Here is a 112,264-nt window from a genome sequence, read left to right as displayed (position 1 = left end):
CGACCAGCAGCAGCGAATGATCTTCGGGGCCAACACGTATCGGGCGCACGCGCAGATGCTGGCCTCGAGCACCGAGGAGTCCGAGATGCGCGACCCATGGGTCACCCGGATGAGGGACCTGCCGGCGACGGTGGTGTCGAGCACGCTGAAAGAACCCCTTGACTGGCCGGACGCGACCGTCGTGAGCGGCGACGCCGTCGACATCGTCGCCCGGCTCAAGGAGGAGTCCAAAGTGCCGTTGCGCTCGCACGGCAGCCTGTCGCTGAACCGGGCGCTGATGGCCGCCGGCCTGGTCGACCGCGTCCAGGTGACGCTCTTCCCGGTGATCACCGGTCAGACCGGACTGGACCCGATCTTCCAGGGTGGGGCCGACTTCGACCTCGAGCTGATCGAGTGCCGGACGCTCGACGGCCGCACCCAAGAGCTCATCTACCGGCCCACCCTGCATGTCTGAGCCCGTCCATGCGCCCCCACCCGTCAAGCAGCCGGGCCTTCCCACTGACCGACATGCCGACCGATCTCATGGCCGCCCAGGTCACGCGGCCCGCTGATCGCCTCCCGATGCGCCGGCTGTCGGCATCCTGTCCCTGATCTTGGGCCTGGTCGGCCTGGTCGGCGCCACCCTCGGTGTCGTGACCGTGGCCGCCAAGGGCCTCGGCGGCAAGATGTTCGCGGTCGGCGGCTGGATGGCCGGACTGGCGGCGCTGCCCATCGCGCTGGGCCTTTTTCCTGCTCGACCTGCACGAACAACAACGTCTCGATCAGCAGTCCCAAACGCTCAAGGCGGTCGAACCGTGAGCTACGGCCACGGAACGTCACCTGCCGGATCACAGTCAACGGCACGGTGATGGCGGAGACGAGGAGCTCGTCCGGCACATCGCCGGAATGTACGGCGTCGGTGCGCTTGGACTGACCTCGGACCGTCTCCGGCTGCGGACACGTTCAGGGGTGGTCGCGTGGTTGAAGCCGTATTGAAGCCGTGACATGCGACAGTGCCTGAGCGAAGGTCACCCGAACGGGGAGAGGGATCCATGAAGGCAGCCGTGAAGATCGTCGGGATCAGTGCCCTGGCGGCAGGCACCCTGGCCGTGGCGCTGCTCGGTACGACACCGGCCCAGGCCGCCACCGCTCAGTCCGGCGCCTCAGCCGCACCTTGCCGGAAGGTGGCAAGCGCCAACAAGGACACCGTCCGGGTGTGGTACTGCAACGGGACAGGGGGAACCGCACGCGGCTATCACGCCCAAGCTCTGCTGAACGAAGGCACCAAGGTCACTCTTCGCAGCGGCAGCGGCGCGATCCTGCGCACCAGGAACGCCACCCATACCGGTGTGCTGGCCCAGTGGTACAACACCAGCACCTTCAACAGCTCCAGCGGTCTTTTCAAGGCGTGCACCGGATACCGGGAGAACCTGGGGACGTGCACGAGGGCAGGTTCGTAGTCCTCGGCCCCCCGGCCGACCACCGGCGGCACGGATCAACCCCATCATCAGCAAAGGAGTCATTCATGCGCGTCATCACCCGCTGTGTCATCGCGGCGGCGACGGCTGCTTCAGCGCTGGCCGTCGCGACCGCACCGGCCGGCGCCGCGACCGGACAGCTCATCCTGCGCGGCTCGGGGCACACCACGGTGATCGTCGACCCGAAGGCCGGCTGCCTCAGCAGCGGCGTCGGGTTCTCACAGGTCACCAACGACACCAACGTGTACGTCACCGTTCACACCGGCCTCCGGTGTGACGGCAGCGGGCTGGTGGTGAGCCCCGGCAGCACGGTCTCGGTGGGCTCCCGCCACAGCGTCAGGGTGCCCTCGTAACAGACCGACCGCCCGTCCCGGTTCGCGGGCCGTGCTCGTGACGGAGGACCGCGGGGGAAGCGCCTGCCGCCGATGAGTCAAGAATGGCCATCGGCGGGGTGGTCGAATGGCGTGTGCGCGGACAAGCTGATCACATGACGATCCGCCCTCATGATCTCGAGCTCCCGTACGACCTCGACGCCGCCGCGGTGCGGCGCTTCGACGAAGACGGCTTCGTGAAGCTGCCCGGCGTGCTGGACGCCAAGACGATCGCGGCGTACGAACCCGAGATCACCTCCAAGGTCATCGAGCTCAACACCCAACACCTGCCCCTGGAGGAGCGCGACACCTACGGCAAGGCGTTCCTCCAGGTCACCAACCTGTGGCGGCACAGCGACCCGGTCCGCGAGTTCGTCTTCTCACCGCGCCTGGCCCGCATCGCGGCCGAACTCCTCGGGGTCGAAGGCGTCCGGCTCTACCACGACCAGGCCCTGTACAAGGAGCCGGGCGGCGGGATCACCCCCTGGCACGCCGACCAGTACTACTGGCCCCTGTCCGGCGACCGCACGGTGACGGTCTGGATCCCCCTGCAGGAGACACCGGCCGAGATGGGCCCGCTGTCCTTCGCGGCCGGCAGCCATCGCTTCGAGTACGGCCGTGACCTGCCCATCAGCGAGGAGTCCGAGCGCGCGCTCCGGCAGGCGCTCGCCGAGCGGGACTTCCCGCACGTCGGGACGCCCTATCAGCTCGGCGAGGTGAGCTACCACCTCGGATGGACGTTCCACCACGCCCCGCCGAACCGGTCGAGCATCCCGCGCAGGGTCATGACCGTGATCTACATGGACGCCGACATCACCGTCGCCCGACCGGTCAACGACCACCAGGCGAACGACCTCCGCGCGTGGCTGAGCGGTGCCGAGGTGGGGGCCGTTCCGGACGCCCCGCTCAATCCCGTCCTGTACCGGGCCGGCGGCGGCGCGTAGGCAGGCCGATCACGGTGGGGCACCCTGCGGGCGTGAGGCGCCAGGACTGGAGACGCCGGCCGTTCCAGCGCTGGACGATCACGCAACCATCGTGGATCGGCAAGCATTCCGCGTCCAACCCGGAGTTCTTACGGTTGAGGTCATGACACGTATCAGCACCCCGTTCAACGCCAAGACCACGGCCGCCGAGATCCTCACCGGCCTCGACCTCACCGGACGGCGGATCATCGTCACCGGCGGCGCCTCCGGGATCGGCCTGGAGACCACGCGGGCGCTGCGGGATGCCGGGGCCGAGGTCACCGTCGCCACCCGCAACCCCGGCCCCGGGCAGCAGGCCCTGGACCTGAGCGACCTCGGCTCGGTACGCGCGTTCGCGGCCGGCTGGACCGGGCCGGTGCACGCGATCGTGGCCAACGCGGGGATCATGGCGCTGCCCACCCGCCAGGTCGCCGCCAACGGCTGGGAGTTGCAGCTGGCGACGAACTTCCTCGGGCATTTCGCGCTGATCACCGGACTGCACGACAACCTCCGGCAGGCCGGCGGCGCGCGGGTGGTCGTGGTGAGCTCGGGCATTCAGCTGCGCGAGCCGTTCGACTTCGACGACCCGCACTTCGAGCGGCGCCCGTACGAGCCGTGGGCCGCGTACGGGCAGTCGAAGACGGCCGACGTGCTGCTCGCGGTGGGCGCGGCACGGCGCTGGGCCGCCGACGGCATCACCGCGAACGCGCTCGAACCCGGCTACATCCACACCAACCTGCAGCGGCACGTCGACGAAGCGACGATGCGGGCGATGGGCGCGATGGACGACGAGGGCAACCTGCTGACCCCCGACTTCTTCAAGTCCCCGGAGCAGGGCGCGTCCACCTCGGTGCTGCTCGCCGCGTCCCCGCTGCTGGACGGCGTCACCGGCCGGTACTTCTCGAACGACAACCAGGAGGCCGAGGTGGTGCCGGGCGGCCCGGACGCGACCAGCGGCGTCGCCGCCTGGTCGGTCGACCCGGCCGCCGCCGACCGCCTCTGGGGCTACGCCCTCGAAGCGACGGCGTGACCGCTTCTCGATCAGGGTCCCCCGTGAGCCTGCCGGCGTTCTCGACCGTACGCCTGCGCGCTCACCATGAGCGCGGCCAGGTGGGGTCCGGCAAGCGCATGCGTGGTCCTACTCGTGGACGGTCATGTACACCATCTCGTCCATGGGCAGCCCGGTGGCCGCGACCGCCCGCCGCAGTTCGCCGCTCAAGTGGCTCATGTCCTTGAGCCGCTCCACCGCCACGAAGGCGTGCGGCCATCTGGACGATCGCAGCCAGGTCTCGGGCGGCTGCCGCTGCCACTCGTGAGCGGTGTCGGCGGCTTCGCCGACGACCCGGCCGACGGCGCGTGTCGGCGGCTTCGCCGACGACCCGGCCGACGGCGCGTAACTCCGGGAGCACGGCCGGGTCCACGTGCCGCACGTCAGCCCCGGAGAAGCCCAGCGCGATCCACCCCAGGCCGGCCATCCGAAGTCGACCAGCGGAAACACGAGGCTTCCGACAATCAAGACGTCGGCAGGACGGGGCCCTGGGCGTCCCCGGCGCTCAGGGCCCCCGGTGGTAACGGCCCGCTTACAATGGCGGGCAAATCGCGGCCTTTGTACCGTTCCGCGGGCACGCTAGGGTCAGGCGGGAACGGGAGCCGGAAGGCGGGGGCGGGATGGCGTGGGCAGCCCGGACGGTCGCCGTCGTCCTGGCCGTGGTGTCTCCGGCGCTCGTGATCGCGGCCAGGCTGGTCTTCGCGGGGCTTCCGGAGGAGTGGCGGCTGCCCGGGACGATCACGCCGCTGACGGCGGCGGGGGTGACCTTTCCCGCGATCGGGGCGTTCCTCATCGCGCATCGGCCGCGGCTCAAGCTGGCGTGGATGATGATCGCGGGCGGGCTCGGCGGTGCCGTCTACGACGTCTGCACGACGACGATGCTGGCGTCCGCGGCACGCGGGGATCTTGAGCTCGCCGGGTACCTGAGGTTCCCGGCGCAGATCGGCTGGGCGGTGTCCGCGCTCCTGCTGGAGATGCTGCTGCCGCTCTACTCCCCCGACGGCAGGTTGCCCTCGAAGCGCTGGCGGGCGGTGGTGCTGCTGGGTGTGGTGTCCATCGGGGCCGAGAGCGCGCGCCAGTTCGTACGGCCGGATCCGCCGCTCGAGGGCTACCTGTTGCCCGCCGTCATCCACAACCCGCTGCAGATCGCCGCCCTGGCGCCGTACTACTCGACCATAGGGGTGCTGACCTGGACGGCGGTCCTGGTGACGCTGCCGCTGGCGGCGCTGTCCCTGCTGCTGCGCCTCCGCCGGGCGGACCCGGTGGGCAGGCGGCAGATCGGCTGGCCGCTGCTGGCGTTCGCCGGGTACATCGTGTTCATGCTCGTGGGCATCGCCGTGCCGGAGCTGTACTGGCTGTCGGTCGTCTGGGCGATGCTCATCCCCGTCGCGATGGTGTTCTCGGTGATGCGTTACCGGCTGTACGGCATCGACACCATCATCAGCCGGACCTTCGTCGCCGCGGGGCTGCTGACCGTGGTCGGCGGGATCTACTTCGGCGTGGCCACGCTGTCGAGCCTGCTGGTGTCCGGGTACGACCAGGTCGCCGGGCTCGCCGCCGCCCTGTTCACGGGCGCGTTCTTCCAGCCGTTGCGCCGGATGTTGCAGCGTGCCATGGACCACCTGCTCTACGGCCCGGTCGGCGACCCGCGCGTGCTCGCCGAGCGGCTGGTCCAGGAGGTGCGCCGGGGGGATCCGGCGCAGGCGCTGGCGTCGGTGATCGGCGTGCTGCGCGAGGGCCTGGCGGTGCAGGGGGTCGCGGTGGAGGTGACCGGCGGGGAGCCGGGACACCAGGGCAGCGTGGCGAACACGGTCAGCGGGCAGGTCGGTGACTCCCCGCGCGAGGTGCCGCTGGTCTGGCACGGCGAGCTGGTGGGGCGGCTGCTGGTCGGCCCGCCCGCCCCGCGCCGCTTCCCCGCCGCGCACGACGAGCGGGTGCTGGCCACGCTGGTCCCGTACGCGGCCGACGTGGCACACGCCCTGCGGATGGCGGCCGACCTGCAGCGCTCCCGCGAGCGCATTCTGACCGCCCGGGAGGAGGAACGGCGGCGGCTGCGCCGCGACCTGCACGACGGCCTGGGCCAGACGCTCAGCAGCATGGCCATGACCGTCAACATGGCCCGGCTCACCCTGAAGACCTCCCCGGAGGCGGCCGACGAGCTGCTGAACGAGCTGCGTTCCGGCATGGACGCGGTCACGGGCGACATCCGGCAGCTCGTGTACGGCCTGCGCCCGCCCGCCTTGGACGACCTGGGCCTGGCCACCGCCTTGGAGGAGCTGGCCGGGCCCGAAGGCACCGCCACGGAGGTGCGGGTCGAGGGCGACCTGGCCGACCTGCCCGCCGCCGTCGAAGTGGCCGTGTACCGGATCGCGCAGGAGGCGCTGACCAACGTCCGGCGGCACGCCCGCGCCACTCGCGTCCGGGTCGAGCTACGCCGCGAGCCCGGGGCGCTGCGCCTGCTGATCGCCGACGACGGCGTGGGTCTGCCGCCGGAGCGCCGCCCGGGCGTCGGCCTGACCTCCATGCGCGAGCGCACCGCGGAGCTGGGCGGGATCTGCCTCGTCAACGGCGAGCCCGGAGCGGGCACCACCGTGGAGGTGATGCTCCCCGTCCCCGCGACCGGCGCGCCGCCACCGGCGGAACGGCAGCACCGGACGGCTTCCGCCGGCCGGCCATCGGCCCCTTGAGCCTGGACCGCACACGGAATCGACCATCGGCCCTGAATCGATCACGAGCGCGATTCGTCCGCCAGGAGGCGTTCCAGGGTACGTTCCCCCAGCCGGCTCATCACCGGATTGCTTTCGACGTAATACCAGACCAGACCCATCGACTGCGCGAAAGCCCACGCCCTGCCACGCTCCCATTCCAGGTCGTCGCTCCCCAGGACCTCGCGGAGCACCTGCCGGGGCTCCGCTTCGAGCAGATGCCACGCGCTCACGAGGTCAAGAGCGGGATCGGCCGGCCCGAACCCGCCGACGTCGAGAACCCCGGCCAGCCGGCCGGCGGACACGAGCACGTTGCCGGGGATGAGATCACCATGGGTCATCACGTCCCCGGCCGCCGCGCGCGGCAGGTCGCGCATGGTCGCCCACATCCGGCGGAGCCGGGGCACGTCCAGCAGCCCCTCGCTGCGCTCGAAGCAGGTTTCCATCCATCCGTCATGGGCCCGCAGGTCACCGCCTCGCCCGGTGCCGCCGAACGTGCGGCCACGCGTGTCGATGGCGCGCAGGTCCGTGATGAGGTCGGCCAGGTCGCGCGCGAACGCGACCGATTCGCCGGGGTCCTCGTCCGTGGCCACGACGCCGGGCAACCACGTCTGCACCGACCACGGAAGCGGGTAGCCCGCCCCTGGTTCACCGAACGCGACCGGCTCGGGCGTACGGAACCGCGTACGATCCACCAGCTCACGCGCCGCCTCCGCCTCGGCCACCAGCTGGCGCCGCGTCGACTCGACGTCCCCTCCCAGGAGCGGGAACCGAGCGGCGACCTCCTCACCGATGCGGAAGATGGCGTTGACCGTCCCCTCCGAGACGATGCTCCGGACGGGCAGGCTTCGCCACTCGGGAAACTGCTCGTCCACCAGCGCGCGCACGGTCTCAGGAGGCACTGTCAGCTGATCGGTGTGCATTTTCATACGCGGTACTGTAATTCCGCAGGCCCCGTCCCCCACGTGGCGATCATCCGGTCAGGCGCGGCCGTCGTCAGGAGCTCGTGAGGATGACGAGTCGCTGGGTCGCCCGGGTCATCGCGACATAGCGGTCGACCGCTCCTTCGATGCCCTCGCCGAACTCCGCCGGGTCGACGAGCACGACCAGGTCGAACTCGAGCCCCTTCGACAGCTCCGGCGTCAGCGACCGGACCCGGGACGTCCCCCTGAACGTGGGATCCCCGATGACGCAGGCGATCCCCTCGGCGTTCGCGGCGAGCCACTTGTCGAGGATCGAGCCCAGGTCCGAAGCGGGTCCGTGTACGACGGGCACGTCGCTGCGGCGGATGGAGGCCGGCACGTTGGCGTCCGGGAGCACGGCCCGGATGACCGGCTCGGCCTCCGCCATGACCTCCTCCGGCGTCCGGTAGTTGATGCTCAGGGACGCCAGGTCGATCCGGTCGAGCCCGACGCGCTCGAGCCGTTCCCGCCACGACTCCGTGAACCCGTGCCTGGCCTGGGCCCGGTCCCCCACGATGGTGAAGCTCCTGGACGGGCAGCGGAGCAGCAGCATCTGCCACTCCGCGTCGGTCAGTTCCTGCGCCTCGTCCACGACGATGTGCGCGAACGGCCCGGCGAGCCGGTCCGGGTCGGCGGCGGGCAGCGCGGACTCGTCGACCAGGGCGTCCCTGATGTCCTGTCCGTGGAGCATCGTCACCACCCCCTCGCCGTCGTCGTCGGCCGCCAGCAGGTTGTCGACGACCTGCGCCACGCGCTCGCGTTCGGCGGCGACGGACGCGTCATGCCGGCGCTTGCGCCGTGCCGCCTCCGGGTCGCCGAGCCGCTGCCGGGCCGCGTCCAGGAGCGGCAGGTCGGACACCGTCCAGGCCTGGGCGTTCTCTCGCTGCAGCCGCCGGACTTCGTCGGGGCTGAGCCAGGGAGCGCACATCCGCAGGTAGGCGGGCACCGACCACAGGTCCCCGACGAGGTCGGCCGCCTCGATCAGCGGCCACGCGCGGTTGAAGGCCGTGAGGAGTTCCCGGTTCCGCAGCAGCGACTTGCGGAGCAGGGCGGGCGAGACGTCCTCGTCGTGCTTGTCCGCCAGGATCGTGAGCAGCCCCTCCCAGATCTGGTCGCGCGCCTCGTTGTGCGGGGTGCCGGGCTCCGCCGCCTCGAACGCCTCGGCCCAGTCCTCGGGGCCCAGCCAGATGTCGGACCAGTGGGTCGTCACCGTCATCCCCTTGGCGGGCAGGTTCTCGTAGAACCTGACGGCCGGCTCGATCGCCTTCACCATGTCCGCGGACGCCTTCAGGCGGGCCACGTCCGGATCGGTCTCGATCGCCGCCGCGGCCCCCTCGGTGACGAGGTCCCGCAGGGTGCAGGTCTGCACGCCCTCCTCCCCGAGGCTGGGCAGCACGTCGGAGACGTAGGCCAGGTAGGGCTGGTGCGGGCCGACGAACAGCACCCCGCCCCGGCGGTGACCGAGGCGGGGGTCGGAGTAGAGGAGGTACGCGGAGCGGTGCAGGGCGACGACGGTCTTGCCCGTACCCGGGCCGCCGTCGACGACGAGAGCGCCACGGGAGCCCGCGCGGATGATGGCGTCCTGGTCGGCCTGGATGGTGCCGAGCACGTCGCGCATCCGGCCCGACCGGTTGCCGCCCAGGCTGGCGATGAAGGCGGACTGGTCGTCGAGCGCGGCGTGCCCGTCGAACCCGTCCGAGGTGAACACCTCGTCCCAGTAGTCGCTGATCCGGCCGCGGGTCCAGCGGTACCGGCGGCGGCTCGCCAGGCCCATCGGGTTGGCGTGGGTGGCTCCGAAGAACGGCTCGGCCGCCGGGGACCGCCAGTCCAGCAGCAGCCGGCGACCGGACCTGTCGGTGAGGCCGAGCCGGCCGATGTACACGGGCTCGGGGTCGTCCGCGCCCACCATGTGTCCGAGGCACAGGTCCAGGCCGAAGCGACGCAGCGCGCGCAGCCGAGCGGTCAGCCGGTGGATCTCCAGGTCCCGGTCCAGGGCCTGCCGGCCCAGGCCGCCGGGCGCCTTGCGCGCGGCGTCGAGGCGGTCGGACAGCTCGGCGATCGACTGTTCGAGGCTCTCCGCGATGGCCGCGAAGTGCTTCTCGTCACCGGCGACCAGCTTCGGGTCGGCCTTGGCCGAAAGGTTGTCGGGAAGGTCAAACGCGCTGGTGGTCAGCGGGTTCACGTCGTCAGCTCCTGATCTGTGGTCGCTGGTCACCTCACGCGCGGCAAGGTGACCGGACCGGTGTGACGAACCTGCGCGGTTGACAGGGACGTCCCCGCGCGACCCATGCGTCGACATCGGCACACGCACTGCTGCGTCCCCCATTTCCGCAGGTTCTGGCCTCGGCCGACGATTCTGCGGCATGACCGGGGTCTTGCCGCAAGCCCCCCGGTGCGCTATAGGTTGAGAGTGGAAAGGGGTGCGTGCTCCCCCTTACGTGTTCCCCTTTGCCTGGTGCCGCTCAGTCGGTGGGTTCGGTGTCGGGGCCGGCTTCCCTTCCGTCGGTGTCCTCGGCTGCTTCGCGCCGCTCCTCCTCGACCTTCTGCTCCGGATCGGGCGGCGGCTCGATCGGCTCCGCCGGGATCGGGCGGTCTGTTTCCCTGATCTCCACCCCGGCACGCTCGGCCACCGTATCGCTCTCCCCATGGACCCGGCCCACCGCGACCGGCAGGTCCGGGGATTCTGCGTCCTGTCCGTCCATGCCCCGCACCTGCCCGGGCCTCGATGGTCAAATCATGGGAGTCATCTGGTCGACGCCGAGCAGGGCCCGGCCGTAGGCCTCCCTGCTGATCTCCGGGCTGGCCACGGCGTGTCGTCCCGCCGTGTTGGCGTCGCGCCAGATCCGCTGCAGCGGGTTCTTCTCGGCGAAGCTGGAGGCGCCGTTGACGTCGATGAGCAGGTCGATCGCCCGCCGGGCGCAGCTCACGGCGTAACCGGTGTCCATGCGGACCCGCATCCGCTCCGTGAGGTCCAGTGACCGGCCGTCGGCGGCGGCCGTGTCGATGTCGCGGGCGGCGCGGAACACGTGCAGGGCGGTGGTGTCGATGAGCTGCGCGGCCTCGGCCACGGCGAACTGGACCGAGGGCGCCTGGGAGGAGCTCTCGTAGAAGGTGTAGGAGATGCCGCGCTTGCCGACGCTCTCCAGGGTGTGGTCGAGCGCCGCCCTGGCCAGTCCGAGCTGCGGCCCGGCCAGCACCAGGGCGAGGACGGGTACGGTGGCCGAGCGGTAGAGAGGCTCGCCGGGGTGCGGATCGGCCGCCTGCGGCCCGAGCGCGATGCGCTGATAGCGGTGCGCGGGCACGAACACGTCCGTCGCGATCACCGTGTTGCTGCCGGTGCCGCGCATCCCGGCCACGTGCCAGGTGTCCTTGATGTCGAGCTCGGCCATGGGCATGAGCACGCTGCCGTGATCGACGGTCCGCCCGGCGTCGTCGGTGACCGCGACGCCCATGAGCGCCCACCCGGCATGCAGGCAGCCGGAGGCGAAGCCCCATGAGCCGGTGACCGTGTACCCGCCCTCGACCGGCCGGGCGATCCCGGTCGGGGCGACGACGCCGCAGGTCCTGGCGTCGGGCCCGGCGCCGAACACCTCGTCCCTGGCCTGGTCGGGGTAGGTCGCCGCGGCCCAGTTGCAGACGTTGAGCAGGGTGACGACCCAGGAGGTGGAGCCGCAGGCGCGGGCGAGCTCGGCGGTGACGCCCAGGAACGTGGTGAAGCCGGCCTCGTGCCCCCCGTACCGCTTGGGCACGGTGAGCTTGAGCAGGCCGGCCTCGGTGAGCGCGGCGAGGCTGTCGTCCGGCAGGCGGCGGTCGGTCTCGGTCCGTGCCGCGTTCTCGGCGAGCAGCGGGCGCAGTTGCCTGGCCCGGGTCACGAGCTCGCCGTCCATGGTGGGGTCGTACTGGAGGGGGAAGTCCCAGGGTCGCGTCATGGCCTAGATTTCACGACGGCGCAACGGTGGCGGGCTTGCGTCGTGGGGCCAAAACTGGTCTTCCGGCTTGTGCTGGGGCACTGTGCATCTTTCCTTCAGGACGGGTGGGATCGGCTCATGAGCGATGAATGGCTGGTACGGCTCCGCCCCGACGGCGAGCCGCCGCGGCCGGGCTGTTCGGCGGTGACGATCGCGGCGGCCACCGAGGCGCTCGGGCCCGGCCCCGTGGCCTGGGCCGCGCAGCTGGCGCCGGGCATGACCGAGGAGATCATCCGGCAGGTGCCCGAGCACGGGGGCGGTCCGGCCCCGTTCGACACGCTGCGGCGCTCGGTCGAGTCGTCGGTGCTGGCGGCGCTGGCCGGGTTCCGGCACGGCATCCCGGTGGCCTCGGCCGTGGTGCCCAAGGAGGCGCTGGAGGGCGGCAGGGAGTTCGCCCGCAGGGCGATCCCGCTGGATCGGGTGCTGCGCGGCATCCGGCTCGGTCACGCCGCCCTGCACCGGGCGCTGATGGAGGTGATCGGGGACGATCCCGACGAGGTGCGCCGGGTGAGCGAGCTGCTGTTCGGGTACGCCGACGTGCACGCCAGCACGCTGGCCGAGGAGTACATCGCCGAGCGGGACCGCTGGGTGGGCAGCACCGCGGCGCAGCGCAGGCGGGTGGTGGAGGACCTCCTCGCGGGCCGGCCGGTCGAGGCGGAGGCGGCGAGCCGGGTGCTGGGCTACGACGTGCGCTCGCCGCACACGGCGCTCATCCTGTCGGCGGCCGACGCCCGCACGGCGCCGCAGGTGTTGCAGCGCCTCGCCGCCGAGCTGGCCGGGACCTCGGGCTCGCTGGCCGTGCCGGCGTCGGAGTCGTCGTTGTGGTTGTGGGTCGGCGGCCCCCTCGCGGAGGCGCGGGCCGGGGGGCCGCCGAAGGTGGCGGTGCCCCCGGGAGTGCGGGTGGCGGCCGGCCCGCCGGCGGCGGGGATCGAGGGGTTCCGGCGCAGCCACCTGGGTGCCAGGGCGGCCGAGAGCATCGGGATATCGCGCGGGGCCGTCTGGTGCGACTACGCCGACGTGCGGGTGGTGGCGTTGTGCACGGCCGACCCCGAGCAGGCGACCTGGTTCGTACGCGAGACGCTGGGGCCGCTGGCGGCCGACGACGAGCGGGTCGCGGAGCTGCGCCAGACCCTGCGCGCGTACCTGGCGGCCGGGCGCAGCCTGCAGGCGGCGGCCACGGACCTGCACGTCGCCCGCAACACCGTGACGTACCGGGTGAAGCGGGCCGAGGAACTGCTCGGGCATCCGGTGGCGGAGGACCGGCTTGAGGTGCAGCTCGCGCTGGAGATCGCCCACTGGCTGCCGCCGCGCCGCTCCCCGCGGCGGCGATCGGCACCGCTGGAGGCGATGTACGTCCACACGCCCGACTGACCCGCGCGGCCAAGGTCGTCGATGATTTTGGTGCTGGGCGGCCAAGCCGGGCGCCCCGGGGCGGACGCATCGTGAGGCGTATGAGCATCGACCCCGCGCTGTTGCGCCGCGCGCTCCGCCACGTGCCGACCAGCGTCGCCGTCGTCACCTCCGTAACGGACACGGGCCGTCCGGTCGGGATGACCGTCGGCTCGTTCGCCTCGGCGTCGCTGGCGCCGCCCCTGGTCTCCTTCTTCGCCGGGTGCGCCTCCGCGACCTGGCCGCTGATCCACGCCACCGGACGCTTCTGCGTGAACGTGCTGGCCGCCCACCAGGGCGACCTGGGGGCGGCCTTCGCCGGCTCGCGGGCCGACCGGTTCGCCGGCCTGACCTGGTCGCCGGGCCCGCTCGGCTCCCCCGTGCTGGACGGCGTGCTGGCCTGGCTGGAGTGCGAGCTGGACAGCACGTACCGGGTGGGCGACCACCACGCGGTCATCGGCCGGGTGTCGTCGCTGGAGGCCCGCGAGGACGTGGGGCCGCTGGTGTTCCATCGGGGAGCGCTGGCGGCCCTCGGCTGATCAGCGGCGGTCGTCCGCCGGATGCATGACGCCCGCCATCAGGCGCCGGGCGGTCCGGATCGCGCCGACGGAGCGCCCGGCCGGCCGGCAGAGGTGAGGTTGCCGCAGTTGCCCGAGCCGCCGAGGCCGTCGATCCGCATCGGTGTCGTGGCCGGGCACATGGGCCCGCCCATGGCGCCGGAGCCGAGTGCGGCGCTAATGACGCTCCTTCCTGACCGGGGTTCCGTCCGGGGAGCGAGGTGGCGATGACGGGCAGCGGCCCGCTGGCCAGCGCGCCGCGTCGGGTCAGAGGCCCGCGTCGGCGACGTTTCGCGCAGCCCTCTCCTGGGCGGCGAGGAGCTCGTCGCCGTACTCGCCGGCCCAGTGGCCGAGCGCCTTCAGCGGTCCGTCGACCAGGCTCTGTCCCAGGCCGGTCAGGGCGTACTCGACCCGCGGCGGGGCCTCGGCGTGGGCGTGGCGGCCGATCAGGCCGCTGGCGAGCAGGCGGTGCAGCGCCTGCGTGAGCACCTTGTCGCTGATCCCGCCGATCGCGGTGCGCAGTTCGCGTCGCCGGCGCGGGCCGGTGGCGAGGGCGGCCAGGACGACCGGGTCCCAGGTGTGGGCGAACAGGTCGGTGGCCGCGCGTATGCGGCAGTCGGCCACGAACTCGTCGCGATCCATGTCCCGATCACTCCCCTCGCGGCCATCATCGCCTGTCCGATACGTACCGATTGGTGGGTAACGCCTTTTCTACCGTAGCCAGCAGACGATCACCGGTAGTGAGAGGGGACGCGGATGCGTATCGGGATTCTGGGCACGGGGGTGCTGGCGGCGGCGCTGGGTGAGGGCTGGGCGCGTGCCGGGCACGAGGTGGCCGTCGCCGGGCGGTCCCCCGCCAGGGCGCGGGAGCTGGCCGAGCGGCTGGGCGGCCGGGCGTACGCCGTCACGCCGCGCGAGGCGGTCGCCGGCCGGGACGCCGTGCTGCTCGCGGTGGCCTGGCAGGGAGCCGAGGACGTGCTGCGGAGCGCGGGCGCGACCGAGGGCACCCTGGCGGGGACCGCGTTGATCGACCCGACGAACGCCGTCGAGCACGGCCGGGGCGTGCTGCTCACCGAGCCCGGCGAGGCGATGGCCCAGCGGATCGCCCGGCTGGCTCCGGGCGCGCACGTCGTCAAGGCCTTCCACCTGTTCCCCTCTGGGCAGTGGACCAGGTTGCGTACCGATGGCGAACCGCCCGTCACGGTGACGATGTGCGGCGACGATCCGGGCGCGTTGCGCGTCGTCGGCGACCTGGTACGCGATGTCGGCGCCGTCCCGGCCGTGCTGGGGTCCCTGGATCGGGCCCGCCAGCTGGAGGAGGTCGCGGGTTTCGTCATCGGCCTGGCCTTCGCCGGGACCGACCCCGGCTCCGCCGTCCCATCGGGCGCCGCGTAACCCCCGTACAGCGGTGATCATGGCGCTGCCTCCAGGTTCACGACGCGCACCTGGTCACCGTGGTGCGGGGGCGGGCCGGTGCTGCGTACGGACCGCCAGGTGCCGTCCATGAACGCCTGCTCCCGGCCGTCCTCGCTCTTGTGCAGGTGACGATCCTGTTCCGGTACGCGTCCGTACCGGAGACGGCCCTGCCGCGGCGCGAGCGCAGAGCGACGCGCCCGGCGAGCACCAGCGCCACCCCGAGCAGGAGCACGCCGATCCCGCCGGCCGGCCCGACGCCCGGGGCGGCCAGCTCGTACAGCAGGCCCAGGATGCCCACGGTGAGCAGGAGGTAGGCGAGGTTCGGGTTGGCCAGGGCCTGCCGTACCTGCTCGAAGAAGCTCAGCTCCGCACGGTCCACGCGGGCGTCCGCGGTGCGCACGGTGACCGTCCGCTCTCCCGCCACGAGGACCCGCCGCCCGTCGGCCACCCGCAGCGCCGCCTCCAGCGACGGCGCGCGGGCATCCACCACCTTCAGCCGTACGGCCTCGTCCACCGCGAGGGAGCGGCCCTGGCGCACCATGGCCACCGCCTGCGCCACGTCGGCGGAGAGGCCGGGCCACCACACTTGGCCGTTACCCTGCAAACCGGAATTGTCACACAATGTAATCCCGGACGCCCAGTGCGGGGACCGGGACTTTGACGACTGTTGATACGTTGGCGACAGGTGTGCCGGGAAGTCTGGTCGGCGGTCTTGTTGCCGATCCCGGGTGAGGTGCTTCCATGCGTGCACGCGACGTCGCCGACGCACCGGTGGTGTCCACGTGACGGTGACCGCGTGGCTGTCGGTGGCCGTCTTCCTGTGCGCCTACACGCTGATCGCCAGCGAGAAGGTGCACCGCGTCGCGGCGGCGCTCGGCGGAGCCGGGATCATGCTGCTGATCCACGCCACCAACGCCGAAGCCGCGTTCTTCTCCAAGGAAACCGGCATCGACTGGAACGTCATCTTCCTGCTCCTCGGCATGATGATCATCGTCGGCGTGCTCAAGCAGACCGGTGTCTTCGAATACCTCGCCATCTGGGCCGCCAAACGTGCCAGAGGACGCCCCTACCGGCTCATGGTCCTCCTCGTCGTCATCACCGCCCTCGCCTCCGCCCTGCTCGACAACGTCACCACCGTCCTGCTCATCGCCCCCGTCACCTTCCTGGTCTGCGAACGACTCGCCCTACCCGCCGCCCCCTTCCTCATCGCCGAAGCCATGGCCTCCAACATCGGCGGCGCCTCCACCCTGGTCGGCGACCCACCCAACATCATCATCGCCAGCCGAGCCGGACTCAGCTTCAACGACTTCCTCATCCACATGGCACCCATGATCATCATCCTGATGATCGTCTACGTCGGGCTGTGCCGACTGCTGTTCCGCAAATCCTTCACCTACGATCCCGAACGAGCCGCCGAAGTCATGGCACTCAACGAGCGGGAGGCCATCGCCGACCGCCGCCTGCTGTGGCAGTGCCTGGCCGTGCTCGCCGTGGTCATGGCCGCGTTCGTGCTGCACCCGGTGCTGCACTACGAACCGTCGGTGGTCGCCGTGCTGGGTGCAGGCGTGCTGGTGGCCGCCACCCGCGTCACCACCGAACAAGCCATCCGCGAAGTCGAATGGCCCACCCTCGTCTTCTTCGCCGGCCTGTTCGTCATGGTCGGAGCCCTCGTCGAAACCGGCGTCATCCCAGCCATCTCCCAGGCGGCGGCCGCAGCCACCCAAGGGCAGCTCGGCCTCACCACCATGCTGCTCCTGTGGGCCTCCGGCGGACTGTCAGCCATCGTCGACAACATCCCCTACGTCGCCACCATGAGCCCCATCGTCGCCGACCTCGTCCAGGCCAACGGCGGCAACGAGCACGCCCAAGTGCTCTGGTGGGCCCTCGCCTTCGGCGCCGACCTCGGCGGCAACGCCACCGCCGTGGGTGCCGCCGCCAACGTCGTCATCCTCGGCATCGCCGCCCGCAACGGCACCCCCATCAGCTTCTGGCAGTTCACCCGCTACGGCCTCATCGTCACCGTGGTCACGATCACCCTGTGCGTCCCCTACCTCTGGCTGCGCTACCTCTGAAACCCGGTCGGCGGTGGCGATGGAGGTCCGGCAGTCGCGGCCGCGGTAGATCGCTGGTGAGCCGGGAGTCCGGGGCGTAGGATCGCGGCGCAAGGTCCTCGTTGAGACGTCGCCCGCCAGGGGCTTGAGGGTCGGGCCGGTTCTCCGGTCGCGTCTCCCCGTTCTGTGGGAGGTGCGTGCCCGGATGAGCTCTCGTGTCGCCGTCACCGTGCTGGCGGCGGGTGTTGCGGCCAGTGCGGCCTTGGGGGAGTTCATCCCGTTCCTCGCTTCGGTGAGCGCGGAGTTCTCCCTGTCGCTCGGCTCCGTGGGCTGGCTGTCGTCGGCCATCACGCTCGTGGCCGGGCTCACCTGCCTGCCGCTGGGGATCTGGATGGCTCGCCGCCGGTTACGCGGGCTGTTCGCCGCCGCCCTGGTGGTGCTGGGAGCGGCGGGGCTGGGGACGGTGTTCGCGGTGGACCCGGCCGGGCTGTTCGCGTTGCGGGTGGTTCAGGCCGTCGGGTACGCCGTTGTGGTGGTCGCGGGGCCGGGACTGCTGACCCGGCTGCTGGAAGGCGGGGCGCGGCAGGCCGCTCTGGCGTTGTGGGGATTGTGCGTTCCGGCCGGGCTGACGCTGGCCAGTACGGTGGCGGCGCTCGTGGGAACGGCCGGCTGGCGCGCCGAGGTGATCGTCGTGGGCGGGCTCACATTGGTGGTCGCCGGGTGGGCCGCCACGATGCCTTCCGACGTCCGCCCCCGTCGGCACGGGCAAGGCGGCGACCGACCCGCCGGGCCGCGTGGTGCGGGGTGGGCGGTGGCCGCCCTGGCGGCCGGGTTCGCGATGATCGCCCTGGTGGGTGTCAGCCTGGTGACCGTCCTGCCCGCGTACCTGACGGAGGAGGCGGGCCTGGCCGGTCCGCACGTGAGCCTGCTGACAGGTCTGGTGTCGGCGTCCAGCGCGGCCGGCAGCCTGGTGGCGGGCGCGTCGCTGCGGGCGGGGGTACGGCCCGGGCGGCTGGTCGCCGCAGCGCTGCTCATGGCTCCCCTGACCGCCGGGGTCTTCCTCGGCATGCCGGTGACGGTGGTGGTGTCGTGCGCGGCGGTGGTGCTGGGGCTCAACGGCCTGGCCGTGTCGGCGATGTTCGCGGTGGCGGGCGGTCGTCCCGCGTGGTGGGTCGGGGCGGTGACGCAGGCGGGCAGCCTGGGCACGCTGCTCGGGCCGCCGCTGTACGCGGGAGTGGTCGAGACGAGCGGGTGGGGTGCGGCGATCGTGGTGACAGCGGCGATCGTCTGTGGCGGCGTCGGATGCGCCGCCACAGCGATCCGCCGCTCGCGGTGACCGCTCGTGCCGCGGCGGCGGCCCCAGGGGGCCGGCGTCGACGTCGCTACACTGGGCGGCAATTCGGTGCGAGCACATCGTGAAGGGGGAGAAGTGACGGGGAGACGCACCCGCGGGCCCGGGGCGCACCATGCGGAGCGGCGCAACGAGGTCGCCGACGCCGTGCTCGCCGTCGTGGCCGAACGCGGCCTGGCCGCCGTGTCCCTGACCACGGTGGCCGCCCGGGCGGGCATCTCGCCCGGGCGCGTGCAGCACTACTTCCCGGCCAAGCGGCAGCTCATCGAGGCCGCCTTCGAGCGCGGCAACGAGCTGTCCGCCATCCGCGTCAGGCAGCAGGTCGGCTCCGACCTCGACGTGGCCGACCCGCGCCTGGTGCTCACCACCGTGCTCACCGAGCTCATCCCGTACGACGCCACCACCGAAGCCCACATGCGGGTGCGCCAGTCGTTCCACGCCCTCGGCTTCGCCGAGGAGACCATCGCCGCCAGACTGCGCATCCTGTACGCCGGTTTCCACCGCCAGATGGCCGACCTCCTCCGCAGGGACCAGCAGGCCGGCCGCGTCCGCGCCGACGTGGACGCCTCCGGCACCGCCCTGGCCCTCGTGGCCCTGGCCGAAGGGCTGGCCGCCTACGTACTCACCGGCGTCGCCCCCACCGGCGTGGCCCGCGACCGGCTGCTCGCCGAGATCGCCACGCTCTACGCCTGAGACGTACGAGCCCGGCCGGTCACCAGGCTTCCTCCCAGATCCCGTCGGGAATTCGATAAAGGGTCCGGGTCGCGGCGAACCATTCCCGGTCGAGGAAACGTCCGGTGATTCGGCCCACCATGCACAACAGCCGGTGCGCGTCGCGTTCGAGATCTCCGTCCGTACCGAGCGCGAGGCCGTTCACGAACGGCCGATATTCCGGGAATTCCAGGTAACCGCCTTCGTCGTGCGGCGGAGTGACGTGGCCCAGTTGTTCGCCGTCGTAGTAGAGGTACAACGGATCGAGCCTGTCCAGTTCTCCGTGGCAATAGATCTGGAAGACGCGTCGCCGGCCCAGATTGATGACACCGAGATGGTACGGGAGCAGGCCGAAGGCGAGAACCTGCGTCCAACCAGGCGCATGCGGGCCCATCCACACCGTCTTCTCCGGCGCGCCGGGAAACATGTCCGTAGCCGTTTCGAGGTCGCACTCCAGGCGCCAGTCCGGATCCACCCGGAGCAGCCGGGACAGCTCTTCCCGATCGTCGCCCTCGATCCACAGGCCGTGGAATTCATTGTGGATCCGGTGCTTGACGACCAGGTCCCACTGATTCTCCACGGGCAGATTCAGCATTCAACGCGTCCTTGAGCCATTACCTGTCCTGCATTCAGCACGCGCGGTTCCCGGGCCTGGGCCAAGACCACTCCTGCGGCCGTCCTCATGGTAGTGCGTGTAATAGTTCACGGGCGCGGACTTTCCTGGAAAGGCGGTGAGAGGCCGGCCGGCAGGAGCGCGACGGGCCCGGCCCACCGGAATTGTCGTTGGCCTCCGCCATGATGGCCTCGCCCGCATCCCCCGCGTGATCCTGAAGGAGCCGTCATGACCGCCAACGCACCCACCGAATGGTCCGATTTCGGATGGCATGCGTGGGAGGACCTCTCCCTTGTCCGTGCCAGGCTCGACGCCGGCGCCGATCCGAATGCCGGCGCGTACGCCTTCGAGCGGCCGCTGCACGCCGCGGCGGAGCGCGGTTCGCCGGAGGTGGTCGCCGAGCTGGCGGGCCGGGTCGATGACGTCGACGCGGAGTGCGAGGGCCGCACCGCCCTGTGGGAAGCGGTCTTCAACAACCGGCCCGACAACGCCCGTGCCCTGGTCGCGGCCGGAGCCGACCCGTGGCGGCCCATGATGGACGGCTGGTCGCCGGGCCGGCTCAGCCTGGCGGGGCCCACGCCCGGCCAGTTCTTCCCCTTTCCTCCGGGTCACGCCGACCTGACCGAGGCCGAGACGGCCGCCGTCGAGGAGGCCGACCGGCTGACCGGCGTGCTGGGCGACATCGAGGACGACGGTTTCAGCCTCACGTGCGTACGCGGCATCAGCGCCGCCGAGGCGGCACGGCGCCTGGCCGCCGAACCCGCCGACGAGGAGGAGCTGGAAGAGATCATGGACGACCCCTTCGGCGACGAGGCCATGCAGATCGTCGGCTTCACCGACGTGCCCGGCGGCTGCGTCGTCAGCCAGCGGATGGGATACATGGCCGCCACTCCCGTCGTCATGCAACTGTTGTCCGCGGGCACGATCGCCTACGGCATGTACGCCAACCCCAAGAGCGGCAACCAGGGCCGGGTCTACCGCGACGGCGAGATCGCGGACTGGGACACGCACCCGGGCGGCGGCGACGTCTCCGGCGCCGATCCGGCCGCGGAGATCCTGCTCAAATACCTGTACAACGGCTACGCGGAGGCCTACTGCTTCGCCGGCGCCGGCCTGCGCCCGGCCGACGCCCACTCGATCGCCGAACCGGACACGCACCTGCGGCTCCCGGAACGCGACTACTGGCACTGACCGGCCAGGACAGGTGCCGCGCGACCCCGGCGGAAGATCGCGTACGCTCACGCTCATGCCTGTCGATCTGACCGCATGCCACTGCGTCCTCTGCAACCCGCCCGATGAGCTCGATCGTCGCACCCGGCTGACGATCGGGAAGGTGCAGGAGCACGGCTGGCAGGTCACGATGATTCCCCGTAACGAGCACGGGCCGGGCTGGGCCTTCACGATCGGGTTGTGGCACCACCACCGCTCGCCCGAGTTGGCCATGTTCGGGCTGGACATCCACGACATGCAGACCTGCCTCAACTCCCTGGGCGACAAGGTGGTCGCCGGTGAGGCGCTGAAGGCCGGTCAGGAATGGCAGGACATCATCGACCAGCGCCCCGTCGCGCTCAAGGCGGTCGACCATCGCTGGTATCACACCTTCTTCGGCACGGCGCTCGGCTTCTACCGGCGGCCGCCCTTCCCGTTCCTCCAGGTCGTCTGGCCCTCCCCGGACAACACCTTCCCCTGGCAGGGCGACGGCGACGATCACCAGCCGCACCTGTGGCTGCGGCCGGACGAGCACCCGGCCGGCGTATGGACGCGATGAGCACCCACCCGAGCCCGCGCGTCCGGGCCCGCTCGCTGGGCGTGGTCGTCGGCACGCTGCCGACCGGGCCGCTGAACGCGATCACCGACGTCGAGGGGGTGCTGGTGGGCCACACCACCCTCGACGACGGCGCCGACCTGCACACCGGGGTCACCGCCATCGTTCCCCGGCAGCTGGCCACCGCGCGGCGGGGGCTGCCGGCGGCCGTGCACACGGGCAACGGGTACGGCAAGCTCGTCGGCTCGACCCAGATCGACGAGCTCGGCGTCCTGGAGTCACCGATCGTCCTGACGGCCACGCTGTCGGCGTTCCGGGCGGCGGACGCGCTGGTCACCTACCTGTTGGAGCGCCACCCGGACGGGCTCTCGGTCAACCCCGTCGTGGGAGAGACGAACGATGGCTTCCTGTCCGACATCCGGCGCCGCCCGATCACCGAACGGCACGTGCTCGACGCGCTGGAAGGGGCGTCCGGCGGGCTGCCCGCGGAGGGATGCGTGGGGGCGGGCACCGGCACGACGGCCCTGGGCTACAAGGCCGGCATCGGCACCTCCTCCCGCCGGCAGGTGGTGGACGGCGCACCGGTGACGGTCGGGGCGCTCGTGCAGGCGAACTTCGGCGGGGTGCTGACCGTCCAGGGTGTCCCGATGCCGGTGGAGGAGCTCGTGCCCGGATCCGTCCGTGAGGAGCCGCCGGGCAACTCCTGCATGATCGTCGTGGCCACCGACGCGCCGCTCGACGCGCGTCAGCTCGGGCGGCTCGCCCGCCGGGCGATCTTCGCGATGGGGCGGGTGGGGGCGTCGTACTCCCATGGCAGCGGCGACTACGCGATCGCCTTCACCACGGCGCCACCCCGGCTCCCCACCCTGCCCGACGACCTGCTGAACCCCGTCTTCACGGCGGTCATGGACTCCGTCGAGGAGGCGCTGCTCAACTCCCTGTTCACCGCGACCGCCACCACGGGCGTCCACGGCCGCACGAGCCATGCGGTGCCGTACGACCGGCTTCCGGGGAGCGGCACGAACCGGGACCGGTGATCGCCGCGCGGGCCGGACGAGTAGCCCGTGCGACGGCCCGACTCCAGCCGCAGGATCGGCCGGCGCTCTCATCCCGGTGAGGGCCGATTGGCGTGCACTCATTGATGTGTGTCAATATGGACGTGACTTCGACAACCGTCTATATCAGGGGGTCACGTGGAGCCGCTGCGCATCCTGGAGTGCAGCCCGCCGCTGGTGCGCGAGCAACTGGACACCGGCAAGGCCGTCGAACTCGCCCGCGCCTTCAAGGCTCTGGGCGATCCGGTACGGCTGCGCATCCTGTCGATCGTGGCCAGCCACGTCGGCGGCGAGGTGTGCGTGTGCGACATCACCGACGCCTTCGACCTGACCCAGCCGACGATCAGCCACCACCTCAAGGTGCTCAGGGACGTCGGGCTGCTCACCCACGAGCGGCGCGGCTCGTGGGTCTACTACCGCCTGGTGCCGGAGAGAATGACCCAGCTGTCGGCCCTGCTCAACATCCCCGCCACGGTCTGACATGTCATCGGATACCGCTCAGGCGCCCGGGATCTCCGCGGCCGTGGTGGGCCGGCTGTCGGTCCTCGACCGGTTCCTGCCGGTGTGGATCGGCGCGGCCATGGCCGCCGGACTGCTGCTCGGCCGGTTCGTCCCGGGCCTGGACACGGCACTGGAGGCGGTGAAGATCGGCGAGATCTCGCTGCCGATCGCGCTCGGGCTGCTGCTGATGATGTACCCGGTGCTGGCCAAGGTCCGCTACGACCGGCTCGACACCGTCACCGGCGACCGCCGCATGCTGATCTCCTCCCTGCTGCTGAACTGGATCGCCGGCCCGGCGCTGATGTTCGCGCTGGCCTGGACCTTCCTGCCCGACCTGCCCGAATACCGCACCGGCCTGATCATCGTCGGCCTGGCCCGGTGCATCGCCATGGTGCTCATCTGGAACGACCTGGCCTGCGGCGACCGCGAATCGGCCGCCGTGCTGGTCGCGATCAACTCGATCTTCCAGGTCGTCGCGTTCGGCGCGCTCGGCTGGTTCTACCTCCAGGTGCTGCCCGGCTGGCTCGGCCTGCCCGAGGCCGCGCTGGACGTGTCGATGTGGGACATCGCCCATTACGTGCTCATCTTCCTCGGCATCCCGCTGCTGGCCGGCTACCTGTCGCGCACCTGGGGCGAACGCGCCAAGGGCCGCACCTGGTACGAGGAGCGCCTCCTGCCCAGGATCGGCCCGCTGGCCCTGTACGGGCTGCTGTTCACCATCGTCATCCTGTTCGCCCTGCAGGGCCAGACCATCAGCGAGCGCCCCCTGGACGTGGCCCGCATCGCGCTGCCCCTGCTGGCCTACTTCCTCGTCATGTGGGGCGGCTCGTTCCTGGCCGGCCGCGCGATCGGCCTGTCCTACGAGCGCACCACCACCCTGGCCTTCACCGCCGCCGGCAACAACTTCGAGCTGGCCATCGCCGTGGCCGTCGGCGTCTTCGGCGTCACCTCCGGCCAGGCCCTGGCCGGCGTGGTCGGCCCGCTCATCGAGGTCCCCGTCCTGGTCGCCCTGGTCTACGTCAGCCTGGCCGGCCGCCGCCTGTTCACCAAGCAGCCCAAGGAGTCCGTACGTGCCTGACAAGCCCAGCGTGCTGTTCGTCTGCGTGCACAACGCAGGCCGCTCCCAGATGGCCGCCGGATGGCTCACCCACCTGGCCGGCGACCGCGTCGAGGTCCGCTCGGCCGGCTCCGCGCCCGCCGACCAGGTCAACCCGGTCGCCGTCGAGGCCATGCGCGAGAGCGGCATCGACATCACCACCGCACAACCCAAGATCCTCACCGTCGACGCCGTCGAAGCCTCCGACGTGGTCGTCACCATGGGCTGCGGCGACGCCTGCCCGATCTTCCCCGGCAAGCGCTACGAGGACTGGACGCTCGACGACCCGGCCGGCCAGGGCATCGAGGCCGTCCGCGCGATCCGCGACCAGATCCGCACCCGCGTCGAGAAGCTCATCGGCGAGCTGACCGGCTGAGCCGCGCCGGCCTGGGCGGGGCGATTTACGGAGGTTTTAGGCGGTTCGGTGCACTGTTCTCCCATAGCGCAGCTATCGGGAGGAACAGAGATGACCCCTGGGCCGGACGGATTCAGCACCGAGGAAACACTGTCGAACGAGCCGCCCAGGCGCCGCTTCCCACGTTCCCTGCTGCTCGTCGCCACCGCCGCGCTCGTCGCGGTCACGGGCGCCGGCGTCGCCGCCGCCTCGGTGTTCTCACCCACGCCGGCCCCGACGCCCACGGCCGGCGACACCACCACACCGTCGGCGAGCCCGTCCAGCACGACGCCGCCCGGACGGGGCTGGGGCGGTCACCGGATGGGCCGTGCCCTGCATGGCGAGTTCGTCGTACCCGACGTCGAGGGCAGGTACGTGACGGTCGCCACCCAGTACGGCGACGTCACGGCGGTGGACCAGGACTCGATCACGGTCAGGAGCGAGGACGGCTACACCAAGGAGTACGCGGTCACCGGCGACACCCGGATCAACCGCGGCGGCGAGGGCATCGACGCGGTGAAGGCCGGGCAGAAGGTCATGGTCATGGCGAAGGTGGAGGGCGGCACGGCCACCGCCGTCTCGATCCGCGACGCCACCATGCGCAAGGGGTGGGGCCGGGACGGCAAGGGCGACCACCGGCACCACGACCACCGGCCCGGCCGGCCGCCGACCGGCACCCCGACACCGTCCGCCGCCCCGACAATGACCGTCACCCCTACGCCGACCTCCTGACCGCCTGTCCGTGCACCGCAGCACGACGGTGACGCGGTACCGCTCCGGCTCCTCCCTCGTGGGCGGCACCGGATCGACGAACACGTACCCCTCAGCGACCGACGGCTGATTCTGCGGGAACCAGCGGCGACCGGATCCCGCGATCTTCACGTACGCCACCGTGCCGGTGCATGATGTGTCGTTCGTGCCGTCTTTGTGAAGGCCGTCTTTGTGAAGGCCGTCTTTGTGAAGGCCGTCTTTGAGGGGAGTCACCGGTATGGAGGACGACGAGGTGCTGGCGTTGCACACGGCAGCGGAGGAGGGCTCGGCCGAGGAGGTCGCGGAGCTGGCCGGTCGGGTGGCGGACGTCGACGCCGAGGAGGAGGGCCGTACCGCGCTCTGGGTCGCCGTGTACGAGGGCAACCACGACCACGCCCGCGCCCTGGTGGCCGCCGGGGCCGACCCGTGGCGGCCGATGATGAGCGGCTGGTCGCCCGGGCGCCTCAGCCTGGCCGGACCGGAGCCCGGCCTGTTCGAGCTCCCCGCCGGGACGGACGGGCTGACGGAGGGCGAGGCCGCCGCGGTGGCGGAGGCGAAGCGGCTCACGGCGGCGCTGGGCTCTCACTACTACGACGGCGTGGGGCTGGCCTGCGTGGCCGGGATCAGCGCGGCAGAGGCGACCCGGCGCCTGGAGGCGACGGTCGAGGACGTCGATCCCGAGGAGTTCCTCGACCGGATCGACCCCTTCGACGACGAGAGCCTGCGCTTCGTCGGCGTCACCGACGTGCCCGGCGGCTGCGTCGTCACGCAGCCCTGGGGGTACGTTCCGCAGGCTCCCGGCGCGACCAGGCACCTGTCCGCGGGCACCGTCTGCTACGGCATGTACGCCAACCCCAAGAGCGGCAACCAGGGCAGCATCGTCCGCGACGGCGAGATCGTCGGCTGGGACCTGCATCCGGGCGGCGCCCCCTGGGAGGACGACGGCGCCCAGGAGGTCCTGCTCTCCTACCTCTACAAGTACAACGCGGTGGCCTACGCCTGCGCCTACGCGGGCCTGCGGCTGACCGAGGCCCGCGCGATCACCGGCCCGCCCGACACCTGGCTGCGCCTGCCGGAACGCGACCACTGGAACTGACCCCGCTCATGTGGGCAGGGCCGCGACCACGCCGCCGTCCACCACGATCCCCGCTCCGGTGACGAAGCCGCCGCCGGAGCATGCGGGCCTGCCGCTCCCGGCTCGTCCCGGCGCGGACCCGGAACGGCCGGCCACCGTGGTGTTCGCCGCGCTCCAGGGCGCTCAGTCCCGGAAGCGGTCGGTGGCCTCGATGAGCCGGTGCAGCGTGCCGGGCTCGGCGCCCGCGTGCCCGGCGTCCTCCACGATCTGGAACTCGGCCTCCGGCCAGGCCAGGTGCAGGTCCCAGGCGGCCTCCGGCGGCGTCTTCATGTCATAGCGCCCGTTGACGATCACGCACGGGAGGTGCCTGATCGGATCGACGTCGAGCAGCTCGCCGTCCTCCAGGAAGCAGCCCTGGCCGAAGTAGTGCGCCTCGATCCGCGCGAACGCCACCAGGTCCCGGTCGTCCAGCGGCGGCGGCGGGACGGGCAGCAGCGAGTTGGCCGACAGCTCCCAGGCGGCCCACGCCCGCGCCGCCGGGACGTGCACCGCCGGGTCCGGGTCGAACAGCCTGCGGTGGTAGGCCCGCAGGAGGTCGTCGCGCTCCTCGGCGGGCACGAAGTCGCGGAAGGCCGCCCACTCCGCCGGGAACAGCCGCGCCGCTCCCGTGGGGGTGAACGCCCACGGCTCGTCGGCGGCCCTGGCCAGGTAGACGCCGCGCAGCACGAGCTCGCTCACCCGCCGCGGATGCCTCCGCGCGTACGCCAGGGCCAGCGTGCTGCCCCACGACCCGCCGAACACCAGCCACCGTCCGACCCCGAGCCGCTCCCTGAGCAGCTCGATGTCCGCGACCAGGTGCGCGGTCGTGTTGGCCGCCAGCGACACCCCGGGGTCACCGGCGTGCGGCCGGCTGCGGCCGCAGTTGCGCTGGTCGAAGAGCACGATCCGGTACGCCTCCGGGTCGAAGAACCTGCGCTGGTCCGGCAGGACCCCGCCGCCCGGCCCGCCGTGCAGGAAGACCGCGGGTTTGCCGTCCGGGTTGCCGCAGACCTCCCAGTAGAGCTCGTTCCCGTCGCCGACCTCCAGCAGCCCGGTCTCGTACGGCTCAATCGGCGGATAAAACGTCCTTTGTCCCATAACCAACAGACCTACCACCGCAACATGCTCAAACGGTGACCACGACCTTGCCCCTCGCATGGCCCCGTTCGAGATAGCGGACGGCTTCCGCGGTCTCGTCCAGCGAGTACGTCCGGTCGATGACCGGCATGAGCTTCCCCGTCTCGACGAGCCCGTTCAGCACGGCGAGGTCCTCCTGGCTGTTGCGGCACAGGAGGAACCCCATTTGCTGCGGCACGACCCGGGCCAGCAGGAAGAGCCGGAGCAGCCCGAGCGGTGCCCCCAGCCACTCCCCCTTGGACGGCGCGCACTCCACGAACACGCCCCTGCGGGTGAGAACGCGCCGGTTCGCGGTGAACCGGCGGTTCGCCACCATGTCGAGCACCACGTCGTACCGCCTCCCGGTACGGGTGTAGTCCTCCTTGGTGTAGTCGATGACGTGGTCGGCCCCGATCGAGCGGACCAACTCCACGTTCCGCGTGCTGCACACCCCGGTCACCTCCGCGCCCAGCGCCTTGGCGACCTGCACCGAGAACGTCCCCAGCCCGCCCGCCGCCCCGTTGACCAGGACCCGGTGGCCCGCCCGCACCCCGGCCTTGTCGCGCACCGCCTGCACCGAGCAGACCCCCGCCACCGGCATGGCCGCCGCCTGCTCGAACGTCAGGCCGGCCGGCATCCTGTGCACCATGGCGTCCTGGCGCAGGCAGGCGTACTCGGCGAAGCCCGTCGTGCCCGGCACGAGATACAACCCGCAGCCGCCGTACACCTCGTCCCCGGGACGGAACCTGGTGACGTTCCGGCCCACCGCCTCGACGCTGCCCGCCAGGTCGCCGCCCAGGGCGCCGGACCTGGGCCGGGTCAGGCCGTTCTGCAGGCGGGTGATATAGGGCTTCCCGCGCATGATGTGCCAGTCGAGCGGGTTGACCGAGGCCGCCCGTACGCGGATCAGCACGTCGTCGTCCCCGACGGCGGGCATGTCCACGTCCTCGAGCCGGAGGACGTCCGGCGGCCCGTAAGCGTGGTAGCGGATTGCCTTCATGGCGCCCCCTCGAATTCGCCGAGCACTGCCCCCAGACTGCGGCCGCGCCCCCGGGCGGCGAAATCACGTGAATTCGTGATTGGCGGTAGTAGTGTCCGAGCCACCATGGCCAGACCCCCGCGCCGCCTGGGCAACCTGCCGGCTGAGGCGACCAGCTTCGTCGGCCGCCGCCGCGAGCTCGCGGCCGTCAGGAGGAAGCTGACCGAGGCCCGGCTGGTCAGCCTCGTCGGGCCGGGCGGGGTCGGCAAGACGCGCCTCGCGCTGCGGCTGGCCGGCGATCTCGGGCGCGGGTTCCCGGACGGCGCGTGGCTGGTCGAGCTGGCCGAGGTACGCGATCCCACGCTGGTCGCCGACGCGGTCATGGCGGCCCTGGACCTGCGCGACCAGGCGGCCACCGAACCGGCCGCGCGGCTGCGGTCGTACCTGCGGGACAAGAGGGCGCTGCTGGTCGTCGACAACTGCGAGCACCTGCTCGCGGTCACCGCGCCGCTCGTCGCGGACCTCATGCGGGCGGCCCCCGGCGTGCGCGTGATCGCCACCAGCCGGGAGCCCCTGTCGGCGCCCGGCGAGCACGTCGTGCCCGTGCCGCCGCTCGACCTGCCCGCGCCGCACGCCCGCGTGCCCCTCGCGAAGCTGCGGCAGAACGAGGCGGTCAGGCTGTTCACGGAGCGGGCCGCGGCCGGGTCGGGCACGTTCGAGCTGACGGCGGCGAACCAGGCGGCCGTGGCCGACCTGTGCCGCCGCCTCGACGGCCTGCCGCTGGCGATCGAGCTGGCGGCCGTCAGGACGCGGGTGCTCACCGCCGAGCAGATCCTCGACCGCCTGTCCGACCGGTTCGGGCTGCTCACCGGGGGCGGCCGGGCCGCGCTCCCGCGCCACCAGACGCTGCGTACCACCGTCGACTGGAGCCACGACCTGCTGGCGGCGGACGAGCAGGCGTTGCTGCGGCGGCTGTGCGCGTTCGCGGGCAGGTTCACGCTGGAGGACGTCGAAGCGGTCTGCGCGTTCGGGGACGTCCCGGCGGGCCGCACGCTGGACCTGGTGGCCTCGCTCGTCGACAGGTCCCTGGTGCTGAAGGAGGACGCCGGCGGCCTGGCCTGCTACCGGCTGCACGAGACGATGCGCGAGTACGCCGCGCTCAAGCTCCGGGAGGCGGGCGAGGAGGAGGCCCTCGACCGCCGGTTCACCGGCTACTACCTCGCCCGCTGCCTGGGGTCCGGGCCGCGGGTCCGGCAACGGCTGGCCGAGTGGCTCGACTGGATGGACCTGGAGATCGACAACGTCCGGGCGGTCCTGCGGGGATGCGTGACCCGCCGGGACGCGTCACGCGGGACGGCCCTGGCGTACACCGTCGGCTACTACTGGATCACGCGCGCCCCCAACGAGGGCGTCCGGTGGCTCGGCGAGCTGCTCGCGTGCGGGGACAGCGGTCCCGAGGGGCGGGCGTACGCGCTGTTCATGCGGGGTTTCCTGGCGGTGCTGCAGTCCGACCCGGCCGGCGCGGGGCCGGCGCTGGCGGAGGCGGTCACCATCGCCAGGGAGGCGGGGCTGCCGGCCGTCCTGTCGCAGTCGCTGTCCCTGGGGTCGATGGCGGCGAGCATGGCGGGGGACCATCCGTCGGCCGCGCGCCTGGGCGAGGAGGCCAGGGCCGTCACCGAGGGGATCGACGACGACCAGGCCCGCCTCATGTACCTGCAGTCACGCGCGCTCAACGGCCTCTTCCAGGGCGATCTCGACGCGGTCGTCGCGGCGGCGTCGGAGGGCGTGCGCCTCGGCCGGGAGAGCGGCGACCTCTACAGCCTCGACATGATGCTGCTGAACCTGGGCTCGGCCAGGCTGATCGCCGGAGCGCTCGACGAGGCCGAGCCGCTGCTGACCGAGGCGTTGCGGATCGCGTACCGGATCGACGACCGGGTGGGGCAGTACGTCCTGCTCGACGCCCTGGGCTGCCACGCCGCGGGCTCGGGGCGGGCACAGCCGGCCGCGCGGCTGCTGGGGGCGGCGGAGACCGTACGCGCGGGGGCCGGGGCCGGTGTCCTGCCGTACCTCGCGCCGCTGCTGGCCCGGGCCGAGGAGACGGCCAGGGCGGCGCTGGGGGCGGCCGGGTTCGAGGACCAGTTCGCGGCCGGGCGGCGCCTGAGCCGGGACGCCGCGATCGCTCTGGCGCTCGGCGAGCCCGACCCGGCCGCCGCCGCCGGGGAATCCGCGGAAACGGGCCCGGCGCCGCTCGGCCGGCGGGAGGCGGAGGTCGCCCGGCTGGTCGCGGAGGGGCTCAGCAACAAGCAGATCGGGGCCCGGCTGTTCATCTCGGAGCACACGGTGGACAGCCACGTACGCGCGATCATGAACAAGCTCGGGGTCAACTCCCGTGCCCAGATCGCCGCCTGGACGGCCGCCACCGGACAGTAGCCCTCGCCCACCACGCGCCCGACGCGACGGGGTCAGTCGGTCGCGCACAGCTCGGCGAAGCGCCGGGCGTCGACGTTGCCGCCGGAGACGATCAGCCCGATCCGCCGCGGCACGTCCTCCACCCGCCCGGCCAGCAGCGCGGCCAGCGGAGTCGCACCGCTGGGCTCCATGACGACCTTCATGCGTTCGAAGGCCAGCCGCATCGCCGCCCGGATGTCGTCGTCACTCACCAGGGCGACGTCGTCGACCAGGTGCCTGTTAATGGAGAACGTCAGCTCGCCGGGGATCTCGGCCGCCTGGCCGTCGGCGATCGTCCGCGGGATGGGGATGGACACCCGCTCTCCCGCGCTCAGCGACCGCTTGGTGTCGTCGCCCGCCTCCGGCTCCACGCCGATCACCCGGATCCCGGGCAGCGTCCCCTTGGCCGCCGTGGCGCTGCCCGCGATGAGCCCGCCGCCGCCGATGGGCACGAGCACCGCGTCCAGGTCGCCGACCTCCTCGATGAGCTCCAGCGCGGCGGTGCCCTGGCCGGCGATGACGTGCGGGTGCTCGTACGGGGGGATGAGCGTCAGGCCGCGCTCGGCCGCCAGCGCCTCGCCGATGGCCACCCGGTCGCCGGTGTAGCGGTCGTACGTGACGACCTCCGCGCCGTAGCCGGCGGTGGCCTCCCGCTTGGAGCGCGGGGCGTCCTCGGGCATGACGATCACCGCGGTGCTGCCCAGCTCGCGCGCGGCCAGCGCGACCGCCTGGGCGTGGTTGCCGGACGAGTACGCCGCGATGCCCCTGCCCAGCTGCTCCGCCGAGAGCCGGGAGACGGCGTTGTAGGCGCCGCGGAACTTGAACGCCCCGATGCGCTGGAAGTTCTCGCACTTGAGGAAGACCTCGGCGCCCACGAGGGCGTCCAGGGTGCGGGAGCGCAGGACGGGCGTACGGTGGGCGACGCCCTTGAGCCGCGCGGCGGCGTCGTGAACGTCGTCCAGGGTGACCGGCAGTGCGTTCGTCATGCTCGCTGTTCCTCCAAGGGTGCGGGGATCCGGGCGCCTATCTTGGAGCTTGCCCTCTTCCGCCCCTCTTGCGGAAGTACCGCGCCGTTCCTCGGTCCAGGAACCCGGACACGGCCTCCAGCCAGCGAACGGGCTGGTCGACGTGCGCCATGTGCCCCGCCTCGTCGAGAACCTCGACCCGGGCCGAGGGGATCAGCTCGGCGGCCTCCTCGGCCAGCGACGCCGGGAACGTCATGTCCTGCCGGCCGTGCAGCAGCAGGATCGGCACGCCGAGGCGGGCCAGGCGTTCGGCGGCCCTGTCCGGGCGCGCGGCGGGCAACGTCCCGTTCCGCCACGGGCGCTGCCACTCGGTCGAGAAGCGTACGCGGACTCGCCCAGAGGCCCGTGGACCGAGCTCGCCTTCCTGATCACCGCCCGCACCCGACACGCCCAGACCGGCCGCTGAACCCACCGGGCTCGCGGCCGGGCCCATGGAGCCAGGGCGCGGGGTCGGGGGCTCACCCGGGTGTGCGGTTGCGGCAGCGGGCTCGGTGCAGGGTGAGCGCGGCGAGGGTCAGCAGGGCGGCGACGGCCACGAGCCAGCCCGCGCCGAGCCCCGACAGCCAGCCGACGACGGCGGTCTGGGCCACCGTCACCGCACCCACGATGGGGTCGTCCGTGGTGCCGCCCGAGAAGACGCGCAGCTCGTACCACCCGTAGTAGGCCACGTACAGGCCGGCGAGCACGAGCAGGGCGCCGCCGACCCGGGAGACGTACGGGAGGAGCCGCCGCAGCCTGGCCACCGCGGCGGCGCGGGCGAGCGCCACCGCCAGGGAGAGCGCGGCGACGACCAGGCCCATGCCGAGCGCGTAGGCGGCGAAGGCGGCCGCGCCGCCGAGCACCCCGCCACCGGACAGGGAGGCCGAGGTGACCGCGAGGAACGGCCCGACCGTGCAGGACAGGGAGGCCAGCGCGTACGACAGCCCGTAGCCGTACAGGGAGAGCGGCGCGGCGGTGGGCCGGCCGGTGGCCAGCCCCGGTACGCGGAGCAGCAACTCCCGCCCGGACAGCAGCCAGACACCGAGCCCGACCAGCAGCACCCCGATGACCAGAGTCGCCCACGGCAGGTAGGCCCCCACCGAGACGGCCAGCGCGGTGACCACCACCCCGAACAGCCCGAAGACGGTGACGAATCCGGCGGTCATCGCCCCGGACAGGACCAGCGCCCGGATCACCGGGCGGGTGCCGCCGGTGTCGTTGATGAGGAGGGTGAGGTAGGCCGGCAGCATGGCGAAGCCGCACGGGTTGAAGGCGGCCACGGTGCCGGCGGTGAGCGCGAGGGCGAGCGGCAGCTCGGAGGCGAACACGGCTGCGCTATCGGCCGAGGAGCGCGCGGAGGTACTCGTCCAGCTTGGCCTGATCGAGCGGACCCGTGGCCTTCCGCGTGGAGCCGTCCGGCTTCATGAACACGAACGTGGACTGTGCGCTGACGCCCAGCTTCGTCCACACCGCGCCCTTGGCGTCGGACAGGTGCACGATGCCGCCGCCGCCGGTCCCGGTGGTCTGGACGAACTCCTTCATCGCCGGCTCGGTGTCCAGCCCCGCCACGCCGACGAACGCCACCTCACCGTATCGGGCGGCGGCGGCCTTCACCGCGGGCGCCTCCGAGCGGCACTTCGGGCACCAGGGCGCCCAGAACCAGAAGACCACCGGCCGACCCGCCAGGCTCGCCCCCTCGAACCCCTGGCCGTCCAGCGTCTTCGCGGAGAACTTCAGCGCGGCGGGCACCACGGCGGCCGCGCTCGCCGTCCCCGATGACGGCGACGCCGATGCGGAGGAAGGTGGGGAGGAAGGTGGGGAGGAGGCGGGTGGCGAGGCCGCGCCAGAGGCTCCCTCCTGCCCGGCGGTGGCCTCCCCGGCGACGCCCTGTCCCGCGCCACCGCACGCGGCGACCAATAAGACCCCCGCCACCAGCATGGCAGCCGCTCGAATCGACCTCATACCTGTCATACCGCCGAGCGTAGAGCGATCTCCCCCGCGAGTTCTTACGAGCCGGTGACAACAACCTCGGGAGAGGCGATGACTCCCGTCCGCCGCGGCGGTCTACTCAAGGGACGCGACAGCTGAGGAGGGCACCATGGTGAACGGCTTGCAGGGGCGGCTCCAGGACGTGGCCGACGAACTGGTGCGTTCCGGGGCAGAGCGGGGCCTGCAGATCGCCGTCTACCGGCACGGCGAGCTGGTCGCCGACGTCGTGGCCGGGCTCGCCGACCCCGCCACCGGCCGGCCGGTCACCCCGGGAACCCCGTTCCACGCCTTCTCGGCGGGCAAGGGGCTGACGGCGACCGTCGTACACGTGCTCGCCGAGCGCGGCGCCCTCGGCTACGACACGCCGATCGCGCGGATCTGGCCGGAGTTCGGGGCGCACGGCAAGGACACGGCCACGGTACGGGACGCGCTCACGCACTCGACGGGCGTGCCGGGGCTGCCGGCGGACCTCACCCCGGAGGACCTGTGCGACTGGGAGAAGACGTGCGCGCTGATCGCCGCCGCCCGGCCGTGGTGGGAGCCGGGCACGGCGACCGGCTACCACTCCTACACCTTCGGCCACATCGTCGGCGAGATCGTCCGCCGGGTCACCGGCACGCCGGTCTCCCAGGTGCTCAGGGAGGAGGTCGCCGCCCCGCTGGGGGTGGCGGGCGAGCTGTTCCTCGGGGTGCCGGAGGCCGAGCTGGGCCGGCTCGCGCGGCTGGAGGACGTGCCCGGCTTCGCCGAGGCGCCCGAGGGCTCCCCGGCCCTCGCGGTCGCGCCGCGGGGCGTGCGGCCGACGGCGGCCTTCGGCAACCGCGCCGATGTGCCGTCGGCGGCGATCCCCGCGGGTGGGCAGCTCACCGCCCGCGCCGCGGCCCGCATGTACGCGGCGCTCCTCGGCCCGGTGGACGGGGTACGGCTGATCTCGCCCGACCGGCTCCGCGAGGTGACCGCGCCGGTCGTGGACGGCGTGGACCGGGTGTTCGGCAACCGGGCGGTGCTGTCGAACGGCTACGCCGTCGGCCGTCTGGGCACGGATCCGGACGACACCCCGACGGTGTTCGGCTGGGCGGGCAGCGGCGGCAGCTACGCCGGCGCCGACACCGCCACCGGGGTGGCGTTCGCGGTGACCAAGAACCGGCTGGCCGCCGACTTCGGCACCGCGCAGACGATCGCCGCCCTCATCGCCGGCGCCGCGTAGCCGTCACCCGACGATCGAGCCGCCATCCCGTCCAGAGCCGGGGGAGGCAGCCCGGCCGCCGTCCCGCTCAGCGCCAGCCGCCGTCCCCGTCCGGGCTCAGCCGATGGTCAGGCTGCTGTCGCCGTCGATGAAGTAGAAGAAGTCGCCGTCCCCGCCAACTGATGCGCCCGTGTAGTCCCCGTGGTGCGACCACGCGCCACCGCCGTCGTCCAGGACCGGCTCGGCCCCGGGCCCGGCCGCCGCACCCGCCCCAGCGTCCCACCCCTGGTCCCATCCCTCCCCCCACCCACCGCTCTCGGTCGCCGTCGGGTCGGTGGCGGTCACGAGGGCGGCCCCGCCCGCCACGGCGACGGCGGCCGGGACCCGGAACCGGGTCTCCGACGCCTCCCCGGCATAGGCCCGCGACTCCTCGCGAACCCGATCGAACTGACTGGTGAAGAGCGCCATGAGCAGGGCCTCCGGTATCAGAAGTCGAGGAAGCGCGGCGTCCGTACGGCCTCGCGGGCGGCCCGCAGGTGGTCGGCGATCTCGCCGCGCCGCAGCCGCACCCCGGACCCGCCCGGGTAGCGGCGCATCACGTCCAGGACGGCCAGACGGCGGGCCACCGCGCGCAGCGCCGGCGGCCGCGCGGCCTCCGGGGCGGCGGCGAGCTCCTGGGCGATGCGCCGCGCGGTCTCCCAGCGCAGGCCGAACACGTTCTCGGTCAGCACGTACGCGAGCACCGGCAGCGAGGTGGAGACCAGCGCGTTCCAGCGGTCCAGCACCATCGCCCACCCGCGCTCCGACTGTGCGGTCACCTGCGCCTTGCGCTGCTCGCCCTGGGCGTGCGACGAGTACGCCTGGGAGATGCCCGACACCGCGAACACCGGGTTCAGCAGCGCCGCGGCCCCGAGCGACAGCGCCGCCCCCGCGTAGCTGACCTTGGGCAGCGCGTCGGGGTCGAGGTCCATCACGCGGGAGAGCTGCACGGCGAGCTGCCCGGTCTCGGCGGCGGCCCGCTGCGCCGGGGCGAGCGCGGCCCGCAGCTTCGGCTCCCCCGCCTTCAGCCAGCCCGGCTCGGCGCCGCCGGTGACCGCCGCGAGGAGCAGCGCGTCCCGGTGCCGCAGGAAGGCCGGCAACACGGAGACGACCTGGTCGAGGTGCGACTGCAGCTCTCCCAACCCGACCTGCAGCACGGCGGCGACGCGGGCGCGTTCGTCGCCGCTCCCCGGCAGCGTGACGGGCTCGGACAGGCCGTCCGCGCCGGCGTCGCCGAGCAGCGCCGCGTGCAGCTCGTAGAACGGGCCGAACACGGTGTAGAGCAGGTAGTCCTCCTCCAGCCCGACGGCGGCCCGCAACATGCCGGGCACCTGCGCCGCGCCCGCGCACGCGTTGGCCCACGCCCTGACCTCGGTGTGCAGCGCCTGCACGAGCTCGGGCTGGGCGACGACCCTGAGGTCGGTACGCTCGCTGGTCAGCCGCAGCTCCGCCCGCCGCGGCTCCGGCCGCCCCTCGACGCTCCTGATCGCCTCGTACGGGATCCGGACGTTGACCCCGCTGCCCTTCACCCGCATGCCGTCGGGCGCGAACGCGCACGCGACCGGCCGCCCGTCGGCCAGCTCGGCGGGCAGCACCCCCGAGCCGAGCGTGCGCCCGGCGGCTGCCCGCAGCTCCGCGTTCTGGTGCAGCCGGCGCCCGAACACCTCGGAGGCGCACTCCACCGTCACGGGCCCGTGTGCCGGGCTGAACACGACGAACCGCTCGGCGGTCCCGGCGATGCGCAACTGCCGGTCGCCGAGGTCGAAGCGGGCGAGAACGCGCTGCGTGTCCGGTGCCTGGAACTCCAGGGCGTGCTCGCTCAGCACGCAGTCCGCCTTGATCGTCCCCGCGCCGCCCAGCCCGCGCAGCGAGACCGGCGCCGAGGTGCCCACCGTGCGCGACCCCGGTTCCGCCGCCCCCACGACGGTGAGGAACGCCTTGCGCACCTCGGGGGTGACGAGGTGCAGGGTCGCACCGGTGAGGAAATGCCCGCCGAGCAGGGCGCCGCCCCGCAGCTCGACCGCGCTCGGCCCGGCGGGTGTCACGTTGACCCGGTTGACGGGCCACTCCAGGGGGATCCGGCCGCGGCTGCGCAGCTGCAGGCGGCCTCCCGCGATCACGACGTACGCGGCCAGCTCCGCCGGGGCGGCCTCCTCCTCGCCGGCCGCGGACCGGTCGGGCTCCGACTCGTACCGTGGGGTGATCGAGATCGCGCACGGGCTGATGAAGTCCGTCGCCTCGGCGCCCGGCATCAGCCGGCCGCGCAGGCCGGTCAGTGCGGCGAGCACGGGCGGCGGCAGTTCGGTGGTGGTGACGAGCTCGACCGTCCGGCCGCCCGGCAGGCGGAGGTCGGCGACGAGCCTGGTGCTGCCGTCGACCAGCTCGATCGTGACCTCGGGGTCGGCCGCCGGATCCAGCGCGGTGACGACCGGGTTGCCGAGCCCGCCCGTGTCGTGCACGTACACGGCGGGGTGGTCGGTCAGCAGCAGGGAGCGGGTGCCGGTCCAGGAGAACCCGGACGACCGCCGCTCCAGCACATCGTGATGGGAGCTGTCGAAGACGACTCGCCCTCGTACGGCTCCCCAGGTCACCGGCACGGCTGCTCCCTCCTGCCAGGCTCGGTCCCGTTACCTGAGGATCGTGCTCTCGTAGAGGGGCGGCGTACAGGTCCAAATACGTGCCGGCTCATCCCCCGTTCGTGACGCGGCGCAGGACGGCTTCGATGGGGCCGTAGCGGTGGGTACGCAGCCAGCGGGCGCTGAGCCGGAGCAGGACGGTATAGATCACCAGGGCCACCCCCATCACGGCGATCGGCGGCAGCTCACCGGCCAGCGCCAGGCCGTACCCGGTGAAGACCAGGCAGGCCAGCACCGACTGACCGACGTAGTTGGAGGCCGCCACCCGCCCGGCCGGTGCCAGCGCGCGACCGACGGCGGGGTGGCGGCGGATCACCCGGAGCAGGGTGGCCACGTACGCGGCGGCCAGCAGGATCGAGGTGACGTTGTTCACGGCCAGGCCCACCAGCTCGCCCGGACCGGCGTCGTCGGCGGTCACGGCGAGCAGGATCCCGCCGGGCACGCCGAACCCGAAACCGATCCACTGGATCCGCGGCAGCAGCCGCGACCACCGCTCGGGCTCCTCCAGCAGCCTGGACTTGCCCGCCGCCAGCCCGAACAGGAACATCGCCAGCGCCGTCGGCCCCTGGAACAGCCAGATCATTCCCACCAGCGGCGGATAGAGCTCCAGTTGCAGGGTCAGGACGTCCAGCGGCCCGCCGGTGGCCAGGGCCAGCGCCCGCGCCGCCGCCACGGGATCGGCCGCGGGGGCCTGCCCGGCCGTCGGGTCGAGCGTGGACAGCCAGGCCAGCGCGGCCATCAGCAGGGTCAGCACGCCGACGATGACCGACCCGATGGCCACGGCCCGCTTCGGGCTGACATTGCGCAGCGTGAGCAGGATCAAGCCGAGCACGGCGTACAGGGTGAGGATGTCGCCGACCCACAGCAGGATCCCGTGCACGACGCCGATCACGAAGAGCCCCAGGCACCTGCGCACCGTCCTGGCCGTCACGCTCGCGCCGGCCCGCTCCGCCGAGCGCATCTGCAGCGTGAACGAGTAGCCGAACAGGAACGAGAAGATGATGTAGAACTTCGTCAGCACGAACGCCGTGATCGCCGAGGCCACCGGCCCCTCCTGGATGGGCATGCTGCCGGCCAGGGCGTAGCCGGGGTCGGCGAAGAAGCCGATGTTCGCGACCAGGATGCCCGCCAGGGCGAACCCACGCACCACGTCGATCTCGTGGACGCGGCTGCCGGCCGGTGTGCGCAGTTCCGTCATGGATCCGAAGCTACGAACGTGCACTCCCCCGGGCATCAGACCTTGGTCTCCTCCGGGGCGACCTAAGCATCACCGTGTCCGCTGACCGCATATGGCAATTGGTGGGGTAGTTGGGGCAGAAGGTAGGGGACTGCACCACAATGGTGGGATGGCATACCCTCCGCAGCCTCCGCCACCCCAGCCCCACCAGCCTGGACCCTGGGGCGGCCAGCAAGGCCAGGGAGCGCCGCAAGGGTACGGCCCTCCCCAAGGCCAGGCGGCACCCCAGGGCTACGGCCCGCCCCAGGGCCCGCCCTACGGCGGCCAGCCCCAGGCCCCGACCCCCCAGCAACCCGGCTACGGACAGCCCCAGGGCCCGAATTCCCAGCAGCCGGGGTACGGCCACCCCCAGGGCCCCACGCAGCAGCAACAGCCGGCCCCCGGCCAGCCGTACGGGCAGGGCGCATACGGGCAACCCACATACGGCCAGCCCGCACACGGTCAGCCAGGATACGGTCAGCCCGGATACGGCCAGCCCGGTCCCGGGCAGGGCGCGCCACCGTACGGGAACCACCCGGGCGGCCCGTTCCCGCAGCCCGGCTACGCCCCCCAGCCCCCGCCCAAGAACAACAACGCCCTGATCATCGGCCTGGTGGTCGGCCTGGCCGTGCTGCTCCTGGGCGGCGGCGGGGTGGGCGCGTACTTCTACCTGCGCTCCCCGGGCCCAGCCCCCAACGTCGCCCTGCCCAGCACCGCCCCCACCACCTCGCCCCCGTCCTCGCCCGCCCCCGAGGAGCCGACGGACTCACCGACCCCCGAACCCTCCACGACCCCCACCGACACCCTGCCGACCTCGAAGCGGGCCCAGCCCGGCTCGCCGATCACGGACGACGAGTTCGACGACTGGAAGTTCGCCCTGGGCGGCGTCAAGTTCAACGCGAACAAGGTGGGCGGCTGGACCTACGACTCCTGCGACCCGGTGGACGGCCAGGGCCTGCTGGCCAAGAACAACTGCCAGCGCGCCATCCAGGTCGCCTACTCGGCCTACAGCGGGCATCTCAAGGCGGTCCAGGTCATGATGTCGTTCCCGACCGACAAGGCCGCCAAGACGACGGCCGACCGCCTGGCGAAGCTGTCGTCCGACGCGGTCAAGTGGCGCCAGGACAAGGCGCACGCCAGCTACGTCTACGGCAAGATCCGTTCGGGAGCGTCCAAGAAGTACGTGGTCGTCACGATCGTCACCGCCGACAAGTCGGCCCAGTCCAAGGCCTCGAACTTCCACGCGTACCTGCAGACCGACCTGGCGAGCTACTTCCTCCTGCGCGACCAGACCATCACGAGCTGAGCTGCGTGGCCGGCGACTTCGGCGACAGCACGGGGGCGGCCACCGTCGAGTGGAACACCGGCGAGTTCAACACCAGCCTGCTCAACGAGGGCGGGCCGGCTCCCCGAGCCGGCCCGTCGCCGTCGAGGTGGCCCGGCACCGGTAGCGTCGGCGTCATGTTCGACTGTTACCGGACCCGGGCCGAGCGCGAGGGGGGCCGATGATCGGCGCCATCGCGGACGACGTCACCGGCGCGACCGACGTCGCCGTGGCCCTGCGCCGACGCGGCCTGCGCACCATGCTGTACTTCGGGCTCCCGCCGCAGGGCACCGAGCTCCCCGAGCACGACGCCGTCGTCATCGCCCTCAAGACCCGTACGATCCCCAGGGCCGACGCCGTGGCCCGGTCCCTCGAAGCGCTGCACTGGCTCCGGGCGAACGGCGCCGCCCGGCAGGTCTACTTCAAATACTGCTCCACCTTCGACTCCACCCCCGACGGCAACATCGGCCCGGTCCTCGACGCGCTGGCCGACGCCATGGACGCGCCCGTCGTCGCCATGACCCCGAGCTCGCCGGAGCACGGCCGTACGCAGTACAACGGCTACCTCTTCGTCGGCGACGTGCTGCTCGGCGAGTCGCACATGCGCCACCACCCGCTCACCCCGATGACCGACTCGTACCTGCCGCGCGTGCTGGAGGGGCAGAGCGCGTACCGGGCGGGGGTCGTGACGCTGGCCCAGGTACGCGGGCAGGCGATCGGCCCGCGCCTGGCCGAGTTGCGCGCGCAGGGCGTCCGGTACGCGCTGGTGGACGCCCTGGACGACACCGACCTGGCGGAGGCCGGCCGGGCGCTGGCCGAGGCGCCGCTGGTGGCCGGGGCGGCCGGGCTGGCCGGCGGGCTGGCCGCGGCCCGCGCGCGGACGGGCCACGGCGACGCGCCCGCCCCCGAGCCGGCCGGGTCCGCCGCCGTGCTGGCGGGAAGCTGCTCGGCCCGTACGCTCCAGCAGGTCGACGCCATGGTCCAGGCGGGCAGGCCGGCCCACCGGCTCGACGCGCTGGCCGACCAGGATGAGGAGTCGCTCGCCAGGAAGGCCCTGGCCTGGTACGACGCCCTGGACGGGACGGCGGGAGCCCCCTTGATCTACTCGTCGCTGGAGCCGGGGGCGCTGCGCCGCGTACAGGAGGCCCTGGGCACCGAGCGGTCGGCCGCCATCCTGGAGTCGGCCACCGGCCGGATCGCGCGCGGGCTGGTCGAGCGCGGCGTCACCCGCGTGATCTCGGCCGGCGGCGAGACCTCGGGCGCCGTCGTCAGCGCGCTCGGCGTGCCCGGCGGCGTGATCGGGGCGGAGGCGGCGCGGGGCGTGCCGTGGATCCTCACCCCGTCCGGCCTCGCGCTGCTGCTGAAGTCCGGCAACTTCGGCGAGCCCGACCTGCTGCTGGAGGCCTCCCGATGAACGGCGCACCCCGACTGCCGGCGGTCTCGCGATGAACGGGGAACGCGACGCGATCATCGCCGCCGCGCGGTCGCTGTTCGGGCGCGGCCTCACCCACGGCAGCACCGGCAACCTGTCCGTACGCGTCGGCGAACACATCCTCGTCACTCCGACCGGGTCGAGCCTGGGCACCGTCGAGGCCGACGAGCTGTCGCTGATCGACCGGAGCGGCGCCCACGTGGGCGGCCCCAAGCCGTCCAAGGAGGCGTTCCTGCACGCCGCCCTCCTGCGCGCCAGGCCCGCGGCGAACGCCGTCGTGCACACGCACTCCACGTACGCCGCCGCCGTGTCCTGCATGGACGGCCTCGACCCGGACGACGCCCTGCCACCGCTGACCGCCTACTTCGCGATGCGCGTGGGCCGGCTGCCGCTGCTGCCGTACTTCGCGCCCGGCGACCAGCGCCTGGAACCGGCCGCCGAGGAGATGGCACGCACGCACTCGGCCCTGCTGCTCAGCAACCACGGCCCCATCGTCGCCGGGGCGAGCCTCGGCGCGGCGCTGGACGCCATCGAGGAGCTGGAGGAGACGGCCAAGCTCTTCCTCCTCCTGCAAGGGCTGCCCACGCGCCCGCTCACCCCCGAGCAACGCCGGGCACTCGGCCCTCGCCCAGGCAATAGCTGATCGTAACGCTGGCTCCATATTCGCCGTCTCGGTTGGATTTTTGGAGACCTCGGCGCGGCCGGCCTCCTCCGCCTTGCGGAGGAGGCTTGTTCCTGCCCGAGCCGTTCCTCCAGGTGCCTCACCACCGAGACCTTCGCCCAGCAGAGCTCGAAGGTCGTCGCGGCCTTCCAGCGGGCCCTGCGCAAGGCCACGGAGCCGGCCGTCTCGAACCCGGCCGAGGTGGCCGCCGCGCTCGGCGAGTACACGAAGATCGACGCCGCCACGGCCGCCACGATGAAGCTCGGCGGCTTCTCCACCTCCGTCGACCCCGTACGGGTGCAGCGCGTGGCGGACCTCATGCTCGAGTTCGGCTACCTGAAGCAGCGACTGGACGTCGCCCCGCTCCTGGCCGGCGGCGCCGCCTCCTGACCCCGCCAGGCCCGGCGCCCCGCTATCCGAGCAACCCCCGCTGCCGGGCCGCGGCGGCGGCCTGGGTACGGGTGGAGACCGACAGCTTGCCCAGGATGTTGGACACGTGCACGCTCACCGTCTTCTGCGCGATGAACAGCCGCTCCGCGATCTCCCGGTTGGTCAGCCCCTCCGCGACCAGCCGCAGCACCTCGACCTCCCGCGCCGTCAGCCCGCCGTCACCGTGCCCGCCGCTCAGCCCGCCACCCTGTCCACCGCTCTGCCCGCCGCTCTGCCCGCCACCCCGTCCACCGCTCTGTGCACCGCCCTGCCCGCCGCCCTGCCGGCCACCACCGGCGCCACCACTCATGCCACCGACCCCGGCGAACCGGGCCCGCCGCCCGAAGTCCTGCAGCGCGCTCTCCAGCGGCACCGCCCGCAGCTTGCCCGCCGTCTCCCTGGCCAGCTCCCACTCCGCCTGCGCCGCCTCCCGGTCGCCGGCCACGAGCAGCGCCTCGGCCAGCCGCCACCGGGCCCGCGCCGTCTCGTAGACGAACCCGAAGTCGAACGCCTCGACCACCCGCCGCCACAGCTCCACGTCGAGCCGCCCGTGCACGCGCTGCCACTCGGCCTCCACCCGCAGCGCCCAGGCCCGCCCCTCGGGACCCATGTGCCCGCCCTGGCCCATGGGCCCGGCCTCGACCGCGAGCCGGGCGCGGGCGAGCAGCTCGTCGGCCCCCTCGGTGGTGCCCAGCTCGGCCAGCGCCCACAGCCCGATGGCGGTCGGCCGCAGCACGCCGACGTCGCCCTCGATCAGCGGCGCCAGAGCCGCGCGCACGTGGTCGAGCGCCCCCGCCGGATCGCCGTGCCACAGGGAATGCTCGGCCGCCAGACCCCTGGACATGTAGACGGCCAGCTCGTCGGACCAGAAGGGGCGCAGCCAGCTCAGCCGCCCCTCGACCGCCGGCAGGTCACGGGCGACCTCGATGAACAGGGCGAACGACGACAGGGTCGCCTCCTGCAGCGTGCCCACTCGCGCTCCGAAGCCAGCCGCCACCGACTCGGCCTGGTCCCACTCGCCGGCCACGTAGTGGATGAGGAAGCGCAGGAATCGCAGGTCGGTGCCGTAGGTGCTCCACTTGAGCCCGTTGCCGAGCGCCATGCGGATGCCGTCGTCGGCCACCTCGGCGGCCTGGGTCAGCAGGCCCTGCTCGTGGTGGATGCGGGCATGGTGGAAGCGGGCCCGCAGATCCATGGCCAGGTCTCCGGAGGGCTCGGCCATGGCCGTCTCGACCAGCTCGTGAGCCCTGGCCACGTCGCCCCGGTGCTCGACGAAGGTGGCCAGCGTGAGCAGGGCGCCCACCTCGGCGTCCCTGGCGCCGGCCGCGCGGGCGGTCTCCAGGGCCCGCGCGCACATGGCCTCCACGTCCTGGTGCCGCGCCGTCCACAGCAGCGCGCGGGCATAGGTGGCCAGGGCGCGGGCGAGCGCGACCTGGTCGCCGGCGCTCTCGACGGCCCGCTCGGCCGCCGCGACCGCGCCGGGCCGGTCGTCCATCTCGGACAGGTAGTAGGCGAGCCGCTCGCTCACCTCGGACGTCTGCGGCAGCGCGCGGAGCTGGACCACCGCCCGGTGGTTGTCACCGCTGTCGGCGGCCATGACCGCGCTGCGGAAGGCCAGCTCGGCCCGGCCCTCCCCGGCCAGCCGGGCCGCGTCGTCCACCCGGTCCCACAGGCCGAGCGCCCGGTCGTAGTGTCTGTGGGCCTCGGCGGGCGCCCCGACCCGCTCGGCCTCCCGGCCCGCCTCGACCGAGGCCGCCAGCGCGCCGGCCAGGTCGTGGCCCGCGAGATAGTGGTGCGCCAGCTCGGCCGGCGAGCTGAGCAGGCGGGCGAAGGCGGCGTGCAGCCTGGTGCGCTCGCCGGGCAGCAGGTCGGTGTAGACGGCCTCCTGCAGCAGCGCGTGGCGGAAGGCGTAGCCGTAGCCGTGGACCCTGAGCAGGCCGCGCGAGACGATCTCCCTGACCGCCTCCTCGAACTCCGCCAGCGGCAGCCCCGACACCTCCCGCAGCAGCTCGTCCTCCACCCGCCGGCCGGCCACGGCGGCGGCCCGCAGCACCCGCTGCCCGGCCTCCGACAGCACCTCGACTCTGGACATCAGCAGGCTGGCCAGCCCGTCGGGCAGGCTGTCGCCCTCGGCCATGGCCGCGAACAGCTCCTCCGCGTAGAACGGGTTGCCGTCGGCGCGGGAGACGATGAGGCCGAGCTCCTGGGCGTCCACCTCGCCCAGGGTGGCGACGTAGTCGGACATCTCGCCGGAGCCCAGCGGCCCCAGCTCCACGTTCGTCACCGTGGGCAGGCGCTTCAGCTCGGCCAGCACGGACCGCAGCGGATGGCGGCGGTGCAGGTCGTCGGTGCGGTAGGTGCCGACGACGCAGACGCGCTCGGTCTGCACCATGCGGCTGAGGAAGACCAGCAGGTCGCGGGTGGAGCGGTCGGCCCAGTGCAGGTCCTCGATCACGAACAGCACCGGCTGCACGTCGGCGAGCAGCCCGAGCAGCGAGCCGAACAGCCGCTGCTGGGTGAGCCCGGTCGAGGGCGCGCTCTCCGTGCCCGGCAGCAGCTGGCCGAGCATGGGATGGGCGGCGGCGGCCTCGCGCACGCCCGGCTCCGCGCCGCGCAGCGCGTCGGCCAGCGGCAGGTAGGGCAGCGCGTCACCGAGCTCGGCGCACTGGCCGACCAGCACGTTGAAGCCGCGCTCGCGGGCCTCGGCGGCCAGCTCGGTGATCAGCCGGGTCTTGCCGATCCCGGCATCCCCGCCGACGAGCGCCACCCCGGCCACGCCGTCGGCGGCGGACTGGAGCACACGCGCGAGCCTGGCCAGCTCAGAGGAGCGCCCGACGAGAAGACCGTTCACGCCAGAAACTATGCCACGCCCCGCCGACATTCGATTGGTCCGACAAATCGGCCCAAGATTGGCCTCCTTCGACATACCAAAGCCATCCTACGCTGCTCTTTCGTGATACCTCCTACCACTTTCGTCCTCTTCGTGACGGCGTCGCTGGCCCTGGTGCTCATCCCCGGGCCGAACCACCTCTACATCACCGCCAGAGCGCTCGCACAGGGCCGGGCAGCGGGCCTGGCCAGCGCGTTCGGCGTGGAGTTCGGCACGCTCGTGCACATCGCGGCCGCCGCCGCGGGCCTGTCGTACGTGATCTCGCAGTCGGCGACGCTGTTCGCGATCGTCAAGTGGGCCGGCGTCGCCTACCTCGTCTACCTGGGCATCCGCGCGTTCACCGGCAAGGAGGCCGAGGCCGGGCGGCCGGACCCGCAGCCGCTGCGCAGGGTGTTCCTCGAAGGCGTGCTGGTCAACCTGCTCAACCCCAAGGTGGCGCTGTTCTTCCTGGCGTTCCTGCCGCAGTTCGTGGACCCGGCCGCGGGCTCGCCCGCGCCGCAGGTGGCGGTGTTCGGCCTCACGCTGCTCCTCCTGGGGCTGCTCTCGGACCTCCTGTACGCCTTCACCGCCGGCGCCCTCGGCCACCGCCTCAACGGCAGGACCAGGACCCTCCGGTACGTGAGCGGCGTCGTCTACCTCGGCCTGGGCGTGGCCACGGCGTTCGCCGGGAGAAAATGAGCCCCATGGCCCCGAGGAAACAGCAGGAGATCTTCGATGCGACGTTGCGGCTGGTCGCCGAGAAGGGCTACGACGGGCTGACCGTCGAGGGGGTCGCGGAGCGCTCGGGCGTCAACAAGACGACGATCTACCGGTGGTGGCCGTCGAAGGCCGCGCTCCTCGGGGCGGCGCTGGTCGAGTCCGACGTGCTCGGCTTCGAGGCGCCCGACACGGGGAGCCTGCGCGGCGACCTGGTCGCGCTGGTCGAGGGCGTCAAACGGCTGCTGACCGAGCCGCCCGCCAGCGACATCGCCGTGGCCGCGCTGGCGGCCGCCGTACGCCATCCCGAGTTGGACGCGCGGCGCTTCTTCGCCGACCGGTTCGCCAGGGAGCGGGAGATCTTCGAGCGCGCGGTCCACCGGGGCGAGCTCAACGAGTCCGTGGACCCGATGCTGATCGTCGACCTGCTGGCCGGGGCCGTGTGGATGCGGGCGGTCTTCAGGGGTCTGCGGCTGAGCGACGACTTCCCCGTCGAGTCGGTCTCGGCCCTGCTGGACGGCGTCTAGTGCTGGACCGTTTCCATGACGGTCGGCATCGGTAATATCACCAGTTCTGGCGTCGAGCCATTGATGGCCCCTACCGCCTGTGCGAAGGTCGCGGCACCGAGTCGACCGACCCCCAGGAGGATTCATGAAGCTCGGGCAGCTCATCCGGCGCCTCGTCACGGCGGGCGCCGGGATCGTGATGGCCGGCGCGCTCCTGACCGTGCCGGCCGCTCCCGCGCACGCGGCCCCCGGAGGCTCCGGACCCTATCCGGCCGACTACGAGACCACCCTGCGCCTGCCCCGCCACACCGTCTACCGGCCCGCGGTCCTGCCCACCGGCGTGCGACTCCCCATCGTGGCCTGGGGCAACGGCGCCTGCCGGGCCGACGGCACCTGGTTCGAGAACTTCCTCAAAGAACTGGCCTCCCACGGCTTCCTGGTGATCGCCAACGGGCGCCCCGGCGGCACCGGCACCACCGACGCGGAGATGCTGCTCGACGCCATCGACTGGGCGATCGCCGAGAACAGCCGCCTCACCAGCCGGCTCCGTGGCCGCATCGACACCACGAAGATCGCGGTGATGGGGCAGTCGTGCGGCGGGCTGGAGGCGTACGAGGTGTCGGACGACCCGCGCGTCACCACCACCGGCATCTGGAACAGCGGCTTCATGAGCGCGGCGGACAAGATCCAGCTCTCCCGCCTGCACGCGCCGATCGGCTACTTCATCGGCGGGCCCGGCGACATCGCCTACGAGAACGCGATCGACGACTGGAACCGCCTGCCCGCGGGGCTGCCCGCGTTCATGGGGAACCTGGACGTGGGGCATTTCGGCACCTACTCCCAGCCCAACGGCGGCGAGTTCGGGCGGGTCGGGGCGGCCTGGCTGAAGTGGCAGCTCAAGGGTGACGCCGCGGCCAAGGCGATGTTCGTCGGCACCGGCTGCGGGCTGTGCTCCGGCCCGTGGCAGGTGATGCGCAGGAACCTGAGCTAGAGCGCCTCCGCCAGCGCGGCCGGGATGCGGTCGAGGACCGGGTGCGGCACCAGCCCGTACGCGTAGAAGTCCACCGCCAGCGCCCCGGCCGCCTTGGCGCCGCGCGCCTTGGCCACCAGCCGGTCGGCGGAGTCGCTGTCGGGATAGCCGGGCCGCAGCACGGCCCGCACCTCGCGGTCCTTGCCCACGGACCGCAGGTAGGCCCCCACGTCGTCGGCCACCCGCGCCGCGTCACGCGCGTAGGCCAGCACCCCGAACGCGGGCACGAGGTCCCCGAGCGCCACCAGGTCCACCCCGAGCTGCCAGGCGTCGTGCGCGGCCAGGCCGGGCGTGGGCAGGCCGTCGGTGTAGCCCTTGACCGCCCCCGTCGAGTCGATGAACACCAGCTTGGAGCCCTCCTCGGCCACCGCCGAGGACACCTCCGACACCAGCGTGGTGACCGTCTCGGAGCGCGCGCGGGCGTAGGCCACGACCTCGGGCCCCGCGTACGCGGTCAGCGCCGCCCTGGTCACCTCGCCCTGCGCCGGCGGGTCACCGTCGAACACGCCGCCCACGATCCTGGCGCACTCGTCGCGCGCCACCTCGGCGTTCACGCCCAGGTCGGTGGCCCGGCGCATGCAGTAGTCGCAGAAGCAGAGCCCGAACAGGTAGGCGTCCATCGGCCCCAGCGGCACGAACGAGCGCTGCGGCTTGAGCGGCCTGAAGTGCAGCGACTCGGCCACCACGCTGTCCATGCCGAGCCTGGCCACCGCCCTGGCCAGGGCGACGGCGTAGTCGCGCACGTCGGGGTGGGCCGGGCACAGGTCGGTCAGCGAGCCGCGGTCGCCGAAGCAGTCGCGTACGGTCACGTCCGGATGTTCGGTGCCGATCGTGGCGTTGCGCAGGAAAACCGTCCATCCGTGCAGCTTCATCGACCGCTTCGCGCAAGCCTCGCGCAGCCCGTCGAGAGCGTCCGGATAGCCGGGCACGGGCGAGAGCCGGAGCCCGTCGAACAGCTCGGGCGGCGGGGCGAAGTGGGCCCCGTCGTGACGGAGGGTCAGCCTGGACAGCCCGTGCGGGGTGACGTCGCGGGAGGCGTGGTGCACGGCGCCCACGGTGACGCCCGACACGCCGTAGCCGCTGATCCTGTCGAGCACCCGCTCGACGCCCTCGCCGCGCAGGTCCTCGACGAAGACGTACACCGAACTGTCCACAAGCAGACCTTAAGCGCTCTTGTGAGCGACGAAGTCGATCTCCACCAGGATGTCCATCAGCTCCGAGCCCACCGTCGTCCGCACGGGGTACGGCTGGCTGAAATACGACTTGTACACCTCGTTGTACGCGGCGAAGTCACGCTTGAGGTGCTGCAGGTGGACGGTGGACTTGATCACGTCGTCGAAACCCAGGCCGTGGGCCGCGAGGATGGCCCCCAGGTTGCGCATGACCTGGTGCGTCTGGGCGGCGACATCGTCGCCGACGACCTCACCGGTGTGCGGGTCGAGGGGCCCCATTCCGGAGGTGTAGACGAAGTCGCCCACCACGAGCCCCTGCGAGTAGGCGCCGACCGGAGCGGCGCCTTCCGTGGTCCTGAGCTCCTTTTTCACGGAATCTCCCTAGAAATAGGTGTTTATGGTGCCCACGACACGGTAGTCCCGATCGACCACCGGGAGTACCCGCCATTTGTCGAAGGCCGTACACGGATGGGAGATGCCGAAAGCCAGCAGGTCACCCGGCTTGAGCCCGGCTGCGTGCACCACGGTGTGCTGATCCTGCATCTTCATGATCGTGACGCCGCCACGGCGCGGGATCGGCAGCCCCTCGTCGTAGGGCGCGTCCCGCTTGCCCATGCCCACGACGGCCAGCTCCGGCTCGGGGGTGGACAGCACGTGCGCCCACACCTCCAGCGCCGGGCGCAGCTCGCCGTCGATGCGGTTGAACGGGGTGCGCTCGCGGTAGTAGCCGTCGTCGTGGGTGACGTAGGCGCCGCTGCGCAGCAGGATCCTGGCCTGCGTGGCGGCGAGCTCGCGCCCGATCACGTCGAACCACTGGCTGCCGCCCACGCTCAGGATGGGGTTCCGGACGCGGACGTATTCGACGGCTTCCTGCAACAGAGCCAGATATTTCCGGACTTCTTCGCTGGTCTTGAGCGCGCCCTCGTACCCGGCGACCCCGGCCAGCTCGACCCCCGGCGTCGCCTGCGCGTAGGAGGCCACCTCCAGCAGCTCGTCGAGCGTCCTGCACCCGGCCCGCCCGCCCTCGTGCCCCAGCTCCACCAGCATCCGGAACGGCCGCGCACCCGCGTGCCCGGCCAGGATGTCGACCCCGGCCCTGGAGTCGGCGAAGCTCAGGAACTCGAACTCCGGATCCCGCTCCAGCTCGCGGGCGGCCCAGGCCAGCCCCACCGGATCGACGACCTGGTTGGCCACCATGATGCGGCCGGCCCCGAAGCCCCTGACCGTCTCCGCCTGCCGCGGCGTCGCGACGGTGAGCCCCCAGGCGCCGGCGTCGAGCTGCAGCGCGGCGATCTCGGGGGACATGTGGGTCTTGGCGTGGGGCGCCAGCTCCATGCCGTGATCGCGGACGAAGGCCGCCATCGTGGCGACGTTGTGCTCCAGCGCGTCCCGGTGCACCACCATCGCGGGAAATTCCAGCCCGCCGTCGAAGACCGACTGACCGAGGATCGCCGGCACAACACCCCCTTCGTCCGCGTCCGACCTTATCCCAACATCCCGGCTCGTCAGGGGCTCACGGCCGCAGCGCCCGCCCGGGTGTGGCCCCGGTGAGCTCGCCGTTCGCCAGCACGCGTACGCCGGACACGACCACGTCGTCGACCCCTTCGGCGAGTGCGCGCGGGGCCGGGTAGGTGGCCAGGTCGCCGACGGTGGCCGGGTCGAACACCACCACGTCGGCCGCGAACCCGCCCCGCAGCAGCCCCCGGTCCGCCAGCCCGAACCGCCGGGCCGGGTGCGTGGACAGGTGCGTCACGGCCTGCTCCCAGGTCCAGTCCGCCAGCTCCCTGACGTGCCGGCCGAGGAACCTGGCGAACGCCCCGAACCCGCGCGGATGCGGATGGCCGCCCACATAGATGCCGTCGGAGCCGCCGGTCTGCGAGGGGTGGCGGAGCATCCGGCGTACGGACTCCTCGCCCTGCGGGCCCTCGTCGGGACGGGCCGAGACGACCCCCGCCTCCAGCCGCGTCTCCGTCAGCAGGCGGCGGCAGAACTCGGCCGGCGCCACCCCCGCCCGCTCGGCCGCCGCGACCATGGTCAGCCCCTCGGCCCACTCCAGGCCCGGCGCGTGCGAGACCGTCAGCCGGGGCCAGGTGGCCTCCAGCGTCGGCCACCACTCGTCCAGCGCGTCCGAGGCGATCATCTCCAGGGCGGGGCCGGGCTCGGCGCCGGGCACGGACGGCGGCAGCACGACCATCGCCAGGATTGTGTTGCCGCGCAGGTAGGGGTAGGTGTCGAAGCTCAGGTCCACGCCCTTGCCGAGTGCCCCGTCGACCAGCGGCAGCAGCACGTCGGCGGGCCCGTGCAGGTGTGAGACGTGCACGGCGGCGCGCGAGCGCTCGGCGATGTCGACGACCTCGGCCATCCCCACCCCGGCCCGCTGGCCGTAGGCGCGCATGTGGGTGACGTACGGGAGCCCGCCGAGCGGGACGCACAGGGTGGCCAGCTCCTCGGCGTCGGCATAGCGGCCGGGCAGGTATTCGAGCCCGCTCGACAGCCCCACCGCGCCCTCCGACAGCCCCCGCTCGACGTGGCGCAGCATCTTCGCCAGGTCGCCGGGCGAGGCCGGGTCGGGCGAGGGGCCCATGACGTCGTAGCGGATGGTGCCGTGGGGCAGCAGGTAGGCGGTGTTCACGGCCACCGCCCGGTCGTAGCCGGTCAGCAGCTCGCCGACGGTCAGCGGCCCCTCGGTCAGCGCCCCGTTGACGGCGGCGAAGTATCGGGAGGCGTAGGCGACGGTCGCGGCCGAGCCGGGCGCGAAGGACAGCCCGTCCTGCCCGAGCACGAACGTGGTCACCCCCTGCCGCAGCGCCGCCCGCTGCACGTCCGGGTCGAACACGGCCGCGTCGCCATGGGCGTGGCAGTCCACGAAGCCGGGCGCGACGAGCCGCCCGGTCGCGTCGATCACGCTGCCCGCCTCCGCGCCGTCCAGCCGGCCGACCGCCGCGACCCGATCGCCCGAGATCGCCACGTCCGCGCGGTACGGCGGGGCGCCTGTCCCGTCGAGCACCCGGCCGCCGCTGATGACTACGTCGAACCTCACCCCTGGATTCAATCAGAGACGCGACTGGGCACCGGAGGACACTGCGCGGTGTCACCCACCGGCCGCTTCGCCAGCAGGTCACGGGCCTGGGAGCGAGCCAGGTTCCAGCCGTTCCAGGAATCGGGGCGGTCCAGCCCGTTGGCCTCGACCACGGCCGCCAGCACGCAGCTGCGCTGCGGCTCCGGCAGCCGGTCCAGGGCCGGCACCGCCTCCGCGCCGAGGTCGCCGAGGTAGTCGGAGTCCATCTTGGCCGGGCCGCGCACCTCGACCTGCGTCTGCGCCACCTGCAGATCGGGGTTGACGATCGCGAACGCGCCCAGCCCCAGCCCGGTGACCAGCACGATCGTACGGGGCAGCCAGCCGGAGCCGCGCCCCGTGAACCGCGCCGCGCCCGCCAGCAGCACCAGCGCGAACAGCGCGCCCAGCCACCACACCGCGGCCTGCACGGACAGGCGCAGCCGGGACAGGCCGTAGGCGTCGGTGTAGAGGTTCATCCGGTGCAGGGCCGAGGCCAGCACCACCATGGTCAGCCCGCACAGCACGCCCAGCAGGGCGGCCAGCATCCAGCGCTCGCGCCGATCCACCTTGAGCAGCCCGGCGGCCACCGCCACGATGCCCAGCACGAACACGCTGACCACCACGAGCTGGAAGAACCCCTGCCTGGCGTACTCGGCGTAGGTCAGCCCCGCCGTCCTCAGCACCAGGGTGTCGCCGCCGAACAGCGCCGTGATCTGCACCGCGACGAACGAGGCGAACAGCAGGTTCACCGCCGTCAGCGGCACCATCCAGACGCTCCTGCTCACCGCGAACTTCGCATCGGGCCCCACGGGGTCCACGACCGGCCTGAGCGCGACCAGCACCACCGCGGCCAGCAGCACCGCGAACAGCACGAACAGGAAGATCCGCACCGGCGCCGACTCCGCCCAGTCCGGCGCGGTGGTCAGCCGCTCCACGTACGAGGCGAACACCGCGTCCGCCGAGGCGAACAGCAGCCCGAACACCAGCAGCAGCACCGCCGTGATGCCCAGCGCGGCCAGCATCGGCAGCACCCGCCGGCGGGCCGTCAGCCGCTTCACCGGCTGGGCCAGGAACCACGGCACCGGCCCGAGCGCGAGCGCGACGGACACGCCGCCCCTGATCACGCCCAGCCAGCCGGCGCCCGCGCCGGAGACCGCCAGCGCGCCCAGCCCGGCCCCCGCCACGAGCAGGATCGCGACCAGCCAGTCGGCGTCGCGCACCGCCGCCATGGACATCAGCCAGTACGCCGTCACCCCGAACGCCACCGTCCACGGCGTCATCCGCCGCAGCACGGCCGGCAGCGCCGCCGCGCCCAGCACCATCGCGACCAGCACGATCCCCAGCCCGATCTGCGCCTCGGGCAGCGCCACCGCCGCGAACACCCCCGCCCCCGCCGCCGCGGGCAGCAGCCACCGGGGCGGGTCGGGCAGCTCGGGCCGGGGGAAGAGCGGCGGCGGCACGTAGGGCGGCACCGGTCCCCCCTGTCCCCGGTACGGCTCCGTCCCCTGGTACGCCGCGACCGCCGCCCGCCTGCCCGTGCCCGCTCCCATGGCGGCACCGACAGCGCCCAGGACGGCGGTGCACATGACCAGCGTGACGAGAGCGGCCGCGTCGCCGATGGTCACGCTGGCGAACACGGCGGCGAACATGCCCACCAGGAACCCGATCAGCAACCCGATGACCCCACCCGCCACCATCCTGGCCAGCCTCCCGGCATCGGACGGCTCCGCCGCCCCATACCCACCCCCACCGGCCTGCGCTCCAGCCCGCCCGCCACTGGGCCGCCCCACACCCACACCGGCCCCGGCGCCCGTCACCAGGACCCCCGCCGCCGCAGCCGCAGGACCGTGCACAGCCTCCGCTCCCAGCGCCGCAGCAGCCGCCGCCACGCCTGCCGGAGCACCCTGACCATCCCCGGCCGCGTCACTCCGAGCAGGCACCGGCCCGACGACCGCACCGTCGGCCAACGGCCACCCGCTGGCCGCAGGACCGGGCCCAGCCGCGCCACCACCGTCCGCAGCGAGCCCGGGCGCGCCGCTCACCACAGCGTCGCCTCCCGCAGCACCCGCCGCCGCAGCACCCGCCAGCTGAGCACCCGCCTCCCCAGCATCGCCTGCCACGGCACCGCTCCCCGCAGCACCGCTGGCCACAGCGCCACTCCCCGCCGCACCGCTCGCCGCAGGGCCGGACCCCGGCGCGCCGCTTCCGGCTGAGGCGAGGTCCGGCGCGCCGGCCCCCGAGGACGCGAGCCCCATGAGGGCCGTCAGCCCGGCCGGAAGGTCCACCGGACGAGCGACCGCATGGTCCGCCGGCCCCCCGGCGGGGACGTCCCCAGAGGCCACGGAGGCCATGGGGGTCCCGGAAGCCGCAGCGGTCCCGGAAGCCGCAGGGGTCCCGGGGGCCGCCGGAGTCCCGTCAGCAGCCCCGCCCACCGGCGCCTCCGCACCCACCGCCTCGCCGACAACCCCCCGCTCCACCCGCGCGTCCTCCCCCGAACCACCGCGCTCACCCTCTAATGGCACGTCCGCCATCGTCGTCCTCCCTGGTAGATCGACGACCATCCGGCACCCGGCACAGTCATCGATACGAACGAAACCCCCGTGCAGCTCGACGATCTCCTTCACGATGGCCAGCCCCAGCCCCGCACCCCCGGAGTCGGCCGCCCGCCCCGCGTCCAGCCGGGAGAAGCGCTCGAACACGCGCCCCCTGGCCGACGCCGGGATCCCCGGCCCCTGGTCGGAGACCGTGAGCCGCACCCCGGCCCCCGAAGGCTCGCCGAGGACGGTCACCACCCCGGACGGCGGGCTGTGCCGGACGGCGTTGTCGAGGAGGTTCGCCAGCACCTGCGCCAGCAGGTCGGGGTCGGCCCGCACCACCAGGTCGGCCGGCACGGACGGCCGGATGGCCACGTCCTCGCGCGCCATCGACGCCTCCAGGACGGCCTGCTCGATCAGCGGCGCCAGCTCGACGGCCTCGGCCTCGATCAGCCGCACGCCGGAGTCCAGCCGTGACAGGTCAAGGAGCTGGGCGACGAGCCGGCCGAGCCGCTCGGTCTGGGCGAGGGCGGTGCGCATCGTGACGGGGTCGGCCGCCGAGACGCCGTCCACGACGTTCTCCAGCACGGCCCGCAGTCCGGTGATCGGGGTACGCAGCTCGTGGCTGACGTTCGCGACGAGCTCGCGCCGCTGCCGGTCCACCTCGCCCAGGTCGGCCGCCATCGCGTTGAACGCCCTGGCCAGCTCCCCCACCTCGTCCCGCGAGGTGGCGCTCACGCGCAGGGTGTAGCTGCCCTTGGCGATCGTCTGGGCGGCGCTGGCCATCTGGCGCAGCGGCTTGGTCATGCCCATGGCCAGCACCTGCACCATGATCAGGGCCAGGACGACCGCGACCGCGATGCGGACCTCGCGGGAGAAGCCGGAGTTGATGCCGACCTCGTTCACCACGAACGCCGTCCCCACGGCCAGCACGATCACGATGCCGAGCTTGACCTTGATCCGGCCGAGGAAGTCGAGCGGATTCATCGCCGCACCAGCGCGTAGCCGACGCCGTGGACCGTGCGCACCACGTCGGAGCCCAGCTTGCGGCGCAGCGCCCGGACGTGGCTGTCCACCGTCCTGGTCGCCGCCGCCTCGGAGAAGCCCCACACGTCGGACAGCAGCCGGTCGCGCTCGAAGACCTGACCGGGCCGCTCGGCCAGGCGGCGCAGCAGGTCGAACTCGGTCCTGGTGAGCTGGGCCTCCACGCCGCGCACGAACACGCGGCGGGCCGCCGTGTCGATCTCGACCTCGCCCACCCTGATCACCGTGTCCTCGGCCGCGAGCTGGGCCGCCCGCTCCACCCGGCGCAGCAACGCGTGGATCCTGGCGACCAGCTCGCGCATGCTGAACGGCTTGGCCAGGTAGTCGTCCGCCCCGACCCCGAGCCCGACGAGCACGTCGGTCTCCTCGCCGAGCGCGGTCAGCATCAGTACGGGCACCGGCCTGGCCGCCTGCATCCTGCGGCACACCTCTAATCCGTCGAGGCCGGGCAGCAACCGGTCGAGGATCACCAGATCCGGTTCGGCGTTGCCGTACTGGATGAGGGCGTCCTGCCCGTCGCCGGCCACCCTGACGTCGAAACCCTCGGCGGCCAGCCGGTTCCGTACGGCCAAGGCGATCGTCACATCGTCCTCGACCACGAGGATGCGTCGCTGCTCTGCCACGTACGAAAGACTAGAAGCGCCCTGTGCAGACGACACCCCTAAATTCGTGCACATACCGTGCAGACTGGCCTGATGGACACCGCCGGCTACCTCCGCCGTCTCGGCCTGCCCAGGCTGCTCAACGCCCCCGCGAACGCGGAGAACCTGCGCGCCCTGCATGCCGCGCACGTCGAGAAGGTCGCGTACGAGGCGCTGGAGATCTGGCTCGGCCGGCCCACGACCGTGGACCCCGTCGAGTCCGCCGAGCGGATCATCCGGGGCCGCGGCGGCTACTGCTACCACCTCAACGGCGCGTTCTCGGAGCTGGCCAGGTCCCTGGGCTACGAGGTGACCAGGCACGTCGGCGGCGTGCAGACCCGGGGCGGGGAGGCCGGCGTCTCCGGGAACCACCTCGTGCTCACCGCGCGCGGCCTGCCCTCCGACGACAATCCGGGCGGCGAGTGGCTGGTCGACGTCGGGCTCGGCGACGCGCTGCACGAGCCGCTGCCGCTGGTCGCCGGCACGTACCGGCAGGGCCCCTTCGAGTACGCCCTGCGCCCGTCGGAGGCCGCGCCCGGCGGCTGGCGGTTCGACCACGAGGAGAGCGGCGGGTTCGTCGGCATGGACTTCGTCCGGACTCCGGTGGAGATGTCAGCGTTCGCCGACATGCACCACCACCTGACCACCTCCGCGACCTCGGGTTTCGTGCGCGTGGCCGCGGTGCACCGGCGGGACGCGTACGGGGTGGACAGCCTGAGAGGGCTCCGCCTGACCCGCCGGGGGCGCACCGCGCAGTCGGTGACCTTGAGCACGTCGCGGGACTACTACGCGGCGCTGGCGGACATCTTCCTGCTGCCGCTCGACGACGTGAGCGACGCGGAGAAGGACAAGCTCTGGCGCAAGGTGTACGAGGCTCACGAAAGCTGGTCGGCAGGCGGCTCCGCGTGATGGCCCCGGCCGCCGTCCGGGCGCTATCGTGCACCTCGAAATGGGTGAGACCAGGAAGCTGAACGGTCGCTACCGGCTGCTGAACCCCCTGGGCACGGGGTCCGTACGCCTGGCCTTCGACGAGAGGGAGCACCGCGACGTCGCGGTCAGGGAGCTGCGGGTGCCCCCGGAGCTGCGCGACGCGGCCCTGTCCGAGGCGCGCCGGGCCACCGGGCTGCGGCACGCGTACGTCGTGCGGGTGCTGGACGTGCTGGTCGAGGACGGTGTGCCCTGGCTGGTCATGGAGTTCGTCTCCGGGGCCTCCCTGGAGCAGACCGTACGCGCCCACCGCCCGCTGCCCGTCCCGCAGGCGGCCAGGATCGGCGTCTGCGTCCTGGGGGCCCTGACCGCCGCGCACGAGGCGGGCATCGTGCACGGGCGGGTCGACCCCGGCAACGTGCTGCTCACCACGACCGGCCGGGCGATGCTCACCGGGTTCGGGTTCCCCAGCCTCAGCATGTTGCCGAGCGCCGATCTGTGGTCGCTGGCCGCCACGCTGCACTTCGCGGTCGAGGGCCGCCCGCCCGGCCAGGTCCCGGCCGGAGGGGCCGACCCGTTCCGGTCGCTGCTGAGGGCGATGCTGCATCCGGCGGGGCCGCCGCCGATGGAGGTGGTGCGCGAGACGCTCGACCGGCTGGCCGTGGACCGCCCGCTGGACGCGGTCGTCGCGGCGTCGGGCCCGCTGCCGCCCGCCGAGGTGGCCGCGATCGGGCTGGCCGTGATCGACCGGCTCGCGGTGTGGGGGGAGTTCCACGGCGGGATCCAGCCGGGCAACGTCCTCATCGACTTCTCCGGGCGGGCCCGGCTCACGCCGCTGCTGAGGTCGGGAACGCTCCCGGCCTACACCGCGCCCGAGGGCGCCCCGACCCAGGCCGCCGACCTGTGGTCGCTCGGGGCCACGCTCTTCACCGCCGTCGAGGGCCGCCCGCCCGCGCCGGGCGCGCCGCTGACCAGGGCGGGAGCGCTGGCTCCTGTCCTGTTCCGGCTCCTGTCGGGCGATCCCGTGGAACGTCCCACACTGGACGAGCTCCGCCGCGACCTGCTCGCGATCGTCGCCGAGCGGGCTTGACGGTCCGCACAACAATTGCGATACATCGCGAGCGGAACCACAACGGTGTGTTCACACGTTGGACAGGGGACGCAGAATGTGGGAGAGGCGGGGCGTGCGCTCCGCGTTCGGAGGAAGTTGAGGATGTCGCCAGTCCAGAAGTACGCCATCGGCGCAGGCGCCGCGGTTCTGCTCTCGCTGATCTTCTTGCCCGGTTGGGTCACCTTGCTGGTCGTCCTCGGCGTGGTCGCCGCTCCGGTGGTCGGTTACCTGATGCTCGACCCGTCTCAGCGCGAGCGGCTCAAGAGGAGCCGCAGGCGAGGCATCGGCCACTGAGGCAGGCCGCCAGGCGGCGGGGGCCTCAGGCCTCCGCCGCGGCCAGCGCGGTCTGCACGCGCTGGGTCACCCTTCGCTCGACGTAGAAGGAGAGGAAGGGCACCGTGCCGCCGAGCATGACACCGAGCATGTACGGCCACGTCCAGCGTGCCTTCATGCCCAGATTCATGACCGCGATCAGGTAGATCATGTAGAGCCCGCCGTGGATGGGGGCGATGACCTTCGACATGGCCGCCTCGCCGAAGCCGTAGCGCAGCACCATGCCCACGCAGAGCACGAGCAGCATGACGCCGACGACGTACGCGAGCACCCGGAAGGGCTTGAGAGCCGATTCCACCGTTAACCTTCCAGAACCATCTCAGGGGACGACTTGCCGCGGTCCCGATCCGCCCGCACGGCATCGCGTACGAAGTGGAACCACATGAAAACGGCGAATCCAGCGAAGATCCACCAGTTGGCGGCATAAGCCAGGTTACGCCAGGTGAGCGTGCCACCGGTGACCGGCGGCGCCACCTTGACCTGCGCCAGCGAGCCCGAGGCCGGCTGCGCCACGACATATCCGGTGCGCACCCGCTCCCCGCTCCACAGGTTGACCAGCTCGCCCGTGGACACCGTCTGCACCTGCCCGGCGGGCAGGCCCTCCGCGCGCCGCTGCACGCTGTCGGTGCCCTGCTGCGGCCGCAGCCGCCCGGCCAGCGCGACCCTGCCCTGCGGCACGGCCGCCACCGCGGGATCGTCGGCCTCGGCGACCCAGCCGCGCACCACGGGGACGAGCGTGCCGTCGTCGAGCTTGAGCGGCGTGAGCACCCAGTAACCCTGGTCGCGCGAGACGTTGCCGCCGGGGGCGTCGACGTCGGCCCGCCGGTCGGCGACCAGGAGCTGGCGGCCGGCTTCGTAGACCCCCTCCACCGTGACCCTGCGGCCCACCGCCTCGCCGTTCATCTGGACCCCCACCTGGGCGAGCGAGGCGACCGCGACGGGCGCGGGATCAGTGGAGGCGCGCGGCTTTCCCGAATCTTGGAAGACGCCGAGCTGCCAGCGCCCGAGCATGATGAACGCGACGAGGACCCCGATCGTGAGCAGGTGCAGCCCCATGACGCGGGGAGAGAGCAGGGTCCTCAGCATGCCTCAAAGCTATCCGCCCGATGGGGCGGTCCCGTAATCAGCCCATCGCCTTAGATCCCGCCAAAAGCCGCAAACTTCGCAGGCGATCACGCTAGGCTGCTGGCCATGTCTGACCAGCATATAGACCCGGCGGGCAACACCCAGGCCTTCCGCGCGTTCGCCAACGCGCGCGAGCAGGAGGCCACGGCCAAGCCCAAGAAGTCGCCCCTCGTCCCCATCATCGCGGTCGTCGCCGTGATCGTGATCATCGGCGTCGCCGCCTTCCTGCTGCTCCGGTAACAGCCGACAGGTTCACCCGCCGCGGAGGCCGTGGCGGGTTCTCGTCGTTCCCTGGCATCGCCTCCGTGAGATGCGTCACTCTGGACCCGATCGGGAGCCGGACACTACATTAGATTCATCGTCCAATAAGCGCACACCCCCCGGGGAGGACCAGTGGGTGAGCCAGGGATAGTGATCGTCGGGTCCGGGTTCGCCGGGATCTGCATGGCCATCAAGCTCAAACAAGCCGGTTACCACGACTTCGTCATCCTGGAGAAGGCCGCCGAGCTGGGCGGCACCTGGCGCGACAACACCTACCCCGGCTGCGCGTGCGACGTGCCCTCGCACATGTACTCCTACTCGTTCGAGCTGAACCCGGACTGGTCGCGGATGTTCTCGCCGCAGGAGGAGATCCAGGGCTACCTGCGCGCCTGCGCCGCCAAATACGGCGTCACCCCCCACATCCGGTACGGCAGGCGCGTCGTCTCCCTGGAGTACGACGACGCCGCCCGCGACTGGACGGTCACCACGGAGGACGGCGACACCCTGCGCCCGAAGGCGGTGGTCTCCGCGATCGGCGCCCTCCACATCCCAAAATTTCCGGATATCCCGGGACGGGAGACCTTCACCGGCCCCGCCTTCCACTCCGCCGCATGGGACCACTCCGTGAACCTGGCCGGCAAGCGCGTCGCCGTCGTCGGCACCGGCGCGTCCGCCGTCCAGTTCGTCCCCCAGCTCGCCCCCGCCGCCCGCCACCTGACCGTCTTCCAGCGCACGCCGCCCTGGATCCACCCCAAGCCGGACTTCGGCTTCTCCCCCGGCGCCCGCCGGTTCCTGCACCTGCCCGGCGCGGCCAGGACCCTGCGCGGCGGCATCTACTGGGCCCTGGAGAGCAGGGCCCTGGGCTTCGCCGTGGACCCCCGGCTGATGAGGGTCCACGAGCGGCTCGCCCTCCGCCACCTGCGGGCCCAGGTCCCCGACCCCGGGCTGCGCCGCGCCCTCACCCCCGACTACCTGATCGGCTGCAAGCGCATCCTCGTCTCCAGCGACTACTATCCGGCTCTGACCAGGGACAACGTCACTCTGGTCACCGACGGGATCAGCGAGATCCGGCGGCGCTCGCTCGTGGACGCCGCCGGGGTCGAGCACGAGGCCGACGCGATCGTCTACGGCACCGGCTTCAAGGTGGTGGACGCGCTGGCCGACCAGCGGATCACCGGCAGGGACGGCCTGCGCATCCAGGACGCCTGGAAGAACGGCGTGGAGGCCTACTACGGCATCACCGCCTCCGGTTTCCCCAACCTGTTCTTCCTCCTCGGCCCCAACACCGGCCTGGGGCACAACTCGGTCGTCTTCATGATCGAGTCGCAGGTCCGCTACGTCGTCGAGTGCCTGCGCCTGCTCTCCCGCACCCAGGCCAGGGCCGTGGACGTCACGCCGGGGGCGCAGCGGGCGTTCAACGACCGGCTGCGCGAGCGGCTCGACCCGCTGGTCTGGAACGCGGGCGGCTGCCGGTCCTGGTATCTGGACGAGAACGGAGTGAACCGGACGATCTGGCCGGGCTTCACCTTCGAGTACTGGGCGCGTACGAGGAAGGTGCAGCCCGGCGCCTACGAACTCATCTATTAGGCGAAACCACCAGCGCGCTGCCGCCGCCGCGGCGGACCGGCTCGGCGGCGGCCTGGATCCGGCCCCGGCCGAGGAACTCCAGCGCCGTCGCGGCGCCGATCTCCGGGTTGGGCGCGAAGCTGTGCCCCTTGGCCTCCAGCTCGGCCTGGTAGCGGGCCAGGAACGCCGGCTCGGCCTGCGTCTGCGCCGTGTTGCGCTGGGTGGCGCGCGGCGCGGCGAGCGCGTCGGGCAGGCTCATCCCGAAGTCGTACCGGTTGATCAGGATCTGCAGCACGGTCGTGATGATCGTGGAGCCGCCGGGCGAGCCCACCGCCAGCACCGGCCGGCCGTCGTCGAACACCAGCGTCGGCGACATCGACGAGCGCGGCCGCTTGCCGGGGCCGGGCAGGTTCGGGTCGCCGGGGGCCGGGCCGAAGGTGAAGTCGGTCAGCTCGTTGTTGAGCAGCACGCCGCGGCCCGGCACCACGATGCCGTTGCCACCGGTGGACTCGATGGTCAGGTTGTAGGCGAGCACGTTGCCCCAGCGGTCGGCCACGACGAGGTGCGTGGTCTCCGGTCCCTCGGCCGCGACCGGGGTGGCGCCGCCGGTGGGCGGGGCGCAGGGCTCGTACGCGCCGTCCGGGCTGCCGGGCGCGGCCGGGTGGGCCATGGCCCTGTCGCCCACCAGGCAGGAGCGCTCCTTGGCGAAGCCGTCGGACAGCAGCTCCGCCAGCGGCACGCCGGGGATGTCGCCGACGTACTTGCCGCGGTCGGCGAAGGCCAGCCTGGACGCCTCCAGGTATTCGTGCAGGCCCACCTGCGGCAGGGCCTCCAGGATGTTGAGCGCCTCCCCGACCGTCGAGCCGCCGGAGGAGGGCGGGGCCATGCCGTACACGTCGATGCCCTTGTAGGAGATCTTGGTGGGCTCGCGCATGATCGCGCGGTAGGCGCGCAGGTCCGACAGCTCCATCAGGCCCGGCCGGACGTTGCGGGTGCTGCCGGGGGTGACCGGGGGCCGCTTGACCGTGGCCACGATCTCCTTGCCGAGCTGCCCGCCGTACAGCCAGGAGGGGCCGCGCTTGCCCAGTTCGCGGTAGGTGTCGGCGAGCTCCGGGTTCCTGAAGACCGAGCCGACGGGCGGCGGGGCGCCGTTCGGGAGGTAGAGCTTGGCCGTGGAGGCGATGTCCTTGAAGCGGGCGGCGTTCGCGGCGGTCTGGCCGTGGAAGGTCTGGTCCACCACGAAGCCCTTGGAGGCCACCTCGATCGCCGGTTGGAGGGCCTGTTTGAGGGGGATCGTGCCGAATCTGCGCAGGGCCAGGTCCCAGTTCGCGACCGTGCCCGGCACGCCCGCCGACAGGCCGCTGGTGACGCCCTCCTCGAACGGGATGCCTTCGAGGCTGGTGGCGGTCATGGCCTGCGGCGCGGTCTCCCGGCCGTCGATCGTGAACACCTTGCGCTGCCTGGCGTCGTAATAGACCATGAAGCCGCCGCCGGCCAGGCCCGACGAGTACGGCTCCGTGACGCCGAGCACCGCACCAGCGGCGACCGCGGCGTCCATGGCGTTGCCGCCCTTCCTGAGTACGGAGATGGCTGCCTTGCTGGCATCGAGGTCCACGGTGGCGACGGCGCCCCCGTACCCCTCGGCCACGGGGACTTTCTGCTGGCGCTCCGCCAGCGCGGCCGGGGCCGGCACGAGCGCGACGAGGACTGCTGCTGCGGGAATGATCACACGGCGCATGGTGTCCACGATGGCCTACGTACGCCCGTCGTGGTAGGGCCCCCTCACACGCTGGGGTGATGCGCTGGTCAGAGGGGTGATCTAGCGTGGGGGCGTGCGCAGGAAGTACGGCTTCGACCCCTATCTGGCCCTCATCGTGGCGGTCGGCCAGCTGGTGATCGGCAGGGGCGCCTCCTGGGGGCAGCGGTTCGCGAGGGAGCCGATGGACCCCTACGCGTACCTGCTGCTGCTGGTCGGGCCGCTGGCGATCCTCGCGCACCGCCGCTTCCCGCTGCTCACGACCGCCGCCGGGCTGGCCGCCTGCGATCTCTTCCTGGTCGGCGGGTACGCCTACGGCCCCAGCTTCCTCAGCCCGGGCGTCCTGCTGTTCCTGCTGGTGGTGCGCGGCAGGAGGCTGATGGCCTGGCTCATGGCCGCGATGACGCTGCTGTCGTTCGTGACCTACGCCTGGCTGGTCGGCAACCGCGACCTCTTCCACAGCGTATGGATCTTCACCTCCATCATGCTGCTCATGGTCGTGGCCGAGCTGGTCAAGGTCGTCAAGGAGCGCCGGGCCGAACGGGACCGGATCGCCGAGGAGGAGGCCCGGCGGCAGGCCAGCGAGGAGCGCCTGACCATGGCGCAGGAGCTGCACGACGTGCTCGCGCACAACATCTCGCTCATCCACGTGCAGGCGTCCACCGCGCTGCACCTCATCGACGCCAACCCCGAGCAGGCCAGGACCGCCCTGGCCACGATCAAGACGGCCTCCAAGGAGGTGCTCGGCGAGATGCGCTCGGTGCTGAACGTGCTGCGCGAGGGCGCGCCACGCTCCCCGACCGCCGGGCTCGACCGCCTCGACGAGCTGGTCGAGCGCTCGGGGATGAAGGTGGCGCTCAAGCGCATCGGCTCGCGGCCGCTGCCGTCCCAGGTGGAGCGGGCGGCGTACCGGATCGTGCAGGAGTCGCTCACGAACGCCGCCCGGTACGCGCCGGGGGCCGAGGTGAACGTGCGCCTGGAATACGGCGAGAAGGAGCTGGTCGTCCGGGTGTCCGACACGGGCGCCACCACCGCCGCCGTGCTGGCCGAGTCGGGCAGCGGCAACGGGATCCCCGGCATGCGCGAGCGGGCCTCCGCGCTTGGCGGCACGCTGGTGGCCGGTCCGTCGGGCGCCGGTTTCCAGGTCGAGGCCCGGCTGCCCCTACCCGAGGAGACATCATGATCAAGGTTCTGCTGGCCGACGACCAGGCGCTGGTCCGCGCGGGCTTCAAAGCGCTGCTCGACGCCCAGCCGGACATGACCGTGGTGGCCGAGGCGTCCGACGGCGCGCAGGCCGTCCGGCTGGCGGGCGAGCACCAGCCGGACGTCGTGCTCATGGACATCCGCATGCCGGGCACCGACGGCCTGACCGCCACCCGCCAGATGCCGCCGGGGCCGCACATCATCATCCTGACGACGTTCGAGCTGGACGAGTACGTCTTCGAGGCGCTGCGCGGCGGCGCCAGCGGCTTCCTGGTCAAGGACACCGAGCCGGCCGAGCTGATCCAGGCGGTGCGGGTGGTGGCGGCCGGCGAGGCGCTGCTGTCCCCCAGCGTGACCCGCCGCCTGATCGCCGAGTACGCCTCCCGCGCCAAGGAGCCCGTCGCCGCCGACGGCCTCGACCAGCTCACCGAGCGCGAACGCGAGGTGCTCGCCCTGGTCGGGACCGGGATGACGAACGACGAGATCGCGGCCAAGCTGTTCATGTCACCGGCGACGGCGAAGACGCACGTGAGCCGGGCCATGATGAAGCTGCACGCCCGCGACCGCGCCCAGCTCGTCGTGATCGCCTACGAGTCGGGCCTGGTCAAGCCGGGCTGGCTCTGACCCGTCGCCCGGCCGCGGGGTCACCTCTGGTGGGCGGTGGCGAGACCGAACCACTCCTCGGCCGCCTCCGCCAGCCCCTCGGCGCCCGCCCAGGCCACGTAGCCGTCCGGGCGGATCAGCAGCGTGTCGGCGGGCGGGTCGTCGCAGCGGGCCCTGACCACGTCGATCCAGTCGTCGTCCAGCTCGGCCCCGCCGCCCAGGTCGAGCAGCACGGGCCGGGCCGCGTGCATCAGCTCGGCCGCCCGTCCCCCGCCGGCCAGCGCCAGGTCCGGCAGGAACCGGCCGACCAGCGGATGCGCGGCGCCTTCAGCAGCGGCCTCCGGGTGCCCGGCATCCCCGGGCTCGGGGGCGGCGCCACCGGTGGGTCCGTACCGCAGGCCGGAGTCGGTCAGCAGCGCGGCCAGGTGGCGGGCCGGCTGGTCGAAGGCGAACACCTCGGCGAGCAGCGCCCGCAGCGCCACGCCGTCCTCGCCCTCGACCCGGTCGATCGCCGCCTGCGCCCGGGTCTGCATGAGCGTGCGCTCGGCGACCGGCCGGCGCTCGGCCTCGTACGTGTCGAGCAGCGCGTCCGGCACCCGCCCGCGCAGCCTGGCGGCCAGCTTCCAGCCGAGGTTGGCCGCGTCCGTCATGCCCACGTTGAGCGCCGACCCGCCCGCCGGGAACAGGTGGGCGGCGTCGCCCGCGAGGAACACCCGCCCGGCCCGGTACCGCTCGGCGAGCCTGGCCTGCGCGACCGTGCTCGACAGCCAGATCGGCTCGCCGAGCGGCACGTCCATGCCCAGCACGCGGCGGACGGCGGCCCGGAAGTCCTCCAGCGTCACGGGGCCGTCCGCGAGGTCGCCCCGCTCCCGCACGCCGGCGACGAGCACGCCGTCGTGGAGCGAGGTGAGCAGCACGCGACCGCCCGGCCCGCGGTTCCAGCCCGGCTGGAGCCCGTCCCCCTCCAGGGACTCGAACACCTTCATGTCGGCCTTGAAGTGACCGATCAGCAGCCCCTCCTCGTCGGTGGTGCCGAGGAAGGCGATCCCGGCCCCCTCGCGTACGAGGCTGCGCGCGCCGTCGCAGCCGACCGCGTACCGGGCCCGGAGCGGCGCGCGACCGCCGCCGTCCGCGACGTCGAGCGTCACCCCTTCCTCGTCCTGGGAGAGCGACAGCACCTCGCACCCCCGCCTGACTTCGACCCCGAGCTCCCGTGCCCGCTCGGCCAGCAGCCGCTCCAGCCTCGGCTGCTGGATCAGCAGCAGCCGCAGCGGACTGTCGTCGATCCCGTCGAAGCGCAGCGGCACCGACCCGAACGGGAACCCCGGCGCCCGCCCCGCGAACGGGCTGCCCTCGCTGAACCGCTCCAGCAGCCCTCTGTGGTCGAGCAACTCGACGACCTGCCCGCCCAGCCCGTTGGCCTTGGGCAGCTCGCTCGGCTCGGCCCTCTTCTCCAGCACGATCGGGCGGACTCCGGCCAGGCTCAGCTCGCACGCGAGCATCAGCCCCACGGGTCCGGCCCCTACGATCAGCACATCCTCCATGCCTGTCAGGCTAGATTGACAAATTCGCACCTGTCAAGCTAGCCTGACAACGTGGACGTTACAGAGCTGTCCGAGCGGATCCGGGCCAACGACCCGGCGACGGGCCTGCGGGCGGTCGGCGCCCTGCACCGGCTGGCCGAGCAGGTCGAGGCGGTGTCCGTGGCGCTGGCCAGGGAGCAGGGCTGGACCTGGGAGCAGATCGGCGACGCGCTCGGCATGTCACGGCAGTCGGTGCACGCCAAATACGGGAAGTGAGGTGCTGACGATGTTCGGCAGGCAGAAGAGCCCGGTCACGGTGATCATCAAGGCCGCGTTCGAGGAGGCCCGGCTGCGCGGCGACCGGCGGATGGGCACCGAGCACCTGCTGCTCGGCCTCCTCCACCACGAGGAGTCCGCGCGGGCGCTGGGCACCGACGTGGCCTCCGCCCGCGCGGCGCTGGACGAGCTCGACCGGGCGGCGCTGCGCATGCTGGGCCTGGAGGTCGGCGACGCGCCCAAGACGCCGCGCAAGCACCCGGCCGTCCCCGGCACCGCGCTCACCTCCAGCGCGCGTGCCGTGCTCAACCAGGCCATCAAGGCCACGACGATGCGGACCAGGGACGCGGAGACGCCCCGGCACCTGGCGCTCGGCCTGCTGGCGCAGGCCCGGCCCGACCCGGCCGCGCAGGTCATCGACCAGCTCGGCATCGACCGTACGACCGTACGCAGCCGGATCGTATGACCAAATTTGGTTGAATGCCGGGCCCGGCCGCTGAAAAGGTCGAAGAATGCCGCGCGCGTACGAGGATCCGATCCGGGAGAGGCACGTCGAGGCGAGGAGGCCCGATGGCCAGGCTGCATGACGTGGTGGTGGACTGCCGGCACCCGGCCTCGCTGGCCCGGTTCTGGGCGGCGGTGCTCGACGGCTACGCCGTGGCGCCCTATGACGAGACCGAGCTCGCGCGGCTGCGCGAGGAAGGGGTCCTCGACCCGGAGGACGATCCGACCGTGCTGGTCGACGGCGGATCGCCGCGGCTGTGGTTCCAGCGGGTGCCCGAGCGCAAGATCGTCAAGAACCGGCTCCACCTCGACCTGCGCGCCGACGACCTCGACAGCGAGATCGACCGGCTGATCGGGCTCGGCGCCAAGCTGCTGACCACGCACGACGACTGGGTCGTGCTGGCCGACCCCGAGGGCAACGAGTTCTGCCTGGCCTGACCGGCCCCCGCCCTGAGGACGACGAGACGCGCCGGGGCGCTACCCCAGCCGTCGTACGGCCCGCCCGCCCGAGCACTCCCCGGGGCGGAGCGCGAACAGAGCCCCACATCCGATTCGTCATGTCCTCCGCCGGCGGACCCTGGAGGTACGAACCAAGGAGGAGAACATGAACACCATCGCCCAATGGGCGCCGCACTGGGGCGGCGCCGGCGGCTTCTCGCCGATCTTCCCGGTCATCTGGGGGCTGCTCTGGGTCTCGCTCATCGCGGTGGCCGTCACGGGCTGGCGGAAGGGCTGGTGGGGCCCGCGCCGCGCGCACGCCACCGCGGCCAACGCTCCGGCGGCCTCGCCGACCGCGTCCGCCGAGCAGATCCTGGCCGAGAGGTACGCACGCGGTGAGATGACCGATGACGAATACTTCGAAAGGATGTCCGTTCTCAGGGGCGGATCCTCCTAAACATCACTAAGGGTGTAACAAGTGTCACTGGCCGCATCCATGGAGTCGCGTTACGTTTCGGAGACGGCTTCGTCGAGAGTGGGGACAAGCATGCGGTCCATCGCCGAGCTCTGCGGCCAGTGCCAGGTGATCATCACTGACGCCCCCGACCCCTTCGGCCCGATCGTGGCGGCCGCCAGGAGCGGGTCTCCGGCCGACCTGGCGCTCGTCCGCTGAGCGGGCAGACCCTCACCCTGCTGGCCGGCGGGCTCGCCGCGGGCCTGGTCGCGGGCACCGCCACCTGCACGGCGGCGCAGGGCGGGCTACTGATGGGCCTCGTCGACGGCTCCCGCGGGCGTGATCCCGCGCTGGTGGGCTGGTTCCTGGCGGGGCGGCTGGTGTCGTACACCGCTGTGGGGGCGCTGCTCGGGCTGCTCGGCTCGGCCGTCGCCCTGCCGCCGCAGGCGCGGGCGGCGCTGCTCGTCGCGGCCGGGCTCACGGTCATCGTCTTCGCCATCAGGCTCATGCGGCGCGGGCGCGCCGGCTGCGCGCCCGCGGAGCCGGCGGCTCCGTCCCGGTACAAGGCCCCCCTGCTGGGCGCGGCCACGATCCTGGTGCCCTGCGGGGTGACGCTCGGCATCGAGATGCTCGCCATCTCCAGCGGCTCCCCGGCGGCGGGGGCGGCGGCCATGGCGGGGTTCGTCGTCGGCACCGCGCCGGCGTTCGCGCTGCTCGGATACCTCCTGCGGCGCATCTCCCGGACCAGGCTGGCCCGGGTGGCCGGGGTCGTGGCGATCGCCGCCGGGCTCTGGACCGCCGGGGCCGGGATCAACCTGGGCGGCTGGGTCTCCACCGCCGCTCCCGAGGCGGCCGGCCCGCCCGCGCGGTCGGTCACCGTGTGGGCGACGCGGGAGGGCTACCGGCCGGCCATGGTGTCGGCGCGGGCCGGGGTGCCCGTCGAGGTGGTCTTCAAGCTGGCGGACCGGGGCTGCGCCGGCACCGTCTCGATCGCCGGGCGCGACGTCGCCCTGCCGGCCACCGTCCGGCTGCCGCCGCAACCGCCCGGCCGGCTGCGGTACGCGTGCGGAATGGGCATGTACACCGGGTTCATCGACTTCTCGTAGAGCCTTGTCGGCGATTACGGTTCGCGATCGGGCGATCACGTGCCAGTCTGTCGCCATGGCCTGGCAAGGAGAGGTGGCGGCGCCGGCCGTACCGGCGCCGCGCGTGGGAGACGAGCCCGAGCTGCTGGCCGCGGCGCGCGCGGGCGACGCGCAGGCCGCGCACCGGCTCGGCAAGCTCTACGCCCAGCACGGCGACCGCGCGGCGGCCAAGCTCTGGTGGGAGCTGGCGGCCGCGGGCGGCAACGTCGACAGCGCCTACAACCTGGGCATCTGGCACGAGAAACACGGCAGCCTGGAGGAGGCCGTCACCTGGTACGAAGCCGCCGCCGGCACCGGCGACGCCGAGGCTGCCACGAACCTGGCCACGCTCCTGCTGGAGCAGCGCGGCGACGCCGAGGCGGCCAGGGCCTGGTTCGAGATCGGGGCCACGGGCGGGTCCAGGACGGCCGCCCGCAGGCTGGCCCTGATGTACGAGGACGCGGGCGAGCCGGGCACGGCGCGCGAGTGGCACCGCCGGGCGGCCACGGACGGTGACGCGGCCTCCGCCCACGACCTGGGCTTCCTGGCCTACGCGGCGGGCGAGGAGGAGGAGACCGTGCACTGGTGGGAGTGCGCGGCCAGGGGCGGCCACGCCGAGTCGGCGTACTGCATGGGCCTCTACCTGCACGCCAGCCGCGACCCCGAGGGCGCCGAGGCCTACTACCGGCTGGCCGCGCGCAGCGAGCATCCCGGCGCGGCCTCGCGGCTGGGCGGGGTCGCGCTGTCCCGGGGCGACCTGCGTACGGCGCGGGGCTGGTACGAGCAGGCGGCCGCCGCCGGGCGGGCGGAGGACCAGCGGATGGCCGGCTTCGTCTGCGTGGAGCTCGGCGACACGGCGGCGGCCAGCCACTGGTTCGGCCGGGCGGCGGCCGGCGGGGACGCCGAGGCGGCCTTCAACTACGGCCTGCTGCTCATCGCCGAGTTCGGCGACCTGGCGGGCGGGCAGCACTGGTTCCGGCAGGCGGCCGAGGCCGGGCACCACGGGGCCGCGGTCGAGCTGGGCGGGCTGCTGTCGGTGGCCGGGGAGCACGGGGAGGCGCAGGAGTGGCTGGCGGATCCGCCGCCGCCCGCCTGGGGCCGGCACGCCGAGCCCGAACTGACCGCCAGGGCCGAGCTGGCCGCGGCGGCCATCGCGCGCCGGGGCGGTGTCCCGCTGGCGGTGGCCGACCTGGCCGAGGTGCTGGGCACGTGGGACCTGGTGACCAGGCCGCTGCACAACCACTCCGACGTGTTCGCGTGGCTGGCGGCGCGGAGCGGGGTGCACATGAGCGCGGTCGAGCACCTGGCGTCGGTGCGCGGCACGCTGGTGCGCCCCGGCAGCGCGCCGTGGCCGAGCCCGAACGAGCTCGAGCACGTGCTGGCCACCGCCCGCGACCTGCGGCGGCGCCTGGGCGTGCGCTAGCTCTGGCCCAGATGGAACAGGTTGCCGTCGTCGTCGGTGAACACGGCCGACCAGCCCCACGGCTGCCGCGTGGGCTCCTGGGTGAACACCACGCCGCGCCCCGCCAGCTCCCGGTGCGTCTTGACGATGTCGTCGGCCTGGAACAGAACGTAGTTGGGCATGTCCTTGACCAGCGCCGGCCCGTCGGGATCGGCCTTGCTGATCACCAGGCGGGTGCCGCCGCCGGGCGGCTGCACCTCGATCCAGCGGTCATCGCCGTACGGCATGTCGCGGGTGACCTCGAAGCCCACCTTGCCCGACCAGAAGTCGACCGCCCGCTGCTGGTCCGCGACGTAGATGGTGACCTGGCTGATGCTGAGCGCCATCGCTGCCTCTCAAGGATGGTGGAGGGTACGGTGGCGCCACCGTACCCTCCACCGCCGACAATCAGACGAGCTCGGCGACCGGGGTGTAGGCCAGGCCGAGCGCCTCGGCGACCGGCTCGTTGGTGAGCAGGCCGTCGTGCGTGTTGAGCCCGGCCGCCAGGCCGGCGTCGACCTTCAGGGCCTCGCGCCAGCCCAGGTTGGCCAGCTTGACCGCGTACGGGAGGGTCGCGTTGGTCAGGGCGTACGTGGAGGTGTTGGCCACGGAGCCCGGCATGTTGGCCACGCAGTAGAAGACCGACTCGTGCACCTTGTACGTCGGCTCCGCGTGCGTGGTCGGACGCGAGTCCTCGAAGCAGCCACCCTGGTCGATGGCGATGTCGACGAGCACCGAGCCCGGCTTCATGCGCGCGACCAGGTCGTTGGAGACCAGCGTCGGGGCCTTGGCGCCGGGGATCAGCACCGCGCCGATGACCAGGTCGGCCTGCAGGACCTCCTGCTCGATCGCGTACCGCGTGGAGACCAGCGTCTTGAGCCGGCCCTGGTAGATGGCGTCGATGAAGCGCAGCCGGTCGATGTTGGTGTCGAGGACGGTGACCTCGGCACCCATGCCGACGGCGATCTGGGCGGCGTTCAGCCCGGAGACGCCGCCGCCGATCACGACCACCTTCGCCGGGGCCACGCCGGGCACGCCGCCCGGCAGGACGCCCCGGCCGCCGTTGAAGCGCATCAGGTTGTACGCGCCCACCTGCGGCGCCAGCCGGCCCGCGACCTCCGACATCGGGGCGAGCAGCGGCAGGGCGTTGCCCACCTGCACGGTCTCGTACGCGATGCCCGTGGTCCGGGCGCCGAGCAGGGCGTCGGTGCAGGGGCGGGAGGCGGCCAGGTGCAGGTACGTGAACAGCACCAGCCCCTCGCGCAGCCGGTGGTACTCCTCGGCGATCGGCTCCTTCACCTTGAGCACCATGTCCGCCTCGGCCCACACGGCGTCGGCGCTATCGATGATCTTCGCGCCCGCCGCGAGGTACTCCTCGTCCGTGATCTGCGAGCCCAGGCCCGCGCCCCGCTGTACGGTGACGTCGTGCCCGTTGCGCACCAGCTCGTGCACGCCCGCCGGGGTGGCGGCGACGCGATATTCGTGGTTTTTGACCTCGGCTGGGACGCCGATCTTCATTGCGGTGGATCCTTTCGGGAACCGGCACTTCGTCGTACCGGATTGAGGGGTGGTTCTCAGGCGGGGCCTAGAGGCGCGCCCACGCCTCGGTGAGCACGCCGCGGAGGATCGACCCGATCTCGTCGAACTCCTTCTGGCCGGCGATGAGCGGCGGAGCGAGCTGGATGACGGGGTCGCCGCGGTCGTCGGCGCGGCAGTAGAGGCCGGCGTCGAACAGCGCCTTCGACAGGAAGCCGCGCAGCAGCCGCTCGGACTCGGCCGCGTCGAACGTCTCCTTCGTGGCCTTGTCCTTGACCAGCTCGATGCCCCAGAAGTAGCCGGAGCCGCGCACGTCGCCGACGATCGGCAGGTCGCGCAGGTCGTCGAGGGTCTGCTTGAACAGGGGCTCGTTCTTCGTCACGTGGCCGAGCAGGTCCTCGCGCTCGAAGATGTCGAGGTTGGCCAGGGCCACGGCCGCGGAGACCGGGTGCCCGCCGAAGGTGTAGCCGTGGGCGAACATGGTGTCGCCGTCCTTGAACGGCTCGAACAGCCGCTCGTGCGCGATCATGGCGCCGATGGGCGAGTAGCCGCTGGTCATGCCCTTGGCGCAGGTGATGATGTCAGGCACGTAGTCGAACTTCTGGCCGCCGAACATGGTGCCCAGCCGGCCGAAGGCGCAGATGACCTCGTCGGAGACGAGCAGCACGTCGTACTCGTCGCAGATCTCGCGCAGGCGCTGGAAGTAGCCGGGAGGCGGCGGGAAGCAACCGCCGGCGTTCTGGACGGGCTCGGCGAAGACGGCGGCCACCGTGTCGGGGCCCTCCATCTCGATGGCGCGGGCCACCCGGTCGGCGGCCCAGATGCCGTACTGCTCGGGCGTCATGCCCGGGACACCGGTGATCTCGTCGGCGCGGTAGTGGTTGGTGTTGGGCACGCGGACCGAGCCCGGCACGAGGGGCTCGAACATCTGCTTGAACGCCGGGATGCCGGTGATCGACAGCGCGCCCTGCGGGGTGCCGTGATAGGCGATCTGGCGGCTGATGACCTTGTGCTTGAGCGGCTTGCCGACGAGCTTGTAGTACTGCTTGGCCAGCTTCCAGGCGGTCTCGACCGCCTCGCCGCCGCCCGTGGTGAAGAAGACGCGGTTCAGCTCGCCGGGAGTGTGGGAGGCCAGTCGCTGGGCCAGCTCGGCCGCCTTGGGGTGGGCGTAGGACCACAGCGGGAAGAACGCCAGCTCCTGGGCCTGCTTGGCGGCGGCCTCGGCCAGCTCCTGGCGACCGTGGCCCACCTGGACCACGAACAGCCCGGCCAGGCCGTCGAGGTAGCGCTTGCCGTGGATGTCGTAGACGTACGATCCCTCACCGCGCACGATGGTCGGGATCTCGGACTGTTCGTAGGCACTGTGCCTGGTGAAGTGCAACCACAGGTTGTCCTGCGCGGCCTTCAGGACGTCGTGTTCCGGCTGCGTCATGGTTATCTTCCCTCGTGTCTAAACTCCCCACAGTCTGCATGCTCACCTGCGGTTTGCCAAGCGAATCGGTCGCAGCACTATGCAAGAAAATCGAGATCCGCAGAACCGGTATGTAACAACAACGAAATCCGCAGTAGATTAGCGCGCGGGTCAAGGCTGTGCCCGCCCCGTTCCCGCAGCGTGGGGGCTGTTGTGATCCAATGAGAGCAAACTGCTGTCAACCGCTATGAATTGTTGTTAACCGTTAGAACAACCCCCGGGGGACCGTCCCGTGACTCCTGAACAGATCGAGAGCGCTGTCTCCGCCGCGATGCCACAGGCCATCGAGGAGCTCAAGCGGCTCGCCGCCATTCCCTCCGTGGCCTTCCCCGGGCACCCGGAAGAGCCCGTGTTCGCCGCCGCCGCCATGACGGAGGAGCTCCTGCGCTCCACCGGCCTGCCGCGCGTGCAGCAGGTTGCCGTCGAGGGCAGCTTCCCCGCCGTCTACGGCGAGGCGCCCGCGCCTCCCGGCATGCCCACGGTCCTGCTCTACGCGCACTACGACGTGCAGCCGGCGGGCGACCCGGCCACGTGGCGGACGCCGCCGTTCGAGCCGACCCTGATCGACGGCCGCCTGTACGGGCGGGGCTGCGCGGACGACAAGTCGGGCGTCATCTCGCACGTCACCGCCCTGCGCGCCTTCCAGGGCCGGTTCCCGGTGGGCATCAAGGTCATCATCGAGGGCCAGGAGGAATACGCGGGCGACCGGCTGGAGGCGTTCGTCGAGCGCAACCCCGACCTGCTGCGGGCCGACGCCATCGTGGTGGCCGACACCGGCAACCCGCGCGTGGGCGACCCAGCGGTCACGACCTCGCTGCGCGGGATGGCCGCCTTCACGATCGAGGTCCGTACGCTGCGGGAGGCCCTGCACAGCGGCTCGTTCGGCGGGGCGGCCCCCGACGCGCTGGCCGCGCTCATGCGCATGCTGACCTCGCTGCACGACGACAACGGCGACATCCGCGTGCCGGGGCTGCCCCGGGGTTCGTTCCTCGGGCACGGGCCGTCGGAGGAGGAGTTCAGGAAGACGGCCGGGGTGCTGGACGGGGTGTCTCTGGTGGGCTCGGGCTCGCTGGCGGACCGGCTGTGGTCCTCGTACGCAATCACGGTCACGGGGCTGGACGTGCCGACGGTGTCGGGCGCGGTCAACGCCGTCCAGCCGGCGGCGCGGGCCCGGGTGACGGTGCGCGTGCCTCCGGCCGGCGACCCGAAGACGACGGTGAACGCGGTCGTGGAGTTCCTGCGCCAGGTGACGCCGTGGAACGTGCAGGTGTCGTTCGGGGACTTCACGGTCGGGTCGGGCTTCCAGGCCGACTCGGGCGGCAAGGCCCGCGCGGCCCTGAACCGCGCCATGGAGCGCGCCTTCGGCCGCCCGCCGCGCGACGTCGGCGCCGGGGGCTCGATCCCCCTCGTCAACACGCTGCTGAAGCAGTACCCGGCGGCGGAGATCCTGCTGTTCGGGGCGGAGGACGAGGAGGCGGCCATCCACGCGCCGAACGAGCGGGTGGACCTGGAGGAGCTGCGCAGGGTGGCGACCACCGAGGCGCTGTTCCTGCAGGAGCTGAGCCTGCCCTCGGCCCTGGGCGTTTAGTCCCCCTCCCGCACCGTCAGCCCACCCGGTTACCGGGTGGGCTGATCGTTTTTGGAACCGCCGTCCCTGTTCGTGGCAATTACTCGTGTCATGACCAGAGACACCCGAGAGGCAAGACATGCGACACGAGAGCCGGGCGGGCGGCGGTGGCGCGGTGGACGCGGTGCCCCGGCACGAGCCCGAGCGGTTCGCCACCTTGTTCGTCGACCACGCTCCCGAGCTCAAGCATTACGTCGTGCGGCGGCTGGGCGTGGAACCGGCCGACGACATCGTCGCCGAGACGTTCGCCGTGGCCCTGCAGCGCCTGGACACGTACGACCGCGGCCTCGGTGGCGGGCGCTGGCCAGGATCCCGCACGTGTCGGTCGAGCCGGGCACCACCGACCTGGACGGGCGCCGGGGCGTCGGGGTGGCGTTCGACGCCGGGGACGGTGTCAAGGCGTACTACGTCCTCGATCCGGAGGACTACCACTACATGGGAGTGAAGGTGGTGAACGACGGCGAGGTCGTGGGGATGTCGGTGCTCGGGTCGGGCATCGTGGACCGGGCGGGCGACGTGCCGTGATCAGGCCCGCCAGTTCACCAGGGACAGCAGGCGCTCGGCCTGGGCCCGGTCCGCGGCGGCCAGGGTGATGCCCCTGACGAGTGTGAGCAGGTCGCGTACGTCCAGGTCCGCGCGTACGTCACCGGCTCGTTGGGCCTCCTCCAGCAGCCCTGAGGCGGCGCCGAGCATCGATCGATGCCACTCGGCGTGCCGGGCCGTCTCGTGGGAGGCGGCCAGGGCCAGGTCGCGCTTGGTGGTGAGGTGGTCCATGAACCGCCGCAGCCACTCGTGCAGCGCCTCCCGCGGCGAGCCGGCCGCCCGCAGCTCCTCCGCGCCGGCGCAGAGCTGGGCCACCTCGTCGGCGTAGACGGCGACGAGCAGGTCGGAGCGGGTGGGGAAATGCCGGTACATGGTGGCGTTCCCGACTCCGGCGCGGCGGGCGACCTCGTCCAGCGGCGCGTCGGTGCCGCGTTCGGCGAACACCCGGGCCGCCGCGGCCAGCAGCAGGTCGCGATTGCGCTGCGCATCCGCCCGCAGCGGGCGAGACGATCCCATCTGACTCCTTGCTAAGTGGGGAAGTCCCCGGTTACTGTAGCCGATAACCATAAACGGGGAGTTCCCCACTTAGCTGGAAGGAGGGTCGCCATGACGGCTGCGGAGGTGCATCGGCGGATCCTGGAGCTCTACCCGGAGGCGCTGGCCGGGCGGATGGACGAGGCGCTCGCCCTCATCGACCCCGACGTGATCGACCATCGGGGCGGCACCGACGGCGACCACCACGGACTGGCGGCGTGGCGGGAGAAGTGGGAGCGGACGGCCTCCGGGGAGACGGGCTTCCACGACGTCTCGGTCGAGGTCGAGCAGAACGTGCACGACGGCGACCTGTCGGCCAACGTCTACCTCAGCCGGGGCACCCACACCGCCTCGGGCCGGCGTTACGAGGTGCGCGGGATGGACCTGATCCGCGTACGGGACGGCCGGATCGTGGAGCACTGGGCCATCAGGGACACGGTGGCCATGGGCCACCAGCTCGGGCTCGCTCAGTAGTCGACGGCCCGGCGCTGCACGAGCCGCAGGCCCACCGCCACCAGCGCCCAGCCCAGCCGCGCCTCCCAGGCCCGGACCGCCGGGCCCGGGGCTGCGGCGGTCCGGGTGAGGCGGTGGCGTTCGGCGTCGGCTCGCAGCTCGCGGGCCCGGACCCGCTCAACGTACAGGTATAAGTCCGGATTCATCGGCTCTCTCCTCCCGATCAGGGCCGTCAGGTACGGAACGGGAAGCCGTACGTGTGCACGGCCACGTTCTCCCGGCCCTCCGTGTCGCCCGCCTCCCGCGCCGCCTCGCCGCGCCGCCGCCAGCTCCGGACCAGCGCGTTGAGCTCCTCCCCCATCTCGTCCAGTTCGGCGGCCGTGAGCGCCAGCCAGTGCTCGGAGCTGAAGGCCGCGTGGCGCCAGTCGTCGCTCCAGGCGGACTTCGTGTCGAGATAGCTCTGGTACAGCTCGCCGCGCTGGCGGGCGAACACGCGCGAGACCGCGGTGTGGACGGCGGCGCGCTCGGGGCCGTCGCTGAAGTCCTCTTCCCTGGTGGCGATGCCGGTGGCGGCCGGCCGCCACCAGCGCTCTCTGGCGTCCCCGCCGCGGCCCTCGGCCTCCTCGATGATCCCGTGCGCGGCCAGCTTGCGCAGGTGGTAGCTGACCAGCGACACCGCCTCGTCCACCTGCTCGGCGAGTTGCGAGGCGGTCGCCGCGCCGGCGACGTGGAGCGCGCGGTAGAGCTGGATGCGCAGCGGGTGACCCAGGGCCTTGAGCGTGTCGAGGTCCTTGACGCGATGGGTCTTCTCGGTGGGGGCCATGACAGCAGAGTAGATAGAAAAGAAAATTTGCGCAATATAGTTTGCGCAAATTACGTTTCGGATCTCCGGAGGATCCGGAAACGCCGGGGAAACGGCGAACGCGATTGCATCTCACACGTCAGATCGTCACCGGCGAAAGGGATCCTGTGGCCCCGCAGCAATCCTCATCCGGCCGTCAGCCGTCGCGCCGGGCGGCACTCGGGCTGGCCGGCGCCGTTCCGCTGGCCGCCGGCGGCCTGCTCGCGTCCTCCGGCGCGGCCCGGGCGAGCACCCCTCCCGCGGGCTCCAGGCGTACGGGCCCGTCGCCCCCATCTACGACAACCAGCGGATCATCACCCACGGCGGCGGCGCGGGCGGCATCTCGACGAGCTGGTCGATCTACCTCGACCTCGACTGGACGGCGGTCATCCTGAGCAACTACGACCTGCGGAGCATCGAGCGCGTCATCGCCCTGGAAAGGCGCCTCATCACGGGCGCCTGAGCGGCTCAGAACCGCCAGCGCGTCTGCGCGTAGTCGCCCTTGCGGAAGCCCAGCACCTTGGCCGGCGCCACCTCGAAGACCAGGGCCACCCCGCCGGCGGAGTTCACGAACCCCTCGTCGGCGATCTCGAAGTGCCACTCGCTGGTGTACTTGGCCTCCCAGGCATCGGCCAGCCGCTTGAGCTTGCCGGGGTCCGTGACCCGCTCCGCGACGCCCTCCACCACCAGGTCCAGGCCCTCGTGCAGGGCGCTGGCTCCGGTGGTGAGCGCGCATTTGCGGTTGGCCTCCAGGTTCCTGGCCTTCTGCTCCTCGGCACCCGTGCAGAAGTAGAGCGCGTCGTCCTGCCAGACGGCCAGCAGCGTGGAGACGTGCGGGCGGCCGTCGGCGCGTACGGTGCTCAGCCAGTACGTCTCCGCGCGCTCCAGCTGGTCGCGGGCCTCGGCCCAGGACGTCGGGGCGGCGTTCTCGGCGCTGAAGCGGGCGTCCAGCCGGGTGGTCGGTTCCATGGTCACTCCTTCGGTGCGGCGGTCGTCAATGGACAGACCTGGCCGGCGCCGGGAACTCATCGGCCGGGGCAGGATGGGGTGTCGCCTGACTTCGGAGGTATCGCAATATGGCCACGTTCGCGCTGATCCACGGTGGCGGGGGTTCCGCCTGGGACTGGCACCTACTGGAGCCCGAGCTACGCGGTCGCGGGCATGACGTGGTGGCGGTGGACCTGCCGGTCGAGGACGAGAACGCGGGCCTGCTCGACCACGCCGACACCGTGGTCGAAGCCGTCGGGGGCCGCCGCGACCTGGTCGTCGTGGCGCATTCGTGGGGCGGGTTCGTCGGGCCGCTCGTCTGCGCGCGGACGCCTGCCGAGCTCCTGGTGCTGGTCACGGCCATGGTCCCGGTCCCCGGCGAGCCGCCGTCCGAGTGGTGGGGCAACACGGGATTCGAGCAGGCGGAGATGGACACGGTCGAGCTGTTCCTGCACGACGTGCCCAAGGAGCTCGCCGAGGAGTGCCTGTCCCGGGGGCGCTCCCATGCGGACAAGGCGGTGCTGGAGCCGTGGCCGCTGGGCGCGTGGCCGGACGTGCCGACCAGATTCCTGCTGTGCCGGGACGACCGGTTCTTCACCCCCGAGTTCATGCGCCGGGTCGTGCGCGACCGGCTCGGCATCACGCCCGACGAGATCGGCGGCGGCCACGCTCCCATGCTGGCGAGGCCCCGGGAGCTGGCCGACCGGCTGGAGGGTTACCTGACCGGGAGGTCGTAGACCCGGCGTACGCTGCTGCCGAGCCTGGCCACGTCGGCCCCGTACACGTGCAGCGACACCCCGACCTCCGCGCTGGTGTTGCGTACCTTGTGGATGTCCCCGGGCGGCGCGAACCCGCTGACCTCGCCCGGCCGGTTGTCGGCCCGCCCGATCTCCACGAGGTGGTCGCCCATGTCGCGGTAGAGCGTCTCGTGCTCGATCCCGCTGAGGATGCCGAACGTGCACCACGAGACGTGGTCGTGGATCACCGTGTCCTGGCCGGGCCGCCACACGACGCCGACGATGGAGAAGCCCTCCTCGGCGTGCAGCACGTGGCTGGCGTACCGGTCGGGCGAGCCCGCGCGTTCCTCGGGCGTCAGGATGTCGCGCCCGGGGAGGTGGTCGCGCAGCAGGGCGGCGACGGCGAGGGCGGTCTCGCGGCGGCCGAGCCGGCGGTCGACGATCCGCGACACCCCCGCCACGAGGATGCCGAGCCCGGGTCTGGTGGCTGTGGTTACGGCGACATTCATGGTATTCCCCTAGGGAAAATCAGCAATCGGCCTTCCCCTTTCACGGTCCTGCATTTCGACCGATAGGTCCAACAGAAGTCTTCTGGTCGATCTATAGATACGATTGATGAATGCTCGACGTCGTACGCCTGCGCGTCCTCGTCGCGGTGGCCCGCAAGGGCTCGCTGACCGCGGCGGCCAAGGAGCTGCACTATTCACAGCCCTCGGTCAGCCACCACCTGGCCCGGCTGGAGGCGGAGACCGGGGCCAAGCTCGTCCAGCGCGCCGGGCGCGGCATCCGGCTCACGGAGGCGGGGCGGCTGCTGGCCGAGCGGGCCGCGGAGATCATCGGCCGCCTCGACGCCACCGCCGAGGAACTGGCCGCGCACGTGGGGCTGCGCTCCGGGCGGGTGCGGCTGGCGGCCTTCCCGTCCGCGCTGGGGACGTTCATCCCCAAGGCGGCCAGGTTGCTGGCCGGCGCGCATCCTGGGCTTCGCCTGCAGCTCACCGAGACCGAGCCGCCGGAGGCGCTGCGGCTGCTGCGCGCCGGGCGGGTGGACGTCGCGGTCATGTTCCGCTACGACGACACCGCCCCCGAGGACAGCGGCATCCACATGGTGCACCTGCTCGACGACCCCAGCTACCTGGTGTCGAGCGGCCCCGCGGGCGGGCTGGCCGAGCACGCCGAGTCGGCCTGGATCGCCGGGTGCGACCGGTGCCGCAGCCACCTGCTCGACACCTGCGAGAAGGCGGGGTTCGAGCCGCGGATCGCCTTCACCAGCGACGACATCGTGGCCGTGCAGGCGCTGGTCGCGGCCGGGCTGGGGCTGACGATGCTGCCCGGGCTCGCGCTGGCCGCCCATCGCCACCCGGAGGTGGAGGTGGCGGAGGTGCCGGGGTCGACCAGGCACGTGTACGCCGCCGTCTACGGCGAGCCGCCACACCCGCCGGCCACCGAAGCGCTGCTGGCAGCCCTCCAGGAAAGCCTTTGACGCCACGCCTACCATGGCCCCATGCCGGACATTTCGACACTCGCCATATTCTGCGCGCTCACGCTCGGGTTGCTGGTGGTTCCCGGACCCGCGGTCCTCTACATCGTCACCCGGAGCGTCTCCCAGGGTCGCGGCGCCGGCCTGGTCTCCGTGCTCGGCGTCCACACCGGCTCGGTCGTCCACGTGGCGGCCGCGGCGCTGGGCATCAGCGCGCTGCTGGCGGCCTCGGCCACGGCGTTCACCGTGGTCAAGTACGTGGGCGTGGCCTACCTGGTCTGGCTCGGCGTGCGCCAGCTGATGCGCCGGGGCGACGGCGACGAGCCGATCGAGGTGAAGACGCAGTCGAGGCGGCGGCTGTTCTGGGAGGGGTTCGTGGTGAACGTGCTCAACCCCAAGACGGCCGTCTTCTTCGTGGCGTTCCTGCCGCATTTCACCAACCCGGAGGCGGGGCCGGTCGGGCCGCAGATCCTGCTGCTCGGGCTGTTGTGGATCGTCCTGGGCATGGCGTCGGACGGGACGTACGCGATGCTCGCCTCGGCCCTGGCGGGACGGGTACGCGGGTCGGCCCGCGTACGCCGGCGGCTGGATGTGGGCAGCGGGGTCGTCTACCTCGGGCTGGCGGCCTGGCTCACCACCGAGAAGGCCTGACAAGCCAGGAAATTTCCGGGCCATAGTGCGATAGTGAGATGAGATCAGACGCTGATCAGGGGGACGGCACGTCAGGACGTAGCTAAGAGGCGGACCTCATGGACACGCCACCGCACCGCCTCGGGCTCGAACGGGTCGTCGAGGTCTTCTCCGGTCACGCCGATCTGGTCGGCCTGACCGGTTCCGGATATGTGGTCGGTGCCGATCTGGTGCTGACCTCCGGTCACGTGATACGCCCTGGCGCGCCCTGCCACGTACGCGGGCCGGGGCCGGATCGGTGGGTGGCGGCCGAGCCGGTGTGGCGGGGGCGCGGCGGCGCGAACGCGGTGCTGCTCCGGGTGACCGAGCCGGTATGGGCGGACCTGCCCGGCATCGAGCGCACCCGATTCGCCAGGCCGGCGACCGGCGGAGCCCATCGCCTGCGCTGGCTGGCCGGGGGCTTCCCGCAGACGGGGCAGCGAGAAGGGGCGCGGAGCCCGGAGACGCTGGCCGGCCTGGTGGACGCACCGATGGGCGCGGTGTCGAAGACCCTGGCGGTCAGCGTGCTGAGCCCCGAACTCGAGTCGATGCCGGACTCGCTCTGGCACGGCATGTCGGGCGCCGCCCTGCTCGCCGAACCCGCCGGCCAGCTGATTGGCGTGATCGCCACCAGCCCCTCCGGGCACGCCCAACGCCACCTCGACGCCATCCCCGTGACCGCCCTGCTGGCCGACGAACGCTTCCGCGAGCTGGCGGCCGTCGCCCCCGGCCCTCCCGAGACCGTCGCGGGCGACCCCTCGCCGCCACTTCCCACCCTCCTGCAACCGGCCCGCGTGCGGCTGCCCCAGGACCGCCCGGACTGGACGCTGCTGATGGCACGCCACGCGGTGGTGCCGTTCCTGGGCCGGACCGAGGAGCTGGCGGAGCTGCGCGCGTGGGCCGCCGACCCGGCCCCGCTGTCGATCGCGGTCCTCACGGGACGCAGCGGGACGGGGAAGACCCGGCTGGCCGGCGAGCTGTGCGCGGAACTGGCGGAAGCGGGCTGGGACACGGGCTTCCTCCCCCTCGACGCCTTGGCGGGCCTGCCGGCCGGGACGCCGCCCGGCCCGCCGAGCGCCGTGTCGCCCGACGCGCTGCGACCCACCCTGATCGTCATCGACCGTCCCGAGCCGTCCCTCCCCCTCGTCGGCGAGCTGATCCGCAGGCTGGCCGAGCACGGGCACAACCCCCGCGTACGCCTCCTCCTGGCGGCCAGAGAGCCCGGCGAGCCGGACTGGTGGCGGCGGCTGGACACGGCGGCGGGCGGCCGGCTCAGACGGTTCAACAGCACGACGGTGCAGCTCAACGCCCACCCGCTCACGCTCACCGAGCGGACCGAGCACGCGTCGGCGGCCATGAAGGCGTTCGCGCCGAGCCGCGCCGCCCTCCCCTCCCCGCCCCGGCTCGACGACCCGGAGTACGGCCTCCCGCTCCACGTCCACCTGGCCGCCCTGCTGCGGCTGTGCGACGCGGACGGCGACGCGATCGGGCGGGTGGGAGGCGGCGACGGCCTGCTCGGCCGGTTCCTGGCACGCGAACGCGATCAGTGGGCCCGCGTCTGGCCGGACACGGGGGAACGCCTCGACGACGTGACAGCGCGGCAGGCCGTGGCGGTCCTCACGCTCACCGCCCCCTCCCCGGCCGAACTCCCCGGCCTCCTGATGGCCGTCCCCGGACTTCGCGGCACACCTCACCTCCGGAACGCGGCCGACTGGCTGGGCCGCGTCTTCCCGGGCCGGCGTGACCCCGCGGGCGCACCAGGCGCTCCCGATGACGGACGGCTGAGCCCGCTGGGGCCGGATCTCCTGGTCGAGGAGTTCCTGGCCGGGACGGAGAGCCTGGACGCGCTCGTACTCGCCGTCCACGACCAGGATGGCCGCACGGTCGGGCATCTCGTGCGCATGCTCGACGTCCTCCGGCTGTCGGCGGGTAGGGAGCGGGCCAGGGCGGCGCTGTGGTCGCTGGTCATCAGCCGGATCGGGAGGCTGGTCGCGGAGGCCGTGACCAACCCCGCGAGCCGGCTCGGCGACGTGCTCGACGCCGCGCTGCGGCTGTTCGCCACCGACCGGCAGCTCGCCGAGGCCGTGGCCGCGCTGCCGGCGGTGCGGGTGGAGGAGGCCGGGCTGGGGTCGCGGGCACTTGCCGTGACGCTCGCCGAGCTGGCTGTCCGGCACCGGCGGGCTCGGGGTGGTACGCGGGTCGCGCTGGCGGGGGCGCTGGCACGGTTGTCGGACAGCCTGGCCGCCGTGGGCAGGGTGGGCGAGGCGGTGGTCGCGGCGGCGGAGGCCGTGGAGGCGTACGCCGGCGCTCCTCCGTACGAGGAGGCGGCCGGGCGGGCGGAGGCGCTGTTCGGCCTGGGGGCATGCCTGCTGCTGGGCGGTGAGGCGGGGGGCGCGCTCAAGCCCGCGCAGGAGGCGGCGGCCCGGTTCCGCATCCTGGCCGAGGACGATCTCCGGTATTCGGAGCAGGCCGCGCGGGCGCATTACAACGTCGCCTGCGCGCTCCTGGGGACGGGACGGCTGGAGGAGGCTGTGGCGGCGTTCTCGGCGGCCGGTGGTGACGCCGATTTCGCGGCGAACGTGACGGGCGTCCTGTCCGTACTGCCCGGGACGGCCGCTGACCGGCACCCGGACGGTGAGGCGGCCACGGTCCCGCGGCCGCGCCCGGGCACGTCCGGCGACCGCCTGCCGCCGACGGGTTCCGGGGCCGATCCACCGGCCAGCCGGCTCATGGCCGTCGGGCAGCCGCCGGAGGCGCCCCTCGGCAGGACCCGCATGCAGGCGCCGGCCGGCGAGTCCGGCGCGCGGTCGCCCGTGGGCGAGACCGGCGCGCGGGCGTTCGCCGGCGGGGCGGGCTCGGTGTTCGAGCCGTGGCGGCCACCGCCGGGCCGGGCGGCGGCCGCGGGTTCCGTCCAGGCGTCCGAGCGGGGTGTGGCGGCGGTCTTCGGCGAGGTGCCGGAGCCGCTCGCCGTACAGGTGCCGGAGCCGCTGACGCCGTTCGAGGGGATCGGGGCCGGCGCGGCGCTGCCCGAGCTGGCCGCCTGCCTGGCCGTCGCCGCCACGTCCGCCGCCAAGGGCGTCGCCCCGACCGACAGGGACCTCGCCCACCGCCTGCATCTGCTCGCCGGCTGGCTGGAGACGCACGGCAGGCCGGCCGAAGCCCTCGCCCCGGCCGCCGAGGCCGTCTCCCGGCTGCGGGCGCTGGCGCGGGAGGAGCCCGGCCTGCGGGCCATGCTGGCCTCCGCCGCGGCCGTGCTCTCCAGGCTGCACGCCGGCCTGGAAGACCTGGACGCCGCCGTACGGTCCGCCGCCGAGGCGGTACGGAGCCTGCGGGCCCTCGTCACGCTCGAACCCGACGAGCACCGCCCCGCCCTGGCCGGGCAGTTGCTCGATCTCGGCGAGCTGCTGCTGATCGACGACCGGCCGGAAGAGGCGCTCGGGCCGCTGCAGGAGGCCATGACCGTGGCGGCCGAGCGGGACACGGCGGCACAGGCCACGGGCAGGCGGCTGCTCGGCCTCTGCCTGGACGAGCTGGGCCGGACCGCCGACGGCCTGGCGCAGCTGGAGATCGCCGCCGAGCTGTACGACGTGCTGGGTGCCGAGGAGGCCCATCGGTCCGAGGTGCGGGCCAGGTTGCGCAGGAGGCTGGAAGCCGGCCCGGCCGCCGGGGAGGAGGCCGCCGACGGGCAGCCGTGGCTGCTGGATCTGGTCATGAGGCGCTCGGACGCGGCGGGCGGGCACGAGGGGGCCGTCGGGCGGGCTGAGCGGCGGCTGGCGGCGTGCCGGGAGGCCGTCGAGGGAGCCGGTGCGCCGGGGATCGAGCAGATTCACGCTTATCTGTCGGCGCAGGCCGTGCTCGCCCGGGCCTGGGCGGATGCCGGGCGGGCCGGGGAAGGGTTCGCGCTGGCGATGCGGGCGGCCGAGCTGCTGGAGCGGCACGCCGCGCCCGACGGGCCGCACGCGATCGCCGTCGGCATGGTCGCCGCTGCCCTCGGCCGGTCGCTGGTGGTGCTGGGGCGCCACAAGGAGGCCATCCCTCACCTGCTCACCGCCATCGAGTCCTACGAGCCGCACGCCCAGACGAGCGCCGAGTTCCGTACCGAGCTGGCGGAGCTGATGATCCTCGAGACGGTCGCCCTGTCCCGCGCCGCCTGCCCGTCCGACGCGGAGGCGGCGGCCGACCGGCTGGTCGAGCTGTACGCCAAGCTCGTGGCGGAGGGCCTCGAACGTCCCGTCGCCCTGGCCGGGGCGCTGCGGCTGCAGGGCGGCATCCGGTTCACCCGGCAGGACCCCGAAGGCGCGCTTCGGTCCGTCACCCGCGCGCTCGACTTCACCCCCTCGCCGCCCGGCGACGGGGACCGGCTGGTCGCCGCCACCTGCCTGGAGCTCGGGGGGCTCTGCCTGGCCGAGCAGCACGAGAGCGAGGCGACCCGGACGCGGCTGGCCGCGGGCACCTCGGCGATGGCGCGGCTCGGGCAGCCCGTCCCCCACGATCTGGCCGGCGTGCACCTGCTGGCGCTGGTCCGGCTGGCCAGGTTGCGGGTGGAGGAGGAGGGCCCCGCCGCCGGAACCGATCTGTACGCGCAGATCCTGGACCTGCGGCCGCTTCCCGGGGCGGACGCGCTCGATGCCCTCGTCGAGGAGCTCGCCGGCGCGGTGGAGGGAGCGGCGGCCGAGCTGGTGGGGCCGCTCACGGCGTTCACGGAGGAGCTGGAGCGGGAGGTGCCGCTGACGGGCGCGCCCGAGACGTATGACCGGTACGGCCGGTGCCTGGCCGCGTTCAGTGCCGCGGCGGCGGAGGCGGGTGACACCGCGAGCGCCGTGGCGGGTGCGGAGCTGGCCGTGCGCGTCTACCGGGGGCTCGCCGCCGTTTCAGGGGTCTATCGGGAGCACCTCGGATCCGCCCTGGCCCGGCTGTCCGCGCTGGGTTCCCGGGAGGCCGAGGGCGGGCCGGGCGGGGGGCTTGCCGTCGTCGAGCAGGCCATCGTGCTGCTCGGCGAGCGCGAGGACCGTACGCTGGCCGAGGCCCTCAACCGGTACGCCGCCGAGCTGCTCGCCCAGGGCCGCCCCGTCGAGGCGCTGGCCCACTGCGAGCGGGCCGCCGACCTCTGTGACGAGCTGGACGACCCGGCCGTCGCCGCCGTCACCTACGCCCAGCTCGGCTCCACCCTGGCCGCGCTGGACCGCTCGCAGGCCGCGCTGGAGGCGATCGCCTGGTCGCTGGCCGAGCTGGACCGGGCCGAGGAGGCGGGGCGGGAGCTGCCGCGGGTGCGGGCGCGGGCGGTTCAGGTGCGGGGGCGGGTGCTGCGGGCGTTCGGCCGGGGGCAGGAGGCGATGGCGCACCTGGTGGAGGCCCTGCGGCTGTTCGGCGGGCTGGCGGAGCCGCTGGCCGCCGCCGAGACCGCCGCGCTGATCGCCGACGATCTCCTGGCCGACGGGCGCCCGCAGGAGGCCGCCGAGTACGCACGGATCGCCACGACCGGCCACGAACCGGGCACCGTGAAGCACGCCCTGGCCACCCAGCGGCTGGCCAGGTGTCACATGATGCTCGGCGAGCTCGGCGAGGCCAACGCGCTCGTGGAGGGCCTGATCCCGCTGGCCCGGCGGGCACCGGACGATCCGACCTACCGGGCGATCCTGGCCGACTCCCTGGCACAGAGCTCGGAGCTGCTCCCCCTGCTGCGGCTGGACGGCGGCGCGGAGGCCGAGGCCAGGGCGCGCGAGGCCATCGCGATCTACGACGAGCTGCTGGCCGCGGGCATGAACGCGCACGCCCTGCACACCAGCCGCGCCGGCGCCTGCCTCACCCTGGCCTCCGCGCTCAGGATGCGGGAGCTGGCGGCCAAGGCGATCCAGCCGCTGCGGGAGGCGGTGGCGGCGCTGGAGCGGTTCTCGCCGGACAATCCGATGCAGTCGGGGCTGCTGTCCCAGGCGATGCTCATGCTGGGGGACGCGCTGATGGAGGCGGGGCGGGCGCTGGAGGCCGGGCTCGTCTTCCACCGGAGCACCCAGGTGACGCGGGACGCGCTGGCCAGGGCCGTGGCGCACGCCCGCCTGGGCTTCTGCCAGTGGGAGCTGGGCCGGGACGACGCCGCGGAGGCCGCCCTGCGGGTCTCCGCGGACCTGCTGCGCGAGCTGCCCGCGGCCGAGGGCGGGCAGGGGCTGCTCCGGGACGTGCTGATCGGGCGGCTGAAGCTGCTGGAGACGGCCGGGGGCAGGGGTGAGGAGGCGAGGGCGGTCGAGGCCGAGCTGCGCCGGCTGAGCTCCCAGCGCCGCCCGACCTGACCCCGATCGGCTGCCTCAGTCCGTGGCGGTGTTCTCGACCGTCTCGCGGGCCCACCGGTAGTCGGCCTTGCCCGCCGGCGAGCGCACCATCTCCGTCACGAACGCGTACGTACGAGGCACCTTGTACCCGGACAGAAGCCGCCGGCAGTGCCCGTCCAGCTCGTCGGCCGTGACCTCGATGCCGGGCCGCGGCTCGATCACGGCGGCCACCCGGTTGCCCCACCGCTCGTCCGGCACCCCGGTCACCACCGCGTCGAACACCAAGGGATGCCCCTTGAGCACCGCCTCGACCTCCTCGGGGAACACCTTCTCCCCGCCGGTGTTGATGCACTGCGAGCCCCGGCCGAACACGTTCACGGTGCCGTCGGGGTCAACCGTGGCCAGGTCACCGGTCAGCAGCCACCGGGTGCCCGCCTCGTCGGTGACGAACGTGCGGGCCGTCTTGTCCGGGTCGTTGTAGTAGCCGAACGCCACCCGCCCCGACCGCGCCACCGTCCCCATCTGCCCCGAGCCGGGTTCGACCGGGCGGTTCCGCTCGTCGAGCACGGCCAGCTTGACCACGGCGTTCGGCTGGTAGCGCAGGCCCGTCTCGGGCGAGGAGCCGGCCACGCCGGAGGCCGTGTAGCCGGACTCGGTGGAGCCGAAACTGTCCAGGATCATGACGTTCGGGAGCAGCTCCTGGAGGCGGTCGCGGACCGCGCCGGACAGGATGGCCCCGGTCGAGCTGATCACGAACAGCGAGGAGACGTCGTACGAGCCCTTCTCCAGCGCCTCGGCCAGGGGCCTGGCCATGGCGTCTCCGGTGATGTTCAGGGTGGCGACGCGCTCCCGCTCGATCGCCCGCCAGACCTCCGCGGCCTCGAACTTGCGCACGTACACGATGGTCGAGCCCATGCACCAGCAGATGAACGTGGCCATCTGCGCGGCCCCGTGCATGAGCGGCGGCGCGGCCATCATGACCATGGGGGTGGCCTTGATCGCCTCGTCGATGACCTCCTGCGGGGTGGCGCGCGGCTCGCCGTACGGGTTGCCGCCGCCGAAGCCCATGAACAGGTCCTCGACGTGCCACATCGCGCCCTTGGGCATGCCGGTGGTGCCGCCGGTGTAGATGATGTACACGTCCTGGCCCGAGCGCGGCGGGAAGCCCCGCTCCGGCTTGCCGTGTTCCAGGGCCGTCGCGTACGGCACCGCCGAGCCGAGCGACGGTTGCCCGCCCACCGCGATCAGGTGCTCCAGCAGCGGCGCGTCGCCGGCCACGGCGGCCACCCTGGGCTCGAACTCCACGTCGTAGAGCAGTGCCCGGAGGTCGGCGTCCCGGTAGAGGTAGAGCAGCTCGGCCTCGACGTACCGGTAGTTGACGTTGATCGGCACGGCCCTGATCTTGAGGGCGGCCAGCAGGCCGGCGACGTACTCGATGCCGTTGTAGAGGTGCAGGCCGACGTGCTGGCCCGGCTGGACGCCGAGGTCCATGAGGTAGTGGGCGAGCCGGTTCGACTCGGCCTCCAGCTCGGCGTAGGTGCGCCTTTCCTGGCCGCAGACGACGGCCGTCCTGTCCCCGATCGTGTCCGCGAGCCCTTCGTACAGGTCAGCGTGGTTGAACTCCATCAGGGTCTCTCCCGTCCGAGGATCCACATCGCGAAGAACTGGGCTCCCCCGCCATAGGCGTGGCCGAGCGCCGTACGGGCGCCCTCCACCTGGTGCTCGCCGGCCATCCCGCGCACCTGCAGCGCGGCCTCGGCGAACCTGATCAGCCCCGACGCCCCGATCGGATTGCTCGACAGCACCCCGCCCGAGGCGTTCCAGGGGGTGTCACCGTCGAGTGCCGTGGCGCCCGACTCGGTGAGCTTCCATCCCTCCCCTTCCGCCGCGAACCCCAGGTTCTCCAGCCACATCGGCTCGTACCAGGAGAACGGGACGTACACCTCGGCCACGTCGATCTGCCGCCGCGGGTCGGTGATGCCGGCCTGCTGGTAGACGTCCGCGGCGCAGTCCTTGCCGGCCTGCGGGCTGACCGTGTCGCGGGCGGCGCGGAAGATCGGCTCGGAGCGCATGGCCGTCCCGTGCACCCAGGCCGGGGTGCCGGTGACCGCCGACTCTGACGACAGCACCAGCGCGCAGGCGCCGTCGCTGGACGGGCAGGTCTCCAGGTAGCGGATCGGCTCCCAGAGCATGGGCGTCGACTCGACCATCTTCTGGTCGATGCCGGGGATCTTGAGGTGCGCGTACGGGTTCTTCAGCGCGTTCAGCCGGTCCTTGACCGCCACCAGCGTGCCGATGTGGCCGGGGGCGCCGGACCTGCGCATGTACTCGCGGATGTGCGGGGCGAAGTAGCCGCCCGCGCCCACCACCAGCGACGCGTTGAACGGCAGGTGCGTGGACAGCGCCCAGGTGGCGTTGGACTCCGACTGCTTCTCGAACGCGACCACGAGCACCCGCTCGTGCACCCCGCCCTGGATCAGCGAGGCGCCGACCAGGGCGGTGGAGCCGCCCACGCTGCCCGCCGTGTGCACGCGCATCATGGGCTTGCCCGCCGCGCCGAGCGCGTCCGCCAGGTACGCCTCCGGCATCATCACGCCCTCGAACAGGTCCGGCGCCTTGCCGATGACCACGGCGTCGATGTCCTTGAACGTCAGCCCGGCGTCCGCCAGCGCCCGCAGCGCCGCCTCGCGCACCAGCCCGGCGATCGAGACGTCGCGCCGCTTGGTCGTGTAGTGCGTCTGCCCGACGCCGATGACCGCGCACCGGTTGCCCATTGTTCATGCCTCCAGGACGGTGACGAGGTTCTGCTGCAGGCAGGGGCCGCTCGCGGCGTGCGCGACCGTGCGGCTCGCGTCGCCGTCGTGGATCCGCCGCGCGGCCTCGCCGATGCGGATGAGGCCCGTGGCCATGACGGGGTTGGCGGCCAGCGGGCCACCCGACGGGTTGATCACGGTGTCGCCGCCCAGTTCGAGCGCCTCCCGCAGGACGATCTCCTCGTGCGGGAACTGGGCGTGCAGCTCGGCCACCTCGACGGGCCCCTTCCCGACCCCCGCGGCCCGCGCGGCGTCGGCCGCGGAGACCGACCGGGCCAGGTCGCGCAGGCCCAGGTAGTGCGGCTCGATGCGGTGCGCGATTCCCCTGATGTAGGCGGGATTCGGGCACAGCCGGGCGGCCAGGTCCCCGGTCGCGAGCACGATCGCCGCCGCGCCGTCCGTGATGGGCGGCACGTCCGTCTTCCTGAGCGGTTGCACGGCGAAGTCCTCACCGTCCGGGTCGGGCAGATCGAGCGCGTACGGGTTGCTCCTGCCGTCCGCGCGGCTGCGCCGGACGATCTCGTCGAGCTCCCGCCGGTCCGCGCCGACCGCGTTGGCCTGGAGGGCGGCGTAGGAGAGCTGGTCGAGCCCGAGCGGGGCCAGGTAGTACGGGTCGAGCTGGAGCGTCATGATCGTGCGCAGGTCGCCGAGCGACGACTTGCCGAAGCCGTAGACCAGGGCCGAGTCGATGTCGCCGTGCTGGAGGCGCACCCACGCCTCGTACAGCGCCCAGGCGCCGTCCATCTCGACGTGGCTCTCGGAGATCGGCGGCCAGGCGGCCAGCGCGTCGAGCGCCGACACGAACGAGAACGGCGCCCCGGCCAGGTAGTCGCAGCTCCCCGAGCAGGTGAAGCCGAACCGCTTGAGCCCGGTCCGCTCCTTGACCTCGTTGATCACGGGCAGGATCAGCTCGGGCTCGGTCAGGCCGGTGTCCTGGCCGGTGTGCCGCGTCTGGGCGAATGCGACGATCGCTACGTCTCTCATCACAGCTCCACGTCCGGCTCGCCGGTGGGGGCGAACCAGCGGATGTTCGTCATGGACGCCGTCCGCTCGCCCTCCGGGACCCAGACGGCCTTGACGCGCATGCCCTGGCGCACCTCGTGTGCGGGTACGTCGCCCATCAGGGCGATCATGGGGACGTCGGCGCCGTCGAGCAGGATGTACGCCGACACGAACGGCACCTGCGGAGCCCGGGGATCCGGCAGGTTGTTGATGGCGTACGTGGTGATCGTGCCGGTGTCGGGGAGTTCGAGCGTCTCCGGGATGGCGCTTCCGCATTCGGGGCAGGCCGCCCGGTAGGGCACGTACACCTTGCCGCAGCTCCCGCACCGGCCGCCGAGGAGGACGCCGCGCTCGACGCCCTCCAGGAAGACGCGCAGCGCGCCGCCCGCCTGGAGGCGGTATTCGGCGCGCACGTTGGACACGATCTTCGTGACCTCGGGGGCGAAATGGGAGATGTCGGTGATGTGGCCGGTGGGCCGGTCGCGCCAGACGGGCCAGACGCGCGTCCCGGCCCCGATCGCCTTGGGGTTCTCGGCCTCCACCGCGTGCAGCAGGGCGGTGTCCGCGCCGTCGAGCTCGATCAGCGCCCAGGCGAAGGGGCGGTCGAGCGGGTGTCCTTCGAGCGGCTCGTCCACCCATGCCCACGTCGTGACCGTGCCCGCCGGGCCGACCTCGACGTACTCGCCGGTGACGGGCTCGCCGGTCGCGGGGTCGTACTCGAGGGGCGGGACGAGCACCCGGCCCTCCGCCGTCCGCACCCCGACGATGCGGCGGGCGCGTAACTCGCTCAGGAACCGGCCGACCACCGGTCCCGTCGTACGCGTGTAGCCGCCGGGGAACTCCAGGACGTGCTGAGCGACCAGCGGATCAGATGGCACGGTCGTGTCCCTCCCAGTACGGGGCGCGGAGCTTGCGTTTGAGCAGCTTGCCGTTGGGCTCGCGGGGCATCTCGGCGATGAAGTCGATGCTCTTGGGCCACTTCATCCTGGCCAGCCGCCCCTCCAGCGAGGCCAGCAGCTCGGCGGCCAGCTCGGGCCCCGGCTCGGTGCCCGGCGCGGGCTCGACGACGGCCTTGATCTGCTCGCCCCACTCCTCGTCCGGGATGCCGAACACGGCCACGTCGGCCACCTTCGGGTGGATCATGAGCTCGTTCTCGATCTCGGCCGGGTAGATGTTCGTCCCGCCGGAGATGATCATGTCGGCCTTGCGGTCGCACAGGTAGAGGAAGCCGTCCTCGTCCAGGTATCCGATGTCGCCGACGGTGAAGTAGTCCTTGAGGCGGTTCGCGGCGGTCTTGGCGGGGTCGCCCTTGTACTCGAACGGGACGCCCATCATCTTCATGTAGATCGTCCCGGGGGTCCCGGTGGGCACCGGCTCGCCCTGGTCGTCCGCGATGAGCAGCTCGCTGATCGGCCACGCCGAGCCGACCGTGCCCGGGTGGGCCTTCCAGCCCTCGGGCGTGGCGAGGGTGCCGCCGCCCTCGGTGGCCGCGTAGTACTCGTACACGCAGTCGCCCCACCACTCGAGCATGGCCCACTTGACCGGGATCGGACAGGGGGCGGCGGCGTGGATCATCCATTTCAGGGAGGAGAGGTCGTACTTGGAGCGGGTCTGCTCCGGCAGGGCGAGCAGCCGCTTGAAGTGGGTCGGGACGAGGTGCGAGTTGGTGACGCGGTGGCGCTCGCAGAGCGCGAGCATCTCCTCGGCGTCCCACCTGTCCATGTAGACGAGCGTGTGACCCATGTGCAGCGCCGTGCCGCCGAACTGGGTCACCGCCGTGTGGTAGCTCGGCGAGGTCACGAGGTGCGCGTTCGGGCGGCCGGGGGTGATGCCGAACAGCCCGAGCAGGAAGGTCATGAGCTCAGCGGCGTCGTCCGGGTCCAGGCCGCTGAGCTGCCGCCGGACGCCTTTGGGCTTGCCGGTGGTGCCCGAGGTGTAGTGCATGGTGGCCCCGGCGGTGCGGTCGGCGGGGGTCGTGTCGGGCTGCCCGTCGAGGAGCTCCGCCAGGGGCCGGAACTCCTCCGCCGTGCCGCCCATGCGGAAGCGGCGCTCGGGCGCGATGGCCTGGGCCCCGCGGGTGCCCTCGGCCAGGAAGCGCGGGTGCACGAAGAAGGCCTTGGCCTCGCTGTCGGAGACGATGTAGGCGATCTCGGGGCCGGTCAGGTGCCAGTTGATCGGGGTGTAGTACCAGCCGGCCTGCAGGGCGGCCAGGTAGAGGACCAGGCCGTCGGCGCCGTTCGGGACCAGGCCGCAGATGCCGTCGCCGGGCTGGAGGCCGAGCGCGCGCAGCCCGTGCACGAGGCGGTTCGAGCGGGCGAGGAGGTCGCCCGCGCGGTATTGCGTGCCGTCCGGGTCCACGGCCGCGATCCACTCGGGATCCGCCTGCGCGAGCCTCCAGAAACCGAGCGTGCCCATCTGATCTCCTCAGCTCAGGGCGAGCAAAACAGGAACCTGTTCTCGTTTGCTGGTGGGAGCGTATCCCGGGAGCGAAGCCCTGAGCAAGCGCTTGATCCGCGAGGTATGATCGCGGCCTAACAAGCGCTTGATACAGCGACTTTGGAGGCATCCGTGGAGCTCCTGCCGATCAGCACCCCGCACTGCCGGATCGAACGCGACGGCCACGTCCTGACCGTCACCATGAACCGCCCGGAGGCCCGCAACGCGCTGTCCTCGGACATGCTGATCGGCCTGGCCTCGGCATGGGCGTACGCGTCGGCGGAGCCCGGCGTCCGGGTGGCGATCCTGACGGGCGCGGAGGGCACGTTCTGCTCCGGCGCCGATCTCAAGGCCATGGGCCAGGCGTCGACGGACCCGGAGGTCCAGGCCAGGGCCGCCCAGATGCCCAACTTCCACTGGAAGGGCCTGTTGCGCGAGGACCTGCCCACCAAGCCGATCATCTGCGCGGTGGAGGGCTACGCGGTCGCCGGCGGCACGGAGCTGCTGGTGGGCACGGACCTGCGGGTGGTGGCGGAGTCGGCCACGCTCGGCCTGTTCGAGGCCAAGCGGGCGCTGTTCCCCATGGGCGGCAGCGCCGTACGGCTGCCCCGCCAGATCCCGTACTGCCACGCCATGGACCTGCTCCTCACCGGCCGCGCGATCACGGCGGCGGAGGCCCTGTCGATGGGCCTGGTCAACCGCGTGGTCCCGGACGGCCAGGCGCTGGCGGCGGCCCGCGAACTGGCCGACGACGTGGCCGGTTCGGGCCCGCTCGCGGTGCAGGCGATCCTGCGGACCTACCGGGACACGCTGGGCATGCCGGAGGTGGCGGCGCTGAAGGTGTCGGACGAGCTGGGCTGGCCGGTGATCGGCTCGGAGGACGCCAAGGAGGGCACCCGCGCCTTCCGCGAGAAGCGCCCCGCGGCGTACGAGGGCCGCTGACCGAGGACCGCCGACCGAGGGCCGCCGACCGGGAACCACTGACGCACCGGCCCCGCGCGAGCGAGGCCGGTGCGCCCTTCGAGACGCGGACGTCTCAGTCGCCCGTGAGGCGCTGCAGGCGTTCCAGGGCCTCCGCGTACTCCTCCACCAGCCCGAACACCACGTCCTTGGCCGGCTTGACCTGGTTCATCATCCCGATGATCTGGCCGGCGGGGAACGTCGCCAGCTCCGAGGCGTCCGAGCGGCCGATGCGGCGCAGCGCGTCCGACACCAGCATGAACTGCATCGGCATCGGCAGCGTCCCCGGCGACTCCTCCGACTCCCACGCCTCCGTCCACTCGTTCCTGAGCAGCCGCGCGGGCTTGCCGGTCCAGCTGCGCGAGCGGACGGTGTCCCGGGAGGTGGCCTCCAGGATGCGGCGCCTGGCCATCTCCGGCGTGTCCGCCTCCTCGACCGTGAGCCAGATGGAGCCGGTCCAGACGCCCTCGGCGCCCAGCGCCATGCCGGCGGCCATCTGGCGGCCATTGCCGATCCCGCCGGCGGCCAGCACGGGCACGTCCACGGCGTCCACCACCTGCGGGATGAGCACCATGGTCGAGATCTCACCGGTGTGCCCGCCGGCCTCGGTGCCCTGGGCGACGACGACGTCCACCCCGACCTCCACCTGCTTGAGCGCGTGGCGCGGGGTCGAGGCGAGGGCGGCGACCTTGACGCCGTGCGCGTGGGCGAGGTCCACGACGTCGGCGGGTGGCGGGCCCAGCGCGTTGGCCAGGAGCGCGATCGGGTGGCGCAGCGCGACCTCCACTTGGGGGCGCGCGGTGGCGTCGGTCCAGCCGAGCAGCACCCGCCCGGCGTCCGCGTCCGCCGACAGCGGCGGCACCCCGTGCTTGGCCAGGAGGTCCTCGACGAAGGCCCGGTGGCCGTCGGGGATCATCGACTGCAGGCGGCCGACCAGCTCCTCGGGGGCGAACTCCGCGCCCTCGTACGAGGCCGGCATGACCACGTCGACCCCGTAGGGCCGGCCGTCCACGTGGTCGTCGATCCACTTGAGCTCCATCTCGAGCTCTTCGGGCGTGAAGTAGAGCGCACCGAGCACCCCCATGCCGCCGGCCCTGCTGACGGCGGCGACCACGTCCCTGCAGTGGCTGAACGCGAAGATCGGGAGCTCGATTCCGAACATGTCCGTGACACGTGTCCGCATGCCCCGACCATAAGACGCCCAGCTGTCAAACTGCAACGCGTTCTACTCTAGAACCTTTGCTCGGTCAGCCGAATGGAACGAGTTCTATCGCGGCAGCCTGCGCCAGAGGGCCCTGGGCAGCAGCCGCAGCGCGCCGAAGGCGGGCCCGAGCGCGCGCGGCACCCAGACCGAGGAGGCGCCGTCGCGCAGCGCGCCCACCGTGGCCAGCGCCACCTGCCGGGGGGTCGAGGACAGCGGGGCGGGGACGAGGCCCCTCGTCATCCGCCCGATCACGAAGCCGGGCCGGACGATCAGCACCCGGGCCCCGGTCCCGTGCAGGGAGTCGCCGAGCCCCTGGGCGAACCCGTCGAGCCCGGCCTTGGCGGAGCCGTACACGAAGTTGGCCCTGCGCACCCGCGCGCCCGCCACCGACGACAGCACCACGAGCGTGCCGTGTCCCTGGTCGCGCAGCACCCTCGCGGCGTGCAGCCCCACCGACACGTGGGCGGTGTAGTTGACGGTGACGTCCCGCGCGGCGGCCGCGGGATCGGCGTCGTAGTCCGCCTGGGCCCCCAGCACCCCGAACGCCGAGATCACCACGTCGAGGTCGCCGACCAGCTCCACCGCCTTGGTCAGGACCGCGCCGTGCGCGTGCACGTCCAGCGCGTCGAACGGCACGACGTGGACCTCCACGCCGAGCGCGGGCGGGACGAAGTCCTCCCGCGCGGCCAGCACCACCCGGCTCGCGCCGAGCCCCACGAGCAGCCGGACGATCTCCATGCCGATCTCGCTGCGCCCGCCGAGCAGCAGCACGGTGTCGACGGCGCCGAGCGCGTTCTTCACAGCAGAAGCCTCCTGGCCAGGTCGGAGCGGAACAGGCCGGCGGGATCGGCCTCGTCCCTGATCCGCCGCCACCGCTCCAGCTCGGGATACATCGCCGCCATCATGTCAGCGCGCAGCCGCGAGTCCTTGGCGAGGTAGACCCGTCCCCCGGCCGCGGCCACCCGCCGGTCGAAACCGCGCAGCAGGCCGCCCAGCCCGCGCTGCCCGGCCGGGATGTCCAGGGCGAGGGTCCAGCCGGGCATGGGGAACGACAGCAGCCCGCCGGAGCCGGGCCCGAACCTCTTGAGCACGGTCAGGAACGACACGGTGCCGTGCGCCGACAGCGACCCGACGATGCCGCGCAGCGTCTCCTCCGCGCCGAAGGGCACCACGAACTGGTACTGGACGAAGCCGCGCGGGCCGTACACGCGGTTCCAGCCCTCGACGGCGTCGAGCGGGTGGAAGAACGGCGCGAGGTCCTGCACGACGGTCCGGCGGCGCGGGGCCCTGCGGTACCAGACCTCGTTGAAGGCGCGCACGCTCAGCCCGTTGAGCAGCCCGCCGGGCACCCACGCGGGCGCCCGCACGAGCGGGCCGGGCGCGAAACCGGGCTCCCTCTTCTCGGTACGTCCGGCGTGGTCGCCCCTGGTGAGCACGCTGCGCCCCATCCGGCGGCCCCGGGCGAGCAGGTCGATCCAGGCCACCGTGTAGCGGTAGCGGTCGTCGGTGGCGGCCATGACCGCCAGCGTCTCGTCCAGGTCGCCGGTGCGCTCCACGTCCACCCGCATCCGCGCGCTCTCGACGGGGACGCAGGCGAAGGTCGCCTCGGCGATCACCCCGGTCAGCCCCATGCCGCCGACGGTGGCGTGGAAGAGCGGCTCGCCGGGGCGCAGGACGCGGGCCGTCCCGCCGGCGGTCACCAGGGTGAGCGAGCGGACGTGGGCGCCGAAGGAGGAGTCGCGGTGGTGGTTCTTGCCGTGCACGTCGGCCGCGACGGCGCCGCCGACGGTGACGTACCGGGTGCCGGGGCTGACGGGGAGGAACCACCCGCGGGGGACGAGCTCGGTCATGAGCTCGTGCAGGCTCACGCCGCCCGAGGCGGTGACCAGGCCGGAGGCCTCGTCGAACGTCCAGGTGTCCAGGCCGGTGCAGTCGAGGACGAGGCCGCCGGCGTTCTGGGCGGCGTCGCCGTACGACCTGCCCAGGCCGCGCGCCACCACGCCGCGCCGGGGAGCGTCCTCGACCGCCTCCCGCAGCTCGTCGAGGGTGCGGGGGCGGGCGAGCGTGGCCGGGGTGGGCGCCGTACGCCCCCAGCCGGTCAGGAACGTCGTCATGCGTAGATCCCCAGGCCCACCAGCACGACCAGCCCGGCGGTGAAGACCAGCGTCGGCCGGTCGCGTACGGCCAGCTCCTCCGGTTCCTCGCCCTCACCCCGGTTCACCAGCAGGTTGTGCCGGAGCACGAGCAGCAGGAACGGGATGATGCTGAGCCCGTAGAACAGGTCGTCGTGCGCGTTGAGCGCCCACAGGCAGTACGTCACGATCATCGCGCCCGAGCACATGACCCGGACCTGGGTCAGGTAGCCGGGCGGGTAGGCGGCCAGCGTGGCCCGCGTCCCGCTCACGCCCTGCGCCCGCAGCTCCACCTCGCGCTTGCCCGCCACCAGCTGCAGCGCGGCGAGCGAGACGACCATCAGGAACCAGCCGGTCACCGGCACGTCCACCGCCACGGCCCCGGCGTAGGCCCTGATCACGTGGCACCCGGCGACCGCGATGAGGTCCACGACCTCCTGGTGCTTGAGCCACAGCGTGTACGACAGCGTCAGCGCGACGTAACCGGCCACCACGGCGGCCGGCTGCCAGCTCCCGGTGAGCCCGGCGACCCCGGGCGCCAGGACCAGCAGGACGACACCCGTCGTCCGGGCCGCCCGCACGGACACCGCCCCCGACGCGACCGCGCGCCGCCGCTTGCGCGGGTGCAGCCGGTCGGCCTCCACGTCGGAGGCGTCGTTGATCAGGTAGGAGCCGCTGGCGGCCAGGCAGAACGCGGCGAAGACCAGCAGCGCCGCGAGCAGGCTGCGCGGCTCGCCGAGCACCCCGGCGGCCATGGGGGCGGCCAGGACCAGCAGGTTCTTCAGCCACTGGCGTGGCCTGGCCGCCTTGAGGAGGGCCAGCACGGGTGTGGCCGGACGGGACCGCGCGGCCACCCCCTGGCTCATGCGGTCCTGCGCCCGCGCAGGGTCAGCAGGAGGCCCACCACGACCAGCACGAGGCCGACGACGCCCACCACGATCGGCACCGTGGTCCTGATCAGCGTGATCTGGCTCTTGCCGTCCCTGGCGCTGTCCACGAGCCTCTGCACGGTGTCATCGGTCATCTTGGCCGTGGCCACGAACGCCTTGGAGCGCTCGACGCCGTCCTGGCTCTTGAGCACCTCGTTGCGCTGCTGCTCCTGGCGCACGGGCGCGCCGGTGGTGGGCTCGACCCAGTACGTGACGGTGCCGGAGTAGTAGCGGTCGAGCTGCACGTCGCCCGAGGTGCCCATGCCGAACCAGGCGGCGGGGGCGTTCAGCGTCTGCGTCTTGGTCTCGGGGACGGCCTGCTCGAACTTGTAGGTGTCGAGGCCGTTCACCTTCTCCTCGCCGACGAACCTGGCCTCGTACGCCTTGCCGGTGCTGGAGTTGAAGACCAGGTAGGTCTTCTTCTCGGCGTCGAACGGGAACTTGTAGATCTGCCCCTGGAGCTGCACCGGAGCCTTGTCGATGTTGACGCCGCAGCAGTTGAGCCCGACGCCGGAGCGCTTGTCGAAGGCGCTGCGCCGCTCGGTGAAGTCGATGCCGGCCTTGCTGTTGGTGACGTCGTTCACGGCGGTGAACTCGTCCCACACGACGCGGTCGCCGGCGGCCTCCTTCACGTCACCACGGGTGGTGACGATGATGTCGAGGTCGGCGGTGAGCACTCTGCCGTCGGGGACGCTGAAGTATTGTGCGCCGGCCGCCCGCAGCTTGGTGATCCCGTAGTAGTCGCCCGCGGCGGCGCTGAGCGCGGGTGCCACTTGGAATCTCAGCAGGGGTGCCAGAACAATGAGGAATGCCCCGGCGGCGATCAGGACGCTGCCAACGACGACCCGGTTCATGGACCCTCCATGCTGGGTGACTGTGACTGGAACTAGTTCTACTCGCCGGTAATGTTATTGCGGTGAGTGACCAACGTCACCAGGGATGCGGAAACGTGACCGAAACAGGTTCTACATCGGCGGCCGTGCCGGTCGTGTCGGGCCACCAGACCTCCCTCGACGGGATCCGGGCCGTGGCCGCCTTTGCCGTGCTGCTGTTCCACGTCTCGATGGAGACCGGGACGGCGCTGGAGCCCGGGTTCCTGGGCGGCGTGCTGGCCCGGGGCGAGATCGGCGTGCCGATCTTCTTCACGCTGTCGGGGCTGCTGCTGTACCGCCCGTGGGCGGCGGAGGTGCTGACCGGCGAGCGGACCCCGGACACGCGCCGCTACCTGTGGCGGCGCTTCTTCCGCATCATCCCGGCGTACTGGCTGGTGGTGGCGGTGGCGCTGCTGCTGTGGGGCGAGGCGCACGCGTCTGACCCGTGGACGTGGGCGCAGATGTTGTTCCTGGTGCACACCTACGACACGAACCCGTGGTGGTTCGGGCTCGGGCCGAAGGGGCTCGGCCAGATGTGGAGCCTGGCGGTCGAGCTGAGCTTCTACCTCACGCTCCCGCTGATGGCGGCCGTGCTGCGGTGGTTCGCGCTGCGCGCCGGACCCGACCTGCGGGCCAGGGCCAGGCGGCTGCTGATCGGGCTGGCGGCCTTCGGCGCCGTGTCGTACGCGTACACGATCGTCGAGTACTTCCCCGAGTTCCGGCCGTGGATGAACGTGTGGCTGCCGCGCTCGTGGACGTTCTTCGTGCCGGGCATGGCGCTGGCCGTCCTGACCGTCTGGGCCAGGGAGGAGGACGGCCGCGTCCGGCGGCTGTGCGCCGCCCTGGCGTCGTCGTGGGGCTCGCTGTGGCTCATCGCCGGGCTGGCGTACCTGATCGCCTCCACGCCGCTGACCGGGCCGCGCCTGGTCGGGCTGGGCAGCATCTGGACCGCCTTCTCCGAGCAGGCCCTCTACACGCTCATCGCCTTCTGCCTGGTCGCGCCCGCCGCCCTGGGGAGCGAGCGGGTGCACACGCTGCTCGGCGGGCGGCTCATGAGCTATCTCGGCCAGATCTCCTACGGCGTCTTCCTGTGGCAGTTCGTGGTCCTCTACCTCTGGTACGACTTCACCGGCCAGCAGCCGTGGACCGGCAACCTGCCGCTCAACCTGGTCGCGGTCAGCGCGCTGACGGTCGGGCTGGCCGGGCTCACCCACCGCTACGTGGAGGAGCCCGCCAGGCGGCTGATCCGGTTCGTGCCTCAAAGGGCCGGCGGGGCCGGTCCCGGCTCGCCGAACGCCACCGCCCTGAGGCAGAACGCCTGACCCTGGCCGCCCGCCGCGGTGATGCGCATCCCCTTGCCGGCCCCGTCGTGCGGGACGTAGTACAGCGCCCCCATGGCACCGGTCGCGGGCAGGGTGGCCGCCCGCTGGACCTCGCCCAGGTCCAGCACGACCTGTACGGGCCGGGGGCTGGTGTAGGCCATGGCCACCACCATGCCGGGCCCCCCGTAGGACTCGACCGGGAACGACTTGCCCGCCGGATAGCACTTGGCGCCCTTGACCGCGTCGAAGAACGGGGTCACCCGGCCCACCAGGACGAGCTTGCCGGTGGCGTCGAAGACGTACGGTTCGGCCGTGGGGCGCGGGTTGCGCATGCGCTCCCGGGTCTCGGCGTCGGCCAGGGGCGCCAGCACGTACGAGGTGAGCCGGCGCGGCCCGTTCCAGGGCAGGACGATCTCCGGCGGCACCGGCCGGGCGTAGATGTCGGCGCCCGGCGCCGCCGTGGCCAGCGAGTCACGGGCGTTGTCCAGATAAGTCCGGACCCGGTCTCCGCTGAGCGTGTTGCCGAAGGCGTTGATGGAGACCAGCGACACCGCCACGAAGGCGGCGGTCAGCGTGCCCGCGGCCAGCGACAGCCCGCCCGGCACGGGCCGGCGCACGACGTCCTCCTCCCCCTGCGCCGGCAGCCACGCCAGCGCCAGGCAGAGGGCGAACAGCACCGCGGCGTCGGCCACGTACCTGGTCTCCGCGCCCACGAGGTCCCAGGCCGTGGCCCGCGCGATCACGGTGGGCACCGCGTCGGCCACCACGACGTAGGCCGCCAGGATCGCCCACGCCCGCCAGGCCCGCCTGCGGTACGCGCACGTGACCACGACCAGCAGCGCGATCACCACCCATGACGCGATCACGGTGGCCGGGGCCGGGTCGGCCAGGCCGCCGGTCGTGGTGACCCCGCCCCAGCGCAGCGGGCCGCCGACGGCGCCGGTGGGGAAGGTCTCGCCCAGCAGCCTGCGGACGAGCCCGGGGACCACCTCCGCCTTCGGCCCGGTCAGCGCGTCGGAGCCGGCGGTGTCGCGGCGCAGCAGGTAGAGCACGGCGTACCCGGCCAGCAGCAGGCCCTGCGCCCACCAGCCGGGCCGGCGCAGCTCCGTCAGGACCGCGCGGAGCCAGGGGCCCTTGCCGAGGTAGGCGCTGGTGACCCCGAGGATCACGAAGGGGATGAACACCCCCTTGGTGGAGAAGGCCATGCCGACGGCGGTCCAGATCAGGGCGTGCCAGCGGCCCTTGCCCTCGCGTACGTACCTGATGTGCGCGGCCAGCGCGGCGACCAGGGCGAGCTGCAGCGGGACCGCGTTGAGCGCGGCCGACCACCAGCTCATGGCGGGCACGGTGAGCGGCGAGAAGACGAAGACGGCCAGCGCGGCCAGCACCCCGGCGCGGTCGCCGAACAGCCGCCGCAGCAGCACGAGGAAGACCACCGAGGCCGCCGCCTGGAGGGCGACGGTCACGAAGGAGACCAGCGCCCAGTTGTACGGCGCCACCGACGTGAGCAGCCACACCAGGGCCAGCGCGCCGGGCATGAGGTGCCCCTTGTGCACCCGGGTCAGGTATTCCCAGGTGAGCCCGCTGTCACCGGCGCCGGCCACGAAGAGGAAGTCGTCCTCCACGAAGTACGCCTTGCTGAGGATCCCGGCCCTGAAGACCAGCGACACCAGGATGAGCAGCAGGCCGACACCCATGATCGGCCCGCCGCGCAGGGCGGGCAGCGTGATCTGTAAGGGCTCGGAGCGCTTGACGTCTTCAACCATCGCGGTCTCCTTCCGCTGCAGTAAGCTCCGCGCCGTGGACACCCCCGAACCGTTCCGAGCGGATCTGAGCAGATCCGTCCGGCTGCTGCGCGCTTTCCGCGTCGAGCAGAGCGATCCGGACTTCTTCTACGGCACCCTGGCCAGGGACACGGTCGCCCAGCTGGCGACCTACACGGACCTGGCCGGCGCCACGGTGGCCGACGTGGGGGGTGGTCCCGGCTATTTCGCCGACGCGCTGCGCGCCGCCGGGGCGCGCTCGGTGTGCGTGGACTGCGACGCCGGGGAGATGCGCCTGCGCGACGGCGTGGCGCCGCGCGACGCGATATTGGGCAGCGCGCTCGACCTGCCGCTGGCCACGGGCTCGGTGGACGTGTGCTTCTCGTCGAACGTGCTGGAACACGTGCCCGACCCGCTCAGGATGGCGGACGAGATGGTCCGCGTCACCCGGCCCGGCGGGATCGTCTACCTGTCGTACACGATCTGGCTGGGGCCCTGGGGCGGCCACGAGACCTCCCCCTGGCACTACCTGGGCGGCCACTACGCCGCCCGCCGCTACGCGCGCAGGCACGGCAGGCAGCCCAAGAACGTCTACGGCGAGAGCATGTACGCCGCGAGCGTGGCCAAGCCGCTGGCCTGGGCCCGGCGGTGCCGGGACGCGGAGGTCCTGGACGCGATCCCCCGCTACCTGCCGCGCTGGGCCCGCCATGTCGTCCACCTACCTGGCATCCGCGAGCTGGTCACCTGGAACCTGCTGCTCGTCCTGCGCCGCAGGTGAGCGCCGTCGCATGAGCCCGAGGGCGGTCACCACGCAGGCCGCTCCGAGCACCCCGCCGGCGATCGGGGCCACGGTGCCCAGCAGCAGGATCCAGCGGCTGTAGGCGGAGGCCGTGTTCAGCGCCGCGGCGACGTCGGCCTCCGTCGTGGTGAACCTGGCGTCCAGCGCGGTCAGCCGTCCCCGCCCGTCGGCCGTGACCAGCGTCTCCTTGACCTCGTCCACCGTCTTGACCGGCTGGCCGCTGACCGGCTCGACCCAGTACGTACGCCGGATCTCGGCGTGCCTGGCCAGGCCCACGTCGCCCTTGCCCGGCAGCCCGACGAGGGCGCGCGGCAGCGGCGGCGTCTCCCCCGGCACCAGCCGGCGTGGCGTGCGCTGCACGTAGCGGTAGGTCTCGACCCCCCGCACCCGCTCCACGCCGTCGAAGGCGGCCGTGACCGGCTGGCGCAGCCGCAGGTCGAACAGGGTGTAGTCGCGGCGCTGGGCATTGAACGGCCAGCGGAACGCCAGCCCCGACTGCTTGATCGAGGCGTCCTCGTCGAGGTACTCGCCGCAGCAGTTGATGATGGCCCCGGTGCGCCGGTCGAAGGCCAGCCGCCGCTCGTGATAGTCCAGCCGCTCGTCCTCGCGCGTGGACACGGAGATCGACTCGCCCCACACCGCGCGGTCGTCGTCACCGGCCAGCACGTCGCCGAACAGCCACCGGGTCTGCACCAGGTCCCCCACCGCCGGTCGCATCGTGGCCGGGTCCAGGTAGGTCGCCGACTCCGCCACGGACCTGGTCATGCTCTGCTGCTCCAGCGGCGTCTTGAGCACCTGGGCGGACACGTACAGGCGGGTCAGGGGGATGAGCGTCAGCAGGAAGGCGCCCACGCCGGCCAGCAGCAGCGCCAGGTTCCTGCGGGTCATGACGTTCATGGTCGCGGCACCGCCTGACCCGGCGTGACGTCGCCGAAGCACACGCCCGTCGGCACGTCCTGGACCACGATGCGGTCGGCGCCCGGCACCGCGAGCAGGAACACCTGGCCCAGGCCCGCGCGCAGCCGCACGTCAGTGGCGCGCTCGCCCATCCACAGCGTGACCTCCGCGTCCGTGCGGGCCGCGTACCCGAGCCGGACCAGGGTGCCCTCGACGCGGCGGGCCCGGTTGTCCAGCGGCACCTGCACGGTCCCGCCGGTGACCGGCCAGCAGCGGTCCTTCGTGGTGGGGGCGAGCGGGACGCCCTGCACGTCCACCGGCCGCAGGCGGCCCCGCTCGTCGAAGACCAGGCCGTCGAGCGCCGCGGGCGGCGCCTGCATCCTGGCCCTGAGCCGCGGGGAGGCCATCGCGCCCAGCACCCTGGAGGTCAGGCTGTAGGTACGGTAGCTGTTCGGCAGCACCTCGGACGGCACCAGCCGGTCGTAGATCACGGCGTCGGGCGGCGTCCTCGCCAGCTCGGCCCTCGCCGTCTCGATGTAGCGGTGACGGCGGTCCGCGCCCAGGTAGCCGGCGAAGAGCGTGACCGACACCAGCGACGCCCCCACGAACAGCCCGAGCGCCGCGCCGAGGACCCCGCTCACCCGCTCCCTGGCGGGCAGTGCCCTGCGGTACGGCTCCGCCTCGCCCTCCACCGGCAGCAGCACGAGGCCCGCCACCAGGGCGACCAGCGGCACGGCGTCGGCGACGTACCGGGTGTCGGTGCCGACGAACGAGCCCAGCAGGTGGACCCGCCCCCACAACACGGGCAGGGCATCGGCGACGAGGACGTATCCCAGCAGCATCGCCCAGGCCGCCCCGGCCCGCCTGCGGTAGTGCGAGGTGACCAGCACCACGGCCGCGAGCGTGACGAGCGAGGCGATCACCACCGCCAGGGGTGGCGAGGCCACCCCCCAGTCGCCGCCCGCGAACCACCGCCACGGGCCGCCGAGCACGGTGGTGGCGAACGTCTTGCCGAGCAGCTCCCACAGGAAGCCGGTGGCCTGGTCGAAGATCGGCAGCCCGCCGGTGTTGGGCGCGGAGAGCGAGCGCTGCACGTAGAGTGCCCCGAAGGCGAGGACGACGGTCACGTACGCGGCCCAGGCCGGCAGGTGTCTGCGCAGCGCCGTACGCAGGCCGCCGTGGTAGATCGCGGTGAGGGCGAGCAGCAGCAGCGGCAGCGCGAAGCCCTTGACGAACCCCAGCAGCCCGAACAGCACCCAGAACGCCGCCGCCAGGGCGTGCCGCATCCGCCCGGTACGCAGGTGGTGCCAGTGCGAGGCGATCGCCATCGGCAGGGCGATCTGCAGGAAGACGGTGTTGAGCGCCGCCGCCCACCACACGAGCGCGGGCACGGCGATCGGCGCGACGAGGAAGATCAGCAGTGGTGCGAGGATGGCCGGCCGCCGGCCGAACACCACGCGCAGCATGCGCAGCACGGCGAGGGCGGCGAAGGCGTGCAGCACCAGGATCCCGCCCGCCGCGTACCCCCAGCCGAAGGGCTCCAGCCGGGCCGTGAGCCAGGCGAGCAGGAAGCCGCCCGGCATGAACTGGCCGAAGTGGATGCGGGTCAGGTAGTCGAAGGAGAGCTCGCTCTCCATCGCCCTGGCCACGAACTCGAAGTCGTCCTCCTTGAAGTAGGAGGACGAGACGATGGCCGCCTTCCACGCCAGGCTCGCGGCGATGAGCACCAGCGCGGCCAGCAGGACGCCGCGCCCGCGCGCCCACCGGGACACGGCCCCGGCCAGGCGCGCCATCGGGGCCGGGACGGTCAGGACCATCCCGGTGCGCGGCTTGGTCGTCTCGGTCACGGGACACTCGTCATGGTCGGGCCGCCGGCGGCGACGGGGACGGGAGCCGGGGCCTGCCTGCGCGGGGCCCGCCGGGCGGGGATCTCGGCGAGCAGGTGCGCGAGCAGGGGCAGGCAGAGGAGCTGCGGCCACAGGCCGTCCATGCCGGCCGCCACGCAGGCCGCCGCCACCAGGTAGAGGACGATTCCGGCCTGGGGGCCGAGCAGCAGCCGTACGCGGGGGCCGACGCGCGCGTGCTCGGCCCCGCGCAGCGGACGCAGCCACGATCCCAGGGCGCAGACCGCGCCGACGACCACCGCGCCCGCCACCCCGCCGGTCCAGAACCCCAGGGCGACGGCGAAGGGCAGGACGGCGCCCGCGCGCAGGCGGGCCGGCCGCACCGGCGCGAGGTGCCGCGCGGGCGGGCCCGTCCTGACCAGGGCGAGCACGGCGACCAGCAGCGCGAGCCCGCCACCCGCCGCCAGGCGGGCGCGGTAGGACTCGTCGGGCTCGTAGGTCAGGGTGACGGTGCCGGCCGTGTACGAGGGCAGGAACCATGCCTGCCGCCACCCGTCCAGCCGGACCGGCTTCAGCTCGGTGGTCCCGATGCTGGCCCGCCACCCGGTGTTGAAGTTCTCGTTGACGACGAGGTAGGAGTCGTCGGTGACGCCGACCTTGACCACCCGCTCGCCGGCCTCCCACGAGTCCACGGACACCTCGCGCATCTCCACGGGCGCCGCCTGACGGGCGTCGGAGCTCGGGCCGACGACCGCGGACTCGATCCGGTAGGCGTCTCCCGTCCGCACCGTGATCCGGCCCGGGCCGGCCTCCAGCCGCAGCGGCTCGCAGCTCGTGAACGCGACGGGCTTGCCGGTGACCACGTCGTTGAGCGTGCCGTCGACGACCTCGGTGTGCACGGCCTGGCCGTTCACGGTGAGCGTCGGGCCGTACCCGCAGGGCAGCCTGAGCGGGAAGCCGGTCAGCGCGCCGAGCGGGCGGACCCCGGGGAAGGCGACGTCGCTGATCTCGACGGCCCGGCCGCCCGACGCCCCGAACTCCAGCCTGACCTTCCGGGCGGTCATGGCCGGGAAGCGGATGAGGCCGTCCTTGCCGACCCAGCTCTGCCTGACCCCGCCTTCGGCCCGGATCGTCACCCGGATGGGCGGGGCGCCGACGTAGGAGTCGGGCGTGACGACGCGGATCTGCGACAGCCGCGTCCTGCGGGCGAGGTCGACGCTCAGCGTGGGCCGGGGGTCGAGCGGGTCGGCGAACCAGGCGGTCTTCGGGTCGCCGTCGAACGCCCACCGGCCGCCGGCCGCGCCGTGCTGCACGGAGGTCGAGGACGCCGCCACCTTCATGGAGTCGCCGGGCAGCGCGCTGAGCCGCTCCATGGCGGTGCGGTCGGTGAGCACCGTACGGCCGGAGACGTCGTAGGAGCCGTCTTTCCTGATGGTGAACGTGCGGTCGAAGCCGTTGCCGTCGTCGCCCAGGACCTCGTGACTCTGGGCGCAGCTCCAGGCCACCGAGCCCTTGACGCAGCCGGGGACGTCGCCGGTCCGGCCGACCGAGATCGTGGCCGGCTCGGCCGCGCCCGCTTGGGGGTCGGGCACGGTGATCGTGCGGCCGGCCTGCACGCCGGGGACGGTCAGCTCGGTGATCCCGACCCGGCCGCCGAGCCTGCCCGGCTGCTCGCCGGCGGTGGCGAGCACCTCCAGCCGCAGCCGGCTGATCGGGCCCTTCGGCACGACCAGCTCCTGGGGGTCCGAGGTGGCGCGTACGCGCTGGCGCAGCGAGCCGGTGTCCGTCTCCACCGCCACCTCGGTGGGCGCGGGGCCGATCGGCGAGTTCTCGAAGGCCACGTGGATCGTGGGGACCGTCAGGGGCGAGCTGAAGGTGACCTCCAGCCATTCGCCCTCCGCGCCGTTCCAGCCGGTGGAGCGCCAGCTCGTCCGCCGGTCGCCGTCGAGCGCGGCGAACGGCTGGTGGCCGGGCTCCCTGCTCCCGGGCGCCGCCGTGACATCCGCCTCCGAGGTGGACGCGGTGACGTTCGCGATCCCGGTGAAGCCCGCCGTGGCCAGGTATTTCGTCCACGAGGGGTCGAGGATGTCGTTCGACGGCGAGGAGCCTCTGAACGGCTCGCCGGCCGTGAGCGTGGCGCTGGCGTTGCGGCGCAGGTCGGGGTAGGAGAGCTCGCGGCGGCGCAGCGTGTCGGTCAGCACCGTGTCGTGCGCGGGCACCTCGACCTGGCCGGAGTCGTCGTTGAGCAGGACCGGGCGGTCGTCGTCCACGAGGCCCTGCTCGGCCAGGTCGAGCACGGCCTCGGGGGCGCCGCCCACGCGCAGCGGGCGGGTGGCGTCGACGGTGCCCACCAGCGGCGCGGCACCGGCCACCTGGTAGATCTCGACCGCGTGGTACGGCTGGTCCAGCCAGGCGGCGGCCCTGCCGTACCGGCCGATGCCCACGCCGGGCCCCATCTGGGCCGCGAGCGAGATGCCGGGCGAGTCCTCCAGCGCCTGGTGCACGCGGGCCGGCCAGGCGGTGCCGATCGTGGCGCGGTCCAGGTCGTTGCGCACGACCAGGTACGACACCCCCATCCGGCGCAGCGTGGCGGTGAGCCCCGCGGAGCCCTTGCCGGTGGACAGCCGCTCGTCGATGGCGGCCATGACCCGCGAGATGCCGGCCGACCCCCACGGCACGATGGTGTGCGTGGCCCAGCGGGTCTGCGAGAGCGCCTGCAGCGGCTCGTCCAGGGGGCGTCCCCAGAGATACTCGCCGCGTTTGGCCCCGGGCACGGCCAGCACCATCCCGTTCCCGGCGTTGTTCCCCAGCCAGGAGATGGCCTGCTTCCAGTAGTCGGGGATCGCGGTGAAGCCACCGGTGGGCGCGAGCCCCGCGTAGAGGATCGGCAGGCTCGACAGGGTCATGAGCCCGGCCGCGGCGACGGCCAGCGGTCTGCGCCAGCGCAGGTGGGCCAGGGAGAGCAGCCCGGCGACGCCGAGCGCCACGGGCAGCCTGATCAGGGCGTCGAACTTGTGCAGGTTGCGGAAGGCCGCCAGCGGCCCGTCCAGCAGGTCCACCATGAGCTCGTGGTGGGGGGTGCCCGGATGGCCGGTCGTGATGACGGCCAGCCCGCACAGCAGGCTGATCAGGAGAAAGGGCCGCTCCGGCATCCTGCGCAGGGTCAGGCCGGCGAAACCGAGCGCCGACACGGCCGCGGTGACCACGACCAGCCAGGGGACCGTGGCCTGCTGGTGGGCGTCGGGCAGCCAGGTCTGCCCGTCCACGGTCAGGAAGCTGAGCCAGCTCGACGTGCCGCGCAGGGCGTTGACCAGCGAGGTCACGCCGGTCGTCGCGCTGGCGGTCTCGATGAAGGGCAGGAAGGAGAAGATGTAGCCGCCGAGCGTCAGCAGCGGCGCGGCCCACCACAGCGAGGCGAGCGCGATGAGCGGCAGCCACCAGGCGATCAGCCGGCGTTTGCCGGCCCCTGATCTCCTGGTCAGCAGGTAGAGCAGCGGGACGACGAGCACGGCGGCCTCGGCCACCGCGTTGACGCCGCCGCAGAACAGGAAGGCGAGCGCGGACAGCGCCGCCGCCCGGTACGCGGGCAGCTCGTGCCGGGCCCCTTTGACCAGGGGGAGAACGATCCACGGCAGGACGGCGCTGGGCAGGAACTCCGAGGAGTTGATGCCGACCAGCGCCTGCGCGTGCGGGGCGAGGGCGTACACGAAGCCGGCGATCACCCGGCCGTACGGGCCGCCGATGCCGAACGCGCGGGCGAGCTGGACCACACCGAGGAACGCGGTGCACAGCACCAGCGACATCCACAGCCGCTGCACCGCCCAGGACTCCATGCCGAGCTTGAGGAACAGCGCGTAGAACGGTCCCATCGGGAACAGGTAGCCGTACGCCTGGTTCTGCAGGTGGCCGAAGTAGGCGCCGTCCCAGAGGTGCAGGGCCCGGCCGAGGAAGCCCAGCGGGTTGACCGCCATGTCGAGCTTGGTCTCGGGGATGATCTTCTCGGTCGAGGTGTTGAACGCGATGGCCCCGAGCAGGAGGCAGGAGGCGAGCAGTCGCAGCCTGTGTCTGATCCGTGCCTCGTAGCTCTCGGCTGTGGACTCCGCGAGCTCCCCCCGGAGTCCAGACGAGGCTTGGGTCACTGATAGACTCCGCCGCGATCTTGGAGTTTCGCCAGGATAAGTCCGGTTATGCTAGCTCCAGTTCGGTTCCACGTAAATTCGGCCGCCCAGGCCCGGCAGGCGCCGGCCATCGCGGCCCTGCGGTCCGGGTCCGCCAGTTCCTTCAGCGCACGTTCGACCACGTCCGCCAGGCTCTCCCCGTCGCGCACCAGCCAGCCGGTGACGCCGTCGCGTACGGAGTCGCGCAGCCCCGCCACGTCGTAGGCCACGGTCGGCACTCCGAGCGCGGCCGCCTCCATCACGGTGAGCCCCCACCCCTCGAACTCCGAGGCCGTCACGTTCAGCCGCGCGGCGCCGAGCAGCGCGTTCTTGCGCGCCTCCGGCAGGAACCCGTGCAGCTCGACCCGCCCGCCCAGCTCCATGGCCGCGATCCGCCGGGCCAGCGGGCCGTGCTCGGGGCCGCGCCCGACGACGTGCACCCGCAGCCCGGGCCACGCTTCGCCCAGCTCGGCGGCCAGGTCGACGACGCGCTCGATGCGCTTGTGACCGACCAGGCGGCCGGCGTACACGATCGACGGCCCGTCCTGGCCGGACTCCCGCGCGGACCGCACGGGCTCGACGCAGCCGTTGGGCACGACCGTGATCGGGGCGAGCCAGCGCAGCTTGCGGCGCAGCTCAAGGGCGGACGACTCGGACACCGTGATCGTCAGGCAGCGGCGGTAGAGCAGCCGGGCGACCGGCCCCTCGACGAAACAGCCGATCCTGGCCAGCCACCGGGGCAGGAAGGCGTGGAACTGCCGGTTGTGCACGTGGTGCACGAGGCAGAGCACGGGAGTGTGGCGGCGTACGACCAGGGGGGAGAAGAACGGGATGCCGTTCATCGTGTCGATCACGGCGTCGACGCTGCGCCGGTGGAACAGCAGCCAGAGCGGCACCAGCAGGTAGACCAGATAGGGGTTGCCCATCCTGCGCAGCTCGATGTCCTCCAGGACCTCGGCGCGGCGCTGCCCCCGCTGGCGGCCGGTCACGAAGACGACCGAGGCCCCCTGGGCCAGCAGGTGCCGACTGACCTGCCAGGCGTACTCCTCCGCGCCGCCGGCGGTGGACTGCCGGGGCTCGCGGAAGTT

General features: G+C 72.7%; 105 protein-coding genes (2 of these 105 running past the window's edge). 54 read left to right on the top strand and 51 right to left on the bottom strand.

Annotation, left to right across the window (positions count from 1 at the left end; translation table 11 throughout):
- The 5 genes from ACBJ59_RS26590 to ACBJ59_RS26570 form a co-directional block, all read left to right on the top strand.
- A protein-coding gene (locus ACBJ59_RS26590) for a dihydrofolate reductase family protein (RefSeq protein ID WP_375112967.1) crosses the window boundary here: on the top strand, positions 1-454 show its 3' portion. It extends 125 nt beyond the left edge of the window; only the last 454 of its 579 coding nucleotides appear in the window; its start codon lies beyond the left edge, outside the window; its stop codon occupies positions 452-454.
- Positions 455-1,031: 577 nt separating this feature from the next.
- Entirely contained in the window at positions 1,032-1,439 is a 408-nt protein-coding gene (locus tag ACBJ59_RS26585) for a hypothetical protein (RefSeq protein WP_375112966.1), read from the top strand.
- A 65-nt stretch (positions 1,440-1,504) separates the two neighbouring features.
- Positions 1,505-1,810 (top strand): hypothetical protein, encoded by a 306-nt coding sequence (locus ACBJ59_RS26580; RefSeq protein ID WP_375112965.1) that lies wholly within the window; start codon positions 1,505-1,507, stop codon positions 1,808-1,810.
- A gap of 134 nt (positions 1,811-1,944) precedes the next feature.
- Positions 1,945-2,772, top strand: coding sequence for a phytanoyl-CoA dioxygenase family protein (locus ACBJ59_RS26575; RefSeq protein ID WP_375112964.1), 828 nt, complete (start codon positions 1,945-1,947; stop codon positions 2,770-2,772).
- A gap of 142 nt (positions 2,773-2,914) precedes the next feature.
- Entirely contained in the window at positions 2,915-3,820 is a 906-nt protein-coding gene (locus ACBJ59_RS26570; RefSeq protein ID WP_375112963.1) for an SDR family NAD(P)-dependent oxidoreductase, read from the top strand.
- Between the two features lie 108 nt (positions 3,821-3,928).
- On the opposite strand, the gene ACBJ59_RS26565 is transcribed toward ACBJ59_RS26570, so the two are convergent.
- The gene (locus ACBJ59_RS26565; protein WP_375112962.1) at positions 3,929-4,288 is read right to left on the bottom strand and encodes a hypothetical protein; all 360 of its coding nucleotides are present in this window, start codon (positions 4,286-4,288) and stop codon (positions 3,929-3,931) included.
- Between the two features lie 170 nt (positions 4,289-4,458).
- Here ACBJ59_RS26565 and ACBJ59_RS26560 point away from each other — a divergent pair, with 170 nt between their 5' ends.
- Complete coding sequence (locus tag ACBJ59_RS26560) at positions 4,459-6,525, top strand: sensor histidine kinase (protein ID WP_375112961.1); 2,067 nt, start codon at positions 4,459-4,461, stop codon at positions 6,523-6,525.
- A gap of 41 nt (positions 6,526-6,566) precedes the next feature.
- Here ACBJ59_RS26560 and ACBJ59_RS26555 read toward each other — a convergent pair whose 3' ends face one another.
- The 4 genes from ACBJ59_RS26555 to ACBJ59_RS26540 form a co-directional block, all read right to left on the bottom strand.
- Entirely contained in the window at positions 6,567-7,472 is a 906-nt protein-coding gene (locus ACBJ59_RS26555) for an aminoglycoside phosphotransferase family protein (protein ID WP_375112960.1), read from the bottom strand.
- 67 nt (positions 7,473-7,539) lie between these two features.
- Entirely contained in the window at positions 7,540-9,687 is a 2,148-nt protein-coding gene (helR, locus tag ACBJ59_RS26550) for an RNA polymerase recycling motor ATPase HelR (protein ID WP_375112959.1), read from the bottom strand.
- 280 nt (positions 9,688-9,967) lie between these two features.
- The gene (locus tag ACBJ59_RS26545; RefSeq protein WP_375112958.1) at positions 9,968-10,207 is read right to left on the bottom strand and encodes a hypothetical protein; all 240 of its coding nucleotides are present in this window, start codon (positions 10,205-10,207) and stop codon (positions 9,968-9,970) included.
- Between the two features lie 27 nt (positions 10,208-10,234).
- Positions 10,235-11,434 carry an acyl-CoA dehydrogenase family protein gene (locus ACBJ59_RS26540; RefSeq protein WP_375112957.1) on the bottom strand — a complete coding sequence of 400 codons (1,200 nt, stop codon included), beginning with the start codon at positions 11,432-11,434 and terminating at the stop codon, positions 10,235-10,237.
- 117 nt (positions 11,435-11,551) lie between these two features.
- Here ACBJ59_RS26540 and ACBJ59_RS26535 point away from each other — a divergent pair, with 117 nt between their 5' ends.
- Complete coding sequence (locus ACBJ59_RS26535) at positions 11,552-12,844, top strand: PucR family transcriptional regulator (protein WP_375112956.1); 1,293 nt, start codon at positions 11,552-11,554, stop codon at positions 12,842-12,844.
- Between the two features lie 80 nt (positions 12,845-12,924).
- Complete coding sequence (locus ACBJ59_RS26530) at positions 12,925-13,401, top strand: flavin reductase family protein (protein ID WP_375112955.1); 477 nt, start codon at positions 12,925-12,927, stop codon at positions 13,399-13,401.
- A 285-nt stretch (positions 13,402-13,686) separates the two neighbouring features.
- Here the strand turns inward: ACBJ59_RS26530 and ACBJ59_RS26525 are convergent, their stop codons facing one another.
- Positions 13,687-14,061: a winged helix-turn-helix transcriptional regulator gene (locus ACBJ59_RS26525; RefSeq protein WP_375112954.1), complete on the bottom strand. Its 375-nt coding sequence runs from the start codon at positions 14,059-14,061 to the stop codon at positions 13,687-13,689.
- Between the two features lie 114 nt (positions 14,062-14,175).
- On the opposite strand from ACBJ59_RS26525, the gene ACBJ59_RS26520 reads away from it, so the two are divergent.
- Complete coding sequence (locus ACBJ59_RS26520; protein WP_375112953.1) at positions 14,176-14,814, top strand: NADPH-dependent F420 reductase; 639 nt, start codon at positions 14,176-14,178, stop codon at positions 14,812-14,814.
- A gap of 37 nt (positions 14,815-14,851) precedes the next feature.
- Here the strand turns inward: ACBJ59_RS26520 and ACBJ59_RS26515 are convergent, their stop codons facing one another.
- Positions 14,852-15,421, bottom strand: coding sequence for a hypothetical protein (locus ACBJ59_RS26515; RefSeq protein WP_375112952.1), 570 nt, complete (start codon positions 15,419-15,421; stop codon positions 14,852-14,854).
- Positions 15,422-15,623: 202 nt separating this feature from the next.
- Here ACBJ59_RS26515 and ACBJ59_RS26510 point away from each other — a divergent pair, with 202 nt between their 5' ends.
- The 3 genes from ACBJ59_RS26510 to ACBJ59_RS26500 all read left to right on the top strand — a co-directional run bounded on the left by ACBJ59_RS26510 (position 15,624) and on the right by ACBJ59_RS26500 (position 18,930).
- The gene (locus ACBJ59_RS26510; protein WP_375113181.1) at positions 15,624-16,907 is read left to right on the top strand and encodes an ArsB/NhaD family transporter; all 1,284 of its coding nucleotides are present in this window, start codon (positions 15,624-15,626) and stop codon (positions 16,905-16,907) included.
- Positions 16,908-17,091: 184 nt separating this feature from the next.
- Entirely contained in the window at positions 17,092-18,222 is a 1,131-nt protein-coding gene (locus tag ACBJ59_RS26505; protein ID WP_375112951.1) for an MFS transporter, read from the top strand.
- A gap of 93 nt (positions 18,223-18,315) precedes the next feature.
- Positions 18,316-18,930 (top strand): TetR family transcriptional regulator C-terminal domain-containing protein, encoded by a 615-nt coding sequence (locus ACBJ59_RS26500; protein WP_375112950.1) that lies wholly within the window; start codon positions 18,316-18,318, stop codon positions 18,928-18,930.
- A gap of 19 nt (positions 18,931-18,949) precedes the next feature.
- On the opposite strand, the gene ACBJ59_RS26495 is transcribed toward ACBJ59_RS26500, so the two are convergent.
- Positions 18,950-19,543 (bottom strand): hypothetical protein, encoded by a 594-nt coding sequence (locus ACBJ59_RS26495; protein WP_375112949.1) that lies wholly within the window; start codon positions 19,541-19,543, stop codon positions 18,950-18,952.
- A gap of 246 nt (positions 19,544-19,789) precedes the next feature.
- Between ACBJ59_RS26495 and ACBJ59_RS26490 the strand changes: the two genes are divergently transcribed.
- The 8 genes from ACBJ59_RS26490 to ACBJ59_RS26455 all read left to right on the top strand — a co-directional run bounded on the left by ACBJ59_RS26490 (position 19,790) and on the right by ACBJ59_RS26455 (position 26,218).
- Positions 19,790-20,752 (top strand): ankyrin repeat domain-containing protein, encoded by a 963-nt coding sequence (locus ACBJ59_RS26490; protein WP_375112948.1) that lies wholly within the window; start codon positions 19,790-19,792, stop codon positions 20,750-20,752.
- Positions 20,753-20,807: 55 nt separating this feature from the next.
- Positions 20,808-21,329 carry a DUF4262 domain-containing protein gene (locus ACBJ59_RS26485; RefSeq protein ID WP_375112947.1) on the top strand — a complete coding sequence of 174 codons (522 nt, stop codon included), beginning with the start codon at positions 20,808-20,810 and terminating at the stop codon, positions 21,327-21,329.
- Positions 21,326-22,363 (top strand): P1 family peptidase, encoded by a 1,038-nt coding sequence (locus tag ACBJ59_RS26480; RefSeq protein WP_375112946.1) that lies wholly within the window; start codon positions 21,326-21,328, stop codon positions 22,361-22,363. The genes ACBJ59_RS26485 and ACBJ59_RS26480 overlap by 4 nt, the downstream gene beginning before the upstream one ends.
- Positions 22,364-22,519: 156 nt before the next feature.
- Positions 22,520-22,861, top strand: a complete 342-nt coding sequence (locus ACBJ59_RS26475; RefSeq protein WP_375112945.1) for an ArsR/SmtB family transcription factor — start codon at positions 22,520-22,522, stop codon at positions 22,859-22,861.
- A gap of 1 nt (position 22,862) precedes the next feature.
- On the top strand, positions 22,863-23,960 hold the full coding sequence (gene arsB, locus ACBJ59_RS26470) for an ACR3 family arsenite efflux transporter (protein WP_375112944.1): 1,098 nt from the start codon (positions 22,863-22,865) through the stop codon (positions 23,958-23,960).
- Positions 23,953-24,354: an arsenate reductase ArsC gene (locus ACBJ59_RS26465; RefSeq protein WP_375112943.1), complete on the top strand. Its 402-nt coding sequence runs from the start codon at positions 23,953-23,955 to the stop codon at positions 24,352-24,354. The genes arsB and ACBJ59_RS26465 overlap by 8 nt, the downstream gene beginning before the upstream one ends.
- Before the next feature lie 90 nt (positions 24,355-24,444).
- A complete protein-coding gene (locus ACBJ59_RS26460) occupies positions 24,445-25,104 on the top strand; it encodes a hypothetical protein (protein WP_375112942.1) in 660 nt (219 codons plus the stop codon).
- Positions 25,105-25,360: 256 nt separating this feature from the next.
- Positions 25,361-26,218 carry an ankyrin repeat domain-containing protein gene (locus ACBJ59_RS26455; RefSeq protein WP_375112941.1) on the top strand — a complete coding sequence of 286 codons (858 nt, stop codon included), beginning with the start codon at positions 25,361-25,363 and terminating at the stop codon, positions 26,216-26,218.
- 162 nt (positions 26,219-26,380) lie between these two features.
- Here the strand turns inward: ACBJ59_RS26455 and pip are convergent, their stop codons facing one another.
- Positions 26,381-27,334: a prolyl aminopeptidase gene (gene pip / locus ACBJ59_RS26450; protein WP_375112940.1), complete on the bottom strand. Its 954-nt coding sequence runs from the start codon at positions 27,332-27,334 to the stop codon at positions 26,381-26,383.
- A 28-nt stretch (positions 27,335-27,362) separates the two neighbouring features.
- Positions 27,363-28,352 (bottom strand): NAD(P)-dependent alcohol dehydrogenase, encoded by a 990-nt coding sequence (locus tag ACBJ59_RS26445; protein ID WP_375112939.1) that lies wholly within the window; start codon positions 28,350-28,352, stop codon positions 27,363-27,365.
- Between the two features lie 105 nt (positions 28,353-28,457).
- On the opposite strand from ACBJ59_RS26445, the gene ACBJ59_RS26440 reads away from it, so the two are divergent.
- Positions 28,458-30,761 (top strand): LuxR C-terminal-related transcriptional regulator, encoded by a 2,304-nt coding sequence (locus ACBJ59_RS26440; protein WP_375112938.1) that lies wholly within the window; start codon positions 28,458-28,460, stop codon positions 30,759-30,761.
- Between the two features lie 32 nt (positions 30,762-30,793).
- On the opposite strand, the gene ACBJ59_RS26435 is transcribed toward ACBJ59_RS26440, so the two are convergent.
- From ACBJ59_RS26435 to ACBJ59_RS26420, 4 genes are read right to left on the bottom strand one after another with little or no spacing between them, the layout of a single operon-like run.
- Positions 30,794-31,765, bottom strand: coding sequence for a threo-3-hydroxy-L-aspartate ammonia-lyase (locus ACBJ59_RS26435; RefSeq protein ID WP_375112937.1), 972 nt, complete (start codon positions 31,763-31,765; stop codon positions 30,794-30,796).
- A 37-nt stretch (positions 31,766-31,802) separates the two neighbouring features.
- On the bottom strand, positions 31,803-32,237 hold the full coding sequence (locus ACBJ59_RS26430; protein WP_375112936.1) for an alpha/beta fold hydrolase: 435 nt from the start codon (positions 32,235-32,237) through the stop codon (positions 31,803-31,805).
- Positions 32,238-32,262: 25 nt separating this feature from the next.
- Positions 32,263-33,111, bottom strand: a complete 849-nt coding sequence (locus tag ACBJ59_RS26425) for a cytochrome c biogenesis CcdA family protein (RefSeq protein ID WP_375112935.1) — start codon at positions 33,109-33,111, stop codon at positions 32,263-32,265.
- 7 nt (positions 33,112-33,118) lie between these two features.
- Positions 33,119-33,745 (bottom strand): redoxin domain-containing protein, encoded by a 627-nt coding sequence (locus ACBJ59_RS26420; RefSeq protein ID WP_375112934.1) that lies wholly within the window; start codon positions 33,743-33,745, stop codon positions 33,119-33,121.
- 136 nt (positions 33,746-33,881) lie between these two features.
- Here ACBJ59_RS26420 and ACBJ59_RS26415 point away from each other — a divergent pair, with 136 nt between their 5' ends.
- The gene (locus tag ACBJ59_RS26415; protein ID WP_375112933.1) at positions 33,882-34,976 is read left to right on the top strand and encodes a serine hydrolase domain-containing protein; all 1,095 of its coding nucleotides are present in this window, start codon (positions 33,882-33,884) and stop codon (positions 34,974-34,976) included.
- A 96-nt stretch (positions 34,977-35,072) separates the two neighbouring features.
- Here ACBJ59_RS26415 and ACBJ59_RS26410 read toward each other — a convergent pair whose 3' ends face one another.
- The 3 genes from ACBJ59_RS26410 to ACBJ59_RS26400 all read right to left on the bottom strand — a co-directional run bounded on the left by ACBJ59_RS26410 (position 35,073) and on the right by ACBJ59_RS26400 (position 38,828).
- Positions 35,073-35,423 carry a hypothetical protein gene (locus tag ACBJ59_RS26410; RefSeq protein WP_375112932.1) on the bottom strand — a complete coding sequence of 117 codons (351 nt, stop codon included), beginning with the start codon at positions 35,421-35,423 and terminating at the stop codon, positions 35,073-35,075.
- Between the two features lie 17 nt (positions 35,424-35,440).
- On the bottom strand, positions 35,441-37,591 hold the full coding sequence (locus ACBJ59_RS26405; RefSeq protein WP_375112931.1) for a hypothetical protein: 2,151 nt from the start codon (positions 37,589-37,591) through the stop codon (positions 35,441-35,443).
- A gap of 88 nt (positions 37,592-37,679) precedes the next feature.
- Positions 37,680-38,828 (bottom strand): DUF418 domain-containing protein, encoded by a 1,149-nt coding sequence (locus ACBJ59_RS26400; RefSeq protein ID WP_375112930.1) that lies wholly within the window; start codon positions 38,826-38,828, stop codon positions 37,680-37,682.
- A gap of 148 nt (positions 38,829-38,976) precedes the next feature.
- Between ACBJ59_RS26400 and ACBJ59_RS26395 the strand changes: the two genes are divergently transcribed.
- The 5 genes from ACBJ59_RS26395 (at position 38,977) to ACBJ59_RS26375 (ending at position 42,653) form a co-directional block, all read left to right on the top strand.
- Positions 38,977-40,152: a hypothetical protein gene (locus ACBJ59_RS26395; RefSeq protein ID WP_375112929.1), complete on the top strand. Its 1,176-nt coding sequence runs from the start codon at positions 38,977-38,979 to the stop codon at positions 40,150-40,152.
- Positions 40,153-40,157: 5 nt separating this feature from the next.
- Positions 40,158-40,355 carry a hypothetical protein gene (locus tag ACBJ59_RS26390; RefSeq protein ID WP_375112928.1) on the top strand — a complete coding sequence of 66 codons (198 nt, stop codon included), beginning with the start codon at positions 40,158-40,160 and terminating at the stop codon, positions 40,353-40,355.
- Positions 40,352-41,584, top strand: coding sequence for a 3-oxo-tetronate kinase (otnK, locus tag ACBJ59_RS26385; protein WP_375112927.1), 1,233 nt, complete (start codon positions 40,352-40,354; stop codon positions 41,582-41,584). The genes ACBJ59_RS26390 and otnK overlap by 4 nt, the downstream gene beginning before the upstream one ends.
- Before the next feature lie 31 nt (positions 41,585-41,615).
- Positions 41,616-42,245 carry a 3-oxo-tetronate 4-phosphate decarboxylase gene (gene otnC / locus ACBJ59_RS26380; protein ID WP_375112926.1) on the top strand — a complete coding sequence of 210 codons (630 nt, stop codon included), beginning with the start codon at positions 41,616-41,618 and terminating at the stop codon, positions 42,243-42,245.
- A 219-nt stretch (positions 42,246-42,464) separates the two neighbouring features.
- On the top strand, positions 42,465-42,653 hold the full coding sequence (locus tag ACBJ59_RS26375) for a hypothetical protein (protein WP_375112925.1): 189 nt from the start codon (positions 42,465-42,467) through the stop codon (positions 42,651-42,653).
- A gap of 22 nt (positions 42,654-42,675) precedes the next feature.
- Here the strand turns inward: ACBJ59_RS26375 and ACBJ59_RS26370 are convergent, their stop codons facing one another.
- Positions 42,676-45,573, bottom strand: a complete 2,898-nt coding sequence (locus ACBJ59_RS26370) for an AAA family ATPase (RefSeq protein WP_375112924.1) — start codon at positions 45,571-45,573, stop codon at positions 42,676-42,678.
- Between the two features lie 102 nt (positions 45,574-45,675).
- On the opposite strand from ACBJ59_RS26370, the gene ACBJ59_RS26365 reads away from it, so the two are divergent.
- The 3 genes from ACBJ59_RS26365 (at position 45,676) to ACBJ59_RS26355 (ending at position 47,775) form a co-directional block, all read left to right on the top strand.
- Positions 45,676-46,260 carry a LysE family translocator gene (locus ACBJ59_RS26365; RefSeq protein WP_375112923.1) on the top strand — a complete coding sequence of 195 codons (585 nt, stop codon included), beginning with the start codon at positions 45,676-45,678 and terminating at the stop codon, positions 46,258-46,260.
- 5 nt (positions 46,261-46,265) lie between these two features.
- Positions 46,266-46,805 carry a TetR/AcrR family transcriptional regulator gene (locus ACBJ59_RS26360; RefSeq protein WP_364119115.1) on the top strand — a complete coding sequence of 180 codons (540 nt, stop codon included), beginning with the start codon at positions 46,266-46,268 and terminating at the stop codon, positions 46,803-46,805.
- 124 nt (positions 46,806-46,929) lie between these two features.
- Positions 46,930-47,775, top strand: a complete 846-nt coding sequence (locus tag ACBJ59_RS26355; protein WP_375112922.1) for an alpha/beta hydrolase — start codon at positions 46,930-46,932, stop codon at positions 47,773-47,775.
- On the opposite strand, the gene ACBJ59_RS26350 is transcribed toward ACBJ59_RS26355, so the two are convergent.
- Genes ACBJ59_RS26350 through ACBJ59_RS26325 form a run of 6 tightly spaced genes read right to left on the bottom strand, consistent with a single transcriptional unit; the run spans position 47,772 to position 56,245 of the window.
- Positions 47,772-48,968 carry a hypothetical protein gene (locus ACBJ59_RS26350; RefSeq protein WP_375112921.1) on the bottom strand — a complete coding sequence of 399 codons (1,197 nt, stop codon included), beginning with the start codon at positions 48,966-48,968 and terminating at the stop codon, positions 47,772-47,774. The two genes, ACBJ59_RS26355 and ACBJ59_RS26350, sit on opposite strands and share 4 nt — an antisense overlap.
- 9 nt (positions 48,969-48,977) lie before the next feature.
- Positions 48,978-49,358 (bottom strand): RidA family protein, encoded by a 381-nt coding sequence (locus ACBJ59_RS26345; protein ID WP_375112920.1) that lies wholly within the window; start codon positions 49,356-49,358, stop codon positions 48,978-48,980.
- A gap of 9 nt (positions 49,359-49,367) precedes the next feature.
- The gene (locus tag ACBJ59_RS26340; RefSeq protein WP_375112919.1) at positions 49,368-50,444 is read right to left on the bottom strand and encodes an alanine racemase; all 1,077 of its coding nucleotides are present in this window, start codon (positions 50,442-50,444) and stop codon (positions 49,368-49,370) included.
- 55 nt (positions 50,445-50,499) lie between these two features.
- Positions 50,500-52,026 (bottom strand): amidohydrolase family protein, encoded by a 1,527-nt coding sequence (locus ACBJ59_RS26335; RefSeq protein WP_375112918.1) that lies wholly within the window; start codon positions 52,024-52,026, stop codon positions 50,500-50,502.
- An 8-nt stretch (positions 52,027-52,034) separates the two neighbouring features.
- A complete protein-coding gene (locus ACBJ59_RS26330; protein ID WP_375112917.1) occupies positions 52,035-55,565 on the bottom strand; it encodes a DUF4153 domain-containing protein in 3,531 nt (1,176 codons plus the stop codon).
- Positions 55,562-56,245 (bottom strand): response regulator transcription factor, encoded by a 684-nt coding sequence (locus tag ACBJ59_RS26325; RefSeq protein WP_375112916.1) that lies wholly within the window; start codon positions 56,243-56,245, stop codon positions 55,562-55,564. Before ACBJ59_RS26325 ends, ACBJ59_RS26330 begins: the two co-directional genes overlap by 4 nt.
- Positions 56,246-56,317: 72 nt before the next feature.
- Here ACBJ59_RS26325 and ACBJ59_RS26320 point away from each other — a divergent pair, with 72 nt between their 5' ends.
- From ACBJ59_RS26320 to ACBJ59_RS26310, 3 genes are all read left to right on the top strand, one after another.
- On the top strand, positions 56,318-57,172 hold the full coding sequence (locus ACBJ59_RS26320; protein ID WP_375112915.1) for an arylamine N-acetyltransferase: 855 nt from the start codon (positions 56,318-56,320) through the stop codon (positions 57,170-57,172).
- Between the two features lie 40 nt (positions 57,173-57,212).
- A complete protein-coding gene (locus ACBJ59_RS26315; protein ID WP_375112914.1) occupies positions 57,213-58,280 on the top strand; it encodes a protein kinase in 1,068 nt (355 codons plus the stop codon).
- Between the two features lie 123 nt (positions 58,281-58,403).
- Entirely contained in the window at positions 58,404-58,595 is a 192-nt protein-coding gene (locus ACBJ59_RS26310; RefSeq protein ID WP_364119142.1) for a hypothetical protein, read from the top strand.
- 25 nt (positions 58,596-58,620) lie between these two features.
- Here ACBJ59_RS26310 and ACBJ59_RS26305 read toward each other — a convergent pair whose 3' ends face one another.
- Positions 58,621-58,932 (bottom strand): DUF3817 domain-containing protein, encoded by a 312-nt coding sequence (locus ACBJ59_RS26305; RefSeq protein ID WP_364119145.1) that lies wholly within the window; start codon positions 58,930-58,932, stop codon positions 58,621-58,623.
- Positions 58,933-58,934: 2 nt separating this feature from the next.
- Entirely contained in the window at positions 58,935-59,720 is a 786-nt protein-coding gene (locus ACBJ59_RS26300; protein ID WP_375112913.1) for an SURF1 family protein, read from the bottom strand.
- Positions 59,721-59,825: 105 nt separating this feature from the next.
- Here ACBJ59_RS26300 and ACBJ59_RS26295 point away from each other — a divergent pair, with 105 nt between their 5' ends.
- Together ACBJ59_RS26295 and ACBJ59_RS26290 are read left to right on the top strand one after the other, a co-directional pair.
- Positions 59,826-59,999 carry a hypothetical protein gene (locus ACBJ59_RS26295; RefSeq protein ID WP_375112912.1) on the top strand — a complete coding sequence of 58 codons (174 nt, stop codon included), beginning with the start codon at positions 59,826-59,828 and terminating at the stop codon, positions 59,997-59,999.
- A gap of 153 nt (positions 60,000-60,152) precedes the next feature.
- A complete protein-coding gene (locus ACBJ59_RS26290; RefSeq protein ID WP_375112911.1) occupies positions 60,153-61,607 on the top strand; it encodes a flavin-containing monooxygenase in 1,455 nt (484 codons plus the stop codon).
- Here ACBJ59_RS26290 and ACBJ59_RS26285 read toward each other — a convergent pair.
- Positions 61,597-63,324 (bottom strand): gamma-glutamyltransferase family protein, encoded by a 1,728-nt coding sequence (locus tag ACBJ59_RS26285; protein WP_375112910.1) that lies wholly within the window; start codon positions 63,322-63,324, stop codon positions 61,597-61,599. The genes ACBJ59_RS26290 and ACBJ59_RS26285 overlap by 11 nt on opposite strands.
- A gap of 94 nt (positions 63,325-63,418) precedes the next feature.
- On the opposite strand from ACBJ59_RS26285, the gene ACBJ59_RS26280 reads away from it, so the two are divergent.
- Positions 63,419-64,525, top strand: a complete 1,107-nt coding sequence (locus ACBJ59_RS26280; RefSeq protein WP_364119158.1) for a sensor histidine kinase — start codon at positions 63,419-63,421, stop codon at positions 64,523-64,525.
- Positions 64,522-65,169 carry a response regulator transcription factor gene (locus tag ACBJ59_RS26275; RefSeq protein WP_185109860.1) on the top strand — a complete coding sequence of 216 codons (648 nt, stop codon included), beginning with the start codon at positions 64,522-64,524 and terminating at the stop codon, positions 65,167-65,169. Before ACBJ59_RS26280 ends, ACBJ59_RS26275 begins: the two co-directional genes overlap by 4 nt.
- A 20-nt stretch (positions 65,170-65,189) precedes the next feature.
- Here the strand turns inward: ACBJ59_RS26275 and ACBJ59_RS26270 are convergent, their stop codons facing one another.
- Positions 65,190-66,692 carry an FAD-dependent monooxygenase gene (locus ACBJ59_RS26270; RefSeq protein ID WP_375112909.1) on the bottom strand — a complete coding sequence of 501 codons (1,503 nt, stop codon included), beginning with the start codon at positions 66,690-66,692 and terminating at the stop codon, positions 65,190-65,192.
- A 51-nt stretch (positions 66,693-66,743) separates the two neighbouring features.
- Here ACBJ59_RS26270 and ACBJ59_RS26265 point away from each other — a divergent pair, with 51 nt between their 5' ends.
- From ACBJ59_RS26265 to ACBJ59_RS26235, 7 genes are all read left to right on the top strand, one after another.
- Positions 66,744-66,947, top strand: a complete 204-nt coding sequence (locus ACBJ59_RS26265; protein WP_375112908.1) for a hypothetical protein — start codon at positions 66,744-66,746, stop codon at positions 66,945-66,947.
- A gap of 10 nt (positions 66,948-66,957) precedes the next feature.
- A complete protein-coding gene (locus ACBJ59_RS26260; RefSeq protein WP_375112907.1) occupies positions 66,958-67,413 on the top strand; it encodes a Clp protease N-terminal domain-containing protein in 456 nt (151 codons plus the stop codon).
- Positions 67,414-67,517: 104 nt separating this feature from the next.
- Positions 67,518-67,889, top strand: coding sequence for a VOC family protein (locus ACBJ59_RS26255; protein ID WP_364119168.1), 372 nt, complete (start codon positions 67,518-67,520; stop codon positions 67,887-67,889).
- 166 nt (positions 67,890-68,055) lie between these two features.
- Positions 68,056-68,346 (top strand): hypothetical protein, encoded by a 291-nt coding sequence (locus ACBJ59_RS26250; protein WP_375112906.1) that lies wholly within the window; start codon positions 68,056-68,058, stop codon positions 68,344-68,346.
- Between the two features lie 90 nt (positions 68,347-68,436).
- Positions 68,437-68,562, top strand: a complete 126-nt coding sequence (locus ACBJ59_RS26245) for a hypothetical protein (protein WP_375112905.1) — start codon at positions 68,437-68,439, stop codon at positions 68,560-68,562.
- Positions 68,559-69,449, top strand: a complete 891-nt coding sequence (locus ACBJ59_RS26240) for a sulfite exporter TauE/SafE family protein (protein WP_375113180.1) — start codon at positions 68,559-68,561, stop codon at positions 69,447-69,449. The genes ACBJ59_RS26245 and ACBJ59_RS26240 overlap by 4 nt, the downstream gene beginning before the upstream one ends.
- A gap of 55 nt (positions 69,450-69,504) precedes the next feature.
- The gene (locus ACBJ59_RS26235; protein ID WP_375112904.1) at positions 69,505-70,890 is read left to right on the top strand and encodes a tetratricopeptide repeat protein; all 1,386 of its coding nucleotides are present in this window, start codon (positions 69,505-69,507) and stop codon (positions 70,888-70,890) included.
- Here the strand turns inward: ACBJ59_RS26235 and ACBJ59_RS26230 are convergent.
- From ACBJ59_RS26230 to ACBJ59_RS26220, 3 genes are all read right to left on the bottom strand, one after another.
- Positions 70,887-71,255 carry a VOC family protein gene (locus ACBJ59_RS26230; RefSeq protein WP_375112903.1) on the bottom strand — a complete coding sequence of 123 codons (369 nt, stop codon included), beginning with the start codon at positions 71,253-71,255 and terminating at the stop codon, positions 70,887-70,889. The genes ACBJ59_RS26235 and ACBJ59_RS26230 overlap by 4 nt on opposite strands.
- 61 nt (positions 71,256-71,316) lie before the next feature.
- On the bottom strand, positions 71,317-72,426 hold the full coding sequence (gene ald, locus ACBJ59_RS26225) for an alanine dehydrogenase (RefSeq protein ID WP_364119182.1): 1,110 nt from the start codon (positions 72,424-72,426) through the stop codon (positions 71,317-71,319).
- A 67-nt stretch (positions 72,427-72,493) separates the two neighbouring features.
- Positions 72,494-73,876, bottom strand: a complete 1,383-nt coding sequence (locus tag ACBJ59_RS26220) for an aspartate aminotransferase family protein (protein ID WP_375112902.1) — start codon at positions 73,874-73,876, stop codon at positions 72,494-72,496.
- 271 nt (positions 73,877-74,147) lie between these two features.
- Here ACBJ59_RS26220 and ACBJ59_RS26215 point away from each other — a divergent pair, with 271 nt between their 5' ends.
- Positions 74,148-75,503 (top strand): dipeptidase, encoded by a 1,356-nt coding sequence (locus ACBJ59_RS26215; protein ID WP_375112901.1) that lies wholly within the window; start codon positions 74,148-74,150, stop codon positions 75,501-75,503.
- Between the two features lie 357 nt (positions 75,504-75,860).
- The gene (locus ACBJ59_RS26210) at positions 75,861-76,067 is read left to right on the top strand and encodes a hypothetical protein (RefSeq protein WP_375112900.1); all 207 of its coding nucleotides are present in this window, start codon (positions 75,861-75,863) and stop codon (positions 76,065-76,067) included.
- Here ACBJ59_RS26210 and ACBJ59_RS26205 read toward each other — a convergent pair whose 3' ends face one another.
- Entirely contained in the window at positions 76,068-76,601 is a 534-nt protein-coding gene (locus ACBJ59_RS26205) for a TetR/AcrR family transcriptional regulator (RefSeq protein ID WP_375112899.1), read from the bottom strand. It abuts the gene before it with no gap.
- A 90-nt stretch (positions 76,602-76,691) separates the two neighbouring features.
- Here ACBJ59_RS26205 and ACBJ59_RS26200 point away from each other — a divergent pair, with 90 nt between their 5' ends.
- A complete protein-coding gene (locus ACBJ59_RS26200; protein ID WP_364119198.1) occupies positions 76,692-77,093 on the top strand; it encodes an ester cyclase in 402 nt (133 codons plus the stop codon).
- Here ACBJ59_RS26200 and ACBJ59_RS26195 read toward each other — a convergent pair.
- From ACBJ59_RS26195 to ACBJ59_RS26185, 3 genes are all read right to left on the bottom strand, one after another.
- Positions 77,087-77,278, bottom strand: a complete 192-nt coding sequence (locus tag ACBJ59_RS26195; RefSeq protein WP_375112898.1) for a hypothetical protein — start codon at positions 77,276-77,278, stop codon at positions 77,087-77,089. The two genes, ACBJ59_RS26200 and ACBJ59_RS26195, sit on opposite strands and share 7 nt — an antisense overlap.
- Positions 77,279-77,304: 26 nt before the next feature.
- A complete protein-coding gene (locus ACBJ59_RS26190; RefSeq protein ID WP_375112897.1) occupies positions 77,305-77,895 on the bottom strand; it encodes an ArsR/SmtB family transcription factor in 591 nt (196 codons plus the stop codon).
- Positions 77,896-78,381: 486 nt separating this feature from the next.
- Positions 78,382-78,882 carry a pyridoxamine 5'-phosphate oxidase family protein gene (locus ACBJ59_RS26185; protein WP_375112896.1) on the bottom strand — a complete coding sequence of 167 codons (501 nt, stop codon included), beginning with the start codon at positions 78,880-78,882 and terminating at the stop codon, positions 78,382-78,384.
- 107 nt (positions 78,883-78,989) lie between these two features.
- On the opposite strand from ACBJ59_RS26185, the gene ACBJ59_RS26180 reads away from it, so the two are divergent.
- Positions 78,990-79,637 carry an alpha/beta fold hydrolase gene (locus tag ACBJ59_RS26180; protein WP_375112895.1) on the top strand — a complete coding sequence of 216 codons (648 nt, stop codon included), beginning with the start codon at positions 78,990-78,992 and terminating at the stop codon, positions 79,635-79,637.
- Here ACBJ59_RS26180 and ACBJ59_RS26175 read toward each other — a convergent pair.
- Positions 79,616-80,146 carry a cysteine dioxygenase gene (locus ACBJ59_RS26175; protein WP_375112894.1) on the bottom strand — a complete coding sequence of 177 codons (531 nt, stop codon included), beginning with the start codon at positions 80,144-80,146 and terminating at the stop codon, positions 79,616-79,618. The genes ACBJ59_RS26180 and ACBJ59_RS26175 overlap by 22 nt on opposite strands.
- A 110-nt stretch (positions 80,147-80,256) precedes the next feature.
- Here ACBJ59_RS26175 and ACBJ59_RS26170 point away from each other — a divergent pair, with 110 nt between their 5' ends.
- From ACBJ59_RS26170 to ACBJ59_RS26160, 3 genes are all read left to right on the top strand, one after another.
- Entirely contained in the window at positions 80,257-81,117 is an 861-nt protein-coding gene (locus ACBJ59_RS26170) for a LysR family transcriptional regulator (RefSeq protein ID WP_375112893.1), read from the top strand.
- Between the two features lie 21 nt (positions 81,118-81,138).
- On the top strand, positions 81,139-81,765 hold the full coding sequence (locus tag ACBJ59_RS26165) for a LysE family translocator (protein ID WP_375112892.1): 627 nt from the start codon (positions 81,139-81,141) through the stop codon (positions 81,763-81,765).
- Between the two features lie 98 nt (positions 81,766-81,863).
- Entirely contained in the window at positions 81,864-88,067 is a 6,204-nt protein-coding gene (locus tag ACBJ59_RS26160) for a hypothetical protein (protein WP_375112891.1), read from the top strand.
- Positions 88,068-88,082: 15 nt separating this feature from the next.
- Here ACBJ59_RS26160 and ACBJ59_RS26155 read toward each other — a convergent pair whose 3' ends face one another.
- The 5 genes from ACBJ59_RS26155 to ACBJ59_RS26135 are packed head-to-tail and all read right to left on the bottom strand — an operon-like array spanning position 88,083 to position 94,276.
- The gene (locus ACBJ59_RS26155; RefSeq protein ID WP_375112890.1) at positions 88,083-89,672 is read right to left on the bottom strand and encodes an acyl-CoA synthetase; all 1,590 of its coding nucleotides are present in this window, start codon (positions 89,670-89,672) and stop codon (positions 88,083-88,085) included.
- Positions 89,672-90,820, bottom strand: coding sequence for a thiolase domain-containing protein (locus ACBJ59_RS26150; RefSeq protein WP_375112889.1), 1,149 nt, complete (start codon positions 90,818-90,820; stop codon positions 89,672-89,674). The genes ACBJ59_RS26155 and ACBJ59_RS26150 overlap by 1 nt, the downstream gene beginning before the upstream one ends.
- Before the next feature lie 3 nt (positions 90,821-90,823).
- A complete protein-coding gene (locus ACBJ59_RS26145; RefSeq protein WP_375112888.1) occupies positions 90,824-91,843 on the bottom strand; it encodes a thiolase domain-containing protein in 1,020 nt (339 codons plus the stop codon).
- Entirely contained in the window at positions 91,843-92,739 is an 897-nt protein-coding gene (locus tag ACBJ59_RS26140) for a Zn-ribbon domain-containing OB-fold protein (RefSeq protein WP_375112887.1), read from the bottom strand. Before ACBJ59_RS26140 ends, ACBJ59_RS26145 begins: the two co-directional genes overlap by 1 nt.
- The gene (locus ACBJ59_RS26135; protein ID WP_375112886.1) at positions 92,729-94,276 is read right to left on the bottom strand and encodes an acyl-CoA synthetase; all 1,548 of its coding nucleotides are present in this window, start codon (positions 94,274-94,276) and stop codon (positions 92,729-92,731) included. The genes ACBJ59_RS26140 and ACBJ59_RS26135 overlap by 11 nt, the downstream gene beginning before the upstream one ends.
- A gap of 153 nt (positions 94,277-94,429) precedes the next feature.
- On the opposite strand from ACBJ59_RS26135, the gene ACBJ59_RS26130 reads away from it, so the two are divergent.
- The gene (locus ACBJ59_RS26130; protein ID WP_375112885.1) at positions 94,430-95,239 is read left to right on the top strand and encodes a crotonase/enoyl-CoA hydratase family protein; all 810 of its coding nucleotides are present in this window, start codon (positions 94,430-94,432) and stop codon (positions 95,237-95,239) included.
- A 94-nt stretch (positions 95,240-95,333) separates the two neighbouring features.
- Here ACBJ59_RS26130 and ACBJ59_RS26125 read toward each other — a convergent pair whose 3' ends face one another.
- From ACBJ59_RS26125 to ACBJ59_RS26105, 5 genes are all read right to left on the bottom strand, one after another.
- Entirely contained in the window at positions 95,334-96,440 is a 1,107-nt protein-coding gene (locus ACBJ59_RS26125) for an NAD(P)H-dependent flavin oxidoreductase (RefSeq protein WP_375112884.1), read from the bottom strand.
- Positions 96,441-96,524: 84 nt separating this feature from the next.
- Positions 96,525-97,262, bottom strand: coding sequence for an SDR family NAD(P)-dependent oxidoreductase (locus ACBJ59_RS26120; protein WP_375112883.1), 738 nt, complete (start codon positions 97,260-97,262; stop codon positions 96,525-96,527).
- Positions 97,259-98,575, bottom strand: coding sequence for an FAD-binding protein (locus ACBJ59_RS26115; RefSeq protein WP_375112882.1), 1,317 nt, complete (start codon positions 98,573-98,575; stop codon positions 97,259-97,261). Before ACBJ59_RS26115 ends, ACBJ59_RS26120 begins: the two co-directional genes overlap by 4 nt.
- The gene (locus ACBJ59_RS26110; RefSeq protein ID WP_364119247.1) at positions 98,572-99,459 is read right to left on the bottom strand and encodes a decaprenyl-phosphate phosphoribosyltransferase; all 888 of its coding nucleotides are present in this window, start codon (positions 99,457-99,459) and stop codon (positions 98,572-98,574) included. Before ACBJ59_RS26110 ends, ACBJ59_RS26115 begins: the two co-directional genes overlap by 4 nt.
- Positions 99,456-100,376, bottom strand: a complete 921-nt coding sequence (locus ACBJ59_RS26105; protein ID WP_375112881.1) for a DUF3068 domain-containing protein — start codon at positions 100,374-100,376, stop codon at positions 99,456-99,458. Before ACBJ59_RS26105 ends, ACBJ59_RS26110 begins: the two co-directional genes overlap by 4 nt.
- A 95-nt stretch (positions 100,377-100,471) precedes the next feature.
- Here ACBJ59_RS26105 and ACBJ59_RS26100 point away from each other — a divergent pair, with 95 nt between their 5' ends.
- Complete coding sequence (locus ACBJ59_RS26100) at positions 100,472-101,716, top strand: acyltransferase (protein WP_364119252.1); 1,245 nt, start codon at positions 100,472-100,474, stop codon at positions 101,714-101,716.
- Here the strand turns inward: ACBJ59_RS26100 and ACBJ59_RS26095 are convergent.
- Positions 101,653-103,482, bottom strand: a complete 1,830-nt coding sequence (locus ACBJ59_RS26095) for an ArnT family glycosyltransferase (RefSeq protein ID WP_375112880.1) — start codon at positions 103,480-103,482, stop codon at positions 101,653-101,655. The two genes, ACBJ59_RS26100 and ACBJ59_RS26095, sit on opposite strands and share 64 nt — an antisense overlap.
- A gap of 34 nt (positions 103,483-103,516) precedes the next feature.
- Between ACBJ59_RS26095 and ACBJ59_RS26090 the strand changes: the two genes are divergently transcribed.
- Entirely contained in the window at positions 103,517-104,257 is a 741-nt protein-coding gene (locus ACBJ59_RS26090; protein WP_375112879.1) for a class I SAM-dependent methyltransferase, read from the top strand.
- Here the strand turns inward: ACBJ59_RS26090 and ACBJ59_RS26085 are convergent.
- The 4 genes in view from ACBJ59_RS26085 to ACBJ59_RS26070 are tightly spaced (at most 5 nt apart) and all read right to left on the bottom strand, a layout consistent with a single transcriptional unit that may run on beyond the window.
- Positions 104,198-105,166 (bottom strand): DUF3068 domain-containing protein, encoded by a 969-nt coding sequence (locus tag ACBJ59_RS26085; RefSeq protein ID WP_375112878.1) that lies wholly within the window; start codon positions 105,164-105,166, stop codon positions 104,198-104,200. The two genes, ACBJ59_RS26090 and ACBJ59_RS26085, sit on opposite strands and share 60 nt — an antisense overlap.
- 5 nt (positions 105,167-105,171) lie before the next feature.
- Complete coding sequence (locus tag ACBJ59_RS26080) at positions 105,172-107,022, bottom strand: hypothetical protein (RefSeq protein ID WP_375112877.1); 1,851 nt, start codon at positions 107,020-107,022, stop codon at positions 105,172-105,174.
- Complete coding sequence (locus ACBJ59_RS26075; RefSeq protein ID WP_375112876.1) at positions 107,019-111,158, bottom strand: alpha-(1->3)-arabinofuranosyltransferase family protein; 4,140 nt, start codon at positions 111,156-111,158, stop codon at positions 107,019-107,021. The genes ACBJ59_RS26080 and ACBJ59_RS26075 overlap by 4 nt, the downstream gene beginning before the upstream one ends.
- A protein-coding gene (locus ACBJ59_RS26070; protein ID WP_375112875.1) for a glycosyltransferase family 4 protein crosses the window boundary here: on the bottom strand, positions 111,155-112,264 show its 3' portion. The gene runs 111 nt beyond the window's last position; 1,110 of the gene's 1,221 nt are visible here — the last part of the coding sequence; the start codon falls outside the window, past its right edge; it ends in the stop codon at positions 111,155-111,157. The genes ACBJ59_RS26075 and ACBJ59_RS26070 overlap by 4 nt, the downstream gene beginning before the upstream one ends.

It is taken from the genome of Nonomuraea sp. MTCD27, from assembly GCF_041950495.1.
GTDB lineage: Bacteria > Actinomycetota > Actinomycetes > Streptosporangiales > Streptosporangiaceae > Nonomuraea.
The sequence above is the reverse complement of the archived record's forward strand: the minus strand, read 5'-3'. Positions and strand labels throughout refer to the sequence as shown.

Coding starts and splice junctions, on each gene's coding strand:
- ACBJ59_RS26585 (WP_375112966.1), top strand. CDS start 1,032: ATGAAGGCAGCCGTGAAGATCGTCGGGATCAGTGCCCTGGCGGCAGGC.
- ACBJ59_RS26580 (WP_375112965.1), top strand. CDS start 1,505: ATGCGCGTCATCACCCGCTGTGTCATCGCGGCGGCGACGGCTGCTTCA.
- ACBJ59_RS26575 (WP_375112964.1), top strand. CDS start 1,945: ATGACGATCCGCCCTCATGATCTCGAGCTCCCGTACGACCTCGACGCC.
- ACBJ59_RS26570 (WP_375112963.1), top strand. CDS start 2,915: ATGACACGTATCAGCACCCCGTTCAACGCCAAGACCACGGCCGCCGAG.
- ACBJ59_RS26560 (WP_375112961.1), top strand. CDS start 4,459: ATGGCGTGGGCAGCCCGGACGGTCGCCGTCGTCCTGGCCGTGGTGTCT.
- ACBJ59_RS26555 (WP_375112960.1), bottom strand. CDS start 7,472: ATGAAAATGCACACCGATCAGCTGACAGTGCCTCCTGAGACCGTGCGC.
- ACBJ59_RS26545 (WP_375112958.1), bottom strand. CDS start 10,207: ATGGACGGACAGGACGCAGAATCCCCGGACCTGCCGGTCGCGGTGGGC.
- ACBJ59_RS26540 (WP_375112957.1), bottom strand. CDS start 11,434: ATGACGCGACCCTGGGACTTCCCCCTCCAGTACGACCCCACCATGGAC.
- ACBJ59_RS26535 (WP_375112956.1), top strand. CDS start 11,552: ATGAGCGATGAATGGCTGGTACGGCTCCGCCCCGACGGCGAGCCGCCG.
- ACBJ59_RS26530 (WP_375112955.1), top strand. CDS start 12,925: ATGAGCATCGACCCCGCGCTGTTGCGCCGCGCGCTCCGCCACGTGCCG.
- ACBJ59_RS26525 (WP_375112954.1), bottom strand. CDS start 14,061: ATGGATCGCGACGAGTTCGTGGCCGACTGCCGCATACGCGCGGCCACC.
- ACBJ59_RS26520 (WP_375112953.1), top strand. CDS start 14,176: ATGCGTATCGGGATTCTGGGCACGGGGGTGCTGGCGGCGGCGCTGGGT.
- ACBJ59_RS26505 (WP_375112951.1), top strand. CDS start 17,092: ATGAGCTCTCGTGTCGCCGTCACCGTGCTGGCGGCGGGTGTTGCGGCC.
- ACBJ59_RS26495 (WP_375112949.1), bottom strand. CDS start 19,543: ATGCTGAATCTGCCCGTGGAGAATCAGTGGGACCTGGTCGTCAAGCAC.
- ACBJ59_RS26490 (WP_375112948.1), top strand. CDS start 19,790: ATGACCGCCAACGCACCCACCGAATGGTCCGATTTCGGATGGCATGCG.
- ACBJ59_RS26485 (WP_375112947.1), top strand. CDS start 20,808: ATGCCTGTCGATCTGACCGCATGCCACTGCGTCCTCTGCAACCCGCCC.
- ACBJ59_RS26480 (WP_375112946.1), top strand. CDS start 21,326: ATGAGCACCCACCCGAGCCCGCGCGTCCGGGCCCGCTCGCTGGGCGTG.
- arsB (WP_375112944.1), top strand. CDS start 22,863: ATGTCATCGGATACCGCTCAGGCGCCCGGGATCTCCGCGGCCGTGGTG.
- ACBJ59_RS26460 (WP_375112942.1), top strand. CDS start 24,445: ATGACCCCTGGGCCGGACGGATTCAGCACCGAGGAAACACTGTCGAAC.
- ACBJ59_RS26455 (WP_375112941.1), top strand. CDS start 25,361: ATGGAGGACGACGAGGTGCTGGCGTTGCACACGGCAGCGGAGGAGGGC.
- pip (WP_375112940.1), bottom strand. CDS start 27,334: ATGGGACAAAGGACGTTTTATCCGCCGATTGAGCCGTACGAGACCGGG.
- ACBJ59_RS26445 (WP_375112939.1), bottom strand. CDS start 28,352: ATGAAGGCAATCCGCTACCACGCTTACGGGCCGCCGGACGTCCTCCGG.
- ACBJ59_RS26440 (WP_375112938.1), top strand. CDS start 28,458: ATGGCCAGACCCCCGCGCCGCCTGGGCAACCTGCCGGCTGAGGCGACC.
- ACBJ59_RS26435 (WP_375112937.1), bottom strand. CDS start 31,765: ATGACGAACGCACTGCCGGTCACCCTGGACGACGTTCACGACGCCGCC.
- ACBJ59_RS26430 (WP_375112936.1), bottom strand. CDS start 32,237: ATGGGCCCGGCCGCGAGCCCGGTGGGTTCAGCGGCCGGTCTGGGCGTG.
- ACBJ59_RS26420 (WP_375112934.1), bottom strand. CDS start 33,745: ATGAGGTCGATTCGAGCGGCTGCCATGCTGGTGGCGGGGGTCTTATTG.
- ACBJ59_RS26415 (WP_375112933.1), top strand. CDS start 33,882: ATGGTGAACGGCTTGCAGGGGCGGCTCCAGGACGTGGCCGACGAACTG.
- ACBJ59_RS26410 (WP_375112932.1), bottom strand. CDS start 35,423: ATGGCGCTCTTCACCAGTCAGTTCGATCGGGTTCGCGAGGAGTCGCGG.
- ACBJ59_RS26400 (WP_375112930.1), bottom strand. CDS start 38,828: ATGACGGAACTGCGCACACCGGCCGGCAGCCGCGTCCACGAGATCGAC.
- ACBJ59_RS26395 (WP_375112929.1), top strand. CDS start 38,977: ATGGCATACCCTCCGCAGCCTCCGCCACCCCAGCCCCACCAGCCTGGA.
- otnK (WP_375112927.1), top strand. CDS start 40,352: ATGATCGGCGCCATCGCGGACGACGTCACCGGCGCGACCGACGTCGCC.
- otnC (WP_375112926.1), top strand. CDS start 41,616: ATGAACGGGGAACGCGACGCGATCATCGCCGCCGCGCGGTCGCTGTTC.
- ACBJ59_RS26370 (WP_375112924.1), bottom strand. CDS start 45,573: ATGTCGGCGGGGCGTGGCATAGTTTCTGGCGTGAACGGTCTTCTCGTC.
- ACBJ59_RS26360 (WP_364119115.1), top strand. CDS start 46,266: ATGGCCCCGAGGAAACAGCAGGAGATCTTCGATGCGACGTTGCGGCTG.
- ACBJ59_RS26355 (WP_375112922.1), top strand. CDS start 46,930: ATGAAGCTCGGGCAGCTCATCCGGCGCCTCGTCACGGCGGGCGCCGGG.
- ACBJ59_RS26330 (WP_375112917.1), bottom strand. CDS start 55,565: ATGAATCCGCTCGACTTCCTCGGCCGGATCAAGGTCAAGCTCGGCATC.
- ACBJ59_RS26320 (WP_375112915.1), top strand. CDS start 56,318: ATGGACACCGCCGGCTACCTCCGCCGTCTCGGCCTGCCCAGGCTGCTC.
- ACBJ59_RS26315 (WP_375112914.1), top strand. CDS start 57,213: ATGGGTGAGACCAGGAAGCTGAACGGTCGCTACCGGCTGCTGAACCCC.
- ACBJ59_RS26310 (WP_364119142.1), top strand. CDS start 58,404: ATGTCGCCAGTCCAGAAGTACGCCATCGGCGCAGGCGCCGCGGTTCTG.
- ACBJ59_RS26300 (WP_375112913.1), bottom strand. CDS start 59,720: ATGCTGAGGACCCTGCTCTCTCCCCGCGTCATGGGGCTGCACCTGCTC.
- ACBJ59_RS26295 (WP_375112912.1), top strand. CDS start 59,826: ATGTCTGACCAGCATATAGACCCGGCGGGCAACACCCAGGCCTTCCGC.
- ACBJ59_RS26285 (WP_375112910.1), bottom strand. CDS start 63,324: ATGCGCCGTGTGATCATTCCCGCAGCAGCAGTCCTCGTCGCGCTCGTG.
- ACBJ59_RS26275 (WP_185109860.1), top strand. CDS start 64,522: ATGATCAAGGTTCTGCTGGCCGACGACCAGGCGCTGGTCCGCGCGGGC.
- ACBJ59_RS26270 (WP_375112909.1), bottom strand. CDS start 66,692: ATGGAGGATGTGCTGATCGTAGGGGCCGGACCCGTGGGGCTGATGCTC.
- ACBJ59_RS26260 (WP_375112907.1), top strand. CDS start 66,958: ATGTTCGGCAGGCAGAAGAGCCCGGTCACGGTGATCATCAAGGCCGCG.
- ACBJ59_RS26255 (WP_364119168.1), top strand. CDS start 67,518: ATGGCCAGGCTGCATGACGTGGTGGTGGACTGCCGGCACCCGGCCTCG.
- ACBJ59_RS26250 (WP_375112906.1), top strand. CDS start 68,056: ATGAACACCATCGCCCAATGGGCGCCGCACTGGGGCGGCGCCGGCGGC.
- ACBJ59_RS26245 (WP_375112905.1), top strand. CDS start 68,437: ATGCGGTCCATCGCCGAGCTCTGCGGCCAGTGCCAGGTGATCATCACT.
- ACBJ59_RS26235 (WP_375112904.1), top strand. CDS start 69,505: ATGGCCTGGCAAGGAGAGGTGGCGGCGCCGGCCGTACCGGCGCCGCGC.
- ACBJ59_RS26230 (WP_375112903.1), bottom strand. CDS start 71,255: ATGGCGCTCAGCATCAGCCAGGTCACCATCTACGTCGCGGACCAGCAG.
- ald (WP_364119182.1), bottom strand. CDS start 72,426: ATGAAGATCGGCGTCCCAGCCGAGGTCAAAAACCACGAATATCGCGTC.
- ACBJ59_RS26220 (WP_375112902.1), bottom strand. CDS start 73,876: ATGACGCAGCCGGAACACGACGTCCTGAAGGCCGCGCAGGACAACCTG.
- ACBJ59_RS26205 (WP_375112899.1), bottom strand. CDS start 76,601: ATGGGATCGTCTCGCCCGCTGCGGGCGGATGCGCAGCGCAATCGCGAC.
- ACBJ59_RS26200 (WP_364119198.1), top strand. CDS start 76,692: ATGACGGCTGCGGAGGTGCATCGGCGGATCCTGGAGCTCTACCCGGAG.
- ACBJ59_RS26195 (WP_375112898.1), bottom strand. CDS start 77,278: ATGAATCCGGACTTATACCTGTACGTTGAGCGGGTCCGGGCCCGCGAG.
- ACBJ59_RS26190 (WP_375112897.1), bottom strand. CDS start 77,895: ATGGCCCCCACCGAGAAGACCCATCGCGTCAAGGACCTCGACACGCTC.
- ACBJ59_RS26185 (WP_375112896.1), bottom strand. CDS start 78,882: ATGGAACCGACCACCCGGCTGGACGCCCGCTTCAGCGCCGAGAACGCC.
- ACBJ59_RS26180 (WP_375112895.1), top strand. CDS start 78,990: ATGGCCACGTTCGCGCTGATCCACGGTGGCGGGGGTTCCGCCTGGGAC.
- ACBJ59_RS26175 (WP_375112894.1), bottom strand. CDS start 80,146: ATGAATGTCGCCGTAACCACAGCCACCAGACCCGGGCTCGGCATCCTC.
- ACBJ59_RS26170 (WP_375112893.1), top strand. CDS start 80,257: ATGCTCGACGTCGTACGCCTGCGCGTCCTCGTCGCGGTGGCCCGCAAG.
- ACBJ59_RS26165 (WP_375112892.1), top strand. CDS start 81,139: ATGCCGGACATTTCGACACTCGCCATATTCTGCGCGCTCACGCTCGGG.
- ACBJ59_RS26160 (WP_375112891.1), top strand. CDS start 81,864: ATGGACACGCCACCGCACCGCCTCGGGCTCGAACGGGTCGTCGAGGTC.
- ACBJ59_RS26155 (WP_375112890.1), bottom strand. CDS start 89,672: ATGGAGTTCAACCACGCTGACCTGTACGAAGGGCTCGCGGACACGATC.
- ACBJ59_RS26150 (WP_375112889.1), bottom strand. CDS start 90,820: ATGGGCAACCGGTGCGCGGTCATCGGCGTCGGGCAGACGCACTACACG.
- ACBJ59_RS26145 (WP_375112888.1), bottom strand. CDS start 91,843: ATGAGAGACGTAGCGATCGTCGCATTCGCCCAGACGCGGCACACCGGC.
- ACBJ59_RS26135 (WP_375112886.1), bottom strand. CDS start 94,276: ATGGGCACGCTCGGTTTCTGGAGGCTCGCGCAGGCGGATCCCGAGTGG.
- ACBJ59_RS26125 (WP_375112884.1), bottom strand. CDS start 96,440: ATGCGGACACGTGTCACGGACATGTTCGGAATCGAGCTCCCGATCTTC.
- ACBJ59_RS26115 (WP_375112882.1), bottom strand. CDS start 98,575: ATGACGACGTTCCTGACCGGCTGGGGGCGTACGGCGCCCACCCCGGCC.
- ACBJ59_RS26110 (WP_364119247.1), bottom strand. CDS start 99,459: ATGAGCCAGGGGGTGGCCGCGCGGTCCCGTCCGGCCACACCCGTGCTG.
- ACBJ59_RS26105 (WP_375112881.1), bottom strand. CDS start 100,376: ATGAACCGGGTCGTCGTTGGCAGCGTCCTGATCGCCGCCGGGGCATTC.
- ACBJ59_RS26095 (WP_375112880.1), bottom strand. CDS start 103,482: ATGGTTGAAGACGTCAAGCGCTCCGAGCCCTTACAGATCACGCTGCCC.
- ACBJ59_RS26085 (WP_375112878.1), bottom strand. CDS start 105,166: ATGACCCGCAGGAACCTGGCGCTGCTGCTGGCCGGCGTGGGCGCCTTC.